The sequence below is a fragment of the Modestobacter marinus genome, from assembly GCF_019799945.1.
In the GTDB taxonomy this organism is placed as follows: domain Bacteria; phylum Actinomycetota; class Actinomycetes; order Mycobacteriales; family Geodermatophilaceae; genus Modestobacter; species Modestobacter marinus_B.
The window spans coordinates 111,662-225,535 of the sequence record NZ_JABGCH010000004.1 but is presented as its reverse complement, the minus strand read 5'-3'; the positions used below and the strand labels follow the sequence as shown (position 1 = coordinate 225,535).

Sequence of the window (113,874 nt, the reverse complement as noted above, 5' to 3'; positions counted from 1 at the left end):
AGCAGGCCGCTGATCACCGAGGTGACCAGGAACGACACCCCGGACGTGGTGCCGACCAGCCCGTTGGCCCGGTCGCGCAGCCCCTCCGGGACGAGCAGGGTGACCAGGGTGGGCAGCGCGATCGTGCGCAGGTTGCCGGCGATGACGCCGAGCATGAGCAGCACCACGAAGACCCACAGCCGCAGACTCGACGGGTCGCGGAAGACCTCGGCCGGGGTGAGCAGGTAGCCGGCCAGACAGACCAGGTAGATCGCCAGCGACGTCGCCGCCGACGCCTGCAGCACCCGCTGCTTCTGGTGGTGGTCGACGATGCTGCCGAACCAGATGCCGGTGGACGCCGTCGCCACCAGGAAGATCCCGGCGATGACCCCGGTGGCGAAGACCGAGCGGGTCTGCAGGTAGACCCAGAACGTCACCGCGAACCAGAGGGTGTAGTTCACGACGGAGACCAGCAGCGCGTTGACCAGCACGTGGGCGAACGTCCGCTGCGTGCCGCTGCGGAGGTCCAGCCGCGGCGCGCTCGTCGCCGTCGCTCCGGGCCGGCCCTCGCCCTTACCCGCGCCCTCCGTCGTGCTCGGGCTCCCCGTCGTCGTCCGGTCGTCCACGGCTCGTCGTCCTCTCCTCTTGGTCACCGGTCCCCACGGACGCACCCGGCTCCAGTTCTGACCGGATGGTCGGCCGGAACTGATCGCCCGGCGACATGACAGAGGAACGCACGGCGCCGGGCCGGCCATGCAGTTCCGCCCGAGGTGCGCCGATGCTCTCCGGCGAGACCGCCGGTCGGGTGCCGGCGCCGAGGACGTGCAGCACGTTCCCAGCGACCATCACCCGCACGGCTCGCCACCACGCGACGGGAAAAGACCCACGCCCAGAACCGCCAGCCGGACCCCGCACGGGGCCGTCAGCCGCCTCGCGGCCCGGCTCCGGCCGGCGTCCACCGAGCTCCGGTTCACCGGCCCGGCGCAGCTGGCTGTGCTGGGCCGGACGGGGCTCATGGGTGTCTGTGCATCGTGGCCCGCACAGCCCGGATCTGTGGCAGGCCCTCCCGGCTGGGGACGTCGTGCGCACCCACATCAGCAACGTCGCCTTGTCCAGCATGGTGCTGCTGACGGCCGGGGGACGCCTGCTGCAGGAACGCCGACCTCGCTGGCAGCTGTGGGCGTGGGCAGCGGCGGTGAGCGTCGCGAACGTGGTCACCGAGTCGGCGGTGACCTTCCTCAACGTCCCCGACCTCGCCGACGCCGCGGCCGGACTGCTCGGCGTCGCGGTCACGCTGGTGGCGCTGTTCGTCCTGGGCAGGACCGGGCTGGTCCGGGCCGACGGCGGCGACCCCAGCCGGCAGCTCAGCCCGAGGTCCACCCCGGACGCGGACGACATCCTGACCTGACGCCCGGAGCCCAAGGACGTCACAGGTGGTCGGACGTTCCCCGTCATCTCCTGGCGGGGCGAGCCGCCGGCGGTGCCGGTCGTCAGGTGTTGGCGCCACGGGCGTGCACGCGCCAGCTGGTCAGGCGGGCGCCTTCGACGGCGACGAGCTCGTCTGCGAGGTTGACTGCGGCGCAGACGTGGTTGGGCACGACGCGAACCCGGGCGCCCGGCGGGATGGTCGTGGTCGCGTCGCCGAGCTCGACGGTGGCATGGTGCTCCGACAGCGCTGTGATGCGGGCGTCGAGATGGTCGGGTAGTCGGCCGCCGCCGGTCGCCCAACCCGGCTGATCCGCCCCCAGCGTCTTGCTGCCCGCGTCGAGGATGACGCGGTTGCCCCGGGCGCTGACCACGGTCGCGACGGCGGCCAGCGCGACGTCGTCCCAGCTGCAGGAGCCCAGCTCGACCTGCTGGGCGTCGTTGAACGCGTAGACCCCAGGGCGCAGTTCGGTAACCGGGCCGGCTCCGGTCAGGGCCGCGGTGGGGGTCGACCCGCCGCTGCGCACCGGGGCGGCCAGTCCGGCCCGGGCGAGCTGCTCGGCCGCGGCGGTGAGCGCGCTGGCCTCGTCCTCGGCGGCCTGCCGCCGGGCGCCGGGAACGTAGCCGTGCCCGGGGAAGGTGAAGACCCCCACCACGTCGAGCCCGGCCTCAGCGGCAGCCACGGCGACCGTCCCGGCCTCACCGGGAGCCACGCCGCTGCGGTGGTGACCGGCGTCGACTTCGACCAGCACCGAGGCACCGGTGCCACGCAGCGCCGTCCCCAGCAGCCGCGCCCCGTCGGCGGAGTCGACCCCCACGCGCAGCTGCACCCGGTCGGCCAGGGCGCGCAGGCGCCGCGCGCGGCCGCCGGCAGCCCACACCGGGTACGCGATGAACACGTCCTGGACACCGCCGTCGGCGAAGATCTCGGCCTCGGCGACGGTGGCCACCGTCAGCCCGTTGGCACCGGCGGCCAGTTGCCGGCGACCGATGTCCAGGCTCTTGTGGGTCTTCGCATGCGGACGCAGCGCAATGCCCCACTCGGCCGCCGCGCCGGCCATCCGCTGCAGATTCCGGTCGAGGACCTCGACGTCCAGCAGCAGGAACGGCGTATCGAGAGGCAGCGCGTCGAGATCGCCGGAACCGCCCAGGAGGGTCCGTGGCGAATGCGCGCGGCGAGCGGTTGGAGGCATCGAGGCACCATCACACAGGTCCCGGTCTGCGGTGTCCAGGCGACCCCGCCGATCGGCCGATACAGGCGCAGCTCGTGCAGCAACTGCTCCACCGACTCGCCGCTCACCGGCGCTACGGGTGCCTCGTGTCGGTCGTCAGCTCCCAGCGCCAGACGGCGCCGACCTCGGGATCGACGAGCTCGGCGGTACGTCGGAAGCCCAGTCGCCGGAGGACTGCTGTCGAGGGGTTCTCCGCGGCGAGGGTGTGAGCACGCACCAGCGTCACTCCGCGGGCGCGTGCGATGTCGAGCCAGCGGCGGGCGGCCTCGGTGGCGTGGCCCCGTCCGCGGTGGGCCGGAGCGATGCTGTAGCCGATCTCGACGGCTCCGTCGGTCGGTGGACCGGTGAAGCCGCCGAGGCCGATGACCGTGGTCGTCGTGGGGTCGATGATCAGGTAGCCGAACCAGTCGGGGTCCATACCGTCCCGGAGCGCCTGCACGGTCGCGGGCAGGGCCTCCGGGAACTCCAGGTAGCCGTCGGCCACCCGGTAGCCGAATCCGCGTGTGAAGGCATCGCCTCCCTCGAGCAGCGCCTCGGCGCGGTCACGCGTGAGCGGTTCGACGACGGTGTGCTGCGCTTCCATGGGCTCATCCAGTCCCCGTGCCGACGCCCGCGGGCGCATGCGGTGAAACGCCGCCCATCCTCGCCCAGGAGCGGCACCGATGGGGTCCTGCCGGTGTACCGGCCAGGAGCCGCCGACGGAGGGGGTCAGGCCGGGGAGCGGAGCCAGGGCTCCCGCAGGTCGAAGAAGTCCGTCGGCCCGACGGCCAGCTTGTCCATCTCTTCCATCCCGGCCCGCAGCTGCAGCGGGACCTCCTTGCGCTCGCCCTCTCGCGCATCGGCCTCGGAGGTGAAGTACAGGACGACGGTGTAGCCGCCGTCCTCATGGCCGATCGTCACGCTGCCGAGCACGTCCGGCCGGAACTCCGCCCACACGTCCGGGTCCTGGGCCATGAGCTCCGCCGCACGGGCCGGGTCGCTGGTCCGCCCCTGCATCACCTGCACGAAGCCGGCCCGGTCGGGATCGCCCTGCAGGTCCACTGTGACGTGGGTGCTGGACCGGACGGTGGTCACCGCCTCCAGTGACTGCTCCGCCTCGGTCCACCACTGCCGCTGCTCCGGGCGGTCGGCGGCCCGCTGGGCCGCCTCCTCGGACTCGAAGCGGACCACCGCCAGGACGCGCCCGTCCTCGGTGACCCCGGCGGTGGTCCCCAGCCACCCCGTCGCGCCCGGTGCAACTTCCTGCACCCACCGGTCGAGCGCCGCCCGAACCGCGGCCGGGTCCGACGTCCTGCCCTGCACGACCTCGACGTACATCGCACGCCTCCTGTCGGGGGATCGGTCCTCCCGCAGGCTAGGAACGGGGCGCCGCCGCGTGCAGGGGTTCGGGGACCGGCTCGGCGTCCTCCGGAGGTGTGTCACCGGACGTACCCGCCCGGTGGCTCGCCGCCCCGTCGCCCGGGGAAGGCGACGGGTTCCCGGGACCGCCGGAGCGACCGCGCCAGCGCTGCACCAGCGGGGGCACCACCTCGGCCCCGGCGGTGCCGGCGGCCGCCCAGCCCAGCACGATCAGCCACGACAGCGGGTCCAGCGGCCGGCAGCCGAAGAACCGGCTGACCCCGGGCACCTGCACGATCGCCGCCAGCACGGCCAGCGACCCGGCCGCGGTGGCCAGCACCATCGGGCTGCGCCGGCCGGCCCAGGCGGTCTGGCCCAGCTGGGTGGTGATCAGCGCCGCCAGCCCCATGGTCGAGGCCCGGCTCTGGGTGCCGGTCAGCCGCCCGGTCGCCCAGGCGCCGGTCGCACCCGCGGTGGTCGCCGCGCCGCGGACCAGCACCAGCCGGCGCACCGCCGCCTGGAAGCCCCGGTGCGGCCCGGCCCGCAGCACGTCCTCCAGCGGGTGGCCGGCCAGCGGTCCGTCGCCACCGCTCGCCGGGGTCGTGCGGGGGGCGGCCACCGCGACCGCGAGCGCGGGGAACATGTCGGTGAGCAGGTTGACCAGCAGCAGCTGACGCGTGCCCACCGGCGCCCGCCCGCCGAGCGCGGTGCCCAGCACGGTGAACGCGACCTCGCCGGCGTTGCCGCCGACCAGGACGGCGACGGCGTCCAGGACCCGCGACCACATCGCCCGGCCCTCGGCGATCGCGTCCACCAGCCGGGTGAGGTCCAGGTCGGTGATGACCAGGTCGGCGGCGGTGCGGGCGGCCGGTGACTCCGCCCCCGCGACGCCCACCCCGACGTCGGCCAGCCGGATCGCCGCGGCGTCGTTGACCCCGTCCCCGGTCATCGCCAGCGTCGCCCCGCCACGCCGCAACGCCCCGACCAGGAGCACCTTCTGCTCGGGCGAGAGCCGGGCGAAGACCGCCGTCTCGGCCACCATCCGGGCCCGCTCGGCCTCCGACGCGCGGGCCAGCTGGCTGCCGGTCACCACCCGGTCGGCGTTCGGCACGCCCGCCTCGGCGGCGATGGCGGCGGCGGTCTGCGGGTGGTCGCCGGTCGCGACCAGCACCCGCACGCCTGCCGCGCTGAGCTGCTCGATCGCGGCCACCGACGACGACCGCACCGTGTCGGCCAGTGCGACCAGCCCGCGCAGGGTGAGGTCGGTCGCGGCGTCGTCCAGGTCGTCGGGCCGCCCGTCCACGGACCGGTCGGCGACCGCGAGCACCCGCAGCCCCTCCCCCGCCAGCTGCTTCACCCGGCCGGCGGCGTCCCCCGTGTCCCCGCAGCGGCGCAGCACGACCTCGGGCGCTCCCTTGACCACGAGCCGGCCGTCCCGCACCGCGGCGGAGAGTCCCCGGCCGGCGGCGAAGGGCAACGCCGCGTCCGGTGGGCAGTCGGGCACGACCTCCCGGTCGGTGGCGGCCTCGAGCACCGCCCGGTCCGTCTCGTGCGCCTGGTCGTCGCCGTTGCCGGCGCCGGCCGCGGCGAGCCGGAGCAGCTCCTCCTCCGACAGCTCCCCGTCCAGCGGCACGAGCCGGGCCACCCGCAGCCGGTTCTCGGTCAGCGTGCCGGTCTTGTCGAAGCAGACGGTGTCCACCCGGCCCAGGGCCTCCAGCACCCGGGCGCTGCGCACCACCGCGCCCCGCCGGGACAGCCGCCGGGCGGCGGCCTGCTGGGCGACGGTGGCGACCAGGGGCAGGCCCTCGGGGACCGCGGCGACGGCCACGGCCACACCGGACCGGACCGCCTCACGCAGCGGGCGGCCCCACAGCAGGCTGAGCGCCGCCACCGCCGCGCCGCCGGACAGGGTCACCGGCAGCACCGACCGGGTCAGCTCGGCCAGCCGCGCCTGGACACCGGCCGGCGGCGCGGCGGCACCGGCCGCCCGCGCGGCCCGGCCGGCCTGGGTGGCGCCCCCGACGGCGACGATCACGCCACGGCCGGTGCCGGCCACCACCGTGGTCCCGTCGAAGAGCATGCAGGTGCGGTCGGCGACGTCCGCCCCGGGCGTGGCGGCCACCGACTTGAGCACCGCCAGCGACTCCCCGGTGAGGCTGGACTCGTCGACCTCGAGGTCGTCGGCGGCCAGCAGCCGGGCGTCCGCGGTGAGCACGTCCCCGGACTGGACGGCGATCACGTCGCCCACCCGCAGGGCGCTGGAGGGCACCTCCTCGGTGCCGTCGTCGGTCTCGCGGCGGACCGGAACGTCCTGCTCGAGCAGCAGCGACTCCAGCGCCGTCTCCGCGCGCATCCGCTGCATGCCGCTGAGCAGGGCGTTGCCCGCCGTGACGCTGCCGACCAGGATCGCGTCGGTCGACTCACCCAGCACCGCGGTCGCGGCGGCACCCGCCCCGAGGACCGGGGTGAGCGGGTCGGAGAGCTCGGCGCCGACGGTGCGGGCGAACCGGGCCGGGCCGCGGACCGCGGGCAGCGCCCCGGCCCGCCGGCGGACGGCGGCCAGCCGCCCGGCCGGCGCGGGGTCCTCGGTGCGCAGGTCGGCGACCCGCCGCAGCACGTCGTCGGGGTCGAGCGCGTGCCAGGGCGTGTGCACCGACGGCGGCGGCGCCGGCCGGCGGGCCGCCCGGACCGCGGTCCAGGACCCGGCCAGCATGGTGAAGATGGTGGCCGACTTGCCCGGGGTCGTCGCCTTGCGCTGGCCGCCGCGGGCGGCGCCGACCGCGGCGAGCAGGCCGCCCAGGAGGTTGCCGGTGAGTCCGGTCTCCACCGACCGCCGGCTGACCGCCCGCGCTGCGCCGGTGGCGGAGACGAGGCGGCACGAGTCGGTGAGCCCCGGGCCGGTGAGCAGATCCGCGCCCCAGGCCGGCCGCACGCCGGGGCGGGCCGGGGCGATCCCCACGTCGGCGGCAAGCAGGGCCGCGTCGTCCGCGGCGGACACGACGAGCACGCCGCGGCCCTCGGCCTGCAGCCGGCGCACCACCGCGACCAGCGGCTCCTCGCCCGGATCAGCCTGTTCCGCGGAGGAGGCGATCTCCCGGGTGCCCACGTGCGCGGTGAGGACCAGCCGGTGCCCGACCTCCGTCGCGGCGGCGAGCAGCCCCTCGGCGTGCGGGTCCAGCTCGGGGGCGACGGTCACCGTGCCGACCTGGCGCCGCCCCTCGTACAGCGCCCGCACCTCGCCTCCGGGGGCGTCGGGGCGCTCGCCGGGCTGGCCCAGCCGGAGGGCGCCGTCGTCCGCCGCGGTGTAGTCCTCGCGGAGCAGGCCGGTGGCCGTCGTCCACACCCGCGCGTCGTCCCAGCCGTCGGCCTCGGCCGAAGCCTCGATCACCACCGGCGGGCCGGTGCACAGCGCGGCGCTGTCCACGACGACGGCGTCCAGCCGGTCCAGCCGCCGGTACGCCGACCCGTCCAGCGGCAGCACCCCGCGGCGGCACATCATCAGGTCCAGGACGGCGGCGAAGGAGCTCCGGCCGTTCAGCGCGGCCTTCGGGGAGAGCCCCTTGATGAAGTCCGCCGAGCGGCCCGGCCGCCGGGTCAGCGCGAGGACGGCGAGCGATCCGGCGAGCGTGGTCGGGCCCAGGCGGTTGCGGTACCGGTCGACCGGCCCCGGCGGCAGGGGCCCCGGGCGGGGTCCGGGCGGCTCCAGCGGCGGCTCGTCCTCCGCCACCGGGCCGCACAGCTCCCGTTCCCGGCGCCCCCACACCTGCCGCCGGGCGCGCACCGCGAGGGCCTGCTGCAGCGACGCGGTGGCGTTGAGCGCGGGCACGGTGGGGCTCTGGGTGAGCGCGTGCAGCAGCGCGCCGGTGGCGTCGAGGGCGAGCTCGGTGCCCAGCGGGCCGATCCGCCGGGACAGCCGGTCCTTGAGCCACGTCTGGGAGTCCAGCAGGACGACGGCGACCGTGGCGTGCCGGGACAGCGCCGGCACCGGCAGGAACTTGGCCGCGAGGGCGACCCCCACGGCCGCGGTGTCGATCGCCGCCTCGGCGAGGGCGGCGAGCATCGGCTCGAGGTCCGCCGGGTGGTCGGTGCGGGGCGCGTGCGCGGGGCCGCCGCGGACCCGTTCCACCGCCGTCACCACGCCGACCAGGTCATCCGGGCGCACCCGGCGCTCGTCGAAGGCCACCATCACCCGGCCGACGACGTCGTTGACCGCGGCCCACTCCACTCCCTCGAGCCGCTCGAGCTGCCGGCGGAGGTTCCGCCGGGCGGCCGGAGTCGGCTCGGTGGCCAGCTCGACCTGCAGCCGGTCGTGGTCGGCCCACACCCGGTGCGTGTGCCGGTCGGCCGGCGGCTCGACGAGCCCGTGCGCGGCCGCGGCCAGGTCGCGGAGGTGGCCGCTGGGCACCGGGTCGGCGCCGGTGACCAGGGTGCCGACGCTGCGCACCCCGGCGACGGCGGCGACCCGGGCCAGGCCGAGCCCGCCTCCGACGACCGCGCCGGTCAGGTCGGCGGCCGCCGCGCCCACCCGGGAGGCGCCGCCCGGCGGTACGCCCAGCAGACCGGCCGCCCCGAGCACGGGGGCCACCGCCAGCGCGGTGCCCGCCGCCGCGAGAGACGCGGTCGTACCCAGTGCGCTGCGCGCGGCCCTCCGCAGCCCCAGCACGGACATCAGGAACCGCACCCGGTGGGCGACGTCGGGGGCATGCCGACCTCCTCCGTGAGCCAGGTCCCCATCGTGGCCCTCCGCGGCCTGGCCCGCACCCCTTCCCGGCGGGTCTGCGGCGCCCGATCCCATTCGGTAGACACGGCCCATGACCGACGCCGCTCCCGACCCCCGCCGACCGCAGCCCGCCGACACCGCGCACCTGCAGCAGCTGCGGGCGGCCACGGACCGGGCCGCCGCCACCGCCGAGCCGCTGACCTCGTCGCACGCCGGCGCCCCCGAGGAGCTGCTCGCCCGGGTGGAGCAGGTGGTGGAGGCGGCCGCGGAGGACCTGCTGGGGCTGAGCCACGACCTGCACGCGCACCCGGAGGAGGGCTACGAGGAGCACCGGTCGGCCCGCGCCGTCGCCGACCTGCTGGCCCGGCACGGGATCGCGGCGCAGGTGGGGGTGCACGGCCTGGAGACGGCCCTGCGCGCGACGACCGGCTCCGGGAACGGCCCGACCGTGGCGGTGCTCGCCGAGTACGACGCGCTGCCGGGCATCGGCCACGGCTGCGGGCACAACGTCATCTGCTCCTCGGCGGTGGGCGCCTTCCTCGGCCTGTCCGCCGCGCTGGCCGCCGGGGACGTCGGGGGGACGGCGGTGCTATTCGGCACTCCCGCCGAGGAGGGCGGCGCCGGCAAGGAGCTGATGGCCCGGGACGGCGCCTTCGACGGCGTCGACGCGGTGGTGATGCTGCACCCGTTCAGCTACGACGCCGCGGTGCAGCCGTTCCTGGGCCGCCGCCAGCTGCGGATCACCTACACCGGGATCGCCGCGCACGCCTCGGCCCAGCCCTTCATGGGCCGCAACGCCCTCGACGCGGTGGTCGCCTGCTACTCGGGCGTCGCCATGCTGCGCCAGCACGTCCCGGACACCGACCGGGTGCACGGGATCATCACCGACGGCGGGCAGCGGCCCAACGTGGTGCCCGAGACCGCCGAGGCCCTCTACTACGTGCGCTCCGCGACGCCGGAGACGCTGGCCGACCTGTCCCGCCGGATGGAGGCGATCGCGGTGGCGGCCGCCGCGATGACCGGCTGCGGCTACGAGCTGCACTGGGACGAGCTGCCCGCCTACCTGCCGATCCGGGCCAACCTCGAGCTCGCCGCCCGCTGGACCCGGCACCAGGAGCGACGCGGCCGCACCGCCCTGCCGCCCGGGGTCACCCCCGCCTCGCTGGCCGGCTCCACCGACCTGGGCAACGTCAGCGTGCGAGTGCCCTCGATCCACCCCATGATCGCCATCGCCGACCCGGACACGTCGATGCACACCACCGGGTTCGCCACGGCCGCCGCGTCGCCGGCCGGCGACCGGGCGGTGCTGGACGGCGCGGTGGGCCTGTCGCTGACCGCACTGGACGTGCTGGCCGACCCCGAGCTGGTCGCCGCCGTGCGCGCGGAGTTCGACGCGGAGGGTGGCGTGCTCGACGTGGCCGGACTGCTCGCCTGACCGGCACGCCCGCCGGCCTGCGGTGCGTGCCGGGTCGCGAGAGGGTGACCCGGCGGATCCCGACGGAGTCAGGAGGGCGCGTGGCGCGCGTGGCGGTGACCGGCAGCAGCGGCAAGCTCGGCCGGGTGGTGGTCGACCACCTGCTCGAGCACGGACGGGACGTCGTCGCCCTGGACCGGGTGCCCTCGCCCCGGCGCGACGTGGTCTCCACCGTCGTCGACCTCACCGACTTCGGGCAGGCGGTCGAGGCGCTGAGCGGCATCGACGACCGGCACGACGGGGTGGACGCGCTGGTGCACCTGGCCGCGGTGCCGGCTCCGGGGCTGATACCGAACGCAGCGACGTTCGCCAACAACGTGACCGCCTCGTACAACGTCTACTCGGCGGCGCTGCGGGCCGGCGTCCGGAAGATCGTCTGGGCGTCGAGCGAGACGGTGCTCGGGCTGCCCTTCGACGAGCCGCCGCCCTACCTGCCGGTCGACGAGGAGTACCCGCCCCGGCCGAACAGCACCTACTCGCTGGTCAAGACGCTGGAGGAGGAGCTGGCCCGGCAGCTGTGCCGCTGGCACCCGGACCTGTCGATGACCGGGCTGCGGTTCAGCAACGTGATGCTGCCCGAGGAGTACGCCGCGTTCCCCGGCTTCGACGCCGACCCGCAGCTGCGCAAGTGGAACCTGTGGAGCTACATCGACGCCCGGGACGGCGCCCAGGCGGTGCGCCGCGCGCTCGACCACGACGCCGTCGGCGCGGACGTGTTCGTCATCGCCAACGCCGACACGGTGATGTCCCGCCCGACCCGGGAGCTGGCGGCCGAGGTGCTCCCCGGCGTCCCCTTCACCCGGGAGGTCGGCGAGCACGAGACGCTGCTGTCGATCGACAAGGCCCGCCGGGTGCTCGGGTACGAGCCCGCGCACTCCTGGCGGGACGCCACCGGCTGACCGCGGGGCGGTCGGCGCGGCGCTGTCCGGCGGTCAGGCCGCCCGGCCCAGCCGGGCCAGCACCTGGGTCGCCCGGTCCGCACCCGACGGTGGGGTGACCCCGGGGCGGCAGATGCCGTCCATGTACAGGGCCTCCCCGAAGCTGTCCGCCCCCGCAGCGACCCGGTCCAGCTCGGCGTCGGTGAGGCGGGCGTCCTGGCCGGTGGCCCGGGCGACGTCCCACCGGTGCACGACCATGTCCCAGACGTAGAACTGCTCCAGCGTGGCGCCGATCGTGGTGGGGCCGAAGAAGCCCTCGTAGCCGCGCTCGGCGACCTCGTCGTCGGCGATCACCGCGGCCACCCGCCCGGCGTGCTGCCGCCAGGCCCCGGCGGGGTCAGCGTCGACGTCCGGCGCGGGACCGAGGTCCAGACCGTGCCCGGTGAGGAGGTCGCGCTGGGTGTCGACCAGGTGCCGGACGACGTCGCGCGCGGACCAGCCCTCGCACGGCGACGGCCGGGACCAGGCGTCGGCGGGAACGGCGGCCAGGACGGTAGACAGGGAGCGATCGGCTGCCTCGTAGGAGGTGGCGGTGGCGTTCGACATGCCCGCAGCCTGGCCGGATGCGGCAGGCTGCGTCTTGATGAAAGCCGACAGCAAGCCGCCGTCCCGACCGGACCTCGTCGAGCGCGCCCACCTCAAGGAGCCCGGGGACGCCTCGCACGTGATGTACCGGTACGACCCGGTGCCGGACCTGGCCGGCCTGGTGCAGCGGTTCTGGATCCCGGTGTGGTCGGTGCCGCCCGGGCAGGAGGCCGTGCAGCGGGTCCTTCAGTACCCCGTCTGCCTGCTGGTGGTGGCGTCGGACTACGCCCGCTTCTACGGCGTCACCACCGGCCTGTCGACGACCGCGCTGACCGGCGACGGCTGGGCCGCCGGGGTGATGTGCACGCCGGCCGCGGGCGCGCTGCTGGCCGGCGTCCCGGTGGCCCGGCACACCGACCGGCACGTCGACCTGGCCGCAGTGCTCGGCGGCGCCGGCGACCTGCTGGTGGACCGGGTGCGGACGGCGATGGCCGGCGATCCGCACGCCGAGACCGCCCACGCGGCCGCGATGGCCGCCTTCGACGCGGCCCTGCGCCCCTTCCTCCCGGTCGATCCGGAGGGCGAGCTGGTGGACCGGGTGGTGGCGTTCGTCGAGGAGGACTCCGAGGTGACCCGGGTCGGGCAGGTCTGCGACGCCTTCGGGCTCTCCGAGCGCGCGTTGCAGCGGCTGGTGCACCGCCGGTTGGGCCTCACTCCCAAGTGGCTGATCCAGCGCCGTCGGCTGCAGGAGGCCGCGGTGCGGCTGCGCACCGACGAGGCCGCGCTCGCGGAGACCGCCGCGGTGCTCGGCTACGCCGACCAGGCGCACTTTGCCCGGGACTTCTCCCGGGTCACCGCGATGACCCCGGGCCGGTTCGCCGCCCGCCATCGCGCCCCCGCGGAGGCGTTGCGGGTGGCGGTGGGCGGCCGGGACCAGGACGATGCGGGCACCGCGGAGAACGGGCGGGCGGGGAGGGCCGGATGAACCTGGAGAAGGTGGTCTTCGGGTTCTTCGTCCTGCTCGCCGCCACGCTGAACTTCGGCTTCTTCATCGGGGACATCGACGACCCGGTGCTGCACAACCAGTACGAGCTCTTCGGCGCCGTCATCGTCAGCCTCATCGCGACGGTGCTGAAGTTCGGGGACCGCACGCAGATCGGGGCGGTGCACCTGGCCACCAGCCTGGTCGCGGACCTGCAGCTGATCGGCGCGGCGCTGATGTACGGCTACGCCGTGTACGTCTCCTCCGCCGGCATGACCGCGGGCTGGACGGCGAGCGTTGTCTCCCTCTCCGGAGGCGCGCTGCTGGCCAACCTGGTCTCGGTCGTGCTGCTGGTCGTGGAGACGGTGTCCTTCCACCGGAGGTGACTGAGCGTGAGGACTCCACACGCGGTCGGCGGAGGTCAGGCCGGGCGGGACGACCGGTGGCACCGCCGGGCGGCCCGCCGGGTCGCGGCCAGCTCCGCCGCGCAGGCGTCCGCGGCGATCTTCCTGGTGATGCGGCGCATGCGCGCGCCGCTGATCGTGCTGATCGGGATCTTCGCGATCAGCGTCCTGGGGCTGACGCTCATCCCGGGCCAGGACGCCGAGGGACGGCCGTGGCAGATGGGCTTCTTCGACGCGTTCTACATCATGAGCTACACCGCCTCGACGATCGGCTTCGGCGAGATCCCCCACCCGTTCACGTACAACCAGCGGATGTGGGTGACGATCTCGATCTACCTGACCGTGGTCGGCTGGGCCTACGCGATCGGCTCGCTGCTGTCCCTGCTGCAGGACCGGGCGTTCCGCCAGGCGCTGGCCCTGCAGCACTTCACCCGCAAGGTCGCCCGGCTGCGTGAGCCGTTCGTGCTCATCGCCGGCTACGGCCGGACCGGCGAGCTGCTCGGGCACTCACTCGACGCGCTGGGCCGCCAGTTCGTCGTCCTGGACGGGGACCCAGAGCGGATCGACGCGCTCGAGCTGGACTCCTACCACGCCGACGTGCCCGGCCTGCCCGCGGACGCCCGGGACCCCGGGCACCTCGCCGTCGCCGGGCTGGACCACCCGTCGTGCGAGGCCGTCGTCGCGCTCACCAACGACGAGGAGGCCAACCTCGCGGTGGTCATGGCCGCCGCGCTGCTGCGCCCCGAGCTGCCCGTCATCGCCCGGGTCACGTCCCGGGCGCTGGAGGAGCGGATGCGGGCGTTCGGCGGCCCGAGCACGGTGAACCCGTTCGACCGCTTCGGCGACCACCTGCGGCTGGCGTTGCGGGCCCCGGCCTCCTACCAGCTGCTGACCTGGCTGGAGAGCGGGCCCGGGGCCGAGCTGCCGGAGCGGGGATCGCCACCGCGGACCGGGCACTGGGTGGTCTGCGGGTACGGGCGGCTCGGCCGGGAGCTGACCGCCGACCTCCGCGCCGAGGGGCTGGAGGTGACCGTCGTCGAGCCGCGGGCCGCCGGCGACGAGGACGACGACCTCGTCGTGGGCGACCCCGCGGAGCCGGACGTGCTGCGGCAGGTGGACCTCGTCCGGTCCGTCGGCTTCGTGGCCGGCACGGACAACGACACCACCAACCTCTCGCTGGTCGCCGCGGCGCGGCGGGGCAACCCGTCGCTGTTCATCGGCGCCCGGCAGAACCAGGCGGCGAACGCGCCGCTGTTCGCCGCCATGGAGGTCGACGCCCTGCTGGTGCCGACCGAGGTCGTCGCGCACGAGGTGTACGCGCAGCTGGCCACCCCGCTGCTGTGGCGGTTCCTGCGGGAGATGCCGGCCCAGGGCGACGCTTGGGCGGCCGAGCTCATCGAGCGGCTCTGCGCCCTGTGCGGCGAGCACCTGGACTCGCTGTGGAAGGTACGGCTGACGCCGGAGGAGGCACCGGCCCTCCCCGGCTGGCTCGGCTCCGGCCAGGCCACCCTCGGTGACCTCATGCGCAACCCCGAGGACCGGGAGCAGCCGTTGCACGCGGTGGTGCTGCTGGTGCTGCGCGGCGACGAGGCCACCGTCGCCCCGGAGCCCGACTTCGTGCTCGCGGTCGGCGACGAGCTGCTGCTGGCCGGCTGGGGCGCCGCCCGCCGGGCGCTGGAGATCGTGCTGGAGGTGGACGCCGTCCGCGAGTACGTCGTCACCGGCCGCCGGGTCCCCTCCAGCTGGATCTGGCGCAAGCTCACCCCCGCCGGTAAGACCGTCGGGACGACGGCCGACGAGCGGACCGCCGAGCCCGCGGACCGCTGACCCCGCGGCCCGCCGACCAGCGGCGCTCAGGGAGGCTCGGGGAGCACCGCGCCCGGGTTCATCAGGCCGGCCGGGTCGAAGAGCTGCTTGAGCCCGCGCATCAGCTCGATGTCCAGCGGGTCCTTGTAGTCGGCGATCAGGTCGCGCTTGGCCCGGCCGAGACCGTGCTCGGCGCTGATGCTGCCGCCGAAGGAGGCGGTGGAGTCGTAGACGACCCGGCTGAGCTCCGCGCCGCGGGAACGGAACGCGTCGTCGTCCGCGCCCACCGGCTTGCTCAGGTTGTAGTGCAGGTTGCCGTCACCGACGTGCCCGTAGGACACGATCCGCACGCCCGCCAGGGCGGCCTCCAGCGCCCCGTCGGTCTGCGCCACGAAAGCCGGGATGCTGCCGATCGGCACGGTGACGTCGTGCTTGAGGCTGGGGCCCTCGGGCTCCTGCGCCTCCGAGATGCCTTCCCGCAGCGCCCACAGGGCGGCCACCTGCGCCGATCCGGACCCGACGACGGCGTCGGTCACCATCTCCCGCTCGAACGCGGCACCGAGCGCGGTCTCCAGCACCTCGTCCAGCGGGGCCATCGGCAGGGTGTCGGACAGCTCGACCAGCGCGTACCAGGGGTGCGGCCCGGCCAGCGGGTCCCGGACCCCGGACGCGTGCGCCAGGACCAGCTCGAGGCTCTGCCGGGACATCACCTCGAACGCGGTGAGCCGGTCACCGGCCAGCTCGCGCACCACGCCGATCAGGTCGACGGCGGCCTGCGGGCCGGGCAGCCCGACCCACGCGGTGGCCCGGGTGCGCACGGCTGGGAACAGCTTCAGCACGGCCGCGGTGACGATCCCGAGGGTGCCCTCCGAGCCCAGGAACAGCTGCTTGAGGTCGTAGCCCGTGTTGTCCTTGCGCAGCCCCCGCAGCCCGTGCCAGACCCGCCCGTCGGGCAGCACCACCTCCAGGCCCAGGGTGAGGTCGCGCATCGTGCCGTAGCGGAGGACGGCGGTGCCGCCGGCGTTGGTGGCCAGGTTGCCGCCGATGGTGCAGCTGCCCTCCGACCCCAGCGACAGGGGGAACAGCAGGCCCGCCGCAGCGGCGGCCTCCTGCACGGCGCGGAGCACCACACCGGCCTCGACGGTGATCGTCTGGTCGGCCGGGTCGAGGTCCCGCACCCGGCGCAGGCGGGTCAGCGAGAGGACCACCTGCCGCCCGGAGGTGTCGGGGATCGACCCGCCGCACAGTCCGGTGTTGCCGCCCTGCGGGACCACTGCGACGCCCGCGGCGGCGCAGCGCCGGATGACCTCGGCCACCTCCTCGGTGCTGCCGGGCCGGACGACGACCGCCGCGGCGCCGCGGTAGGCGCCCCGCCAGTCGGTGAGGTAGCCGGCCATCTGGTCCGCGTCGGTGACCAGGCCCGCCGACCCGACCACCTCCCGCAGCCCGGCCACGAGGTCGGCGACGGTGGCGCTCATGCGTTCCCCCTCCGGGTGGTGACCGGCGTCAGGCCCAGCACCCGCCGGGCGCGCGCGACGGTGGCCGTCAGGTCGGCGGGGTCCAGTGCCCGCACCACGGCGGTAGGCGGGGCCAGCTCCGCCAGCCGCGGGGCCCAGTCCGCGCCGCGGTCGGGGAAGCAGGCCGCGAGCACGTCCAGCATCACCGCGGCCGCGGTCGACGCCCCGGGTGAGGCACCCAGCAGGGCGGCCAGCGAGCCGCCGGCGGAGACCAGGACCTCCGTGCCGAAGCCGACCATCGTGCCGCGGCCGTCGGCGGTCTTCAGCAGCTGCACGCGCTGGCCGGCACTGACCAGCTCCCAGTCCTCGGCGCGGGCGGTGGGCACGAACCGGCGGAGCTCGGCGAGCCGGGCGGCGTCGGACTGGGTGACCTGGCGGACCAGGTAGGCCATCAGCGACCGGTTGTCCCGGGCGGTGGCCAGCAGGGTCGGCAGGTTGCCCGGGCGGATGGACCGGGCCAGGTCGGTGAGCCGGCCCTGGGTGAGGAACCGCGGGGAGAACGCGGCGAAGGGGCCGAACAGCAGGTGCTCCTCCCCCGCCACCACCCGCCGGTCCAGGTGCGGTACGGAGATCGGCGGCGCCCCCGGGGCGGCGTGGCCGTAGAGCTTCGCGCGGTGGCCGGCGACCAGCGCGGGCCGCGAGGTGCGCAGGAACTGACCGCTGATCGGGAAGACGGCCGAGCTGCGGATCTCCGGCACCCGGGCGGACTGCAGCAGCGGGAGCGTCCCGCCGCCGGCCCCCACGAAGACGAACCGGGCGCGCAGCGGGCGCCGCCGGCCGGTGTCCCGATCGCGGGCGTCGACGTGCCACAGCCCGCCGCGCCGGCGCAGCGAGCGCACCTCGTGCCGGAGGTGCACGGCGGCGCCCTGCTGCCGCATCGCGTCCAGCAGCGCCCGGGTCAGCACGCCGAAGTCGACGTCGGTGCCGGCCTGCGAGCGGGTGGCCGCGACCGGCTTACCGGCGTCCCGCCCGTCGAACACCAGGGGCAGCCAGCGGGCCAGCACCGCCCGGTCGTCGCAGTACTCCAGGTCGGCGAAGAGCGGGTGGTCGCGCAGTCCCTCGAAGCGGGCGCGCAGGTAGGCCACGCCGTCCGCGCCGCGGCCGAGCCCCATGTGCGGCACCGAGCGGATGAACTCCTCCGGGGCCCCGACCAGCCCCTGCTCGACCAGCCGCGCCCAGAAGCACAGCGAGGTGAGGAACTGCTCACCGATCCGCACCGCGCTGGCGACGTCGACCGAGCCGTCCGGCCGGCGGGGCGTGTAGTTGAACTCGCACAGCCCGGCGTGGCCGGTGCCGGCGTTGTTCCAGGCCCCCGAGCTCTCCAGCCCCGCCTCGCCGAGCCGCTCGACGACGGTGACCCGCCAGTCCGGCTGCAGCTGGCCGAGGAGCACCCCGAGGGTGGCGCTCATGACGCCCGCTCCGACCAGGACGACGTCCTGCACGTCGGCGTCCGCCACTCGGGCACCTCCTCGTGCGCTCGGGACCCCGGTCAGGCTAGGGACGGCGGGCGATGCCTGTCCAAGACCGCCGCGGCATGACGTGATGCCCGCGGGGACCTGCCGGTCAGCCCATCAGCAGGGCGATCCCGGCCAGCGCCGGCACCGAGAGCACCGTGCTGAGCAGCACGACGTCGCGCACCACCTCCGTGCGGCGGCCGTAGGAGGTCGCGTAGACGAAGACGTTCTGCGCCGTCGGCAGCGCCGAGGTGACGGTGACCGCGAGCAGCGCCACCCCGTCCAGCCCGGCCCCCCACCGGCCGAGCGCGTACGCCAGTCCGGGCTGGACCAGGGTCTTGAGGACGACGGCGAGCCAGACCTGCCGGGCGCCCTCCCCGGACGCGGGTCGCGGCGCCCCGTGCAGGCTGACGCCGTAGGCGAGCAGCGCCGCGGGCACCGCGACGTCCGCGATGAGCTCGACCGGCTGCCGCACCAGCGCCGGCAGCTGCCACCCGGCCGCCGCCAGCAGCAGCCCGATCGCGCAGCCGATGACCACGGGTGTCCGCAGCGGCTGGCTGAGCAGCCCCCAGCGGGACGGCACAGCGGCACCCCGTCCGGGGGAGCCGGCGAGCACGGCCAGGCCGACGGGCGCCATCACCAGCACCTGGAACAGCAGCACCGGCGCGACGTAGGACGCGTCGCCGAGCACGTACACCGCGATCGGCACGCCCAGGTTGCCGGCGTTGACGTAGGAGGAGGCCAGCGCCCCGGTGGTGAGCTCGGCCGGGCCCAGCCGCCAGCGCCAGCGGGCCAGGCCGGCGAACAGCAGCGCGCACAGCACGGCGCTGCCCGCCGTCCCGAGCAACCCGGCGGAGAACAGCACCGCCGGGTCCGCGTCGGCGAGGGTGAGCATCAGCAGCGCCGGGGTGGCGACGTAGAACGACAGCCGGGACAGCACCGTCGCCGCCTCGCCGCCCAGGACGCCGGCGCGGCCGAAGGCCCAGCCGACGACGATGACCGCGACGAGGGTGACGAAGCCCCCCAGCACGGCGTTCACGCGGCGATCGCGTCCCCCACCGACCGGACCAGCCGGGCCACCGCGCCCGCCGGTGCCTGCGGCAGGAACAGGCTCGGCTCGGCGAGCTCGAGCTCGAGCAGCACCGGCCGGCCGGCCGGGCCGGGCACCAGGTCGATCCGGGCGTACAGCGGCGCGGCCGCACCGGGGACCAGGGCGGGGACGGCGTCGAGCACCGCCTGCGCCACCTCGCGCTGCGCGGCCGTCGGCTCGACCGCCCGCAGGTCCCCGCGGCTGTCGCGGTCCTGCCGCACGCCCTCCCCGCGCCGGAGCAGCGGCCCCTTGCGCACAGCGTGCGAGAAGCGGCCACCGAGGAAGAGCATCGCCGTCTCACCCGCGGTGTCGACCTCGGCGAGGTAGGGCTGCAGCATCGCCGTCCGGCCCGCCGCGGTCAGCTCCGCGACGTGGGCGAGGGCGGCCGCGGGGTCGTCCCACCGCGCGGTGTCCCGGGAGCCGGCGGACACCGACGGCTTGACCACCCACTCCGGCGCGTCGGGCAGCTGCCCGGCGTCGGTCAGGTCCCAGACCGTCGGCACCACCGGCAGCCCGGCCCGGGCCAGGTCGCGCAGGTAGGTCTTGTCGGTGTTCCAGCGGAGCAGCTCCGCGGAGTTGCGCAGTCGGGGCACCGACGCGGCCCAGCCGAGGAAATCCGGCAGCCGCCAGGCGTAGTCCCAAGTCGACCGCACGACGGCGAGGTCGTAGCCGGCCCAGTCCACACCCGGGTCGTCCCAGCGGGCCAGATCCGTGGCGAGCCCGGCCTGCCGCAGCGCCGACGCGGCGATCGGCAGGTCCGGGTCGACGCGGAGTCCCCGCTCGGAGCTGACCAGGGCGACCCGCGAACTCACCGGGGCAGCTCCAGCACCCCGTCGATGCGCCGCGGGATGGCGGTGTAGCCGTCGGTGAGCTCCTCGGGCAGCACCTCCTGCGGAGCCCCCTGCCAGGTCACCGGGCGCAGGAAGCGGCGGATCGCGCTGGTGCCCACGGAGGTGTGCTGGGAGTTGGTGGAGGGCCAGGGGCCGCCGTGGTGCTGGGCCCAGGAGACCGCGACACCGGTCGGGTAGGCGTCGTAGACCAGCCGGCCGGCCCGGGTCCGCAGCTGCTGGGACACCGCCAGCGGCAGGTCGGTCTCCTCCGTGCCGCGGAGCACGGTGGCGGTGAGCGACGAGGGCATGGCGTCCAGCGCACCGAACAGCTCGCGCTCGCCGTCGTAGCGGGCCACCACGCTGACCGGGCCGAAGCACTCCTCGGTCACCTCGGCCGGCAGCTCTGCGGCCGTGGTGGACAGCAGCTGCGGCACCGCGGTGAAGCCGGGGCCGTCGGCGTCCTCCCCCCGGGCGACGACCTCGACGCCCGGGGCGTCGGCGAGCCCACCGGCGATGCGGTCGTAGGACGCGGCGATGCCCTTGTTGAGCAGCACCTGCGGGCTGCTGCCCCGCACCGCCTCGGCCATCGCGTCGACGACGGCGTCGCCCTCGGTCCCGGCCGGCACGAGGACCAGGCCCGGCTTGGTGCAGAACTGCCCGGCCCCGAGCGTGAAGGAGCCGACCAGCTCGCGGCCGATCTGCTCACCGCGCTCGGCGGCCGCCGACGGGGTGACCACGACCGGGTTGAGGCTGCTCAGCTCGCCGAAGAACGGGATCGGGTCCGGCCGCTGCTCGATGATCTGCAGCAGCGCGCGCCCGCCGCCCACCGACCCGGTGAACCCGGCCGCCCGGATCGCCGGGTGGGCCACCAGCGCGCCACCGGCCCGCTGGCCGAAGACGATGCCGAGCGTGCCCTCGGGCGCACCCGCCTTCCGCGCCGCCTCGACCAGCACGTCGAAGACCAGCCGCGAGGTGGCCGGGTGGGAGCTGTGCGCCTTCAGCACCACCGGGCAGCCGGCGGCCAGCGCGGAGGCGGTGTCCCCGCCCGGCACCGAGAACGCCAGCGGGAAGTTGCTGGACCCGAACACGGCCACCGGGCCCAGCGGCACGAGCATCCGGCGCAGGTCCGGGCGCGGGCCCATCGGGGTGTCCCCGGGGTGGTCGATCGTCGCCTCGAGGTAGCTGCCCTCCTCCAGCACCTCGGCGAAGAGCCGCAGCTGGTAGCTGGTGCGGTTCAGCTCGCCGTTGAGCCGGGTGGTGCCCAGCGCCGTCTCCCGGTCGGCCACCGCGACGACGTCCTCCCGGCGGGCCTCCAGCGCGTCGGCGAGCGCGCGCAGCAGCGCGGCGCGCCCCTGGCGGCCCATGCCCTCCAGCGCAGGGGCGGCGGCCAGCGCGGCCTCGCAGAGCCGGGCGACCTCCTCGGTGGTCGTCTCCGGGGCGACGACCTCGGCCACCTCACCGCTTCGAGGGTCGATGCTCACGACTTCGCCGGGGCGGTTGCTCGCCATGTGTGCTCCTCCAGGGGTGCGTAGGGGGGTCGGGACGCTCAGCGGGACGCGCCGATGGTGACCGTGTCGACGGTCCAGGCCCGCAGCTGGTCGCTGGGGGTGACCCCGAGCCCGGGGCGGTCGGAGAGGTGCATCCGGCCGTCGCGCGTCTCCAGCCGCTCATTGAACAGCGGGTACAGCCAGTCGAAGTGCTCGACCCAGGGCTCGTGCGGGTAGGCCGCGGCCAGGTGCACGTGGATCTCCATCGCGAAGTGCGGCGCCAGCTGCAGGTTCGCGTGGTCGGCCAGCGCGGCCAGCTTGAGGAACTGGGTGATGCCGCCGATCCGCGGGGCGTCGGGCTGGATGATGTCCACTGCGCCCTGGCGGATCAGCTCGTAGTGCTCGGCGACGCTGGTCAGCATCTCGCCGGTGGCCACGGCGGTGTCCAGCGAGCGGGCCAGCTGCGCGTGCCCCTCCGCGTCGTAGGCGTCCAGCGGCTCCTCGATCCAGACCAGGTCGAACTCCTCCAGCCGGCGGCTGACCCGCATGGCCGTGGGCCGGTCCCACTGCTGGTTGGCGTCGACCATGAAGGGCACGCCGTCGCCGAGGTGCTCGCGCACGGCACGCACCCGGCGGAGGTCCTCGGCCGAGTCCGGCAGCCCGAGCTTGATCTTGATGCCGCCGACGCCGCTCTCCAGCGTGCGGGTGGCGTTGTCCTTGACCTGCTCGACCGACTCGTGCAGGAACCCGCCGGAGGTGTTGTAGCAGCGCACCGAGTCGCGGTGGGCGCCCAGCAGCTTGGCCAGCGGCAGGCCGGCGCGCTTGGCCTTGAGGTCCCACAGGGCGACGTCCATGGCGGCGATCGCCTGGGTCGAGGCGCCGCTGCGGCCGACCGAGGCCCCCGCCCAGACGAGCTTGGTCCACAGCCGGGCGATGTCGTTCGGGTCCTCGCCGATGAGGTCGCCGGCGATCTCCCGGGCGTGGGCGAACTGGGCCGGCCCGCCGGCCCGCTTGGAGTAGCCGAAGCCGAAGCCCTCGAACCCGCCCTCGGTCCGGATCTCGGCGAACAGGAACGCGACCTCGGTCATCGGGCGCTGGCGGCCGGTGAAGACCTTGGCGTCGCTGATCGGGTTGGGCAGCGGCAGCGTGACCGAGGAGAGCGTCACCGACTCGATCCGGTCGAGCACCGCCGGGGCCGTCGTCAGGGGGGCGGCCGGGGACGTCGTGGTCATGGTTGCTCCAAGGGGTCAGCGGACGAGGCAGGGGCGCTTGGGGTCGAAGGTCCAGCCGGGGACCAGGTACTGCATGGCGATCGCGTCGTCCCGGGCGCCGAGGCCGTGCTCGAGGTAGAGCTCGTGCGCCGCGGCCACGGCGTCCCGGTCCAGCTCGACGCCCAGCCCGGGAGCGGTCGGGACGGCGATCTGGCCGTTCCGGATCTGCAGCGGCTCGCGCGTCAGTGCCTGCCCGTCCTGCCAGATCCAGTGCGTGTCCAGAGCGGTGATCTGCCCCGGCGCGGCGGCGCCCACGTGGGTGAACATCGCCAGGGACACGTCGAAGTGGTTGTTCGAGTGCGAGCCCCAGGTGAGCCCGAAGTCCGCGCACAGCTGGGCGACCCGGACCGAGCCGCGCATGGTCCAGAAGTGCGGGTCGGCCAGCGGGATGTCGACCGCGTCGGCACGGACGGCGTGGGCCATCTGCCGCCAGTCGGTCGCGATCATGTTCGTCGCCGTCGGCAGCCCCGTGGCCCGCCGGAACTCCGCCATGGTCTCGCGCCCGGAGAACACGCCCTCCGCGCCGACCGGGTCCTCCGCGTAGGCCAGCACGCCGTGCAGGTCGCGGCACAGCCCCACCGCGTCGGCGAGCAGCCAGCCGCCGTTGGGGTCCAGCGTGATCCGGGCGTCGGGGAACCGCTCCGCCAGCGCCCGGACTGCGGCCACCTCCTGCTCGCCGGGCAGCACGCCGCCCTTGAGCTTGAAGTCCGAGAACCCGTAGCGCGCCCGCGCCGCCTCGGCGAGGGCGACCACCGCCGCCGGCGTGAGGGCCGGCTCGCGGCGCAGCCGCTCCCAGTCGTCGGCCGGCTGCTCCTCGGCGACGTAGGGCAGGTCGGTCGCCCGCCGGTCCCCCACGTAGAAGAGGTAGCCGAGCATCGGCACGGCGTCGCGCTGCTGCCCGTCCCCGAGCAGCTCGGCGACCGGCACGCCCAGGTGCTGGCCGAGCAGGTCCAGCAGCGCCGACTCGAGGGCGGTCACCGCGTGCACGGTGGTGCGCAGGTCGAAGGTCTGCAGCCCGCGCCCGCCGGCGTCGCGGTCGGCGAACGTGGTCGTCACCGACCGCAGCAGCCGGGCGTAGGAGGCGATCGGCTGGCCGGTCAGCAGCGCGCCGGCGTCCTCGATCGTGCGCCGGATGGCCTCACCGCCGGGCACCTCGCCGACGCCGACCCGCCCCTCGCTGTCGGTCACGATCGCGATGTTGCGGGTGAAGAACGGCGCGTGCGCACCGCTGAGGTTCAGCAGCATGCTGTCGTGCCCGGCTACGGGGACCGCCTCGACGCGGGCCACGGTGGGTGTGCGGCTGCTCATCGCCGTCCTCTGCTTCCTCGTGGGCCGGTCAGGAGATCTTCTGGACCAGTGCGGTCAGGTCGGCGAGCTCGGCGTCGTCCAGGTCGGTGAGCGGCGGGCGCACCCGGCCGCCGTCGCGGCCCACGGCGGTGAGCCCGGCCTTGACGATGGAGACCGCGTACCCACGCTCCCGGTCCCGGATGTCCAGGTACGGGAGGACGAAGTCGTTGAGCATGGCGTAGACCGCGGTGCGGTCCTGGGCGCGGACGGCGGCGTAGAAGCGGAGCGCGAACTCGGGCAGGAAGTTGTACAGCGCCGAGGAGTAGGTGCTCACGCCGAGCTGCAGGAGCGGCAGCGCGAAGGTCTCCGCCGTCGGCAGGCCACCGACGTAGATGAGCCGGTCGCCGACCCGGGCGTAGGTGCGGGTCATCTGCTCGATGTCCCCGACGCCGTCCTTGAGGCCGATCAGGTTCGGGTTGCGCTCGGCGACCGCGGCGACGGTGACGTCGGTGAGGACGGCGTTGGCCCGGCTGTAGACGATGACGCCGAGGTCGGTGGCGCGGCAAACCGCGCTGATGTGCTCGACGAGGCCCTCCTGGCTGGCCTCGGTGAGGTACGGCGGGAACAGCAGGAGGCCGGTGGCCCCGGCGTCCTGGGCGGCCTTGGCCTGCTCGATCGAGACGGCGGTGCCGCCGGTGGCCGGGGCGAGCACCGGCACCTTGCCGGCCACCTCGTCGACGGCCACCCGCACGACCCGGTCGATCTCCGCGGGGGTCAGCGAGAAGCCCTCACCGGTGCCACCGGCGGCGAACAGGCCGGCGACGTCGAAGCTCGACTGCCAGGCCAGGTGCTCGCGGTAGCGGGGCTCGTCGAACTGGAGGTCGGCATCGAAGTGGGTCACCGGGAAGGAGAGCAGACCGGACTTGAGGCGGTCGGCGAGTTCGTCCGGGGGGAGCAGCGTCACGGCGGCATGTCCTTGTTCGACGGGTCCGTGCCGCGGAGGGGATGCGCGGGACGGGGTGGTCGTCGTCACCGTAGGAACAGTTGACGATGCCTGTCCAGGTTCGTTTGCGCATGACTCGATGCCCGGCGAGCATCAGTCGTCGACGTCGACGCCCTCCAGCACCTGGAGCACCCGCCACAGCGCCGGGTTGGGCGACTCGCGCGCCCACAGCAGGTGCAGCTCGACCGGCTCGGGCACCGGGGTCGCCAGCCGGACGAAGCCGACCCCCTCGATCGGCAGCCGCGCGGCGGACGCGGGCACGAAGGCGATGCCGCGCCCGGCGGCCACCAGCCAGAGCATCGTCAGCACCTGGCTCACCGTGTGGACGGTGTTCTGGTGCGCGATGGGCACGGCCCCGGCCACCAGGTCGTAGAAGTACCGCGCCCGGGTGGGTGAGTGCATGACCACCGGCTCGCCGGCCAGGTCGGCGGCGATCACGTCCCGGTCGAGGGCGAGGAGGGGGTGCCCGGCCGGCGCGGCCACGAGCAGCGACTCCCGGTGCAGCAGACGCGAGCCGAACGTCTCCCGGTCGAAGGGCGGGCGGGCCAGCCCCAGGTCGATCTCCTCGTTGGCCAGCCCGGCGACCTGCTCGCGGGTCACCATCTCGGCGAGGTCGACGGACACGTCGGGCAGCTCGCGGGCGAGCTCGTTGAGCAGCCGGCCGAGGATGCCGTACGTCGAGGCGGCGGTGAACCCGATCCGCACCACGCCACTGGAGCCGGCCGACACCCGGCGGGCCTGCTCCAGGGCCGCCTCGGCCAGCGCCAGCAGCCGCCGGGCCTCGGCGAGGAACACCTGGCCGGCCGCGGTGAGGGCCACCCGCCGGTTGTCCCGCTCCAGCAGCTGGGCCCCCACGGCGCGCTCCAGCTTTTGGATCTGGCGGCTCAGTGGGGGTTGGGTCATCTTCAGCCGGGCGGCGGCCCGGCCGAAGTGCAGCTCGTCGGCGACGGCCACGAAGCCCCGCAGCTGCTCCAGCGTGAAATTCATGCCGCCAAGGTATCAACCTATGCCACATCGGATTTGGACAGGCATGACGGCCCCTTCCTAGGCTCGCCCCGTCCACGCCTGGCGTGACGCCATTCACAGGATCACCTCGCCGGGCGGCCGGCTTCTCGAAGGAGAGAACGACATGACCAGGAACTCCGGCACGCGCCGTTGGGTGCTGACCGGCCTCGGGATCACCCTGGCCCTCTCGACCGCGGCCTGCGGGGGCAACGTCGGCGGCGGCTCGGACGCCGCGGCCGAGGACTTCCCCGGCGGCGACCCGGTCACCATCTACGTCGGCCAGGACCCCGGCGGCAGCACCGACCTGATCGCCCGCGCGCTCGCCGACGCGGCCTCTGAGGACCTGGGCGTCCCGGTGACCGTGGAGAACAAGCCGGGCGCCAACGGTGCACTGGCCGCGCAGGAACTGGCCGGTCAGGACCCCGACGGCCACACCCTGATGGTCTTCAACGGCAGCCTGGGCTACATCACCCCGCTCGCCGTGCCCGAGGACGAGGCGATCGACATCGCCGACTACGAGATCGTCACCGGGGTCTCCCAGGACGACTACGTGCTCGTGACCGCGCCGTCCTCCGGCTTCGCGACCGTCGACGACCTGAAGAACGCCGGCCGGCCGATCACCTTCGGCACCACGGGCGTCGGCACCGGCAGCCAGCTGTCGCAGGAGCTGCTCTTCGCGCAGTCCGGCATCGACGCGACCGCGGTCCCGTTCGACGGCGGCTCCCCCACGCTGACCGCCGTGCTCGGCGGCCAGGTGGACGTCGGGTCCATCCAGCTCGGCGAGGCCATCGAGCAGATCGAGGCCGGGGAGCTGACCCCGATCGTCACCTTCGCCGAGGAGCGGCCGTCCTACCTGCCCGACACCCCCACCGCGGTGGAGGCGGGCTACGACGTCCCGGTCCAGCAGTCCCGCGCGGTCTTCGCCCCCTCGGGCACGCCCCAGGAGGTCCTCGACCGGCTCCAGGCTGCCTTCCAGGCCGCGTTCGACTCCCCCGAGTACCAGCAGTTCAACGAGGACAACCAGCTGACCCCCAACGAGGTGTCCGGCGACGAGCTGCGCGAGCAGTGGACCTCCAACCTCGACTCCTACCGCAGCGTCGTGGAGGAGTACGGCATCGACCTGGGCGGAGCGGAGTGACCACTCCCCCCGGCGGAGCGCATCGGGCGGGGAGCCCCGGCGGCCAGGCGGCCGCCGGGGCGGCCCCCGCCGCAGCGGACAGCGTGCCCGCGACGATCCACGACCTCGAGGAGGCCGTGCACGCGGTGGAGGCGGCCGAGCACGAGGGCCGCCCGCCGGCCGCCGGACCGGTCGCCAACGTCGTCATCGCGGCCGCCGTGGTCCTACTGGGCATCGCCGCCCTCATCGGGTCCGGCCGGCTCGGCCTCGGCTCCGCCCGGGTCCCCGACTCGGGCACCTGGCCGCTGCTGGTCAGCATCCTGGTCGTGGTCCTGGGGATCGGGCTGATCGCCGTCGCCCGGAAGACCTCGGACGCCGAGCGGTTCACCCGCACGAGCTGGCTGGTGCTCGCCGGCCTGGCGACCATGGTCGTGTTCGTGCTGGTCATCGAGGTCATCGGCTTCGAGATCCCGGCGGCGCTGCTCTCCTTCGTCTGGCTGCGCTTCCTCGGCGGCGAGGGCTGGCGCACCTCGATCGTGGTCAGCCTCGGCGTGGTGGCCGCCTTCTACGTCATCTTCGTCGCCGCGCTGTCCGTGCCCATCCCCCACCTGTTCTAGGAGACCCCGTGGACCTGACCCCGGTCATCGACGGCTTCGGCGTCGTCCTGGAACCGACCAACCTGCTCTACTGCCTGATCGGCGTCGTCATCGGCATGCTGATCGGCGTGCTGCCCGGCCTCGGGCCGGCGGCCACCATCGCGATCCTGCTGCCGCTCACCTTCGGCATCGAGCCGGTCACCGCGATCATCATGCTGGCCGGCATCTTCTACGGCGCCCAGTACGGCGGCACGATCACGTCGGTGCTGCTGCGCCTGCCCGGCGAGGCCTCCTCGGTGGTCACCGTCTTCGACGGCCACGCCCTCGCCCGGCAGGGCAAGGCCGGTACCGCGCTGGGCATCGCCGCCATCGGGTCGTTCATCGGCGGCACCGTCTCGATCATCGCGCTGTCGCTGCTGGCGCCGATCGTGGCGAGCTTCGCGCTGGACTTCGGTCCGCCGGAGTACACCGCCCTGGCGCTGCTGGGCATCCTGCTCGTCTCGACCGTCAGCAGCGGTGACCGGCTCAAGGCCGTCATCGCCGCGTGCGTCGGCCTGTTGCTGGCCACCGTCGGGCGGGACGGCTTCACCGGCGCCGAGCGGTTCACCTTCAGCAACCTGTCGCTCGCCGACGGCCTGGACTTCGTGCCGATCGCGATGGGGCTCTTCGGGCTCGGCGAGATCCTCTACAACCTGGAGGAACGGCACCGCGCCGTGCAGGCACCGGCCACGGTGGCCAACGTGTGGCCGTCGCGGGCGGACCTGCGGCAGTCCGCCGGGGCCATCGGCCGCGGCTCGGTGCTCGGGTTCGTCCTCGGCATCCTCCCCGGCGGTGGGGCCACGCTGTCCTCCCTGGCCGCCTACGCCCTGGAGAAGCGCCGGTCCAAGCACCCCGAGCGGTTCGGGCAGGGCGCCGTCGAGGGCGTCGCGGCGCCGGAGACGGCAAACAACGCGGCGGCGACGTCGTCGTTCATCCCGCTGCTGACCCTCGGCATCCCGGCCAACGCCACGATGGCGGTCATCTTCGGCGCGCTGCTCATCCAGGGCGTGAGCCCCGGCCCGCAGCTGGTGTCCCAGGAGCCGGAGCTGTTCTGGGGCGTGGTCAACTCCATGTACATCGGCAACATCCTGTTGCTGATCATGAGCATCCCGCTGGTCGGCCTGTTCGTGCGGATCCTGCGGGTGCGCGCCACGGTCCTGGCGCCGATCACCGTCCTGATCACCCTGGTCGGGGTCTACACGGTGAACAACGACGTCTTCGACATCGTGCTGGTCATCGTCTTCGGCGCCCTCGGCTACCTGATGAAGAAGCTGGGCTTCGACCCCGGCCCGCTGGTCCTCGCGTTCGTCCTGGGCTCGCTGCTGGAGGACTCGCTGCGCCGCTCGCTGCTGATCTTCGACGGCGACGTGACCGGCTTCTTCACCCGTCCCATCTCCGGGGTGCTGCTCGTCGTCTTCATCCTCGTGGCGGCCCTGCCCGTCCTCCAGGGCGCGCGGGCCCGCCGCCGCGCCGTCGCCCGCCCCGACACCAGGGAGCTCGTGTGACCGTCCTCGTCGGTTTCGTCCCCACCCCCGAGGGCGAGGCGGCCTTCGCCGCCGGCCTGACGGAGGCCCGGCTGCGCGGCGAGGACCTGCTGGTCCTCAACTCCCCGCGCGGCGGCGCCCCGGTCAGCGCCGACGTCGCCCCGCCCGAGCTCGTGGACCGGCTGTCCGGAGAAGCACAGGCCGCCGGCGTCGGGCTCCGCGTGGAGCAGAGCCCGCACTCCGGCGACCTCGCCGACACGGTCCTGCGCGCGGCCGAGGAGCACGACGCCTCGCTCATCGTCATCGGGCTGCGCCGGCGCTCCCCGGTCGGCAAGCTGCTGCTGGGCAGCAGCGCCCAGCGGATCCTGCTGGACGCCGACCGCCCGGTGCTCTCGGTCAAGCCCCGCCCGGGCGCCTCCTGAGCCGGCCGCCCCGACCCTGACCGCCCGACCCCGACCGCCCGGCACCGAGAGTCCTCGGCGCCGGGCGGTCGTCGTCCTGACTGGCACTGCGGGAGCCCACCCGACAGACTGCGACCATGTCCGTGGCGCTCCCGTTACCAACGGTGACCGTCGCGGGCTGCGCGGTCCCCCGCCCCCGTCCCGGGACGAGCCGGCCGCGCATGGTGTCCCTTCACGGGGGAGGACGGGGTCGCAGATGCCGCTGTACGCACGACCGGGCGTTGAGGACGTCGACCTGCCGCGGGTGCGCCGGCACCGGACCGCGACGCTCACCCTGATCTCGCCCGGCGTGGCACCGGAGCACATCGGCGCGGTCGGCGCCGCGCTCCCCGCCCACCGGGACGAGGTCGTTCCCGAACCGCTCGCGGCGAGCTGACGCCGCGGCACCCAGGAGAAGCTCCGTGGACATCCCCGCCATGCGGGCCAACTTCGCCAAGGCCGCGGCCCACGGCGACCAGGTCCCGCTCTGGTTCTACTCCCACCTGTTCCTGTCCCACCCCGAGACCCGGGAGCTGTTCCCGGTGTCGATGGCCCACCAGCGGGACCGGCTCTTCGCCGCCCTGGGCCAGGTGGTGGCGCGCGTCGACGACCTGGACACGCTGGTGCCCATCCTCCAGCAGCTGGGCCGCGACCACCGCAAGTTCGGCACCGTCGCGGCGCACTACCCGGCCGTGGGCGCCAGCCTGCTCGCCACCCTCGAGCACTTCGACGACGAGTGGGACGACGCGCTCGCCGCCAGCTGGGCCGAGGCGTACGAGCTCATCGCCCAGGTCATGGTCAAGGCGGCCGACGAGTCGACCGACCAGCCCCCGTGGTGGGACGCGGAGGTGGTCGACCACGACCGCCGGACCCTGGACGTCGCCGTGCTGAAGCTCGCGCCCCGCACGCCGGTGGAGTACCTCCCCGGGCAGGCGCTCTCGGTCGAGACGGAGCTGCGGCCCCGGCTGTGGCGCTGGTACTCCCCCGCCAACGCGCCGCGCCCCGACGGGATGCTGGAGCTGCACGTCAAAGCCCGGGACGGCGGCCCGGTCAGCAGCGCCCTGGTCCGCCAGGTCCAGAAGGGGGACGCCGTCCGCCTGGGTCCGCCGGTCGGGCACCTGGCCCTGGACACCGGGTCCGAGCGCGACCTCCTGCTGGTCGCCGGGGGCACCGGGTTGGCGCCGGTGAAGGCGATCATCGACCAGGTGGCCCGCCAGGGCCCGCCGCGCCGGGTCGACCTGTTCGTCGGGTCCCGCACCGAGGACGCGTTCTACGATCGGGCGGACCTGCGCCGGCTGGCGCAGGAGCTGCCGTGGCTGACGGTCACCCTGGCCGTCTCGCACGACAAGACCTCGTCCCTGGAGCACGGGGACATCGGTGACGTCGTCCTGCGGCACGGCCCCTGGGCCAACCGCGACGCCTACGTCGCCGGCAACCCGGCCACGGTCGAGGACACCGTGACCCGGCTCCACCACCACGGCCTGCCCATGGGCCGCATCCGCACCGAGGTGTTCGCAGCGAGCCGACCGAGCCCGACGGTCGACGGGAAGGTGACCGAATGACCACCAGCACACCCACAGCCGGGGACGGGGAGCGCCTCACGCCGGACGTCGTCCGTGACGTGCGCTTCACGCACGGGACGATGCTGCACCCCGGCTACACCGACACCGAGGTCGACGCGTTCGTCGACCGGGTGTCGTCCGAGCTGGACCGCCTCACCCTGGAGAACGCGCAGCTGCGCGAGCAGCTCCACCGGCTCGAGCAGCAGCTGGCGGCCGCGGCCAACCGGCCCTCCCCGAGCGACCAGGCGGTCGGCATCCTGGCCACGGCGCAGCTCACCGCGGACCAGTACGTCGCCGAGGCCGAGGCGTTCAGCCGGCAGATGACCAGCGAGGCGCGCCTTCACTACGAGGAGCAGCTCAGCCGGGCGCGGGAGAAGGCGGGCGCGATCATCCAGGCCGCCCAGGAGGCCGGGGTGCGTATCTCCTCCGGGCGCAGCACCCCCGAGGTCTCCGCCCAGCCCGCCACCGAGGACCTGGAGGAGCAGGTGGCCTACCTGCGGGCCTTCGGCCAGGCCTGCCGCACCCAGCTGCGCTCCTACCTGGAGGCCCTGCTCGCCGACGTGGAGACCGAGTGGGGGCGGGCGCACCCGGCGGCCCTCCCCGAGCCGCCCCGCGGAGGGCGGGTGCCACGCCAGCTGCGCGCCGCCCAGGCGTCCTTCCACTCCAACGAGGCCGCGGACGACGTCGCCGAGCAGCAGCCGCGGACCGGCGTGCCGGCGGGCACCGGGTCGACCGCGACGACCTGAGCCGGCAGCTGCGGCCGGCCGGCGCTGCTCAGCGGCCGGCCGGCCGCAGCTGCGCGTAGCGGCGGGCCGGCGCTGCTCAGCGGCCGGCCGGCCGCAGCTGCGCGTAGCGGCGGGCCAGGTCGGGCAGCTGGTGGTGGGCGTTGAGCCCGCTGGGGTTGGGTGCCACCCAGGTCTCCACTCCCCCGATCCGCTCGGGCTGCCGGCCCAGCCCGGCCCGCGGGCGGTCGAAGGCGACCCGCCACGCGGTCACACCCAGCACGGCGAGCGCCCGCGGCCGGTACTGCTCGACCAGCTCCGCCAGCGCCCGGGCCCCCTCCCGCAGCTCCGCCGGGTCCAGCTCGGCGGCGGTGCGGGTGGGGCGGTCGACGACGTTGGTCACCCCGAGACCGTGGCGCAGCAGCTCGCCGTCCTCCTCGGGCCGGAACCGGCGCGGGGTGAGCCCGGCCAGGTGCAGCGCCGGCCAGAAGCGGTTCCCCGGCCGGGCGAAGTGGTGCCCCCTCTCGGCGGACACCAGCGACGGGTTGATGCCGCAGAACAGCACGTCGAGCCCGGGACCCAAGACGTCCCGCAGCGGCTTGCCCCGGTCCTCCCCCACGCGTCCAGTCTGCCGCTCAGGGCACCCGCACGGTGGTGGTCACCCGCACCATCCCGGGGTCCGGCGGCACCGACCCGAAGCCGAAGGTCACCGGCGGGCGGACCGGCGCCAGGGTGCCGAGCGGTACGCCGTCCCAGGTGGCCGCCAGGTCGGTGACGGTGTGCAGGTCCTGCACGCCGTACCACTCGGTGCGTCCGTTGCCGGCCGAGCCGGTGGTCCGCAGCCCGGTCAGCAGCCGGGCCGGCCGGTCCAGCAGGCCGATCCACGCCGGCGTGCGGGCCAGCGGCGCCGGCACGGCGCGCAGCAGCCGGCCCAGCAGCGGCCGGCCGCCGGTGCGCACCCGCAGGTCCAGCGGGCCGGCGGCCACGGTCCAGGTGGCGTCGTCCGGCCGCGCGACGGCGACGTCGACCAGCCGCACCTCGTCGAAGGTGTAGGTGGCCGTGATGAAGTCGGCGGCCTCCCGGTGCGGCGCGAACAGCACCCGGTGGCCGTCGGGCCGCTGCACCATCACGTCCGACAGCGGGCCCAGCGGCGAGCGGGGCCAGTGCCCCACGACGATGCGGGTGCCGGAGGTGGTGCCGACGCCGAGGATCCAGCCGTCGAAGCGCTGCCGGCCGGTGCTCACCCCGGCCCCTCGCCCCGGGGTCAGCGGCGCAGTGCCCGGACGACCGCCCGTGCGCCCAGCGCGGTGGCGCCCGCGGCGGCCAGCCACGGCCCGGCGACGACGACCGGGTCCAGCACCTGGTGCCGCTTGTCCGAGCGCCCCTCGCGCGAGCCGGGCCCGGAGTGGGTCAGCTCGCCGCGCAAACCCGTGGCCGGCACGTCTGGCCGCCCGGAGACGAACGAGCGGAGGTGGCTCTCCCAGGCGTCGACCCGGTCACCGACGATGAGCAGCATCCAGTGCGCCAGCCGGCCCTCGCTGAACCGCTGGTAGGCCAGCCGGCGGATCGCCCCGGACAGCCCGTGCAGCGGCTGGGCGGTGCCGAAGGCCGGGGTGACGAACGCGTGCTCGATCGAGCGCTCGCGCCCCTCGGCCCCGGGCTGCCGCTCCGGGAAGTCCCAGTGCGCGCCGGTGTCGGCGGGGTACTGCAGCTTGGGGTACGACGGCCGGTCGGCGGGGTCGAGGTCGGCACCCCAGCCGGGGATGCGAGCCCGCAGCTCCTCCCGGCTCGGCGGTGGGGTGCGCTTGTCGCGGACGTAGGCGCTGGGGACGTCGGACTCGGTCATGGTGGTCGCTCCCTCAGTCCGCGCGGGGCAGGATCAGCGGCTTGATGCAGCCGTCGAGCTTGGCCGAGAACACGTGGTAGGCCTCGGCGATGTCCTCCAGCGGGAACCGGTGGGTGACCATCTCCCGCGGCGTCAGGTGGCCGTTGCGCACGTGCTCGAACATCCGCGGCCACTGCCGCTTGACCGGGGTCTGGTTCATCCGCAGGGTGAGCCCCTTGTTCAGCGCGTCCCCGAACTTCACCGCGTTGGGGATCGGCCCGTAGGCGCCGACGACGGAAACGGTGCCGCCCTTGCGCACGCCGTCGATCGCCCAGTTCAGCGCCACCGGCGAGCCGCCCTGCAGCTTGAGCTTCGTGCCGGCCACGTGCTGGAGGAAGTTGCCGTCGGCCTCGGCCCCCACGGCCTCGATGACGACGTCCGCGCCGAGGAAGTCGGTCTGCTTCTTCATCTCCACGACGATGTCGTCGTACTCGTCGTAGTCCAGCGTCTCGGCATGGGCCATCGTGCGCGCCTTCTCCAGCCGCTCCCGCAGGTGGTCGATGACGATCACCCGGCCGGCGCCCATCAGCCACGCGGACTGGGCGGCGATGAGACCGACGGGCCCGGCGCCGAGGACGACGACCGTGTCACCCTCGGTGATCTCACCGAGCTGGGCGCCGAAGTAGCCGGTGGCGGCTGCGTCGGTGAGCAGCACAGCGTCCTCGTCGTGCATCCAGTCCGGGATCTTCACCGGGCCGACGTCGGCGAACGGGACGCGCACGTACTCGGCCTGCCCGCCGTCGTAGCCGCCGGTGGTGTGCGAGTAGCCGTAGATGCCGCCGACCGCGGTGGCGTTGGGGTTCACGTTGTGGCAGTTGGAGTACAGCCCGCGGGAGCAGAACCAGCAGCTGCCGCAGAAGATGTTGAACGGCACCATCACGCGGTCGCCGACCTGCAGGCTCTGTACCGACGAGCCGACCTGCTCGACGACGCCGATGAACTCGTGGCCGAACGTGTGCCCGATCCGGGTGTCCGGCATCATGCCGTGGTACAAGTGCAGGTCCGAGCCGCAGATTGCGGCCAGCGCGACCCGGACGACGGCGTCGTTGGGGTGCTCGATCGCGGGGACGTCCTTCTCCTCGACCCGGATCTTGTAGGGGCCGCGGTACACCATCGCCCGCATGGGACCTCCTGGCTACGGGGCCGGGCCACCGATCGGCGGCCGTCCTGCCCGCCGGATACCGCCTCGGCACCGGCAGGTCGACTCTGCCCCCGCGTCCCCGTCCCGGCCAGCCGAACCTGATGTGGCCGTGACGAAACCATTGCTGTGCGGAACCTTCACCCATATCCTGTCTGCGCAGGGTTGAAACTCACAGCCCTGGGCCGTTCGGCCCGACATGGTGCGTGGCCGCGGCCTTCGTCGCGGAGCGCGCCACCCGACCGCCCCACCAGGAGGTCGTCCGGGTGCTCCTCCACCCGTCCCACCCTCGTCCGCTGCCCGTCTTCTTCGCCGAGGACGCGTCGCCCGCCCAGCTCACCGTGCGTGTCGACCTGGTCGCCGGCCGGATCTCGCTGAACGGGTCGCTGGACCGCCAGACCGCCCACCACCTGCTCGACGCGGCGACCGCCCTCACCGGCGGAGACCATGCGGAGTGGGTGCTCAACGCCCGTGAGCTGCACTTCTGCGACATCGCCGGGCTGCGGGCGATCACCACCGTCTACCGCCGGGCGCTGCGACACGGGTCCCGGCTGACCGTGCGCGAGCCGGGCGCCTGGCTCCGCCGGGCCCTGACCGCCCTGCGGCTGGACGGCCATCTGCTCCCGGAGGAGGCGGCCACGGAGCAGCCGGCGTTCCCGCCCGCGCCCCGCTGAGCCCGCCGGGTCGGCCGTGCCCTGCCCCCGCCGCGCCGGCTCCGGTCCCGCCAAGATGTGACGTGTGCAACAGCTCCTGCGCGACCTGAGCCGGATCGTGCTGCCCGACCGGTCGCTGGACGACGTGCTCCTCGAGGTGCTCCGGCTGGCCACCCGCACCATCCCCGAGGCCGAGGCCACCTCCCTCACGCTCGTCCGCGACGACGGGGCGGTGACGGCGGCCCATCACGGCAAGGTGGCGTTGCAGGTCGACGAGCTGCAGTACGGGCTCAGCTGCGGGCCCTGCCTGGACGCGTCCCGGGGCGGGGTCGTCGTCCGGGTCGACGACCTGCGCGAGGACGTCCGGTTCGGCGCGGTCGGCCCCCGCGCGGCCGGACTCGGTGTCCGCAGCTGCCTGGCCGTGCCCCTGCCCTACCAGGGGTCGAGCATCGGCGCGCTCAACGCGTACTCCGCGGAGCCCGCGGCGTTCTCCTCGCCTGACGCCGTGCGGATCGGCACCGAGGTGGCCGAGGCGCTGGCGATCGCCGTGCTCAACGCCGACTCGCACGCCCAGCTCGACGACCAGGCGCACAACCTGAGCGTCGCGATGCACTCGCGCGCCGTCATCGAGCAGGCAAAGGGCGTGCTGATGGCCCAGCAGCACGTCGGCCCCGACGAGGCGTTCGAGATCCTCCGGGCGGCGTCCCAGCGCAGCAACCGCAAGGTGCGCGACGTCGCGGCCGCCATCGTCGCCTCCACCCAGGCACCACTCGGCTGAGCTCCTCCGACCGGTCGGCCGGCGCGCGGCCGGACCGCAGTCCGGGGACGGCGGACCGGCCGCTGCGTCGTCCCCGGTCACCGGGTGGGGTCTTCGCCGCTCCCGATCGCCTCGTCGACCGTGGTCTCGCCCTCGGTGACGCCACCCTCGGGCCGGTTGACGTCCGCACCGGTGCTCGCGTGCGTGCTCTCCTCCTCGGCGGGACGGTCAGGCTGGTTCGACTGCTCGCTCATGGGGTCCTCCTCGTGGGACGGCGGATGCCCGTGCTGGTGCCCCGTCCGCGGTCCCCGAACCGCGGCCCCGGGCGGCTGTGTACAGCTGTACGCTCATTGCGTACAGTCGTACACATGACGGACGTCGACCGGGTGGTCGGAGCTGCCCGGCCGGCCCGCCGCCACGACCCCCAGCGCGCCGAGCGGATCCTCGAGGCGGCGCTGGACGTCATCGCCGAGCACGGCGTCGCGAACACCACCCACCGGCTGGTGGCCGCGGCCGCCGACGTGCCGCTCGGCTCGATGACCTACCACTTCCGCAGCCTGGCCGACCTGCGCGCCCAGGCGTTCCGCCGGCACGCGGAACGGATGGCGGTCACGTACGAGGCGCACTTCCGCGACGTCCACGGCCTCGACGACGTCGTCGAGGCGGTCACCGACCTGGTCCACGGCGACGCCGGTGCCGACGACCGCGACTGGGCGATCGCCTACGAGCTGTACCTGGCCGCGCTGCGTGACCCGGCGCTGCGCGAGGTGACCGAGTCGTGGATGCGCCGCAGCCGCGCGGTGCTCGAGCGGTTCGTCGACCCCACGACCTCCCGCGGGCTGGACGCCCTCGTCGAGGGCCTCGTGATGCACAAGATCCTGTCCACCCAGCCGGTCCCGCGGGCGCAGACCCGCGAGATCATCGCCCGCGCGGTGCGGCCGGCCGACTTCCGGGGAGCGTCCGCGTGAGCACCGCCGAGGGCACCGCCGTCACCCTGCCCGCGACCCGGCTGCGCCGGGCCCGGCTCGCCGTCGCTGCCTGCTTCTTCACCAACGCCGTCCTCTACGCGAACCTCGTTCCGCGGTTCCCGGAGGTCAAGGAGCAGCTGGGTCTGAGCAACTCCGCGCTCGGCGCGGCGATCGCCGCCTTCCCCCTCGGCGCGCTGCTGGCCGGGCTGGCGTCCGCGGCGTTGATCCGCCGGCTCGGGTCCGGGCGGGTGGCGTCGGTCGGACTGGTGCTGCTCGCCGTCGCGCTCTGGGCGGTCGCGGTCGCCCCGAACTGGGGCCTGCTGGCCGTCGCGCTGTTCGTCGCCGGAGCGCTGGACGCGGTCGTGGACGTCGCGCAGAACGCGCAGGGCCTGCGGGTCCAGCGCCTGTACCGGCGGTCGATCCTCAACGGCCTGCACGGTCTCTGGAGCGTCGGCGCGGTGGCCGGCGGGCTGCTCGGGTCGGCGGCCGCGGGGCTCAGCGTGCCCCTGGCGGTGCACCTGGCCGTGACCGCGGTCGTCTTCAGCACCCTGGCCCTGCTCAGCGGCCGCGGGATGCTGCCCGGCCGGGACGACGACGAGCACCCGGCCGCCGCCACCGCCGACCAGGCGCCCGCCGACGGCACAGCCCGCCGGACGGCGATCTGGGCGCTGGCCGCCCTCGGGGTGCTCGCCGCCTGTGGCGCCTTCGTCGAGGACGCCGGCGCCTCCTGGAGCGCGCTCTACCTGCGCACCGAGCTGGCCGCGGGTGCCGCCACCGCCGGGCTGGGCTTCGTCGCGATGTCGGTGGCGATGACCGTCGGGCGGCTCACCGGTGACCGGGTCGTCGACCGGTTCGGGCAGCGCCGGGTGGTCCGGGTCGGCGGCGCGCTGACGGCGGCGGGCATGGGCCTGGCCCTCGCCGTCCCCTCGGTGGCCACCACGCTGATCGGCTTCGCGCTCGCCGGGCTGGGTGTGGCCACCCTCGTGCCCGCGGTCTTCCACGCCGCCGACGAGCTGCCCGGCCTGCCGCGCGGGCTGGGCCTGGCGGTCTCCAACTGGCTGCTGCGGATCGGCTTCCTGATCTCCCCACCGCTGATCGGCGCGGTCGCCGACGCGAGCTCGCTGCGGGTCGCCCTGTCGACCGTCGTCCTGGCCGGGCTGGGCGCGCTGGTGCTGGGCCGGGTGCTGCGCCGGTCGGTCGTCAGCCGCTGAGGTCGGCCCACGCCCGGCGGCGCTGCGCGGCGGGGTCGGCCACCACGCGTGGCACCGCGTCGAACACCGCGGTGCAGTGGGCGTCCGGCCGGTAGGTCGGCCAGTCCGCCAGCAGCCCTGCGGCCGGTGACCCGGTGCGGACCGTGCCCAGCACCGCCTCGTGGAGGGCCTCGGTCACCGTGCGGTCGGCCGGGCTCATCGGCCCGCCCGGCCGGGTGAGCAGCGGCCGCTCCACGAACCGCGGCGGAGCCGCCCAGAGGCAGGCGTTGTCCGCGCCGTGCGTGGGGCCGAGCGCGTCGAACGGCGGCAGCGACGGCGCGTGGTCCCACCGGCTCAGCCAGGCCCGGCCGCCGGCGGCGGTCTGCGCGAGGGCCAGCTCCCGGACCGGCTCCAGCCACATCTCGTCGGTCAGCAGCGACCGCAGCGGGTCCTCCCCCGGCCGCGCGGTGCGCGCGTAGACCTCCAGCAGCCGGTCGAACCGCGCTGCGCCGACCCGGCGGCGGGCCACCGCGGTGGCGCCGTCGGTGCCGGCGGTCAGCAGCGACGTCATCTCGTCCCGGCAGGAGCCGAACCACACGGGGACGTCCCGGAGGGCGCCCGACGCCACCACGTCGGCCGGCCGCGCGGGCAGGACCGTGCCGTCGACCACCGGGGCGAAGACCGCTCCGCCCACCCGGTCGCTGGCGCGCGCCACCCGGCGGGCCGCGTCCATCACCGCAACGGCGGGCACGTCGCGCAGGGCGGTGCGGTCCTCCCGCGCCAGGCCCAGCTCGGCGAGGACCCAGCCGGCGACGTCGACCGCCTCGGCCGCCTCCAGCGGCGGCCCCCCGACCGACAACGCGACCGCGGCCCGGGTGCGGCGGCCGGCGTCCGCGGCGAGCAGCGCGCAGACCAAGCTGGCGCCGGCCGACTGGCCGGCCAGGGTCAGCCGCCCCGCGTCGCCGCCGAAGCGGCCGACCTCGCGCTGGACCCAGTCCAGCGCGGCGAGCAGGTCGGTCATCGCCGGGCTCGGCTCGGGGTCCTCGGGTGTGCCGAGCTGCAGGAAGCCGAACGGGCCCAGCCGGTAGCTGACCGCGACAACCACGCACGGGCCCGCGGCGGCCAGCACGGAGCCGTCGTAGTCCGCGGCCGCGCCGGTCACGAAGGCACCGCCGTGCACCCAGAACAGCACGGGCAGCGGCACGGTCGCCTCCGCGGGTGCGTACACGTCGAGGGTCAGGCAGTCCTCGGTACCGACCAGCCCGCCGCCGACGGCCCACTGCAGCCCGACGGGGCCGGGTCCGGTGGCGTCCCGGACACCGGACCACGGCACCACCGGACCGGCCGGCGCGAACCGCGCCGCCGTCGCGTAGGGGATGCCGCGCCAGCTGCCGACCCCGCCGTCGAGGCGGCCGGCGACCTCCCCGGAGGAGAGGCGGACGACGTGGGACATGGGTTCCTCCACCGTGCACGGGACGGGGCCCCGGCCGTCGGCCGGGGCCCCGTCGGTCGGTCTCAGGCGTGGGTGAGCTGACGGTCGCGCGGGGTGGCGTCCGGCCGGCCGAGCTGCTCCAGCGGGATGTGCGCCGTCTCGCGGGCGGTGAGAGCGCACAGCCCGGCGATGACGGCCGCCCCGGCGGTCAGGTAGGCCACCGGCAGCCAGCCGTTGGGCCCCTCGCCGACGATGCCGGCCGCGATCGCCGGGGAGAAGCCGCCGAGCGCGAAGCCGATCTGGGTGCCGATCGCCATGCCGGAGTACCGGACCCGGGTGTCGAACATCTCGCCGTACAGGGAAGGCCAGATGCCGTTGGCCGCGGAGTACGTGACGCCGGAGAGCAGGATGCCGAAGAGGAAGACCAGCCCGACGTTGCCCTGCTGCAACGCCCACAGGAACGGGAAGACCGCCACGGCGGAGCCCAGCGCCCCGAAGGCGAACACCGGACGGCGGCCGATCCGGTCGGACAGGATCGCCCACAGCGGCAGGGTGCCGATCGCGACCACGTTGGCCGCGATGACCATCCACAGCAGGGTCGAGCGCTCCATGCCCACGACGTTGGTGCCGTGCGCCAGCGACCAGGTGCCGACGATCGTGCTCACCACGGAGACGAGCGCACACAGCACGACCCGCAGCACCGCGGCCCAGTGGTCGCGGAACAGGACGGCGACGGGCAGCTTGGCGACGGTGTGCTCCTGCTCGACCCGCTCGAACTCCGGGGTCTCGGGCAGCGAGCGGCGCACCCAGTAGCCGACCGCGACGACGACGGCCGACAGGAAGAACGGGATCCGCCAGCCCCAGCTCAGCAGCTGGTCCTCCGGCAGCAGCGCGATCGGGAGGAAGACCAGGTTGGCCAGGATCAGGCCGGCCTGGGTGCCCTGGAGGGTGAAGCTGGTGAAGAAGCCGCGGCGACCCTCCGGTGCGTGCTCCAGCGTCATCGAGTTGGCGCCGCTCTGCTCGCCGGCAGCCGACAGCCCCTGCAGGACGCGCATCAGCACGAGCAGGATGGGGGCAGCCACGCCGATGACGGCGTAGGACGGGATCAGACCGATCGCGAACGTCGAGACGCCCATCAGCAGCAGCGTCAGCACCAGCATCTTCTTGCGGCCGAGCACGTCACCGAAGTGCCCGATGACCACGGCGCCGAGCGGGCGGGCCACGTAGGCGACGCCGAAGGTGGCCAGCGAGAGCAGCGTGCCGGTGGCCGGGTCGTTCTCCGGGAAGAACACCTGCGGGAACACCAGGCCCGCAGCGGCGCCGTAGATGAAGAAGTCGTAGTACTCGAGCATGCTGCCGACGAAGCTGGCGAGGGCGGCCTTGCGCGGTGTGCGCTCCGGCACGGTCCCGCCGGGCGGCGCGGGGGTCGGGTTCATGTCAGGTCTCCTGGGGTGCCGGCGGCAGCGGGCAAGGCTGCCGGGTGGGCGACCGGGACGGGCCCGGTCGGACAGCGGTGCGGCGGTGCAGGGCTGTTCGCGCGGCCGCCGGGGTCCCCGGCTGCCACACGCCCGCCCTCTCGGGCAGGAGCTCGTCCAGCGGCTATGTACCAACTGGTTACGTACCAGATGGTGAGGTGACCCGGGTCACCGTGTCAAGTGCCCCCGCGGACTGCTGTCGACGGTGGCCCGGAGTCGCAGGTCAGGGCCGGGTCGAAATGACGGCCGGGGACGGAGCGCGCAGACGCCGGACAGGTGTGGCGCCCTGCCGACTCCTCCTGCACGTGCACGCAGCGGCGACCGACCCGACGGGCCCACGCGGGGACTCGACGACCTGGAGGACATGCGGGACCGCTGCCAGCAGCGTCTCGCGCTACAGGAGGCGATCATGACTCCACAGCCGTTCACCGTTCGCCTCGACCAGGCTCCGGCGTACTGGTCCCTCGGGGAGCTGCTGACGATCGGCGCCGTCGGGCCCGATCCGGACCGGATCATCGCGCTCGCAGCGCTCCACGGCGCCGAGGTCCTCACCGACCGGCCCTGACGACTCGGTCCCGGGTGGACACCGGCGCCCGGTCGGCGCCGGGGACGGGCCATCGCCGCTCGGCCGCTCCGCCCTACCGGTCACCAGGACCCGTTTCACCAGGACCCGTTCCGGTCGCCGCCGTCCTCAGCAGGCGGTGAGGTAGGCGACGACGAGGTCGCCGAGCAGCCGCCGCTGGTGCTCCCGGCGGGCCGGGTCCAGCATGTCGCGGCCGAAGATCGCGCCGAAGGTGTGCCGGTTCGCCGTCCGGAAGACGCAGAAGCCGCTGATCACCTGGTGCACGTCCAGCGCGTCGACGTCCTCACGGAAGACGCCGGCCGCCCAGCCCCGCCGCAGGATCGCCTCCAGCACGTCCAGCGCGGGGTTCGCCAGGCCGGAGAGGACCTCCGAGCGGGCGATGTGCTCGGCGCGGTGGATGTTCTCGATGCTGACCAGCCGGATGAAGTCCGGGTGCGACTCGTGGTGGTCGAAGGTGAGCCCGGCCAGCTCGCGGATCGCCTCGACCGGGTCGAGGTGCTCGACGTCGAGCTGCTGCTCCAGGCTGCGGATCCGGCTGTAGGCCTGCTCCAGGACGGCGATGTAGAGCTGCTCCTTGCCGCCGAAGTAGTAGTAGATCATCCGCTTGGTGGTGCTGGTCTTGTCGGCGATCTCGTTGATCCGCGCACCGGCGTAGCCGCGGTCGGCGAACTCCCGGGTCGCGACGGTGAGGATGTCGGCCTTCGTCCGCTCGGCGTCGCGGATCCGCTCGCCGGGCGGCGCCGCCTCGTCGGGCGGCGCGGCGTCGGTCGGCTGGGCGGTCACGGCTTTCCTCCACGGTCGGCGTCGCCCCTGAGCCTACGGGCGACGGAGCTCGACGCCCCGGGCATCGTCCGGGACGGGGGCTGGCGCCCGCCCGGATCCTGTGGTCCCCTGAGACACAACTCACCAACTGGTACAGACGCGGAGGTCCGCTCGTGTCCCTCAGCTCCCCCGGCTTCCTGGTCGGTCTGATCGGCAGCGGCATCGGCCCCTCGCTGACCCCGGCCCTGCACGAGCAGGAGGCCGACGAGCTCGGCGTCCGCTACCTGTACCGCCGCCTCGACCTCGACGTGTTGGGGCTCCCGGCGACCGCCGTCGGGGAGCTGCTGACCGCCGCGCGGCTGCTCGGCTTCGACGGCCTGAACGTCACCCACCCGTGCAAGCAGCTCGTGCTGGAGCACCTCGACGAGCTCTCCCCGGACGCGGCGGCCCTGGGTGCGGTGAACACCGTCGTCCTCACCGACGGCCGCGCGATCGGCCACAACACCGACTGGTCCGGCTTCGCCCGGTCCTTCGACCGGGGGCTCGCCGACGTCCCCACCGACCGGGTGGTGCTGCTCGGCGCCGGCGGGGCGGGGGCGGCCGTGGCGCACGCGCTGCTGACCCTGGGCACCGGCCGGCTCACCGTCCTGGACGTCGACGGCCAGCGCGCCGGCGCGCTGGCCGGGGCGCTCGCCGACCGGTTCGGCGCCGACCGGGCGCGCGGCGGGGACCTGACCGGCCTGGACGCCGCGGTGAGCGCCGCCGACGGCCTCGTGCACGCCACCCCCACCGGGATGGTCGCGCACCCCGGCCTCCCCGTGCCCACGGCGCTGCTGCGCCCGGCCCTGTGGGTCGCCGACGTGGTCTACCGGCCGCTGGAGACCGAGCTGGTGCGCACCGCCCGCGCGCTGGGCTGCCGGGTGCTGGACGGCGGCGGCATGGCCGTCTACCAGGCGGTCGACGCCTTCCGCCTGTTCACCGGCCTGGAGCCGGACGCCGAGCGGATGCGGGCCCACTTCGCCACGCTGGTCGCCGAGCCGGGGGTGGACGCGCGTGTCTGACCGGCCGTTCCGCCGCGCGGTTGCCACCGTCTGCCTGTCCGGCACGCTGGAGGACAAGCTGGGCGCCGCGGCGGCCGCCGGGTTCGACGGCATCGAGGTCTTCGAGCCCGACCTCGTCGCCGCGCCGTGGTCACCGGCCGAGCTGGCGGCCCGCTGCGCCGACCTCGGGCTGTCGATCGACCTGTACCAGCCCTTCCGGGACCTGGACTCCACCGACCCGGCGCGGTTCGCCCGCAACCTGCGCCGGGCCGAGCGGAAGTTCGACGTGATGGAGCAGCTGGGGACGACGACGGTGCTGGTGTGCTCCTCGGTGGCCGCCGACGCGGTCGCTGACCCCGACCAGCTCGCCGGGCAGCTGGCCGCGGTCGCTGAGCGCGCGGGCGAGCGGGGGCTGCGGATCGCCTACGAGGCGCTGGCCTGGGGTACGCACGTCTCCACCTGGGACCGGTCCTGGGACGCCGTCCGGCGCGCGGACTCCCCCGCGCTCGGGCTGTGCCTGGACAGCTTCCACGTGCTCTCCCGCGGCGGGGACCCGGCCGGGTTCGCCGCCGTCCCCGCCGACAAGCTGTTCTTCCTCCAGCTCGCCGACGCGCCGCAGCTGCAGATGGACGTGCTGCAGTGGAGCCGGCACCACCGGCTGTTCCCCGGGCAGGGCGCCTTCGACCTGGCCGCCTTCCTGAACTCGGTGCTCGCCGCCGGCTACACCGGCCCGCTGTCGCTCGAGGTCTTCAACGACGTCTACCGGCAGTCCGACCCGGCCCGCACGGCCGTGGACGCGATGCGCTCGCTGCTGTGGCTGCAGGAGCAGCTCGCCGCCCGCCGCGGGGACGCGGAGCTCGCGGTCGCGCCGCCCGCCCCGGCGCTGACCGGCTGGTCGTTCACCGAGCTCGCCGTGGACGGGGTGTCCGGGCCCGAGGTCGCGGCGGCGCTGGCCGGGCTGGGCTTCACCCACACCGGGCAGCACCGATCCAAGCCGGTGCAGCTGTGGGAGCAGGGGCGGGCGCGGGTGCTGCTCAACGCCTCCGTCGTCCGGCCGTCGGCGACCGGGGTGGCGTCGGTCGCCGCCCTGGGCCTGGAGAGCGCCGACCCGCCGCGGTCCGCGCAGCGTGCCGAGTGCCTCAAGGCGCCGGTGCTGCCCCGCACCCGCGGCGCCACCGAGGCCGACCTGTCGGCGGTCGCGGCCCCCGACGGGACGCAGGTGTTCTTCACTCGCACCGTTCCCGACGGCTGGCCCGCCGACTTCCTCCCGACCGGCTCCCCCGCCGGCGCCGGTGCCGGGGTCACCGGCGTGGACCACGTGGGGCTGACCCAGCCGTTCGACTCCTTCGACGAGGCGGCGCTGTTCTACCGGGCGGTGCTGGGCCTGGAGCCGCAGGCGGTCGGCGAGTTCGCCGCGCCCTTCGGCCTGGTGCGCACCCGCGCGGTGAGCGACCCGGCCCGCGCCGTCCGGCTGGCGCTCAGCGTCAGCGCGCTGCGCCGGGGCACCTGGGCGCCCGGCGTGCCCGACCCGCAGTACGTCGCCTTCACCAGCGCGGACGTCGTCGCCACGGCCCGGGCCGCGCGGGCCGCGGGGGCGCCCCTGCTGACGATCCCGGACAACTACGCCGACGACCTCGACGCCCGCTACGACCTCGCGGCCGAGCTGCTGGCCGCGGTCCGCGAGCTCGGGCTGCTCTACGACGAGGACGAGCACGGCCGCTGGCTGCAGCTGGTCACGCGGGTCCTCGGCGACCGCGTGTTCCTGGTGGTGGTCCAGCGCCTGGGCGGCTACGACGGGTACGGCGCCGCGGACGCCCCCGTGCGGATGGCGGCGCACCGGCGCAGCCGGGCGCTGGCCACGACGGGCTGACCGCTAACCCGTCCCGCGGGCGTCGCGGCCGGGGAGGTCCTCGGCGTCGGCGACCGGCGCGGGCCGGAGCACGTCCGGCTGCCCGTCCACCGTCGGCTCGGGGGTCTCCGGTCGAGCTGCCGCCTCCCCCGGGGCCGGCCCGTTGGCGGCCGGGACGACCGGGACGACGGGGTGGTCGGGTGCGACCAGCTCGTACCGGTGGACGTAGGTCTCGAGCACGGCCTGGACCGCGGCGACCACCGGGATGGAGACCAGTGCGCCCATCGCGCCGAACAGCGCCGCGCCGGCGATCACCGCGCCCAGCGCCACCGCGGGGTGCACGTCCACGGTCCGGGCGGTGATCCGCGGGCCGATCAGGTAGTTCTCCACCTGCTGGTAGACGATGCCGAACACCACGACCCACAGCGCGTCGGACGGGTCCCCGGACAGCGAGATCAGCGCCGGGACGGCGATCGCCAGGTAGGTGCCGATGGTCGGGATGAACTGGGACACCGCGCCCGTCCAGATCGCCAGCGGCAGCCAGTACGGCACGTCCAGCAGCACCAGGACGACGCCGGTGATGACCCCGCTGATCAGCGCGAGCAGCAGCCGGGAGACGACGTAGCCGCCGGTCTTGCGGACCGCGATCTCCCAGACGGTGGCGATCACCAGCTGGTGCCGGGGCGGGAACCGCCGGGAGACCGAGCGCCGCAGGGCGGGCCCCTCCGCGGACATGTAGTAGGCGAAGAGCAGGAACGTGAAGCCCTGGAACAGCAGCCCGATCAGGGCGGTCACGATGCCGACGACGCCCGGTGTGAGCTGCTGGAGGATGGACTGCACCCGCCCCGGGGTCAGCTGCAGCGACGCCACGATGTCGGCGGGTCGGAAGTCGGTGTCGAACGTGACGTTCACCCAGTCGACGCCGTTGCGGACGGCGTCGGGGAGCGCGCTGATCAGCTCGCCGAGCTGGTCGACCAACAGCGCGCCGAACAGGACACCGAAGGCCACCACCAGCGCGACCAGACCCAGCAGCACCAGCCCGGTGGCTGCGCCCCGCCGCATCCCGCGCCGGGCCAGCGCACCGACCAGCGGCTCGACGCTGATCGCGAACAGCCAGGAGAGGAACACCAGGCCGAGGAAGCCGCGCAGGTTCGCGAAGGCCCACTCCAGCACCTGGAACAGTGCGATGGCGGACAGGACGAGGAACACCCCGCGCCGGAACCAGGGCGGGAGGGCACCGGGCCAGCCGGTCCCCACCGCCGCCTCGGAGGCGGGTGCGTCCGGGGCGTCCGGGGGCAGTGGGGGGAACTCGTCGTCGACCGGTGGACCGGCCGGACGGGACCACCACCGCTGAGCGCGCAGCCGGGCGGCCACCCGGGACCGGCGGCTCACGGGCTCGGTCATCGTGCCTCCGTTCCCCGGGCCGTCGCCGGGCACGGTAGACGTGGACGCCCCGGCCAGCCAGGTGGGGAGGCGCGCGGCCACCGGGGGCCGGCGGACCTGCGGCTCAGCCGGGCAACAGCCGGCCCAGGACGCCCGTGACGGTCGCGCCGGCCCGGTAGGACTGGACCAGCCAGGAGCCGCAGACGATGTTGGCACCGGCCAGCACCGGCACGGCGAACTGGGCCACCCGCTGCCGCCGCTGCCAGGTGGCGATCTGCTCCGGCGTGCCGTCGGTGGGGACCGTGGCGTCCTGGACCTCGATCGGCTCGCCGTGCGCGTACGCCTGCTCGGCCAACTTGCCGATCCGGCCGCCGGAGTACGCCGCGAAGCCGGTCGCCGCCGCGCCCGCGACGGCGATCCCGGCCTTGAGCGCGCCGACGCGCGCGAAGCCCTCCTGCAGGGCCATCCGACGGCCACCCACCTGGGTCAGGCGCAGACCCGCGAACAGGGTGGCGCCGATGCCGGCCCACTGGGCCGGTGCGAACCGGCCCCAGGCGGAGCTCGCCACGCGGATCCGGTCGATCCCCTGCGTGAGATCACGGCCGGCCTTGTTCACCCCGGCGACGCCCATGACCGTGCCGCCGAACCACAGGGCCGACCCGAGGTCGTGCACCGCCTGCGCGACGACGTGGTTGTCCGTGTTCCCCATGCTGCTCCCCCGGTCGCCGTTCGGCGGGCTGCACCGCCACCGGCGCGGCTACCCAGCGGCTCCCCGCGGGCAAACGGCCCCGCCCGGGTGCACCGGGCGGGGCCGTCGGCTCAGAGCGGGTGGACCTCGTCGGCCTGCCGGCCGCGCTCGCCGGGGCTGGCGGTGAACTCCACCCGCTGGCCCTCGTCGAGGCTGCGGTAGCCGCCGTCGTCGGCGATCGCGGAGAAGTGCACGAACACGTCGTCCCCGCCGTCGTCGGGCTCGATGAACCCGAAGCCCTTCTCGGCGTTGAACCACTTGACCGTGCCCTCGGCGCCGCCCGAGCTCCCCCGGGGACGCGCGGGCCGCCGGTCGTCGCGGCGGTCGTCGCGTCGGTCATCCCGCCGGTCATCCCGCCGGTCGTCGCGGCGGTCGTCCCGCCAGCTGTCCCGGCCGCCGCGCTGGCCGCCGCCCCCGAGCGGCTGCACCGAGTCGGCCTGCAGGCCGCGCTGGCCCTGGCTGGCGGTGAACTCCACCCGCTGGCCCTCGTCGAGGCTGCGGTAGCCGCCGTCGTCGGCGATCGCGGAGAAGTGCACGAACACGTCGTCCCCGCCGTCGTCGGGCTCGATGAACCCGAAGCCCTTCTCCGCGTTGAACCAGCGCACGGTGCCCTGCGCCCCGCCCGAGCTCCGCGCCGGCCGCCGGTCGCGCCGGTCGTCCCGCCGGTCGTCCCGACCGCCGCTGTCGCGGCCGCCGCGCTGCCCGCCTCCGCCGAGGGGCTGCACCGCGTCGGCCTGCAGGCCCCGCTCCCCCGGGCTGGCGGTGAACTCCACCCGCTGGCCCTCGTCGAGGCTGCGGTAGCCGCCGTCGTCGGTGATCGCCGAGAAGTGCACGAAGACGTCCTCGCCGCCGTCGTCGGGCTCGATGAACCCGAAGCCCTTCTCCGCGTTGAACCAGCGCACGGTGCCCTGCGCACCGCCGGACGAGCGGGCCGAGCGTGCACCGCGGTCGTCCCGCCGGTCGTCTCGCCGGTCATCCCGGCGCTCCGGCCGGGCCGGGCGCCGCGCGCCCCCGAGCGGGGACACCGCTTCGGCCTGCAGCCCGCGCTGTCCGGGGCTGGCGGTGTACTCCACCCGCTGCCCCTCGTCGAGGGTGCGGAAGCCGCCCTCGTCGGCGATCGCGGAGAAGTGCACGAAGACGTCCTCGCCGCCGTCGTCGGGCTCGATGAAACCGAACCCCTTCTCCGCGTTGAACCACTTGACCGTGCCCTGCGCCATGCTCCGACCTGACTTCCCACGACCCCCGGCTCCCGTCGAGCCGGTCTGCTGTCCTCGGTGACCGGGACGACTCTGCCAAGTCGACGTCCCGGGTCCTCCCACCAGGGTCCCCCATCCCGGGGCATCCGTGCGCGGGCCCGGGCGCCGGGCTGCGCGGAGAACCACCATGGGCGACCGTGGACAGCGGAGAAACGGAGGGAGTACCGGGTGAGCGAGCAGGAGGCGTCCTTCCGCCGGTTCGTCGCCGAGCAGCGCGCCGGGTCCCTCCGGACGGCGCTGCTGCTCACCGGCGACCGCGGCTCCGCGGAGGAGCTCGTTCAGGCGGCGCTGACCCGCGTGTGGCGGCGGTGGCGGCGGGCCCGGACCGAGCCGCTCGGCGCGCTGCGCCGGGAGCTGGTCCGCGGGGTCACCGGCTGGCGGGCCCGGCTGCTGCGCGGCGATCAGGTGATCGAGGAGCTCTCCGATCCCTTCGCTCCGCCGTCGTCCCGGCCCGCCCCGGCGCTGCCCCGGGCGCTGCGCGAGCTGCCGCCGCGCACCCGCGCGGCGACAGTGCTCCGCTGGTACGCGGAGTGCTCGGAGGAGGAGACGGCGCGGGCCCTGGGGTGCCCCGTCGGGACCGCGCGCGCCGAGGCGGCGCGCGGCCGGGAGATCCTGCTGGCCGTCCTGCCCGGCGGCGGCGGGCGGTGACCGGGGACCCCCGCCTGCGGGAGGTGCTCGACGAGGTCGCCCGGCCCGCCGGGCACTGGCGGCTGTCCGGCGAGGAGGCCGTCGCCGACGTCCTCGCCCGGACCCGGCGGCAGCGGCGGCGGCTGGCCGGCGGTGTGGTCAGCGCGCTGGCCGTGATCGCCGTCGCCGTTCCGCTGGCCCGGGCGGTGCCCGAGCCGGTCCCGCCGAGCCCGGCGGCGACGACGGACGCGGACCGCGGACCCGTGCCGTCGGTGCCGGTGCTGGTGGCGCCCACCCGCGGCTCGCTCGCCGGTGACGCGGCCTTCCTGGCCGCGGTCCGCCGGGTCGGCTGGGGCGCGCAGGACGCGCCGCCGCCGGACGAGCGCGAGGTCGTCCTGGCGACCGACACCCCGGACGGCCGGGTGGCGTTGGTCGTGGGGCACGTCGAGGACGACTTCCGCGGCGTCTGGCTCACCGGCCCGGTCGGCGCCGCCGCCGACCAGCTGTCGGTGCACCTGCCGGCCGGCCTGGGGCGGGAGCGGCCGCTGTCGCTGGCGGTGGGCGGTCCGGGGCCGGCGACGCTGGTGGTGGTGGCCGGGCGCGGCGACCGGATCGAGGTCTCGCCCCGGCTGGCCGCCGGCCCCCGCGGCACCGTCTCGCGCAGCTACGCGGCGGCGGACGCGGTCGAGGGGGTGGCGGTGGTCCCGGTGCGGACCACGCAGCACGGCACCGCCGTGAGCGTGCGGGTGCTCCGCGAGGACCGCGTGGTCTACCGGGCGGGCGTCGACTGGCTGGACGGCGGCGCCGGGCGACGGGTCGATCTGCCGGTCCTCAGCCCGCTCCGACCGGGCGGCACGCCCCCGGCGCCCGCGGTGCTCTCCGCAGCCCTCGTCGGCCTGGCCGTGCCGCTCGGTGTGGAACCCGCCGCCCTGGACCCCGAGCTGCTGTGGTCCGGGCCGCTGCCGGCCGGCGGACGCCCGGGCACGGTGGCCGTGGTCGTCGCGCACAGCCCGGGCGGCGCGCTGGCGGTCACCACGTGGGCCGGGGGCGCCGGGGCGCCGGTGGCCTGCGGCACGCAGACCCCGCCCGGCAACGCCGAGGTCGGCGGGCTGACCGTCGCGCGGGTGTGCGCGCTGCCCTCCCCCGCCGGCGGGTCGGACGACGACGAGCGGTGGCTGGTGCTCACCGCGCCGCCCTCCGCGGTGCGCGCCGAGGTCCTGGACCGGCACGAGCAGCTGCTGGTCACCCTGCCCCTGGACGGCGGGAGCACCGTCGTCCCGATGCCGGAGGAGGCCGCCGAGGTGCGCACCCTCGACGCGTCCGGGCAGCGGCTGGCCGCGACCGCGATCGCGCCCCCGGCGCTGGCGCCGTTCGGCGACTACGGCAGCGGCCCCGAGCGCTGATCCGGCGCCACGCCGGCGAGCACGGCCCGGGCCACCGCCAGCGCCGCGGGACCCGCCGGGGACCGCGCCGCCTCCCGCAGCCAGTCCGCCAGGGGCGCGGCGAGCGCGGGTGACAGGGCGGTGATCCAGTCGACGGTGGCGGCCCGGGCCTCGGCGACGTGGACGGTGCTCCCGTCGGCGGCGCGGGCGACGACCTCGGGCCGGCTGGCGAGCAGGCCGGACCGCTCCCAGGAGCCGCCGGTCGTCCGCGCGGCGAGGGCCTCCAGGGCGTCGGCGGCGGTGAGGAGCGGGGAGGTCGCGGGGTCCACGGCCGCAGTGTGCCGCGCCGTGCCGCCGGGCACGGAGGTCCGGTGGACCCCGAACCGCGGAGGGACGACGAGGGCGGCGACCCGGCGTGCTGGGCGCGGCTGGTGTGCCCCGAGTGCGGGCGGCTGACCGAGGACCCCGCCGCGCGGCGGTGCCCCGTCTGCGGCGCCGAGCTGCCCACCGACTGAGTCAGCCGCCCACCAGCCACCGCAGCTCCTCGGCGTTGCGCACGGCGTGGCCGTGGCCGTCGTTGTTGAAGTACGCGTAGACGTCGCGGCCGCCGTCCCGCCACCCCCGCAGCCGGTCGGCCCACCAGCGCAGGTCGCTGCTGGAGTAGGAGCCGCCGTAGAGGTACTGGTGGTCGGGCCCGTGCAGCCGGACGTAGACGAAGGGCGCGGTGGCCCGCAGCACGCACGGCAGGTGCGCGCCGCTCATCACGCAGTACGCCGCGCCGTGCCGCTCGAGCAGCGCGAACACCTCGTCGGTGTGCCAGCTGGGGTGCCGGAACTCCACCGCGACCCGCATCCAGTCCGGCAGCCGGCCGAGGAACCAGTCCAGCCGGGCGTCGTCCCGCTCGTGGCCGGGGTGCATCTGCACGAGCAGGACGGCGCGCTTGTCGCCCAGCTCGTGCCAGCAGGTGGTCATGCGCTCGATCCAGACCTCGGGCCCGTACAGCTTCTTGGCGTGGGTGAGGCCGCGCGGCGCCTTGACCGAGAGCTGGAACCCCGGGGGCAGCCGCCGGCGCCAGCTCGCGAACGTCGCGGTGCGCGGCCAGCGGTAGAAGCTGGCGTTGAGCTCCACGGTGCCGAACCGCTGCACGTAGAGGCCGAGCCGGTCGGCCGGGCGGGTGCCGGGCGGGTACAGGACGCCGTCCCAGTGGTCGTAGCTCCACCCGGAGGTCCCCACGTGGACGGCTGGCACGCGCCCGAGCGTAGGCGGGCGGCCGATCCGGTCACCGCAGGCCGGCGTCGTCCGGCAGCATCCTGCCCGGTCCCCCTGGGAGGAGACGACCGTGACCGTTCGTGTCGGCACGTTCCTGCCCGACTTCGCGCCCGGCAGCCTGGCCGCCCGGCGGGCCACGGTTGCCGGGCTCGAGGCGGGCGGCATCGACCACCTCGCCGTCGGCGACCACGTCAGCTTCGTCGCCGGGGCCGGTTCGGACGGGCTGCTGCACGCCGCCCACCTGCTCGCGCTCAGCGACCGGCTGCCGGTCCATGTCGGGGTCTACCTGCTCGCCCTGCGGCACCCGGTCCCGGTCGCCCGGCAGCTGGCCGACCTGGCCGCGCTCGCGCCCGGGCGGCTGGTGCTGGGGGTCGGTGTGGGCGGGGAGGACCCGCACGAGTTCGAGGTGTGCGGGGTCGACCCGACGACCCGCGGACGGCGCACGGACGAGGCGCTGCCCCTGGTCCGCCGGCTGCTCACCGGCGAGCCCGTCACGAGCGCCGGACCCTGCTTCCCGGTGCGCGAGGCGCAGGTCCTGCCCCCGGCCGGGGACCTGCCCATCGTGATCGGCGGCCGGTCGGCGGCCGCGGTGCGCCGCGCGGCCCGGCACGGCGACGGCTGGCTGGGCATCTGGATCTCGCCGCGCCGGTTCGCCACGGTCATCGCTGAGGTCGCCGAGCAGGCGGCCGCCGCCGGCCGGACGGACGTCGAGTGGCGGCACGGGCTGCAGGTCTGGTGCGGGTTCGGCGCCGGCGTCGAGGCCGCCACCGGCCCGCTCGCCGCCGCCATGGAGAGCATGTACGGCCTGCCGTTCAGCTCCTTCGCCCGCTACAGCCCGGCGGGCCGGCCGGCCGAGGTGGCGGCATTCCTGCAGCCCTACGTCGATGCGGGCTGCCGCAGCTTCAACCTCGTCCCCCGCGCCGCGGACCAGGACGTCGCCCTGGCCGGCGTGGCCGAGGTGCGCCGGCTGTTGGCGGGCTGACCAGCGGCCCGCTCAGCGCCGCCCGCGCGCGCCGGGGGGCGGCGCCGTGCTGCTCCGGACCACGAGCCCGACGACGGCGGGGGCCGGCACGCCGACCTCCTCGCCCCGGAGGGCGGCGCGCACCAGCACGCCGACCCGCTGCCCGCGGTCGCGCAGCGGCTGGGCGACCGTGGTGAGCGGCGGCTCGGCGGACCGGGCCGCCGGTGAGTCGTCGAACCCCACGACCGACAGGTCGCCGGGCACGGCCAGCCCGAGGTCGCGGGCGGCCCGCACCACCCCGAGTGCGAGCTGGTCGGTGCTGGCGAACACCCCGGTCGGCCGGTCGGGGCCGGTGAGCAGCTCAGCCGCCGCGCGGGCGGCCGCGTCGGGCTCGTTCGCGGCGACCTCCACGACCGGCACGTCGGCCCAGTCGAGGTCGGCCTCGGCGACGGCCGCGGCGGCACCGGCCAGCCGGCGGCGCATCACGGCGTACTCCGCCGACCGCTGCCGCTCGGTGTCGGCCCGGCCCTGCCGGCGGTCGCAGCCCAGGGGCATGGCCAGCACCGCGAGCCGCCGGTGACCGAGCCGGGTCAGGTGCCGGACGGCGGTGGTGGCACCGGAGGCGTCGTCGATGCCCACCACGGGCACCCCGGGCAGCGCAGGCTGGTCGACCACGACCACCGGGCGGCCGCGGGAGGAGACGACGCCGACCGCCGGGTGCCCGTCGGGCAGCGACTGGACCACCCAGGCGTCGACGGCGGCGTCGGCCAGGGCCCGCAGGGCGGCCGGGTCCCGCAGCGCCGGGTGCAGCAGCAGTCCGAGCCCGTCGGCCTGGACCTCGCGGGCCAGGCCGTCGAGGAAGAGCACCGAGGTCGGGTCGGAGAAGGCGTAGGACAGGCTCTCGTCGACCAGGACGCCGACCGCCCCGACCCTGCCCCGGCGCAGGCCGCGCGCCATCGGGTCGGGACCGGTGAACCCCAGCTCCGCGGCGCGGGCCAGGATCCGCGCCCGCAGCGCCGGGGACAGCTGGTCGGGCCGGTTGTAGGCGTTGGACACCGTGGCCCGGGAGACGCCCAGGTCCCGGGCCAGTGTGAGCAGGGTCAACCGCCCGGACGGCGTGTCGGACCGCGCTGCCTTCGACATGACCACCCTTCGGTCGTAGCGTGGTTTCTGTAACGATCCAGACGATAGTCCGCCGGATCAACGAAGCCCGGCGGCCGCGCGGCACCGACGACCCGCGCCCTCCGAAAGGCTGACCCCGTGCTCCCCCTCCGCCCCCTCGCCCGCTCCGTCGAGACCACCGGTCTCCGCCGCCCGGTCCGGCTCGTGCTGTTCCTCGCGCTCGCCCTTCCGGCGTGCGCGGCCGTCCTCGACCCGGCGCTCGCCGCAGCCGCGCTCGGCTGCGGGGTCGTGGCGCTCGCCCTGGTCGCCGGCCTCGCGCTGGCCACCCGGTGGACGGAGGAGCCCGCCGCCCCCGGCCGGGCCGACGCACCGGCCGCCGGGGCCGACGCCCTGCCGGCCGTCCCCGCCGCCGAGCGGCTGCCGGCCGATGCGCTCGGCGAGCAGCTGCACGCCTTGCACGACGAGTACGCCGAGCTGACCAACCAGGCGCTCGCCGAGGACCGCGAGGACCTGGTGCAGGAGCTCTCCGACGAGTACGCCGATCGCGCCCTGCGGCTGATCACCGCCGGCGAGTCCCTCCGCACCGCCTGACCCGCTACCGCCGCCCACGTCGAGCGCCTGGCCGGTACGCGGCCCGGCGTGGTCCGATGGAGGCGGCCGGCCGACCGCGCCGGGAGGAGCACCCATGGCCCGCAGGCACCCACCCCAGTCGGCGCTGCAGCGCGAGCTGCTCCGGCTGCTCAGCCCGCCGTCACCCCGACTGGCCCGGCAGCCCGGCGAGCGGGCCCTGCCGGCTCTCCTCGAGGTCGCGCGCACGCACGCCCACCGGCCCGCGGCCGAGGTGCGGGCCGCGCTGGAGGACGCCGTCCGCTCGGTCGGCGCGGAGCCCGACCAGGCCGCGCTGACCGAGTTCGCCGAGCAGATCGAGGCCGGCGAGAACCCCTTCGTCTGACCGGGTCGCTAGCGACCGACGAGCGTCGCCTCGAAGTCGTACCGCGACGCGCGGTACAGGTGCCGGCCGACCTCCACCGGGGTGCCGTGATCGTCGAAGGCGACGCGCTGCATGGTGAGCAGCGCGGCCCGCGGCGGCTCGTCGAGCAGCCGGGCCTCCTCCGCCCGCGCCAGGCGGGCACCGATCCGCTGGTGGGCCACCCGCAGGTGCACCCCCTGGCTGCGCAGGTACTGGTACAGCCCGCGTTCGGCGAGCTCCTCCACCGTCGGGGAGAACCGGCCGGGCAGGTGGTTGGTCATCAGCGCCAGCGGCTCGCCGTGCGAGCGCCGCAGCCGGCGCAGGACGACGACCTCGTCGCCCTCCACCAGCTCCAGGTCCTCGGCGACCCGCCCCGTCGCGGGGACGCGCTCGAGGGACAGCACCTCCGTGGTCGGCGCCTCGCCCCCGCGCACCAGGTCGTCGTAGAGGCTGGTCAGCTCCACGGACCGGCGCACGTGCGGTTGCAGCACCTGGGTGCCGACACCCCGCTTGCGGACGAGCAGGCCCTTGTCGACCAGCTCCTGCACCGCGCGGCGCACCGTGGGCCGGGACAGCCCGTACCGCTGGGCGAGCAGCACCTCGTTCTCCAGCTTCGAGCCGGAGGGCAGGGTCCCCCCGGTGATCGCCCCCTCGATGGCCTGGGCCAGCTGGAAGTACAGCGGCGTGGGGCTCGAGCGGTCGATGTCGAAGGTCAGCACGGGTGCCACTGTGCTCCCTCCCCGCGGAACTGACCCTGCGGCCACTGTCGCGGCTGATGGTCCCAGAACCCAGGGTGACACGCACTCACCCGACGTGGTGACGGATCAACCACACGTCTTTCTGTCCTTATGTCCTTACAAAGTCTTGACACCGGCTGTGGCGCGGAGCACAGTTCGGACCCACTCGCACAGGAATCCCGAGCACCCGGAGGTGGCCCGCCGTGCACGTCCCCCCGGACCCACGACCGCCCGTCCGGCCGGCCGCCCCGCCCGGGGACGCCGGCCCGGCCGTGCCCGAGGCACTCGTCCTCGGCCGCAGCGGCGTCGACGTCTACCCCCTGCAGATCGGCGTGGGCCTGGAGGACGTCGAGACCTTCGGCAAGTTCCTCGGTGGCAGCGCCGCGAACGTGGCCGTGGCCGTGGGCCGGCTCGGGCACCGCGTCGCGCTGGTCACCGGCGTCGGCGACGACCCGTTCGGCCGCTTCGTGCGGAAGGCCCTGCTCGAGCTGGGCGTCGACGACCGGTACGTGGTCGTGGACCGGGAGAACCCGACCCCGGTCACCTTCTGCGAGATCTTCCCGCCCGACGACTTCCCGCTCTGGTTCTACCGCCGCCCCACCGCGCCGGACCTGCAGGTCCGCCCGGAGGACCTGGACGTGGACGCGGTGCGCGGGGCCGAGCTGTTCTGGGCGACGGTGACCGGACTGTCCCAGGAGCCGAGCCGAGCCGCCCACCATGCCGCCTGGGCCGCTCGCGGACGGAAGCGGCACACCGTGCTGGACCTGGACTACCGGCCGATGTTCTGGACCTCCCGGGAGGAGGCCTCGGCGCAGGTCCGGGAGGCCCTTCCACACGTGACCGTCGCCGTGGGCAACCGGGAGGAGTGCGAGGTCGCGGTCGGCGAGACCGACGCCGACCGGGCCGCCGACGCCCTGCTGGAGGCCGGTGTCGAACTGGCTGTGGTCAAGCAGGGCCCGAAGGGGGTGCTGGGGAGGACCCGGTCGGAGCGGGTGGTGGTGCCGCCCACGCCGGTGCAGGTGGTGAACGGCCTGGGGGCCGGCGACGCCTTCGGCGGCTCGCTCGTGCACGGGCTGCTGGCCGGGCTGCCCCTCGAGCAGCTGCTGCGCAACGCCAACGCGGCGGGCGCGATCGTCGCCTCCCGGCTGGAGTGCTCCACCGCCATGCCCACCAGCGCTGAGATCACGGCGCACCTCGCGGCACACGACCCGTCCCTGGAGGGCTCCCGTGCCTGACACCGCCGTCTCCCCCGCCGGGCCGACCCACGCCGTACCGACGCCGCTGTGCACCACGTACGCCGAGGTGACCGAGTTGCGCAGCCGCGACCCGGAGGCGATCGGCCGGGCGCTGGACGCCCGTCGCCGCCGGCCGACCTTCCTCCCGGCGGACGGGCGGCTGATGCTGGTCGCCGCTGACCACCCCGCGCGGGGTGCGCTCGCCGCCCAGGGCCGTCCGACGGCGATGCACAGCCGCACGGACATGCTCGACCGGCTGCGCACCGCGCTCGCCCGGCCCGGTGTCGACGGCCTGCTGGCCACCGCGGACATCGCCGAGGACCTGCTCCTGCTCGGCGCCCTGGAGGACAAGGTGGTCGTCGCCTCGATGAACCGTGGCGGCCTGGCCGGCGCGGCCTTCGAGCTCGACGACCGGATGACCGGGTACGACGTCGACGGCGTGGTCCGCGCGCGGTTCGACGCCGCGAAGATGCTCAACCGCATCGACCTGGACGACCCGGGCACGGTCGCGATGCTGGAGACGACCGGGCACACGATCACCGCGCTGGCCCGGGCCGGCGTCGTCGCGATGCTCGAGCCGTTCATGTCCAGCCGGCGCGACGGGCGGGTGGTCAACGACCTGAGCGCCGACGCGGTGATCAAGTCGGTGCACATCACCCAGGGGCTGGGCGCCACGTCCGCGTACACCTGGCTGAAGCTGCCCGTGGTCGCCGAGATGGAGCGGGTCATGGACGCCACCACGCTGCCGACCCTCCTGCTGGGCGGGGACCCGCTCGAGGAGCCGGAGGAGACCTACGCCTCGTGGCGCGACGCCCTCGGGCTCCCCGCCGTCCGCGGGCTCGTCGTCGGCCGCACCCTGCTCTACCCGCCGGACGACGACGTCGGCGCGGCGGTCGACACCGCCGTCTCCCTCGTCCATTGACAGGATCCCTCCTGCCCCCACCGCCCGCACGCTCGCCGCGGGGCCCTGCAGGAGGGCCGACAGCCTCTCCCCAACGCCGAGGAGCAGCATGACCGCGACCACCTCCCTGCACCTGCCCGCCGGGACCACGGCGGCCGGTGCCTACGACCTGCACGTCACCCCCGAGTCGGCCGGCTGGGGCCACAGCGGCCTGCGGGTGCTGTCCCTCGGTGCCGGGGAGACGCACGAGCTGGAGACCGGGCCGGACGAGGTCGTCCTGGTGCCACTGGAGGGCTCGTTCGACGTCGAGTGCGGCGGGGAATCCTCGCACCTGACCGGGCGGGCCTCCGTCTTCGCCGGCCCCACCGACGTCGTGTACCTGCCTCGGGACGCCACCGCACGGCTGTCCGGCGCGGGCGGCGGCCGGCTGGCGCTGTGCACGGCCCGGGCCCGCAGCCGCCTGCCGGTGCGGTACCGACCCGCCGCAGACGTGCCGGTGGAGCTGCGTGGCGCCGGCAGCTGCAGCCGGCAGGTGCACAACTTCGCCACCGCCGACACCTTCCCGGCCGACTCCCTGATCGCGTGCGAGGTGATCACCCCGGGCGGCAACTGGTCGTCCTATCCCCCGCACAAGCACGACGAGGCCTCGGAGCACGAGACGGAGCTGGAGGAGATCTACTACTACGAGATCTCCGCCGGGCCGAACGGCCAGCCCGGCCTGGCCTACCAGCGCGTGTACGGCACCCCCGAACGGCCGGTGGACGTGCTGGCCGAGGTCCGCGACGGCGACGTCGTGCTGATCCCGCACGGCTGGCACGGACCGTCGATCGCCGCGCCCGGCCACGACCTCTACTACCTCAACGTGATGGCCGGTCCCGGCCCTGAACGCGCCTGGCGGATCGTCGACGACCCCGCGCACACCTGGATCCGCGACACCTGGGCGACCGAGCAGGTCGACCCGCGGCTGCCGCTGCACTCCCCCGCCACCGACCCGCAGCACCAGGCCCCCGGCCAGGACGGAGCGACCCGACAGTGACCGAGTTCCCACCCGCGGCGCGGATCGAGACGGTTCGGCTGACCGTTTCGCAGGCGGTCGTGCGTTTCCTGGCGCGGCAGTACTCCGAGCGCGACGGGCAGCGGCAGCGGTTGTTCGCCGGTTGTTTCGGCATCTTCGGGCACGGCAACGTGGCCGGGCTGGGTCAGGCGCTGTTGCAGGCGGAGTTGGATGAGCCCGGCGCGCTGCGGTATGTGCTGGGCCGCAACGAGCAGGCGGTGGTGCACACCGCGGTCGGCTACGCCCGGGCCAGGGACCGGCTGCAGATCTGGGCGGTGTCGACCAGCGTGGGGCCGGGGGCGACGAACATGCTCACCGGGGCGGCGCTGGCCACGATCAACCGGCTGCCGGTGCTGCTGCTGCCGGCCGACACGTTCGCCACCCGCTCGGCCGGTCCGCTGCTGCAGGAGCTGGAGCGGCCCGAGTCCGGTGACGTGACGGTGAATGACGCCTTTCGGCCGGTGTCGCGGTACTTCGACCGGATCTGGCGGCCCGAGCAGCTGCCCGGCGCGTTGCTGGGGGCGATGCGGGTGCTCACCGATCCGGCGGAGACCGGCGCGGTCACCCTGTGCTTTCCGCAGGACGTGCAGGCCGAGGCGTTCGACTGGCCGGTCGAGCTGTTCGCCGAGCGCACCTGGCACGTGGGCCGGCCGCTGCCCGAGCCGGCCGCGCTGGCCCGGGCGGTGCAGGTGCTGCGGTCGGCGCGGCGGCCGCTGGTGGTGGCCGGCGGCGGGGTCATCTACTCGGACGCGACCGAGGCGCTCGCGGCGTTCGCCGAGGCGACCGGCGTCCCGGTCGCCCAGACCCAGGCGGGCAAGGGGGCGCTGCCCTTCGACCATCCGCGGTCGGTGGGGGCGATCGGGTCGACCGGGACGACGGCGGCGAACGCGCTGGCCCGGGAGGCCGACGTCGTGCTGGGGATCGGCACCCGCTGGCAGGACTTCACCACCGCCTCGCACACCGCGTTCAACGATCCGGGGGTGCGGTTCGTCAACGTCAACGTGGCCGCGATGGACGCCGCCAAGCACGCCGGCGTCACCGTGCAGGCCGACGCCCGGCAGACGCTGACCGCGCTGTCGGATGCGCTGGCCGGCTGGTCGGTGGAGGAGGCCTACCGGGCCCGCACCGCCGGGCTGAAGGACGCGTGGGAGGCCACCGTGGAGTCCGCCTACCATCCGGCGGTGCCCAGCGCCGGGGAGGGCGGGCGGCTGACCCAGAACGAGGTGATCGGCATCGTCAACGAGGTCTCCGGCCCCCGGGACGTGGTGGTCTGCGCGGCCGGGTCGATGCCCGGTGATCTGCACAAGATGTGGCGGGTGCGGGACCGCAAGGGCTACCACGTCGAGTACGGCTACTCCTGCATGGGTTATGAGATCCCCGGCGGCATCGGTGTCCGGATGGCCAGCCCGGACCGGGATGTGTTCGTCATGCTGGGCGACGCGGGCTACCTGATGATGCCGACCGAGCTGGTCACCGCCGTCCAGGAGGGGGTGAAGATCGTCGTCGTCCTGGTGCAGAACCACGGCTTCGCCTCCATCGGCGCGCTGTCCGAGCAGCTGGGCTCCCAGCGCTTCGGCACCCGCTACCGGTACCGGTCGGAGTCCGGCCGGCTCGACGGCGACGTGCTGCCGGTGGACCTGGCGGCGAACGCGGCCAGCCTGGGCGTGGACGTCCTGGTCGCCAAGGACGGGCCCAGCCTCGCCGAGGCGCTGCGCACGGCCAAGGCCGCCGACCGGACCACGGTGGTGCACGTCGAGACCGATCCGCTGATCGACGCCCCGTCGAGTGAGTCCTGGTGGGACGTGCCGGTCAGCGAGGTCTCCACGCTGCAGAGCACCCAGGAAGCCCGCACCGTCTACGAGCAGTGGAAGGGGCGCCAGCGCGCCTTCCTGCGCCCCACCCAGCCCTGAGCCGCCCAGCCACCGGAGGAGACCAGATGACACAGCAGCAGAGCCGGATCCGGGTCGGGTCCGCACCGGACTCGTGGGGGGTCTGGTTCCCCGACGACCCGCAGCAGGTGCCGTGGCTGCGGTTCCTGGACGAGGTGAGCGCGTGCGGGTACGAGTGGATCGAGCTGGGGCCCTACGGTTACCTGCCCACCGATCCGGACCAGCTGAGCGACGAGCTCGGCACCCGCGGGCTGAAGGTGTCGGCCGGCACGGTGTTCGAGCACCTGCACCGGCCGGACTCCTGGGACGCGGTGTGGGGTCAGGTCAAGGACGTCGCCGCGCTGACCGCGGCGATGGGCGGCACCCACGTCGTCGTCATCCCAGACACGTTCCGCGACCAGAAGACCGGCGCCGACGTCGAGTCCCGGCACCTCACCCCGGAGGCCTGGACCGCCAAGACGACCGGCGTGGACCGGCTGGGCCGGGCGGTGCAGGAGGAGTACGGCCTGTCGATCGCCTTCCATCCGCACGCCGAGACGCACGTCGGCCACCAGGCCGACATCGAGCGGTTCCTCGCCGACACCGACCCGCGGTACGTGCCGCTGTGCCTGGACACCGGGCATGTCAGCTACTACCGGGGGGACAACCTGGACCTGATCCGCCGGTACCCCGAGCGGATCGGCTATCTGCACCTGAAGCAGGTGGACCCGGCGGTGATCGACCGGGTGCTCGCGGAGGACATCGTGTGGCCCGAGGCGGTGCGGATGGGCGCGATGGTCGAGCCGCCGAACGGGGTGCCGGAGTATCCGCCGCTGCTGGCGGCCATCGACGAGCTGGGGCTGGACGTGTTCGCGATCGTCGAGCACGACCTCTACCCCTGCGCGCCCGACGTGCCCCTCCCGATCGCCCAGCGCACCCACCGCTACATCGCCAGCTGCGGGTTCCCGTCGCTGGAGATCGGCACCCCGAGGACTCCCGCTCCGGGATCGGGGGGCCAGGCGTGACCAGCGCCGAGACCACCTCCGGGGTGTTGCCCGAGCTGGCCGACGTTCCCGCCGCGGAGCTGCGGGTCGCCGTGCTGGGCGTGGGGATGATGGGCGCGGACCACGTGGCCCGGCTGCACAGCCGCATCTCCGGCGCCCGGGTGGTGCTGGTCAGCGACGCGTTCCGGGAGAAGGCCGAGCAGGTCGCCTCCGACGTGCCCGGCTGCCGGGTGATCGACGATCCGCTGGCGGCGATCGCCGACGACGAGGTGGACGCGGTGCTGATCGCCACTCCCGGTCAGTTCCACGAGGAGCAGGTGCTGGCCTGCATTCAGCACGGCAAGCCGGTGCTGTGTGAGAAGCCGCTGACCATGGACGCCGCCACCTCGCTGGCCGTGGTGCACGCCGAGGACGCCTACGCCCAGCGCACCGGCCGCCGGCTGGTGCAGGTCGGGTTCATGCGCCGCTTCGACCCCGAGTACGCCCAGCTGCGCGCGCTGATCGAGTCCGGCGGGATCGGCGAGCCGCTGGTGGTGCACTGCGCGCACCGCAACGCCGCCGTGCCGCCGCACTTCACCAGCGAGATGATGATCAACGACTCGGTGGTGCACGAGGTCGACGTCGCCCGCTTCCTGCTCGATGAGGAGATCGCCGCGGTCAGCGTGCTGCGGCCGCGGGCGACCCGGCACGCGGTGGCCGGCCAGTCCGATCCGCTGCTGGTGCTGTTGGAGACCGGCAGCGGGCGGATCGTCGACGTGGAGGTGTTCGTCAGCACCGGCGTGGCCTACGAGGTGCGCACCGAGGTGGTCGGCGAGGACGGCAGCGCGATGATCGGCCTGGACGTCGGCCTGCTCCGGCAGCGCGGCGGCGCGTCGGGGGCCTCGCGGAGCACCGCGATCGCGCCGGATTTCCGGCAGCGCTTCGGCCGGGCCTACGACATCGAGCTGCAGCGCTGGGCCGACGCCGCCCGCCGCGGCACCATCGATGGCCCCGGCGCCTGGGACGGCTACGCGGCCCAGGCGGTGTGCGCCGCCGGGGTGGCGGCGCTGCGCACCGGCCGGCGCACCGAGGTGGAGCTGGCCGCCCGATGAGGATCGCCCTGGATCCGCAGATGCTGCGCACGACGCCGCTGCTGGAGCTGCCCGACGCGGTGGCCTCGATCGGCTACGAGTGGATGGAGCTGTCCCCGCGGGCGGACTTCGTTCCGTTCTTCCAGCACCCCCGGGTGGACCTGGCCACGGTGCGGGCGTTGCGGTCCCGGCTGGCCGGCGCCGGGGTGGGGGTGACCTCGCTGCTGCCGGTGCTGCGCTGGTCCGGGCCCGGCGAGGTGGAGCGGCAGGCCGCGGTGCGGTACTGGAGGCGGGCCATCGAGATCTGCGCCGAGCTGGGCGTGGACACGATGAACAGCGAGTTCAACGGCCGCCCGGAGGCACCCGAGCTGGCCGAGGCGATGTTCTGGCGGTCGATGGAGGAACTGCTGCCGGTGTTCGAGCGGGAGGGGATCCGGCTGGTGCTGGAGCCGCATCCGGACGACTTCATCGAGCTCGGCCACCCGGCGATCGACCTGGTCCGCGGCATCGACTCCCCGCTGGTGTCCTTCCTGTACTGCATGCCGCACACCTTCCACCAGGGCGACGACGCGGCCGGGATCATCGCGCACGCCGGAGAGCTGCTCACCCACGTGCACGTCGCCGACTCGATGGACCACACCGCCTCGGACGGGCTGCGCTACATCACCAACCCGCCCGGCAACACCGTCCGGGTGCACCAGCACATGGAACTCGGCCGCGGCGACGTCGACGCCGACGCCGCGTTCGCCGCGCTGGCCGGAATCGGCTTCGACGGGGTGCTGACCACCTGCGTCTTCGGCTGGGACGACCAGGCCCGGGAGTCCGGCGCCCGGATGCTCACCGCGATCCGCGAGCTGGTCGACAAGCACTTCCCCGCCGGCACCCTCCCCTGACCCCCTCCCCACCACCCGAGAGGCAGCACATGTCCCAGCACATCCCGCACTGGATCGGCGGCGCCCGCCGCGAGGGCACCGGCGGCCGCACCGCGGAGGTGACCGACTCGGCGACCGGTGAGGTGATCGGCGCGGTGGCGCTGGCCTCGGTCGAGGAGGTCGACGCCGCGGTCGCCGCCGCCGCGGCGGCGTTCCCCGGCTGGCGGGACACCTCGCTGGCGCGGCGCACCGCGGTGCTGTTCCGCTTCCGGGAGCTGCTCAACGCCCGCAAGCCGGAGCTGGCCGCGATCATCACCGCCGAGCACGGCAAGGTCCTCGACGACGCGCTCGGCGAGGTCTCCCGCGGCCAGGAGGTCGTGGAGTTCGCCTGCGGGGTGCCCTCGCTGGTCCGCGGCGGGTTCACCGAGAACGCCTCGACCAACGTCGACGTCCACTCGGTGCGCCAGCCGCTGGGCCCGGTGGCGATCATCAGCCCGTTCAACTTCCCGGCGATGGTGCCGATGTGGTTCTTTCCCGTCGCGATCGCCACCGGCAACACCGTCGTGCTCAAGCCCAGCGAGCAGGACCCGTCGGCGGCGCTGTGGATGGCCCAGCTGTGGCAGGAGGCCGGGCTGCCCGACGGGGTGTTCAACGTGGTGCAGGGGGACAAGGTGGCCGTCGACCGGCTGCTGGAGCACCCCGACATCGCCGCGGTGTCCTTCGTCGGGTCCACCGCGATCGCCCGCTACGTGTATGAGACCGGCACCCGGGCGGGCAAGCGGGTGCAGGCCCTGGGCGGGGCGAAGAACCACATGGTCGTGCTGCCCGACGCCGACCTGGACCTCGCCGCCGACGCCGCGGTGAACTCCGGGTTCGGATCGGCCGGGGAGCGGTGCATGGCGATCAGCGCGGTGCTCGCCGTCGGCGGGGTCGGGGACGACCTGGTCGCCCGGATCGCCGAGCGCACCGCCACGCTGCGCACCGGCGACGGCCGCACCGGCGCCGACATGGGCCCGCTGATCAGCCGCCGGCACCGGGACAAGGTCGCCTCCTACGTCCAGGCCGGCGAGTCCGAGGGCGCCAAGCTGGTCGTGGACGGCCGCGAGGTGACCCCCGACGGCGGGCAGGACGGCTTCTGGCTCGGCCCCACCCTGGTCGACCACGTCCAGCCGCAGATGAGCGTCTACCGGGACGAGATCTTCGGGCCGGTGCTGTCGGTGCTGCGGGTGGACACCTACGAGCACGCCGTGGCGCTGATCAACGCCAACGAGTACGGCAACGGCACCGCGATCTTCACCAACGACGGCGGCGCCGCCCGGCGGTTCCAGCACGAGGTGCAGGTCGGCATGATCGGCATCAACGTGCCCATCCCGGTACCGATGGCCTACTACTCCTTCGGCGGCTGGAAGAACAGCCTCTTCGGCGACACCCACGCCCACGGCGCCGAGGGCGTGCACTTCTTCACCCGCGGCAAGGTCATCACCAGCCGCTGGCTCGACCCCAGCCACGGCGGACTGAACCTCGGCTTCCCGCAAAACGCCTGACCGCCCTCCCCGCCGGGATCATGGCGTGATGACCACCGACCGGACTCCCGGAGGGGGCGCCATGATCGCCGGAGAGGGAGCGGACCGGGCCGTCGCCGGGCGGATGGCCGCGGCGGCGTCGGCGTGGCTGGCCGGCCTCGACCCGGACCAGCGCGCTCTGGCGCAGCGAGCCGGGCCGTCGGGCGGGCCGGGGGCGGAGGCCGAGCGGCTGCGCTGGTCCTACCTCCCCACCGACCACGGCGGGCTGCCGCTGGGCCGGCAGCGCCCGGCGCAGCAGTCGCTGGCGATGCGGCTGGTGTCCACCGGGCTCTCGGACGCCGGCTACGTCACCGTCTGCGCTGTCATGGGCCTGGAGAACGTGCTCGACGGGGCGGAGGGCTTCCCGCGCGGCGGGGGCCGGGAGCGCTACCGCGACCCGGGGCTCTACTACCTGCGGGTCTTCGGCGAGCCGGGCGGCCCCGGGCCGTGGGGCTGGCGGTTCGGCGGCCACCACGTCTCGCTCAACAACCTCGTGGTGGACGGCCGGGTGCGCGCGGTGACGCCCTGCTTCATCGGCGCGAACCCGGCCGCTGCCCCGCTGCTCGGGGGCGGCAGCCTGCGGGTGCTCGGCCCGACGGAGGACCTGGCGCGCGACCTGGTGCGATCGCTGTCCCCCGCGCTGCGGGCCCGCGCCGTCCTCCTCGACCGGGCGCCGTCCGACATCGTCAGCCGCAACCGTCCGCGGCTCTTCGACGGCGACGTGGAGCCGGACGACGAGCCGCCGCTGACGGTGCAGCCGCAGGGCGTCGCCGGCAGCGAGCTGGACTCGGCGGGACGCGCGCTGCTGGAGGCGCTCTTGGCCGCCTACCTGGGGCGGGTGCCGGACGGGCTGGTCGCTCCGGTGGACGTCGACGCCGTGCACCTGGCGTGGGCAGGCTCCACCGAGCCCGGCCGGCCGCACTACCACCGGCTGCAGGGGCCGCGGCTGCTCGCCGAGTGGGACGACACCCAGGACGGGGCGAACCACGCGCACTCGGTGTGGCGGGACCCGGAGGCCGACTTCGGCCTGGACGCCCTCGCCGTCCACCGGGCCGAGCACCACCGCGGCTGACCGCCGGCGCCGGTCGACGGCGCCGGCGGTCAGCCGGGGGCGCCGGCGGTCAGCCGAACGCCTCCTGGATCGCGTCCGAGGCCCGGCGCGGAGTCCCCTCCTGCGGGCCGGTCGGCCCGGCCGTCCCGGCATCGCGCGCGGCGGGCTCGCGCAGCTCGACCACCGCGGGATCGATCCGCATCACGGCATAGCCGGCCACGGCTCCCGCGCCGAACCCCGGTGCGAAGATCCGGACCGGCTCGCTGATCACGCCGTCGCGCACGGCGTCGTGGATCGCCAGGGGGATGCTCGCCGCGGACGCGTTGCCGACCCTCTCGATGTTGAAGTACAGCTGGTCCGCGCCCAGCCCGGCCTTCTCGGCCAGCTGGAGCACCATCGTCTTGTTGGCCTGGTGCGGGACGATCAGGTCGATCGTCTCCAGCAGCGAGCCGGCCTGGCCCCGCGGGTCCGGCAGCGCCCCGATCTCCTCGATCATCTGGGTCAGGTACCGGCCGGCCAGGTTCTTGACCTGCGGACCGAACACGGTGATGTTGTTGTCGAAGTCGGGGTTGGGCCAGATGATCGAGTTCACCTCGCTCGCCGGGCCGCTGGCGTAGGTCTGCAGGTAGTCGAAGTCCGGCTCCTCGCCCTCGGGCGCCACTCCCACGACCAGTGCGGCCGCGCCGTCGGCGAACAGCATGCGCGACGGGCGGACGTTGCCGACCTTGTCCGAGAACTTCTCCGCGCACACGACCAGGACCGGCCGCTGCACCTCCTGCAGGATGCGCACGGCCTCGGCCAGTCCGTACGGCATCCCGGCGCACGCCGCGATGAGGTCGAAGGCCGCGTGGGTCTGGTAGATGCCCAGCTGGCCGCAGATGTAGGTGGCCAGCGACGGGATCAGCCGCGAGCTGGTGCAGGTGCACACCACCACCCCGCCGATCTCCTCGGGGGCGCGCTGCGCCTTCTCCAACGCCGCCTCGGCCGCCTGCAGCGCCAGCTCCTCGAGGCTGAGCGAGGTGTAGCGCCGCTGCTCGACCCCGGTCTTCTCCCGGATCTCGTCGGCACTCATCGGTGACCAGTTGTAGGAGGAGTTCCGGACGACGTCGTCGTTGGTGAAGGGCTGGTCCCCGTGGACGGCGACCAGCGCCTCCAGCTTGGGCATCACGGTGAACTGGCTGCGGACGTCGACCGCCGGGTAGGGCCGCACCGGCTGCCGGGACTCCCGGGCCCGGGGCGCCGGCCGCTTGGTGTCGCCGGCGCTCAGCCGGCGGAGGAAGTCGGCGACCCCCTTGTCCCGGGGGTGGAAGGCGACGACGTAGTCGTCGTCCGACAGCTGGTCCGCCCGGGTGAGCTCCACACCGGCCCGGTCCCACGGGTACTGGTTGTGCAGGACCATCGCCCAGCGGTGCAGCGCCTCGAGCTCCGGCACGTCCTCCCAGCAGTCGAGGATGTCGTCGTAGTCGAAGACCGGGTAGTCGGGGTCGTAGCTCGGCAGGCGGAACGTCAGGTTGTCCGGGTCCTCCAGGAACTGGGCCACCGTCGGCTTGACCGCCGGCAGGGTCGTCGCGTGGTTCTTCCGGTTGCCGAAGACGTCGAACAGGATGCCGAAAATCCTGTCCTCGACCTCCGCGTCCCACTTGGGCGGCAGCGCTGGGTAGGCCGACTCGACCGCGGCCACCTTCGTCGCGCCGTCCTCCCACGGCTGCAGCACCGGCAGGAAGACGTCGGTGCGGGTGCGGGGCAGGTCGCCCCAGCGGGTCGGCCGCTTGTCGTACATGGTGATCGAGAACCGGTTGGCCCAGAACAGGTTGAGGGCCACGTCCCGCATCAGGGTGTAGCGGTCCTCGTAGGCGCCGATCCGGACCTTGTCCAGGATGTCGGTGCCGCTGGGGGCCTTGGTCTCGAAGTCGCGCCGGATGACGTTGTCGAGCTGCTCCAGCGACTCCATGGTCGAGAAGTCCAGCTGCGGCATGATGCTCGAGGGGAACACCGGGCGACCGTGCCGGTTGAGGACGAAGGCGTTCATGGTCAGCCTCTCTGAGGGCCCGACGTGACGGCAGTCCCTGGACGGGCTGCCCGTTCCATGCCCCGCTCGACGGCGGCGATCAGCCGCGGACGGAGCTCGGCAGCGGGGACGATGTCGTGCACCGAGCCGACCCGGCGGGCCCGCTCGATGTCGTGCACGGCCTCGAACTCCGCGGCCACCTCGCCCAGCTTCTCCGATCGCACGCTGGCCCGCAGGGTGGCGAGCTCGGCGGCCAGCCGGGCCTGCTCCAGGCCCTCGGCGGCGTCCACCGCGGCCTGCAGCTCGCGCACCCGGCTGTCGGCGGCGGTGCGCTTGTCCACCTCGCGGGTGAAGACGACGGCCGCGGCGGGGGCACCGCCGAGCACCGAGGCGTAGGAGCCCTCGACCGCCAGCACCTCCATGTTGTCGTTGAGGACGCCGGCGAAGACGACGAAGGCCCCGCCGTGGTACCGGGACACGACGCAGAAGACGATCGGGCCCTCGAAGTTGGTGATCGCCCGGCCGATCTCGGCGCCGTACTCCAGCTGGAGCTTGCGCAAGGACTCCGGTGAGCCGTCGAAGCCGGAGAGGTTGGCCAGCACGACCAGCGGCCGGTTGCCGCTGGCCGCGTTGATGGCCCGGGCGGTCTTCCGCGACGACTGGGGGAACAGCGTGCCCGCCGTCCACTGGTCCGGACCGTCGGCGGGGTACCGGCCGCGGCGCGGGATCGGCCGGGACTCGATCCCGATCATCTCGACCGGGTAGCCGCCCAGGTGCGCGTCCAGCACGACCGAGGTGTCGGCGTCGGCCATGCCGGCCCACCGCTCGAGGACGGGGTGGTCCTGGTCGCTGACCGCGCGCAAGACCGTGCGGATGTCGAACGGCTTCTTGCGCTCGGGGTTGGCGGTCGCCGAGAAGATGTCCCCGACGGTGGTGAAGTCGCTCGACGGGTGACTGTGCGGATGCGACCGGACGTCCCGGTCCCGGGGGTCCTCGGTGGCGGCGGGCCGGGGCCAGCGCTCCCCGGGCACGACGTAGGTGTGGTCGTAGTGCCGCAGCAGCAGGTCGGTGGCAGCCGCGAGGTCCGGCGCCCAGTACTGGGCCTGGCCGTTCGGGCCCATCACCCGGTCGTAGCCGCCGATGCCGAAGTTGTCCTCGGCCGACACCCCACCGGAGTAGTCCAGGGAGTGCTTGCCGGTGAGCACCATCGCGCTGTCCGGCGTCATCACCAGGATGCCCTTGGTGTGCATGAGCATCGTGGCCTCGGCGTTCCAGTACGGCTGCGCCCCGACGTTGATCCCGGCGACGACGACGTTGATCTCGCCGCCGTCCTGGGTGAACGTGATGATCCGGCGCAGGGCGCGAGCCACCCAGTCCATGTTCTCGGTGCCGCTGTCCATCGAGATGCGGGCACCGGAGGACAACGCGAACCACTCGACCGGGACGCCGCGCTCCTCGGCGAGGTCCACGGCGGCGACGACCCGCGCGCACTCGGGTTCGGCCACGGTGCCCAGCGCCTTGGTCGGGTCACCGAACAAGACCACCCGGGTCATGTCCTCGGGATGGCGCTCGCTGGGCGTGCTGACCACGCCCACCACGAGGCCGGCCCGGTTGCGTCCGGGCGGCCGTTCGACCGGCACGAGGCGGCCCTGCTCGTCGAGGTCGTGCTCCACGAACGTGCCGCCCGGGCCGGCCAGCAGCGGCGCGAGCTCGTACGGGTAAACGGTGCCGCGGGCGCGGGAGCTCAGCACCTTGTCGGCGTAGTCGTCCAGGGGTCGCAGCGGCTCGGTCGGCCGGTCGGTCACCTCCATCCGCACGCCTGCCCCCGGCCGGAAGGAGAACCGCAGCGCCACGTCACGGGGGGCGCCGTCGTCCTCCTTCAGCCGTGCCAGCAGGACGATCTGGTCCAGACCGGCCCCGACCGTCAGCGGCGCGGAGGTCCGGGCGAAGGCCGCGACCTGGGACAGCGGCACCTCGATCGACGGCCAGGCGTAGAGGTGCACCCGGTTGTGCATCAGCGGCCGCCGCGACCGCCGCTGCGACTGCGCGCGGCGCAGCCCGTCGAGGCAGGCGGTCAGCAGCCGCTCCACGGTCGGGAACCCGACGATCTCGCCGGTCTCGTCGCGCAGCGGCGTCAGGTCGCGTACCTCGGCCATGGCGATCAGCCGCTCGTCGTTCGGATTGCCCTTGGCGACGACGTGCAGCAGGTAGGTGTCCTCGGCCGAGGGCAGTCGCCGGCCCTCGAACTCCTTGAGCCGCCACAGGTCGAGCCGCTGGGCCGTCAGCGGGTGCAGGCCGCGGATGATCCGCTCCTCGGCCAGGCCGTCCGGCGAGGGCCGGAACGTCACCGCGTCGACGTCGCCGTCCGGCGTGCAGACGGTCACGGTCACCCGGCGCACCGTCTGCAGCTCCGGCACGGCCGCGAGCTGCTCCTGCAGCCGGGCGGCCATGGCGTCGGCATCGGCCGGCCGGTCGGGCCAGAAGAGGTAGAGGTCCAGGATCAGGTGCGCGGGGTCCCCCGACTCCGTGGCCCGGGCGGCCAGCGCGGAGAGGGCGGCGGGCAGGCCGTCGCTGCCGACCATCAGGGCGAGCACGTGCAGCTGCACGCCGTTGAGCTCGTAGTCCGCGGAGACGGCCGACTGGCCGTCGAGCAGGAAGGACCGGACGCCCTGGAGGGCGCGGCTACGGTAGTAGCGCCGGGTGAGGACCTCCACGACGGGGTCCGGACCGCTGGTCGGGCGGTCGAAGCGCTGCGCCAGGAGCCGGATCAACGGCTCCGGGCTGGCGACCAGCGCCTCGATCCGGGTCAGGTCGTCCCCGGACTCTCCCCGGCTCCGGGCGTCGTCGAGCTCGTCCAGCAGCCGCCCTGCCTCGTCGATGACCTCCTGCCGCGCCCGGCGGACCACCGGCTCCTCGAAGGAGCGGTACCGCACGGCGCGGGCGAGGTCGCCCACCGACGGGTAGCGCAGCTGGGTGGCGACCACGAGCCGGTCGAGCATCTCCGCGACCTCCGACCGCGCCTCCGACGGTGGTGGCCCGGCGGCCAGCCACCGGTCCAGCAGCGCCTGCACGGCCGGCAGCTGGCCGGTGACCCGCTGCTGGGCGAGGAAGACCCGGTACACCGCCGCTTCGAGGGCAGGCCCGGAGTCACGGTCGTCGTCGACGCCGTAGTGCGCCAGTGCCCGGCGCAGCCGGTCCCGGAAGCTGGCCGGGAGTCCCTCCCGCTCCGCGTCGAGCGAGTGCAGGTACGTGTGGAAGTACTCGCGCGGGCTGTGGACCTGCTGGTCCTCCTCCTCTTCCTCCTCCTCGGCGACGGCCGGGCGGTTGCGCGACAGCTCGGCGAGGTCGGCGAACGTGGTGAGGACGGCGAGCTCCGCGCGCAGCAGCTCCGGGTCGTCCGACGGGAGCTCCGCGCAGGCGTCGGCGTACTCCCGCACCAGGTCGGCGACGTGCCCGGCGCCGATGTCGTAGCCGGTGATCAGCGCCTGCAGCGCCGCGAGCGTCGCCAGGGCGCGGGACCGGGCATCCGGTGCGGCCGCGTCCGCGCTCTCCGGCAGGGTGACCCGCTCGCCCGACGCCTCCTCGGCGTCGCCGCCCGCCCGGTCGATCGTCAGGAGCGGGGCGCCGGCGTCGACCTGGGCGTTGGCGGCGGCGCGCACCTCGCGCACCCGGCCCGCGAACGGCGCCCGCACTGCCGTCTCCATCTTCATGCTCTCCAGCACGACGATCGTCTGGCCGGCCTCGACCTCCTGACCGACGGCCGCCCGCACCGCCACGACGACCGCGGGCGCCGGGGCACGCACGATGCCGCCGACGTCCCTGGCCACCCGGTGCGACACACCGTCGACCTCGACGAGGGAGGAGCCGGTCGCCTGGACCGCGACCACCGAGAACCGGTCGTCGCCCACCGTCAGCCGGCTCTCCAGCGGGCTGAGCCGGTCCACGTCCACGTCGGTGACCCGGTCGTCGAGCGTCACCCGGTACCGGTCCCGCCCCACCGTCGCGACGGTGAGCCGGTAGGCCTGCCCGCGGTGCCCCAGCTCCACCGCCCGCCCCACCTCGTGCGGGGCCCGCGGGCGCCCGCCCTGGGCCGAGGCGAGGAAGGCGGCCCGCTCCCGCGCCTCCTCCTCGTCGGCGACGTCGATCGCCACCTGGGCCAGCGCCACCCAGGCGTTGCCCGCGGGCTCGGCGTCCCCGCTCGTCCCCGCGCGGTCCAGCCAGCCGGTGTCCGCGGTGCCGGCGACCACCTCGGGCTGGTCCAGGAGCTCCAGCAGGAAGGACTTGGTCGTGGTTCCGCCGCGCAGCACGACGGTGGTGTCGCGCAGGGCGCACCGCAGCCGGGCGAGCGCCTCGGGTCGGTCCCGTCCCCAGGCGATGATCTTGGCGATCATGGAGTCGTAGAGCGGCGGGATGACGTCACCGACGCCGATGCCGGTGTCCACGCGGATCCCGGGCCCGGTGGGCAGCCGCATGAGCTCGACCCGGCCGGGCGCGGGGGCGAAGCCCTGCTCGGCGTCCTCGGCGTTGAGGCGTGCCTCCACCGCGTGCCCGGACCGCGGGGGCGGATCGCCCTCGAGCCGGCCGCCACCGGCCACGTGCAGCTGCAGCTTCACGATGTCCAGGCCGGTGGTCTCCTCGGTGACCGGGTGCTCGACCTGCAGCCGCGTGTTCACCTCGAGGAAGGTGAACAGCTCCTCCTCGGGCTGGTACAGGAACTCGACGGTGCCCGCCCCGACGTACCCGGCGGCCTTCACCAGCGCGATGGAGGACTCGCGCAGCAGCCGGTCCTGCTCGGCGCTCAGCGCAGGGGAACTCGACTCCTCCAGCACCTTCTGGTTGCGCCGCTGGACGGAGCAGTCGCGCACCCCGGGAGCCCAGACCGTGCCGTGCTGGTCGGCGATCACCTGGACCTCGACGTGCCGGCCGCCCTCGACCAGCTTTTCCATGAAGACGACCGGATCGCCGAAGGTGCGCTGCGCCTCGACCTGCGTGCGGGTCAGCGCGTCCTCGAGCTCGTCCGCGGAACGCACGACGCGGATCCCCCGCCCGCCGCCGCCGCTCCGGGACTTGACGATCAGCGGATAGCCGATCGCGTCCGCGTGCCGACGGCCGTCCTCGATGCCGGCCACCGGGCCGCCGCTCCACGCCGCCACCGGCACGCCGGTCTTCTCGGCGAGCACCTTCGCCTCGACCTTGGCCCCGAGCAGCCGCATGGCCTCCGGCGGGGGACCGATGAAGACGACGCCGAGGGAGGCGCACAGCTCGGCGAAGGCAGGGTCCTCCGCGACGAAGCCCCAGCCGACCCACGCGGCGTCGGCGCGGCTGGCACGCAGCGCCCGGGCCAGCTCCTCGTGATCGAGGTACGGGCTGCCCGCACCCGTCTCGCGGAGCAGCACCGCCTCGTCGGCGGCTCGGACGAACGTCGCCCGGCGCTCGGCCTCGGTGTACAGCGCGATGACGCGCGTTCCGTGCCCGTGCTCTGCGTTGAGCTCCCGGACGGCGCGCGTGAGCCGCATGGCGGGCTCACCCCGGTTGATGACGGCGATGCGGTGAAACACCGAGCACTTCTCCTGTCGGTGGGCCCGTAGACGACGGCGCTGGGGCGGGCGGGCGAGCTACATGTCCAGCCCGCCGTTGATGCCCCAGGTCTGGCCGGTGATGTAGGACGACGCGTCGGCCGCGAGGAAGTGCACGACGCGCGCGATCTCCTCCGGCTCCCCGAGCCGGCCCAGCGGGATCTTGGCCAGGATGCCGTCGAGGACCTTCTGCGGCACGGAGCCCAGCATCTCGGTCGCGATGAAGCCCGGGGTCACGGCGTTGACGGTGATACCGATGCCCTCGGTCTTGCCCGCACGCTGCAGTTGCATCGCGGCCTCGCGGGCGAGGGTCTTGGTCAGCCCGAACAGCCCGGCCTTGGCGGAGGAGTAGTTGACCTGACCGATGCCCCCGGTCTCGCCGATGATCGAGGAGATCATCACGATCCGCCCGCTGCCGCGCTCGAGCATGTGCACCAGCGCCGCCTGGGACAGGTAGAACGCCCCGGAGAGGTTGACGTCGATGACCCGGCGCCAGTCGTCGTCGGTCATCTTGAGCACCGTGCGGTCCGCGGTGATGCCCGCGTTGTTCACCAGGATGTCCAGCCGGCCGTGCTGCTCGATGACCTCGCCGACGGTGCGCCGGCAGTCGTCCGCCGACCCGATGTCGCCCCGGTGGACCGTCACCTGCCGGTCGGGGAAGGCGCCGGTGAAGTCCCGGGCGAAGGCCTCGGCCGCCTCGTGGTTGCCGCTGTAGCCGACCGCGACGTCGGCACCCTGGGCGGCCAGGCTCCGGGCGATCGCCGCGCCTATCCCGCGGGTCCCGCCCGTCACGAAGGCCACCCGGCCGAGGAGCTTGTCACCGGTCCTGCTCGGGCGTTCCTGCGTCGCTGTCATGGCGTCCCCTCGTCGCGGCGTCTCCGCCGTGTCCCCCCGAGTCGAGGCTGAGCTGCACGACTCCGTGCGCTCCGACACCGGGCAGGGCGAGCATCGTGGTCGGACTGCGGAGCGTCAACGGGAGACGGAACTTCCTCACGGAACGACGTGGTGTCGTGCCCGGGAGTCACTGGTGGCTGACGCACCTGGGGCCGGCCGGTCCGGTGACGCGGGCGTGCCGGAGGACCAGGACAGACGACACGGCAGCGCCCCCTCCCCGGACGGGGAGGGGGCGCTGCCGCAGACGGTGGTGCGGACCGTCGCGCAGGCGACGGTCGCGCGGACTTACTTGGTGTCGGCCTCGACCAGGCGGTCGACGAGCTCGTCGACGGTGCCGGTCTTGGGCAGCTCGCGCTGGGCGGCCAGTTCGGTGAGCTCGGCCTTGGTGAGGCCCTGGTACTGCTCGCGGGCCTTGTCCTGCGCCGCCTTGCGCTCCTGGCGCTCGGCCTTGGCCGCGTCCCGGGCCTGCTGGCGCTCGGCCTGCTCAGCCTGCTCGGCCTGCTCGCGAGCGACCTTCTCGGCCTGCTCGGCCTGCTGGCGGGCGGCCTTCTCGGCCTGCTCAACCTGCTGGCGGGCGGCCTTCTCGGCCTGCTCGGCCTGCTGGCGGGCGGCCTTCTCCACGCTGTCCACGCCGCTGCGCGCCACGTCGGAGACGCTCTGGAACTGGTCGCGCACCGCGCCGCTGACCGACTCGATCTGCTGGCGGGTGACGTCGGAGAGGGTCGTGGCGACCTCGGCCAGCTGACGGGCGTACTGGTGGTTCAGGTCGACGATCTGCTTGATGAAGGAGTACTGCCGCTCGACGACGTCCGCGACGTCCAGCTGCGGGACGCTCGTGGGGGTCGGCAGGGTGCGGAACTGCTCGGTGACGGTGCTCATGCCGTTCTTCCAGCTGTCCAGCGTGGTGCTGAGCAGGTCCTTGGCGTTGCGGGTCGCGGCGGTGAAGTCAGTCGCGGAGGTCATGGTGTGCTCCAGATGTCGTAGGTGGCCGTTCGCCGATAAGTATGCCAAGCAACCGCGCTACATGTCAATCGGAGGGGACAGTGGCGCGACTCACCCGACCGCTGAGGATGGTTGACCGCGTCGTCAGCGCTGCCCTGACCATGAGCCTCCTCGCATCAGACCGGGCCGGCCGCGGCGAACAGCTGCTGCTGCTGCACGGCATCGGCTCCACCCGGGACGACTTCTCTGCCCTCCTCCCCCGACTGGCCGAGCACTACGACGTCCTGTCCGTCGACCTGCCGGGGCACGGCGGGTCGCCCAACGTCAGCGGACCGCCCACCGTCGCGGCACTCACCGACGCCGTGGAGGCCGATCTCGACGAGCGGGGACTCCAGCGCGTCCACGTGCTGGGCAATTCCCTGGGCGCCCGGATCGCCATCGAGCTCGCCGCCCGCCAGCGGGCCCGCTCGGTCGTGGCACTGTCCCCGTCCGGCCTGGGCCTGCCGCCCGAGCGCCTGCACCAGGGCATCCTGATGGCGACCGCGCGCACCATGACCCGCACGCTCCGGCCGACGCTGGGGGCCCTCGCGAGCTCGCCGGTCGGACGGACCGCCCTGCTCACCGGCATGCGCGCCCGCCCGTGGGAGGCCAGCGAGACCGAGGCGCTCGCCATGCGCGGCGGGTTCGCGGACTCGAACGGGTTCTGGTCGATGCTGTGGTGGGCCGTGCTGCGGGACGTCCCGACCGGGCTGCAGGGCGTGGACTGCCCGGTGACGCTCGCCCAGGGGGCCCTCGACGTCGTGGGGGCCGGGCAGACCCCGCGCTACCTCGCGTTGATCCCGGGGGCGCGCTTCCAGCTGTTGCCGGTAGCCGGGCACGCGCCCCAGTCCGATGCCGCGGACGCCATCCTGGACCTGGTGCGGCAGACCGCCGAGCGCGCCGCCCCGCTCCGCACGGGAGGCTGACGACGCCGCCGGAGGGGGCGTCGACCGCCCCCTCCGACGACCGCGGTCGGAGGACTACGCCGACTGCTCGGCGACCGACAGGAAGAACCTGACCATCTCCGCCGAGGCGTCGGGACCCGCGGGGTCGGTGTAGGACCCGGCCGCGCTCCCGCCGAACCAGGCGTGCCCGCCGCCGTGCACGGTCCAAGACTCCACGAGCACCGCGCCGTTCCCGTCGGTGTGCACCGTCCGGGTGCTGGCGCGCCCGTTCCCCCGCTTCACGCGCGCCGTGTCCGACACGGTGACGTCGGCCGGGGCCAGCTGGGCGGCCACGAGCTTCTCGAGGTTCACCGGGGCCACGGTCCGGTCGCGGTCGCCGTGGAAGACGATCATCGGCATCCGGCCGGCCGGTGCCGGCTGGCCGCCGGAACGCATGGCGGCGAAGGCCGAGACCATGTCGTGCGCCGCGCCGTAGGGGATCCCGGAGTGGACGCCGGCCGCGGCGTACAGCTCCGGGTGGGTCGCCGCCATGACCGCGGCCATCGCCCCGCCGGCGGACAGGCCGGCGACGAACACCCGGGCGGGGTCGATCGCGTGGTCGGTCATGACCTGCCGGGTGATGCCGGCGATGATCGACGGCTCGCCGCGGCCGGCCTGCTGGTCGGCCGGCGAGAACCAGTTCCAGTAACCGCCCTTGTTCGCGGCCGAGGACTGCTCCGGGTACGCGACCAGGAAGGTGTGCCGCTCGGCGAGCTCGTTCATCCGGGTGCCGGCCGCGCAGTCCGCCGCGTCCTGCTGGCCGCCGTGCAGCATCACGACGAGCGGCACGGGGTCGCCGGTGTAGCCGGTCGGGATGTAGAGGTCGTACCGGCGGGTGCCGGCCGGCTCGGTGTGGCTGAGGTGGCGGATCTCGCCGCCGGGTGCGGCCGCCGCGCGGGCACGCCCCCCACCCGAGGACATCGTGGCCTGGTCCTGCCGCAGCCCGCTCCGAGCACCGGCCCGGCCGGCACCCGGCGTGGACAGCGCGCCGCGGAGCTGCTGGAGCGGTCCGCTCCTGCCCTGCGCACCGCGCTTACCGGGGAACGGCAGGGGGCCGCCTCCTGGGCGGGTGGACCCCGCTGCGCGGCCGCCGAGGGAGCCCTGGAGCGCGGCGAACGCCTCGTTCAGCCGGCCGGCCTTGGTGAGCCGGAGTACTTCGGACATGCCTGAGGCAGGGACGTGGTCCATGGGATCCCCTTCCGGGGTGTCAGTACCGGCGCCGACCGGTCGGCCGGTGCCGTGGGGGTGCTGACGCTCCGCCCGGCGGTGGGCGCGAGACGTCAGGTGATGCGGGAGGCGAGGGCGGCCTTGACCGCCCGCGGAGCGCGGAAGGCACCGAGGACCTCGACGGCGGAGATGGTCGCCAGGGCGAGCTCGGGCGTGACGTCGTCGGCGACGGTGGCGAGCCCGAGGACCCTCAGTTGCACGGTCCGACCGGCGTCCCGCAGGCCCTCCAGGTCCTGCCGGCTGAGGTGCTGCGCCCCGAGGGTCAACGTGCGCCGGGCGACCGTGTCGTCGACGGCCGCGGACCGGGTCTCGAGCTGCCGCCGGATCGCCGTCCGGATGAAGTCCGTCCGGTTGGCGTAGAACCCCTCGTCGACGAGGAGGTCGATCTGCCCCAGGTCGACGAGGCCGATGTTGATGGTGATCTTCTCGCTCTTGTCGGTCTCGGCCACGCCTCCCCTTTCGCTGTAGACCATCCTGCCACCATCCCGTGGGATGGTCAAGCCGGACGGCGGCACGCGCGGCGAAGATCGGTCCGGATTTCGCGCACAGACCGGTCTGAAGCTGCCGATGTTTCACAGGTCACACCTGAGCCAACAACACGTGACGGCTATGTCACGCGACGGAGCCGCACAGCACACCCAGAAGGAGCCAGATGTCGACCACCGCCGAGGACCTCGTACCGGTAGCCGAAGCCGCAGCCGAGGCCACCGTCCGACCGGGGGCACTGCTGGCCCGTCATGCGGTCGCCAGCACCACCGCGAGCGTGGCCGAGCTGGCGAGGGTGTCGCGCAGCGTCTGGGGCGGCGCGGCCGTCCAGCTCGCGAACCCGCTCGAGGTCGCCGCCCGAGGTGCGCTGTGGTGGACGCAGATGTCCGACCGCCGGGCGCCGAGGTGGCACCTGCCGCACCGGACGGTGCTCAGCACGCCGTTCGCGCACGTGCACGACTTCTCCCCGGCCGACGCCGCCGACGTCGTCCCCACGGTGGTGCTGCCGCCGCAGGCCGGTCACTCCTCGCACGTCGTCGACTTCGCCCCGGGCCAGAGCCAGCTCGCGGTCCTGCTCGACGCCGGGCTCACCCAGCTGTACGCCCTGGAATGGCGCCCGGCGACCGCCGCGACGCGCCACGTCACGATCACCGACTACCTGGAGGTCATCGACCAGGCGGTGCTCCGGGCAGGCGGCCGGGCGAACCTCGTCGGTGACTGCCAGGGCGGGTGGCTCGCGGCGATCTACGCGGCGCTGCACCCCGAGCGGGTGCACACGCTGACCCTGGCCGGGGCGCCGATCGACTTCCACGCCGGCGAGTCCCTCATCGCCGCGTCGACGCACGTCCTCACCCGCGCGCTCGGCATGACCCCCTACCGCAGCCTCGTCGCCCTCAACGGCGGCAACATGTCCGGACGGGCCGTCCTGACGAACTTCATCATGATGCAGCCGCAGACCGAGCTCGGCCGGCAGCTGCGGCTGCTGGAGAACCTCGACGACCCGGAGCACGTCGAGCGCTACCGCGTGTTCGAGGACTGGTTCAAGTACACCCAGGACATCCCCGGCGCGTTCTACCTGTGGCTGGTGGAGCACCTCTTCCACCGCAACGAGCTCATCAGCGGGCGCCTCGTCGTCGACGGGCGACGCGCCGACCTCGGGAACATCACCAGCCCGCTGTTCCTGCTGGCCGGGGCCCGTGACCACATCACCCCGCCGGCCCAGCTGTTCGCCGCGGCCGCGGCCGTGAGCACGCCGGCGGCGGACGTCGTGCAGCGGACGTCGGCCGGTGGGCACCTCGGCCTCTTCACCGGCCGGCAGGCCCTGACCCAGGACTGGCCGGTGCTCATGGCCGCCGTCCGGGCCCGCAGCGGCACCTGACCGACCGCGGCCCGGGTGCACGGGCTGTGGTGGGGGCGGAGGAGCGCCGCCACAGCCCGTGCACCCGGAGTCCGTCACGCCCCCGGGGAACGCCCTTCCACGAAGCTGCGGTAGATCCGCAGCAGCGCATCCCGCTCCTCGGCCGTCAGATCGGGGTCGCTGCGGATGGCCTCCTCGGTCCGGTTGCGTGGTCCCGCGGTCGGGCCCGCCGGCTTCGACAGGAGACCCGCCTCGGCCAGCAGCGTGTCCGGCGGGATGTTCAGTGCCTTGGCGATGGCCTGCAGCACGCGCAGCGACGGTTGGTGCAGGCCCCGCTCGATCTGGCTCAGGTAGGCGTTGGACACCTTCGTCAGGTCGGCCATGCCTCGCAGCGACAGGTCGGCCATCTGGCGCTGGAGACGGATGTACTGGCCGAGCTGGCGCACGCGCGGGTCGTCGTCCTCTGCTGCCATCGCGGTTCCTCTCCGGAGATCGGGGCACAGTCTCACCGATCGACGCCCGCGCTCCGGCGCCGGCGGGCGGGTACCTCACTCCTCCGATGGGCGGACGGTGCCGGTCCGGCCCGCGGACGGGTTCCCCGCGAGCGTCCGTCTGGTGACGCCGGAGCTGCCGTGTTTCGCTCCTGTCCGTCCGCGGTCACAGGATGTGGATCCGCTTCGATCGGTCTCAGGAGGGCAGCGATGGCAGGCAACTCCATGGAAGCCGGTCGATCCGTCACCCACAAGATCACCTCGATCCTGCTGACGTTCACCGAGGGCACCGAGCACACGCTGACCGAGATCGCCCAGCTGGCCGGGTTGCCGATCTCCACGGCGCACCGGCTGACCTCCGAGCTGGCGTCCCGGCGGCTGCTCGAGCGGACCCCCGACGGCCGCTACCGGGCGGGGCTGCCGCTGCGCATGATGGGTGCCGGCGACCCCCGGCCCCCCGCGCTCCACGAGCGGGCGCCTGCCGTCCTGGAGGACCTGGCCAAGGTCACCCGCTGCCGAGCGCGGCTCGGCGTCCTCCAGGACCTGGAGGTGGGCTACATCGAGAAGCAGCCGGGGCCGCGACCGGTGTCGAGCTTCACGCCCGCGGCCACCCTGCCCGTGCACCCCACCGCGCTCGGGCGCGCACTGCTGGCCTTCGCACCCCCCAGCCTGGTGGAACTCACGATCCTGCGCGGCCTGCGCGCCTACACCCCGCACACCCTCACGGCCCCCGACCGGCTCCGCCGGGCGCTCGCCGTCGTCCGGCTGACCCGGGTGGCGGTCACCTCCTTCGAGTTCGAGGCGAACGCGTGCGGCGTCGCGGTCCCGGTGTTCGGCGCCGGCGGTGAACTGGTCGCGGCCATCGAACTGGCGGTGCCCGACCTGGGCCGGGAGCTGCAGTCGGTGATGGCGGCGCTGACCGTCGCCGCCCGCAGCCTGTCCCGGGAGCTCGCCGGCGGCGCTGGGGTGCAGGCGGCACCGGTCGGCGGCATGTACCCGTTGCCGACCGAGCCGCTCCCCGACGCCCCGACGGGGCCGGCCGTCCCCGGCGTCCCCGACGTCGTGCAGGGCGTCGGCTGAGCGTCGGGGACGGGCCGGACGTCAGGTGCGCACGTAGGAGCCGGGCCCGTCGCCGAGCACCGGGTACCGCTCGCTGCCCATGCCGGGCGGGTCCTGCAGCGGACCGGAGTGGTCCGCCGACCAGTTCGCCCAGTCCTCCCACCACGAGCCGCTCCGCCGCTCGGCGGCCGTGCGCCAGACCTTCGGGTCGGTGGGCAGGGCGTCGTCGGTGGGCAGCACCTGGTACCAGGCCTTCGGGCTGGGCGGGTTGACGATGCCGGCGATGTGCCCGCCGCTGCTGAGGACGAACCGCACCGGTCCGCTGACCAGGCCGGTGGTCCGGTACGAGGACTCCCACGGCACGATGTGGTCGTTGATCGCGCTCACCACGTAGGTCGGCGCCTTGATCGCGCTGAGGTCGATCGTCTTCCCGGCGATCTCCAGCGTGCCGGCCGCCAGCTTGTTGTCCACGTAGAAATTGCGCAGGTAGAACGCGTGCATCGCCGCGGGCATCCGGGTGCTGTCGGCGTTCCAGGCGAGGATGTCGAAGGCCGGCGGGTCCTGGCCCATCAGCCAGTTCGAGACCACGTAGTTGAAGATCAGGTCGTTGGCCCGCAGCACGTCGAAGGTCCCGGCCATCGTGGCGCCCTCGAGCACGCCCTCGCGCTGCATCTTCCGTTCCAGCTTCTCCACCGTGCCGCGGTCGGTGAACATGCCCAGCGCTCCCGGCGCCGCGTAGTCCAGCATCGTGTTCAGCAGCGTCAGCGTGCCGATCCGGCTGTCGTCCGCCTGCTTCAGGTAGGCGTCGGTGATCGCGGTGAGCGCGCCGCCCAGGCAGAGGCCGACGATGTCGATGGTCTCCGCGCCGGTGATCTCCTCGATGACGTCCAGCGCCGACCTCGGGCCGTGGAGGAGGTAGTCGTCCATCGTGACGCCGGACATCTCGCGCGTGGGGTTCTTGTAGCTGATCACGAACACGGTGCGGCCGTGCTGCACGGCCCACTCGATGAAGCTGCGTCCGGGCGCGAGGTCCATCACGTAGTACTTGTTGATCCACGGTGGGCTGCACAGCAGCGGGTTCGCGTGCACCTGCTCGGTCTGGGGCTCGTACTGGAGCAGCTCCATGAGGTCGTTGCGGTAGACGACCTTGGCCGGCGTCGCGGCCAGGTTCCGCCCCACCTCGAACGGGCTGGCGTCCACCTGCCGTGGCCGGCCCTCGTTGTAGACGAGGTCGTCGACGAAGTTGCGCAGGCCGTGCAGCAGGCTCATCCCGGCGGTGTCCATGGCCCGCTTGAGCGCGGCGGGGTTGGTGACCAGGAAGTTCGTCGGCGCGAGCGCGTCGAGCATCAGGTCCATGGCCGCGGCCGCCTTGCGCTCCGTGCCGGCGTCAAGGTCGGCGTTGGTGACGACCTCGCGGGCGGCCCGACAGGTCGCCAGGTAGCTCAGCCGCACGCTCCGGAACACCGGGTTGGCCTCCCAGGCGGGATCGGCGAACCGCCGGTCCTTCGGATCGACCGGCACCGGCGAGGGGACCTCCCGGCCCAGCCAGGCCGCAGCCGTGACCAGGGGGATCCGCGCGAGGTCCGTGGCCAGCCGCATCGCCGCCAGTCCGGGCCCCAGCGGATTGCTGAAACCCGCCCGGACCATCTTGGCGAGCGCGTCGCCGAAGCCGGCGGCATCGAGGTCCTCGAACATGCTCGACTCGGGAGCCAGCACGTTCGCCGCGCGCTCGCCGACTTCTCCGGCACTCCTGGGGTCGTCCTGGTTCATGCGCCCATGCTGTACCTGCTGTCCACCTGATGGGCCCGCCTCCCACTCGTCGGAAGTAGTTCCCCGGTCGCGCACCGGACCGGCACCGCAGGTCGCCGGCCGGCCACGCCCCGCCACGGGAAGTCGTGGCGGGGCGGCCGGCCGTCCGGCGTCAGCGCTTCAACTGGTCCTTCATCACGCCCAGGAACACCTCGGAGGTCTCCCGGACGAAGTTCGCGTGCGTCGTGGCCAGCGTCGTCGCCCAGTCCTGTCCGGTGCCCTTGGCGGCCTGCTCCTCGAGGTCGAGCATGTTCTTCAGGACACGCTCGTAGCCCTCGAGGAAGGTCAGGCCGTTCTTCTTGGCCTGGGCGACCACCTGCTCGCTCAGGTCACGGACGCGCTGGGTCGCCGCCTCCAGGTCGACGCCGCCACCGGTCGGGTCGCTCGTGGTCATCAGGGTGACTCCTCTCCTCGCCTGTTCCCACCCCCCGCGGGTCGCGGAGGGTCGGTCGCGGTCGGACCGGGTCGCCCACCTGGGCGACGGCCTGCCCGCTCCTCGTCAGCCTTCCGGACGGAGATTCGCACAGGACGGCGACCACGCTCGCGTCGTCCGGAGGACGTTCCGGCCAGTGAGAAGGGCGCGCCCCTCCCGCCGGCACACCGACCGGCACGGACCGCGCCCGACCCTACTTCTCGGAGCCTCCGGTCAGGGGCCGCCAGAAGTCGGCCATGGCGCTCTCCACACCGGCCCACTTGCGCGTCCACGCCAGGAACGGCCGGAGGTTGGTCTCCAGCGTCGCAAGCTGCTCGTCGAAGGCCTGGAGCTGGGCGACGAGGGCCTGCACCTGGGCGCGCCGGGCGGACAGGTCGTCCAGGACAGCCTCCATCTGGCGCCCCGTCATGGTGGCCGGCATCGTCGGCATGACGAAGCCCGGACCCGGCGGGGTTGCCGGCGGCTGACCCGGCACGGAGCCGCCGGCAGCTGCTGTCCAGCCCGCCATCATCCGCTCGGCCGCCGCTCGCATCTGAGCGGCGAGGTCGGCGGGGTTCCTCGGTCCGGTGGCTCCCTGTTCGCTCACGTCGCCTCCAGCTCTCGTCGGTCGGGCCTCGGCGCTGTCCCCCGGTGGTGCCCCGGCGAGTGAAGCACCGGCGGCCGCGGTGGGGAAGCCGCCGCCGCGGATTCCTGCTGAGTGGAGGAACCGGGGCGGTCCGGCTGCCCCGTGGTCAGCCCCTGTCCATCCGCCCCCACGCCAGGTAACCGCCACCCAGCGCGACCTCTCGTACCTGCAGATCCGGGACCCGCTGGGCCAGCAGAGCCCACGGCCGCTCGAAACCGGTGAAGTCCCGCACGAACGGGGCGTGCACCCCGAGCACGACCGCGTTGACCGCCACCGCCCACGGCGGGGCCCACTTCCCACCGGTCGCGGCCACACCCCCGCCGTCGCGCAGGTGCGCGAGCACGTGGTCGAGCGCCGCGGCGGACTGCAGGACGTCGTGCACGGCGCAGAAGAGGGCGTGGTCCGCGGTCGGCAGCTCCGCGCTCTCCGTCGGGGAGCCGACGAGCACGACGTTGGACCATCCCCGGTCCGCCACCCGCGCACCGGCCAGGGCCAGCATCTCGGCCGCCGGGTCCACGCCGACCACCGTCCCGGTCCGGCCGACCCGGCCGACCAACTGCTCGAAGCACAGGCCCGTGCCACAGCCGACGTCGATCACCACGTCACCCTCGCGCAGCGGGAGGAGGTCGATCACCCGGCGGCGGTAGGCCTCGAAGCCCGAGGTTCGCTCGTCGTAGCGGAGGGCGTCCCGCCCGTACGCGGCGATGGGTGGGGTGCCGGGCTGGTCGGCTCCGGCCATGGCGGCCTCCCGACGGGGACGGTTCGGCAGGGACTCCATGATCCCGCGTCCGGGCGCCGGGTGCACGGTCCGGGCCGCGCGGGACGAAGACCGGTCGCGAGCCGGTCCGGCGGCTCCTCCGGTGGAGCTTCCCACCCGGTGGAAAGAACCCGGCAGACGCGCTGCAGGGACGGAGACTGAGCCGTCGGAGGCGCGCGTCGCGCGCCGGGCCGGACCCGAAGGACGATCCATGGACGACGCGACAGATCCGTTCACCGACCTCACCCGCCGGGGGCACCAGCTGTTCCAGACCGCCGTGCAGGCCTGGGAAGAGGCCACCCGCTCGATGGTGGACGCCGCCGGCCGCCCGGACCGCATGTCCGCGGACATGCGACCCGCGCTCGACGCGGCGTTCGCCTTCGCCGCCCAGATGCTGGCCGACCAGCAGGAGTTCGCGAGGGCACTGATGTCCCTGGGCGCCCGGGCGTCCACCTCGACGAGAGACCGGCCCGCGCCGGGCGCCGCACCCGCCCCGACCGTGCGGTCCGACGCCGGCGTGAGCGGGCGGCGGAGCAGTCGCCCGACGCCGACCGGACCCGCGGCGACCACCGGCGCGGAGGAACCGGCTGCGCCGAAGGCGATCGAGGCGCCGACGGAGGAGGTGCGACCGCAGGAGAAGCCGACGGCCCGGGAGAAGACGACCGCCCGGGAGAAGACGACGGCCCAGGAGAAGACGACCGCGCAGAAGAAGACGACCGCGCAGAAGGCGACCGCGCAGAAGAAGGCGACCGCGCAGAGACGGACGCCGCCCCCGAGGACGCCGGGGTCCGCACCGCGGAAGCGGACGCCGAGGAAGGCGGCAGCGTCCGCTCCCCCGGCCCCGACGGAGTCCGCACCTCCACCGGCGGCGGCACCGGAAACGGCGGCGGCACCGACCGCCGAGAACCCGGGCTGACCTCGCGCCGTCCCGCTCGTCCGGCGACTCTCTCCGGGTGGAACGGCGCGGCGGGTGTTTGGCGGGCGCGCCGTCCGGTACGTAGACAGTGGGCCCCGCCACCACTGCCTGGGCCACCGTTTGGGAGGTCACTGTGGTCCGCACGGCCCCGACGGCGCTGCCCGGTGCAGCGCTGCGCATCCTCGATCTGCCCGGACGAGGACGGACGGCGGTGTGGGAGGCCCCGGGGCCGGCCGGCGCACCGACCCTGCTCCTGGTCCACGGCGTCACGCTGACGTCGGCCCTGAACTGGGGGCGGATCGTGCAGACCCTGGGCCGCGACTACCGCGTCCTCCTGGTGGACCAGCGGGGACACGGCGCCGGGCTCCCGGGCAGGGACTTCCGGCTCGAGGACTGCGCGGACGACATGGCCGCCATCGCGGAGCAGCTCGGCATCGAGCAGTTGATCCCGGTGGGGTACTCGATGGGCGGCCTCATCGCCCAGCTGATGTGGCGCCGCCATCCGCACCTGGTCGCGGGGCTCGTCCTCTGCTCCAGCGCGCGGAACGTCTCCGGCGGACCGTGGGAGCAGTCCGCGTCGCTCCTGCTGCCCGGGCTGGTGACGGCGGCGAGGTGGATGCCGCTGACCGGGGTCATGGGCGCCGACCTCGTCGGCGCCGCCCTGCTCGACCACGAGTGCGCCCCGGAGCAGCGCCGGTGGGCACTGGCCGAGATGCGGCGCACCTCGCTCGTGAACGCACTGTCGGCCATCCAGGCGGTAACCGCGTTCAGCTCCCACACGTGGATCGGTTCGGTCGACGTACCGACCGCCGTGGTGATCACCGGGCACGATCGGGTGGTGCCACCCCGGCGGCAGTGGAAGCTGGCCCGCGCACTGCCGGACGCGACGGTGGTGCGGCTCGAGGGTGGTCACGACGTCTTCCTGCACTCGCCCGCCCGCTTCGGTGCGGCCGTGGCGGCGGCCTGCGAGGCGGTGTGCGAGGAGCTGGACAGCAGCACCGCCGAGAGCGCCTGACCGCCGACCCCGCGCGAGGGTCAGGGAGCCGGGGTGAACGCGGTGCGGAAGCTCTCCAGCGCCCGCGCCGGGTCGCCCGACGCCCAGCCCTCCAGGGCGACCACGCCGTCGTAACCCAGCCGGGTCAGCGCGGCGGCGATCGCCGGGTGGTGGATCTCGCCGGTCCCCGGCTCGCACCGGCCGGGGACGTCGGCGATCTGGATCTCCCCGACCAGCGGCAACGCCCGCTCCACGAGACCGATGAGGTTCCCCTCACCGATCTGCGCGTGGTAGAGGTCGAGGTTGAGCCGCAGGTGCGGGCTGCCCACCGCCTCCACCAGCGCGATCGTGTCGGCGGCCCGGGCGAACGGCGTGCCGGGGTGGTCGACCGCGGTGTTGAGGTTCTCCAGGGTGAAGACCCGCCCGGCTCGCTCCCCCAGTGCAGCCAGTCGCTCCAGGGTGCGCGCGGCGGTCAGCCACATCGCCGGGGTCACGACGTCGCACGGGACCACGGGCAGCCCGCGGGCATCCAGCCCCGTCCCGTGCACGTTGAGCCGCGGGCAGTCCAGCCGCGCGGCGACCGCCAGCGACTCCGCGGCCGTGCGCAGCAGCTGCTCGGCGCCGTCGGGGTCGGCGAGGGTGCCGGTGACGTAGCCGGTCATCGAGGAGAAGGTCGCGCCGGTGGCGGCCAGGGTGTCGACGTCCTTGGCCGTCCAGTCCCAGATCTCGACCTCGAAGCCGGCTGCCGCGATCCGCTCGACCCGCTCGACGAACGGCAGGTCGAGGAACAGCATCTCCGCCGACGCCGCGAGCCGGTACGTCACTTCTGCACCTCGTCGATGCGGACCGGGCGCCCGGACCGGACCGACTCGGCCGCGGCCAGCGCGATCGCCAGGGCTGCGCGGGCGTCCTCGCCGGTGACCGGCGCCGGTCCCCCGGTGCGGACGGCGTCGACGAACGCGGCCAGCTCGGCGGTGTACGCGTCGCGGAAGAGCTCCTGGTCGCCACGGACGGTCTCGACCAGCCGCCCGGCCGCGCCGGAGAATGCCAGCCCGCTGCGGCGGCCGTCGCCCATGGTCACCATGCCGCCGGAGCCCAGCACCTCGCCGCGGACGTCGTAGCCGTAGGCGGCCTCGAAGCACGCCTCGGCGACCGCCGTCGCGCCGTTGTCGAACCGCACCGTGACCACCGCGGTGTCCAGCAGCCCGCGGTCCCGCCACTCCGGCTCGACCAGCGCGTCGGCGACGGCGAAGACCTCGACCGGCTCGGCGCCGGGGTTGAGGAAGCGCAGGGTGTCGAAGTCATGGATCAGCGTCTCGAGGAAGATCGTGTCCGGCAGGACGCGGGACGGGTCGAAGCCGCCGGGGTCCCGGGTCAGCGAGCGGAGCAGGCGGGGTGTGCCCACCGTGCCGGCGTCCAGCAACGCGCGGGCGGCCCGCCAGTCCGCGGCGAAGCGGCGGTTGAACCCGACCTGCAGGACGACCCCGGCGGCCCGCGCGGCGTCGATCGCCCGGTCGGCGTCGGCCAGGGTGACCGCCATCGGCTTCTCGCAGAACACGCCCTTGCCGGCGGCCGCGGCGGCGACTACCAGGTCGGCGTGCAAGCGGGCCGGAGCGGCGATGAGGACCGCGTCGACCGACGGGTCCGCCCAGACCTGCGCCACGTCCGTGTACGCGCGGTCGGCGCCCAGCGCACCGGCCAACCGCTCCGCGGCCCCCGGCGCCGGGTCGGCCACTGCCGCCAGCCGGGCCTGCGGCAGTCGCCGGGCCAGCGTCTCCCCGTGGAAGGCACCCATCCGCCCCGACCCGACCAGGGCCACCCCCACCTGCGTCACCTGCGTCATCCCGACTCCTCGATTAGAACGTTCTAGGTGGATGTCAGGGTGTCCCTCGCCTGGGTTGCCGTCAAGGGCCGAACCCCTAGAACGTTCTAGTCGCTCGGCATTAGGCTCGGCCCATGACGAGGACGGGTCCCGACCGGCGGCCGACGCTGGCCGACGTCGCGGCCCGGGCGGGGGTCTCCACCGCGCTGGTCTCGATCGTGCTGCGCGATGTGCCCGGGGCCAGCGCGGCGACGCGGGAGCGGGTGCGGCAGGTCGCCGCCGAGATCGGCGACCGGCCCGACAGCCGCGCCCGCCTGCTGCGCAGCTCCCGCAGCCGGCTGCTGGGCGTTGTGTTCGGCGTGCAGCACGCCTTCCACGGCGATCTCGTGAGCGGGCTGTACGCCGCGGCCGAGCGCGTGGGCTACGAGCTCGCGCTGAGCGCCGTCACGCCGGGCCGGGACGAGCGCCGGGCTGGGCCGGGCTCCTCCAGGATCGCTGCGAGGCGCTCGTCCTTCTCGGCCCCCAGTCTCCCACCGCCGAGCTGACCGAGCTGGCCGTCGTCGTCGCCCGTCCGGTCCGGTCCACCGCCGTGGACGTCGTCCGGACCGCCGACGACGAGGGCATGCACCTGGCGGTGGAGCACCTGCTGGGCCTCGGTCACCGCGACGTCGTGCACGTCGACGGCGGCCGGGCGCCGGGTGCCGGGTGCCGCGGAGCGGCGCCGGGGGTACCGGGAGGCGCTGCACCGCGCCGGCCTCCCCGCGCGGGTCGTGCCGGGCGGGCTCGCCGAGGACGACGGCGCCGCCGCGGCGCGGACGCTGCTGGCCGGGCCGCTGCCGCGCCGTCACGGTGTTCAACGACCGCTGTGCCCTGGGCGTGGTCGACGTGCTGCGCCGCGCCGGCCGGGCCGTGCCCGGGGACGTGAGCGTCGTCGGCTTCGACGACAGCCGCATCGCGCGCCTCACCTCGCTCGACCTCACCTCGGTGGCCCAGGACGTCGAGCAGCTGACCACGCTGGCGGTCACCCAGGCGGTGGAGCGACTGGACGGCGTGCCGGTCGCCCGGCGCGACCTGGTCGTCCCGCCGCGGCTGGTCGTCCGGAGCAGCACCGCCCCGCCGCGCTGAGCGTCAGCCCCCGGCCGGAGGTCCCGTGGTGCCGCGCACCACCAGGCGCGGGGGGACGACGACCTCGCGCCGCTCGGAGCGGCCGCCGTCGAGCCGTTCCACGACGGCCTGGACCGCGAGCCGGGTCAGCTCGTCGGACTCCTGGCTGACCGTGGTCAGGTCGATGTGCGCCAGCCGGGCGAGTGGGCTGTCGTCGAAGCCGACCACGGAGACCGCGCCCGGCACGTCGACGCCGCTGCGCAGCAGGACGTCGAGCAGCCCGACCGCGGAGTGGTCGTTGTAGGTGACGACGGCGGTCGGGAGGTCGCCGGCGGCCAGCAGCGCCCGCGCGGCGCGCGCTCCGGACTCCTCGCCGGCGTCACCGGGCAGCACCTGCAGCTGCTGCGCCAGCCCGAGCCGGCGCATCGCCCGCTCGTAGCCGCCGCGCCGGCCGGCCGCGATGACCCCCCGGCCGCCGTCGACGTAGGTGATGCGCCGGTGCCCGAGGCCCGCCAGGTGCTCGACGGCCTGCGCCACGCCCTCGTCGTCGGCGACCCGGACGACGTCGACCCCGGCCGACGGGACCGGGCGGCCGACCACCACCACCGGCAGCTGCCGGTCCAGCGCGTCGAGCCGCTCGGCCGGCAGCTCCGGGCCCAGGAGCACCAGCGCCTCGCAGCGTGAGTCGAGCAGCGTCTCGACCGCCCGCTCCTCGTCCCGCGTGCGGGTGACCGTGCTGAGCACCAGGTCGTACCCGTGCTCGTCCGCGGCCTCGTGGACGTCCTCGACGAGTTGGGCATGGAAGGTGCTGCGGACGTCCATCACCACGCCGATCAGCCGGCTGCGCCGGCGGGCGAGCAGGCTGGCGGCCCGGTCGGGCCGGTACCCCAGACGGGCGGCGGCGTCGAGCACGCGCTCGCGGGTGGCACTGCCGGGCCCCGGGGCCCCGCGCAGCACGAGCGACGCCGACGCCGTCGAGACCCCGGCCTCGGCCGCGACGTCCTGCAGCCGTGGCCGGCGCACCGGGTCGGGTCCGTCGACGTCCACCACTCCACCCCCTTGACACCGGCCGGTCTGGCTGGTCCCATCTGTGCCACGTCTTAAAGCGCTTTAAAGCGCTCGACGATGACCCACTTCCACCGCGGACACTGCCACGCCGCCGAGGATCCCCTCGCGCCCCGTGGTCCCGCCCCACCCCGACGAGAGGGGAACGACGATGACCGGGAAGCCGATCTCCGTCGCCGTCATCGGTGCCGGCATGGCCGGCCGCAGCCACGCGGCCGGCTACCGCCAGGTCGACACCGTGTTCGGCGAGGGGCTGCCGCCCATCCGGCTGGCCGCCGTCGCCGACGCCAACGAGGCGCTGGCCCGGGACGCAGCCCGCCGGTACGGCTACGAGAAGGCGATGTTCAGCTGGGAGGACGTCGTCGCCGATCCGTCGATCGACGCGGTCAGCATCGTGGTGGGCAACGACCTGCACCGGCCGATCGCCGAGGCGCTGATCGCCGCCGGCAAGCACGTGCTGTGCGAGAAGCCGCTGGCCGGCTCGATGGCGGACGCCCGGGCGATGGTCGCCGCGGAGCAGCGCGCCGACGTCGTGACCGCCGTGGGGTACACCTTCCGGCGCTCCCCCGCGATCGCGGCGATCCGCGACCACGTGCAGAACGGGGAGCTGGGTGGGATGACCCTGTTCGACGGCCGGTACTGGTGCGACTACGCCTGCGACCCCCGCGGACCGCTCAGCTGGCGGTTCAAGGGCGGCCCCGGCTCCGGGGCGCTGGCGGACATCGGCGCCCACGTCATCGACGCCGGCCAGTTCGTCTGCGGGCCGATCGTGTCGGTCTCCGGCGCGGTGCTGTCCACCCAGATCCCCAAGCGGCCGCTGCCGCTCGGCGCCGTGGTGGGGCACAACGCCGCGCCGGTCAGCGACGAGGTGGGCGAGGTGGAGAACGAGGACACGGCCGTGTTCACCGCCCGGTTCGCCTCCGGTCTGGCCGGGTCGTTCTCGGTGTCCCGGACGGCGTTCGGCATGCCCAACGGCCTGGCCTTCGACGCGTACGGCCTCGGCGGCCGGGCCTCCTTCGACTGGCACCGGCCCGCGGAGTACCTGTTCGACGACGCCCAGCCCGACGCGCGCACCCGGGGTGCGCGGCAGGTCATCGTCGGCCCGCAGATGCCCTACTTCGCCGGCGGCTACCCGATGGCGGCCCCGGGCGTGGGAGGCGGCAACGCCGAGATGTTCGTCTACCAGTGCCGCGCCTTCCTGGACCAGATCGTCGGCACCCCCGACCCGCTGCCGCCGAACGCCACCTTCGCCGACGGCCTGCACACGATGGAGATCATCCAGGCCGTCGTCCGGTCCGCCCAGTCCGACGGTGCCGCCGTGCCCGTCCCCGCCCACTGACCCTCGACCCGGAAGGCCCGACCCCGTGACCCTCAAGCTGGGCGCCTACACCGCCTGTCTGCACGACCGCCCCCTCGCCGAGGCCCTCGACGTGCTCCAGGCCAACGGCCTGACCTCGGTGGAGGTCAACACCGGTGGCTTCATCCCCTCCCCGCACTGCCACGTCGACCTGCTGCTGTCCTCCGAGCAGGCCCGCCGGGACTACCTGGAGACCTTCGCCGCGCGCGGGATGGAGCTGACCGGGCTCAACTGCAACGGCAACCCGCTCAACCCGCTGCCCGGGGTCGGCCCCAAGCACGCCGACGACCTGCGCCGGACCATCCAGCTCGCCGGCCTGCTCGGCGTCAGGCACGTGGTGACCATGTCGGGCACGCCGGGCTCGGACCCCGGCGCCCGCTACCCGTCGTGGGTGGTCAACCCGTGGGACGGGGTGTACATGGACGTCCTGGACTACCAGTGGGGCGTCGCGGTCGAGTTCTGGCGGGAGATCGACGCGCTCGCCCGGGCCAACGACGTCCGGGTAGCCATCGAGATGCACCCGCACAACCTGGTGTTCTCGCCGGTGACGCTGGAGAAGCTGGTCGAGCTCACCGGCGCGACCAACGTCGGCGCGGAGATGGACCCCTCGCACCTGATGTGGCAGGGCATGGACGTGGTGGCCTGCATCCGGCGGCTGGGTCCGCTGGTGTTCCACGCCGCCGCCAAGGACGCGATGATCACCCCGGGCGTGGACGTCCGCGGGGTGCTGGACACCTCGTTCGAGCGGGTCCCCGCCGACGCCCCGGACAAGGTGCCCACCGGCTACGGCCACTGGTGCAACGCCTGGCCGGCGGACCCGGGCTGGCGGTTCGTCGCCGTCGGGATCGGCCACGACGTCGACTACTGGACCGAGTTCCTGCGCGCGCTCGCCGAGGTCGACCCGGACATGGCGGTCAACATCGAGCACGAGGACGCCGCCTACTCGCGGCTGGACGGCCTGGCGCTGGCCGCGCAGAACCTGCGGGCCGCCGCGGCCAAGGCCTAGGCGCGGCTCAGCGCCTCCGCGGGGAGGTTGTACGGCGTGACGACCTGGACGCCGGAGTGCCACGAGCGCGGCGCCCCGGGCAGCGCGGAGTGGGCCTGCATCACCACGTGGCAGGCGCGGCGCAGGTCGAGGGCCAGGTCGTGGTGCAGGACGGCGGACAGCCGGCCGTCCTGCAGCAGCGCGAGGTTCTCGGCGTCCAGGTCGTGGGCGACGAACGCCCGGCAGTCCCGCCCCGCGTCGGCGAAGGCCGCCACCGTCGCGGCGTTGCCCCCGGAGGCGTACATCGAGTAGACGGCGCAGAGGTCCGGGTCGGCGGCCAGCGCTTCCCGCACGAGGCCGTGCAGCACCTCGTCGTCCCCGGTGACGTCCACCAGGTCGACCTGCCGCCGGCAGGGCCGCAGCTGGCGGGTGGTCGCCCGGAAGCCCATCTCCCGGTCGTCCTCACCGCGGAAGGAGCCCGACCCCCGGGTGACCAGCACCGCGCCGGCGTCGGGGACCCACTGGTCGAGCAGGTAGGCCGCGGTGGCGCCGGCCGCCCGGTTGTCCAGCCCGACGTAGGCGGTCCGGCGGCTGGTCGGCAGGTCGGTGACCAGGGTGACCACCGGGATCCCGGCGTCGGCCAGCCGCTCCACCGCCGCTGCGACCAGCGGGTGGTCGGGGGCCTTGAGGACGACGCCCTGCGACCCCCGCTGGGCGATGCCGTCCAGCGTGCGCGCCAGCTCCGCGACCGGCGGGGCGTCGACGAGGTGGAAGCGCGCCCGGAACGTCGCCGGCCGGACCACCGGCAGCTGCGACTCCAGCGCCGCGCGCACCGCCGAGGAGAACCGGGCGGGCGCGTCGACGACGACGTCGAGGAAGAACGTCCGCCCGGTCAGCCGCATCTGCGAGCGCTGCCGGTTGAGCTCGGCGATCGCTCGGTACACCTCGTCGACCGTGCTCTGCCGCACGCCGCCGCGGCGGTTGAGGACGCGGTCCACGGTGGCCTCGGACAGCCCCGCCTGACGGGCGATCTCACGGATCGGGTACGGGTGGCCCATGCGGGGAGTGTGCGGGTCCGCTGAGGGGCGCGGCCAGCTTGCCCGGGATCCGGCGGGGGGTCAGGGTGGCGACGTCCCCGCCTGATCGCGTCCCCGGAGAGCCCGCATGAGCGCCGTACCCACCGTCCGGCTGAACAACGGCGTCGAGATCCCCCAGCTGGGGCTGGGCACCGCCCGGGTCTCCGACGAGGAGACCCGGCAGATCGTCCGGGAGGCCGTCGAGGTGGGCTACCGGTTCATCGACACCGCCGCCAGCTACGACAACGAGGTGGGCGTCGGCCAGGGCATCGCCGACTCCGGCGTGCCGCGCGAGGAGGTGTTCGTCTCCACCAAGCTGCGCGGCCGGGAGCAGGGCCGCGAGTCGGCGAAGCAGGCGCTGCGGTCCAGCCTGGACCGGCTCGGCCTCGACTCCGTGGACCTGTACCTGATCCACTGGCCGCTGCCCCGTCAGGACCGCTACGTCGAGTCCTGGCTGGCGATGGAGGAGCTGCTGGCCGAGGGGCTGACCCGGGCCATCGGGGTCTCGAACTTCCTGCCCGAGCACCTGGACCGGCTGGCCGCCGCGAGCTCCACCGTCCCGGCGGTCAACCAGATCGAGTGCCACCCCCGGGAGCCGCAGCTCGAGCAGCGCGCCGACGACGCCCGGCGCGGGATCGTCACCGAGTCCTGGTCGCCGCTGGCCAACGGCGGCGACGTGCTGGCGCACCCGGTGGTGGCCGGGATCGCCGCCCGGCTGGGCCGGACACCCGCGCAGGCGGTGCTGCGCTGGCACGTGCAGCAGGGGCTGGTCACCTTCCCGAAGTCGTCGTCCCGCGGCCGGCTGGAGGAGAACCTCGACGTCTTCGGCTTCTCGCTGACCGAGGAGGACCTGGCCGGAATCGCCACGCTCGCCGACGGCACCCGGGTGAACGGTCAGTACCCGGACGTCTGGGAGGAGTTCTGAGGGCTTCTTGACGGGTTCCTGCCCTTGTCCTCCCCGGGCGCGAGTCGTCAGGCTCGATGCGCCACCGACCGCTCGGGAGAGGACGACACCATGACCGCACCAGCACCCACCCGGACCGCGCCGGGCTGGTTCACCGCGGAGGACTGCCGCCTGGAGGACTTCCGCGCGGTCGTCGAGACGACCACCCAGCTCGCCGAGCACCCGCACGCCGACGAGGTGCGGGAGAACGTCCTCGTCTACGGGCAACGGCTGCGCGACGCCGTCGCCACCCCGGGAGGCCGCCGCGAGGTGCAGGCCGAGCTGGCCCGCGCGCTCACCGACGGGCCGGGGATCGTCGTCTTCGCGGGTGCCTACTCCGACACCGGCGTCGTGGACCGGGCCACCGCGGTGTTCGAGGCGCTGATCGCCGAGCAGAAGGCGGCCGGCACGGTCGCCGGGGACCACTTCGCCGCGCCGGGCGCCAACGACCGGGTCTGGGGTGCGCTGGACAAGTTCGCCGTCCGCGACCCGGAGGCCTTCGCCGCCTACTACGGCAACGACGTGATCGCGCTGGTCTCCGAGGCCTGGCTCGGCCGTGGCTACCAGGTCACCAGCCAGGTCAACGTGGTGAACCCGGGCGGGAAGGCCCAGGTGGCCCACCGCGACTACCACCTCGGCTTCATGTCCGAGGAGCAGAGCCTCGCCTACCCCGCGCACGTGCACCGCCTCTCCCCCGTGCTGACCCTGCAGGGGGCGGTCGCGCACTGCGACATGCCGGTGGTCACCGGCCCGACGATGTACCTGCCGCACTCGCAGAAGTACGCCCCGGGCTACGTCGCGTTCCACCAGCCGGAGTTCATCGCCTACTTCGACGAGCACTTCGTCCAGCTGCCGCTGCGCAAGGGCGACGCCGCGTTCTTCAACCCCGCGCTCTTCCACGGTGCCGGCACCAACCACTCCGCCGACGTCCGTCGGATGGCGAACCTGCTGCAGGTCTCCTCCGCGTTCGGCCGGGCGATGGAGACCGTCGACCGGACGGCGATGTGCCGCGCGCTCTACCCGGTGCTGCTGGCCCGGCAGGCCGCCGGCGCCGATGAGCGGTCGCTGCGCAACGTCGTCGCCGCCTCGGCCGAGGGCTACGCGTTCCCGACCAACCTCGACCACGACCAGCCGATCGGCGGGCTGGCCCCCGAGACCCAGGCCGAGCTCGTCGTGCGGGCCCTGGCCGGGCAGTGGCCGGCCGACGCGTTCGAGGCGGAGCTGTCCGCCCAGGCCGCGCGGCGGGCCAGCGCCGTCTGAGCGGTCAGGAGCGGCGGGCGGGCATCACAGGTCGAGGACCAGCCGGTCGCTGCAGGCGCGGGAGACGCAGATCATCATGCAGTCCCCCGCCCGCCGCTCCTCCTCGCTGAGCACCGAGTCGCGGTGGTCCGGGACTCCCTCGAGGACCCCGGTCTCGCAGGTGCCGCAGGTGCCCTCCGCGCAGGAGGACAGCACCGGGACGCCGGCCTCCTCCACCACGTCGAGGATCGAGCGGTCCGGTGGCACCGGCAGGGTGACCTCGCTCTGCGCCAGCACCACCTCGAACGTCTCCGACCGCACCGGGCTGCTCACCGGCCGGGCGGCGAACCGCTCGACGTGCAGCGAGCCCGCCGGCCACCCGGCGCACCGCTGCTCGACCGCGGCCAGCAGCGGCTCCGGACCGCAGCAGTACACCCGGGTGTCCGGCAGCGGGGTGCCGAGCAGGCCGTCGAGGTCCAGCAGTCCCGTCTCGTCCTCCGGGCGCACCGACACCCGGTCGCCGTACCGGGCGAGCTCGTCGAGGAAGGCCATCGACGCCCGGCGCCGGCCGCCGTAGACCAGCCGCCAGTCTGCGCCGGCCGCCTCCGCGGCCGCGACCATCGGGAGGAGCGGGGTGACGCCGATCCCGCCGGCCACGAACAGGTACCGCGGGGCGTCGACCAGCGGGAAGTTGTTCCGCGGCCCGCGCACCCGCACCAAGTCGCCGACCTGCAGCCGGTCGTGGACGTACACCGAGCTGCGGCCCCCGGCCTCCCGCAGGACGCCCAGCCGCCAGACGTGGTGGTCGGCGGGGTCGCCGCACAGCGAGTACTGGGGAGTGTGCCCCTCGCCGGCGAGCGCGCCGATCAGGAGGTCGACGTGGGCTCCGGGCGACCACGGCGGCAGCGGGGTGTCGTCCACCTCGCGCAGGGTCAGGGTCACCACCCCGTCGGCGGCCTCCTGCTTCGCCTCGACCCGGACGTCGGCCTCGAACTCGCGGCCGACGATGGTCACCGTGGTGGTCCGGTGCTGCACGGTCTCCACGTGCGGGCGGACCGCCGGACCGCTCATCGGGCGCCGCCCGCCGCAGGCGCCGGGAACGACAGCGGCAGCCGGTCCCAGACGTACATGTTGGGCGTGGTCGCGTACCGGACGGCCGGCCCGGACAGCGTGTAGTCGCCGAGCACGGGCAGCGCCTCCTCGGCCGCCACCTTCACCTCGAGCCGGGCCAGCGGGGCGCCGAGGCAGCCGTGCCGCCCCTCCCCGAAACCGAGGTGGCGGAACCGCCCGCGGGTCACGTCGAACCGGTCCGGGTCGGGGAACTGGCGCTCGTCCCGGTTGGCGGCGCCGTAGACCAGCACCACCCGCCCGCCCGCCGGGATGGTCACGCCGTGCAGCGTCACCTCGCGGGTGGTGGTGCGACCGACCAGCTGCAGCGGCGCGTTGAACCGCACGGTCTCCTCGACGGCGGCGGGGATGAGCGCGGGATCACGGCGCAGCAGCTCCCGCTGATCGGGGTTCTCGGCGAGCAGCTTGAAGAAGGAGCCGGTCAGCCCGGCGGTGCTCTCCACCCCGCCGAGGAAGAGGACCATCATCAGGCCGAGGATCTCCGAGGCCGGCTCGAGGTGCTCGTCGGCGAACGGCTGCCCGTCGATCTCGGCCTGCACCAGCGCCGTCACGACGTCGTCCCGGGGCCGGCTGCGCCGGCTCTCCAGCAGCCGGATGAAGTAGTCCTGGATGCCCGCGGTCGCGGCCTTCGCCACCGGCGTCAGGCGCGGGTCGTCGGGACGGCGGTCCTTCAGCTCGTGCACCCAGCGGTCCAGCTGCGCCCGGTCCTCCTCCTCCGCGCTGGGCAGGCCGAGCACGGTGAAGAAGACCTCGTTGGGCATCGGCCAGGCCAGCTCCTGGGCGAGGTCGACGGCACCGCGGTCGCGCCAGCGCGCGACAAGGCCGCGGACCACCTCCCGGACGGCCTCCTCCCGCGCGCCGATCCGCCGGGGCAGGAAGTGCGGCTGCACGACCTTGCGGACCTGGTCGTGCCGCGGGTTGTCGATGTCGGGCAGGAAACCGGGACCGCTCTGGTCCTTCGCGGTGTCGTCGATGTCGATGCCCTCGAAGCTCGCGAAGGTGTCCGGGTCGGTGGCCGCCGCGCGGACGTCCTCGAACCGGGACAGCGCCCACCAGCCCCACTTCTCGCTGTGGAAGACGGGCGCCTCCTCCCGCATCCAGCGGTACACCGGGTAGGAGTCCGCCTGGAAGTCGGGGCTGAAGGGGTCGTACTCCATCGCGGCGCGGGTCGTGGTCACGGGGAGCCTCCTGGCATCCGGCGGGACGCGGGCGTGCGGGTCCCGCCGGGCGTCGTCCGCCGTCCGGCCGGGACCGCAGGGGGCGGCCGCGCCGGCCGCGGTCGGCGGCCGGCGCGGCGCGCTTCAGCGCTTGAGCTCGTGGGAGAGCTCGGCGAGCTCCTGGCCGCCGGCCATCTCGCCGGTGAGCTCCTCCAGGGTCACCTCGGAGCGCTTCTTGTCCAGCACCCGCCGGCCCAGCTTCAAGATGATGAAGTGGTCGCCCACGAGGTAGGCGTGGTGCGGGTTGTGGGTGATGAAGACGACGCCCAGACCGGCGTCCCGGGCCGCCGCGGTGTACTTCAGGACGACGCCGGACTGCTTGACGCCCAGCGCCGCCGTCGGCTCGTCCAGGATGAGCACCCGCGCGCCGAAGTAGACCGCCCGGGCGATGGCCACGCACTGCCGCTGACCACCGGAGAGCGTGCCGATCGGCTGGTTGATGTCCTTGACGACGATGCCCATCTTCTGCAGCTCGGCGTCGGCGATCTCGCGCATGGCCTTGATGTCCAGCGGCGCGAGCGGGTACTTCCCCTTGCGGATCTCCGAGCCGAGGAAGAAGTTGCGCCACACCTCCATGAGGCCGACGACCGCGAGGTCCTGGTAGACGGTCGCGATCCCGGCGTCGAGCGACTCCCGCGGCGAGCCGAACTTCCGCTCCTGACCGTCGACCTTGAGGACGCCCTCGGTGTGCCCGTGCAACCCTGAAATGATCTTGATCAGCGTCGACTTGCCGGCGCCGTTGTCGCCCAGCACGCAGGCGACCTCCCCGGCGTTCACGGTCAGGTTGACTCCCTCGAGCGCGCGGATGGCGCCGTAGCTCTTGCCGACGCCCTCCATCTCCACCAGGGGCACGCCCTTGGCCAGGCCCGGGTCGGCATGTTCAGCGATCGTGTCCGTCACGTCATCTCCTCCCGGCTGCGTAGTTCTTGATGTACAGGTTGACCATCACGGCGAGCAGCAGCATCAGGCCCAGGAAGGCGCGGAACCAGTTGGGGTCCCAGCCGGCGAACACGATGCCCTGGTTGGTCATGCCGAAGATGAACGCGCCCAGCGCCGAGCCGACCGCGGAGCCGTAGCCGCCGGTGAGCAGGGCGCCGCCGACGACCGAGGCGATGATGTAGATGAACTCGTTGCCGACGCCGAGGCCGGCCTGCACGGTGCTGAAGTTGAACAGCAGGTGCATCCCGAGGAACCAGCCCAGGAAGGCCACGCCCATGAACAGGCCGATCTTGACCTTGCGCACCGGGACGCCGACCGCGCGGGCGCTGGCCGCGTTGCCGCCCGAGGCGGTGACCCAGTTGCCGGTGCGGCTGCGCAGCAGGATCCAGGTGCCGATGGCGACGAACGCCAGCCACCACAGCACCGTCACCTTGACGGTGATGAAGCCCAGGGGGATGTCGGAGGCGAAGATCGCCCGCCCCGCGTCGAACCCGTCCAGCCGGCTCGCGTTGGGCGTCGCGACCGTCCCGGTGATCAGCTTCGTGACGCCGAGGTTGACGCCCTGGAGGATGAAGAAGGTGGAGAGCGTGATGAGGAAGCTCGGGATCCCCGTTCTCACCACCAGGTACCCGTTGACGAAGCCGATGGCCAGCGCGATCGCCAGGCTGACGATCACCCCGACCCAGATGTTCAGGCTCAGCTGGTAGCTGAGCATCGCGGCGGACAGCGCCGCGGTGGTCACCGCGACACCGGCGGACAGGTCGAACTCGCCGCCGATCATCAGCAGGGCGACGCCGACGGCGACGATCCCGATGGTGGACGAGGCGTAGAGGACCGTCGCGAGCGCGGGCAGGGTGCGGAACGGCGGGGCGACGGCGTAGAAGAACCCGAAGATCACGATCGCCGCGACCAGCGCGCCGACCTCGGGACGACCGAGGACCCGGGAGATCAGGGATCGTTCGGCGCGGCCCGGCGGTGCGGCCGCGGGCGCGGTGGGCGGCTTGGCCACCACGGATGAGCTCATGGCGTGCTCCAGACTCGGAGGGACGGTGTGGCGGAGGGAGCCGGGCCACCCCGGCTCCCTCCGAGCGGACTACCGGGTGTTGTTGTTGGCGTACTCGACGATCGGGCCGATGTTGCTCTCGTCGACGATGGACGGACCGGTCAGGACCGGGCCACCACCGCCGATGTCGTTGCCGTTGGTCAGGTTCAGCCACAGCGCCGTCACGGCCATGTAGCCCTGCACGTAGGGCTGCTGGTCCACCGAGAAGGCGATGTCCCCGGCCTCGATGGCCTCGGCGACGTCGGCGTTCAGGTCGAACGTCACGACGTTGGCCTGGCTGCCCGAGTCGGCCTTGGCCTGTCCGGCGGCGAGCGCGATGTCGGCGCCGAGGGTGACCACGTTGGTGATCGAGGCATCCTCCTGCAGCTTGGCACCGATGGTCTGCTGCACCGCCGGCAGGTCACGGCCGTTGACGTAGAGGACCTCGGTGTCGGGGTAGGTCGTCGCCACACCGGCGCAGCGGGCCTCGAGCTGCACCTGACCCTGCTCCTGGATGACGCAGACCGTGTGGCCCGGGGTCTGCTCGGTGATACGGGTGCCGACCGTCTGCCCGGCGAGGTCCTCATCGGAGCCGAAGTACATGCCGATGCCGTAGTTCGTGTAGTCGTTGATGCCGGCGTTGAACGCCACCACGGGGATCCCCCCGTCGACCGCCTTCTGGACGTTCGGCCCGATGGCGTCGGGGGTGGGCAGGGTGGTCGCGATCCCGTCCACGCCGCTGTCGATCGCGTTCTGGATGAGCGTCGACTGCTCGCCGGCGTCCTGGTTGTTCGAGTAGTTGAGGGTGATGTTGTGGTTCGCGGCGGCGGCCTCGGCCCCGTTGCGGATCTTGTCCCAGAACGTGTCGCCGGGGGCCTCGTGGGTCACCATCGCGATGGTGTACTCCTCGCCCTCGGCCGCGGCGCCACCCCCCGCGTCCTGAGCGCCGCCCTCACTGCTGCAGGCGGTGACCACGAGTCCCAGGGCGGAGAGCGCGACCAGGGTGCGCAGCCGCCGACGGGTGCCGGTCATCGGGTCTTCCTCATCGAAGCGTCCCTTTCTTCCGCGGCCCACCGGGCGGTGACCGCCTGTCGGAGCGGGTGGGTCCGGCGACCGGTTCCCGCGGCGGTACGCCTGGGCCGGGCCGGCAGCGACGGGGGTCCGGCGCTCCGGGGAGAGGTGCCTTCCCGGAGCAGCTGGGGACGTCCCGCCCCACCTCCATGTACTGACAAACTGACATGAGCAATGTGACAGGGGCAACAGTGAGCGTCAAGGTCCCGGCGCGTCCGACCCTCTGGCCGGGCGCGTGCACCCACCGCACGGCCGGGCTCATGGCTCAGTCCGGCCCGATCGCCAGCCAGCGGCCGCCGGCGGCGGACTCCGCGGCGGCGTCGAGGACCTGCTGGGCGCGCACCGCGTCGGCGAGGCCTGCGGCGCGCTGCACGCCGTCGGCGATCGAGCACAGGAACGCGTGCGCCTCGACCACCTTGAGGTCGTCGTAGCTCATTGGGTTCGCCGCCCCCGGCTGGAAGGCGCCGTAGGCGCCCGCGGCGGGCCCCACGAACTCGGTGGTCACGGACTGGTCCTGGGCCGCGGAGCCGGAACTGGTGAGCAGCTCCCCCATCCGTCGGAAGTCCCACGACAGCGAGCCGGCGGTGCCGTGGACCTCGAACCCGTAGTCGTTCTGCGCCCCCACGGCGACCCGGCTGGCCTCCAGCACCACCCGCGCGCCCGAGGCCAGCCGCAGCAGGCAGCCGACGTAGTCGTCGTTCTCGACCGGCCCCAGCTCCCCGCCGCCGCGGGCGTGTCCGGTCGTCTCGGCGAGCGGGCGGGCGCGCTGGGTCAGGAACACCGCCGTGTCCGCCGAGATCGCCACCACCTCTCCCAGCAGGTGCCGGACCAGGTCGATGCCGTGGGACGCGAGGTCGCCGAGGACGCCGCTGCCCCCGCGGGCCCGTTCGTACCGCCAGGTGAGCGCACCGTCCGGGGAGGCCGCGTAGTCGCTGAACAGCCGGACCCGGGCGTGCGTCACCTGCCCGATGCCACCGGCGGCGATGATCTCCCGGGCCCGGTCGACGGCCGGGGCGTGCCGGTAGTTGAAGCCCACGGCCGCCTGCACGCCGGCCGCGGCGACCGCCGCGGCCACCGTCGCCGCGTCGTCCGTGGTCAGTCCGACCGGCTTCTCGATCCACAGGTGCTTGCCGGCCTGGGCGACCGCAGCCCCCACCTCGCGGTGCAGGTCGTTGGGCAGGGTGACGCTCACGGCCTGCACCTGCGGGTCCGCGACGGCCGCTCGCCAGTCCTCGGTGGCGCGGGCGAAGCCGTACTGGGCGGCGGCCGCGGCGGCGCGCCCGGGCACCGCGTCGGCGGCGACCACCAGGTGCGGGACGCGGGGCACGTCCGGGAAGTGGTGACGCACCCGGACGTAGGCCTGGGTGTGCACCCGGCCCATCCAGCCGAGGCCGACCACCGCCACGCCCAGGGCGGACGCCTCCCCCTGGGGGTCCGGCGCTGCGCTGCGGTGGACATCCACGGCCGTTCCTCCCGGTTCGGGGAGATCAGGGCGCGGAGTCTAGTTCCGCAACGGCACCGGGAGACGCCCTCCGGTCACCGGACCGGCTTCCGGCGCGCCGTGCAGACTCTGCATACTTGCGCAGTCTGCAAGAAAGGCGGAGGATCGCGCCTCGTGACGAGCGGGCGAAGGGAGCGCAAGAAGCTGGCCACCCGGCTCGCCCTGCACGAGGCTGCCCTGCGGCTCGTGGCCGAGCGCGGGCTGGACGGGGTCTCGGTGGACGACGTCGCCGCGCGGGCCGACGTGTCCCCGCGCACGTTCTTCAACTACTTCTCCTCCAAGGACGACGCCGTCCTCGGCCTCGACCCGGGCCTGCCGCAGCGCCAGGCCGCGGAGATCCGCGCACGCCCGGCGACGGAGACCGCCGTCGAGGCCCTGCGCGCGGTGACCCACGCCCAGGCGGCGGAGATGGCCGCCGAGTCCGACCTCTGGCCGCTGCGCGTCACGGTCATCGAGGCGCACCCGGCGCTCGTCGGCCGGCTGGCCGCCGCGTTCGGCGAGTCCGAGCGGGTCCTCGCAGCCGCCCTCGCCGACCGCACCGGCACCCAGGTCGACGCCGACCTCTACCCGATGCTGCTGGCCGGTGTCGGGGCCGCCGCGATGCGCACGGCACTGCACCGCTGGTTCGCCACCGACTTCACCGCCTCACTGCCCGATCTGGTCGACGAGGCCTGGGCCCTGGTCGCCGCCGGCCTCCCGGCGCCACCCCGCTGACCCACCGCACCAACCCGGCCCCGTCCAGAGGCTCACCCCGAGGTACGAGGGGTGACGAGGACGGGGTCCTTACCCGAGGAGCACCCCGTGCACGCCCCGCCCAGCCCCACTGACGCGCCGCCGATCGTCCTGACCCGGCGGCGGGTCAACCTCATCTTCTCCGCGCTGCTCGCCGGCATGCTCATGGCGGCCCTGGACCAGACCATCGTCTCGACCGCGATGCCCACGATCGTCGGGGAGCTCGGCGGGGTGTCCCACATGGCTTGGATGACCACCGCGTACCTGCTGGCCACCACGCTGGTGATGCCGGTCTACGGGAAGTTCGGCGACCTGTGGGGCCGCCGCAACCTCTTCCTGATCGCGATCGGGCTGTTCACCCTCGCCAGCCTGGGCGCCGCGATGTCCCCGGACTTCACCTGGCTGGTGATCTGGCGGGGCGTGCAGGGCCTCGGCGGCGGCGGGCTGATGATCCTGTCGCAGGCGATCATCGCCGACATCGTCCCGGCCCGGGAGCGGGCCAAGTACATGGGCCCGATCGGTGCGCTCTTCGGCCTCAGCGCGGTCGCCGGCCCGCTCGTCGGCGGGTTCTTCACCGACTCGGCCAGCCTCGGCTGGGAGTGGTGCTTCTGGATCAACGTGCCGGTCGGTTTGGCCGCGTTCGCCATCGGCTGGTTCGCGCTGGCCCTGCCCCGCAAGCGCAACACCACGCCGCTGGACTACGCCGGCATCGTGACGCTGTCGGCCACCACGACGTCGCTGGTGCTGTTCACCGACTTCGGCGGCAGTGACGGCTGGGGCGACCCGGTGACGCTGGCGCTGCTGGCCGCGTTCGTCGTCTCCGCCGTGGCGTTCGTGCTGGTCGAGCGGCGGGCAGCCGAGCCGATCATCCCGATGACGCTGTTCGGCAACCCGACCTTCGTCGTCGCCACCGCGCTGGGCATGGCGGTCGGGCTCGGCATGTTCTCGGCGATCGCGTTCATGCCGACGTTCCTGCAGATGAGCTCCGGGCTCTCGGCCGCCAACTCCGGCCTGCTCATGCTGCCGATGACCGCCGGCATCATCCTGACCATCCAGGGCTCGGCGGCGTTCATCCTGAGGACCGGCCGGTACAAGGTCTTCACGATCGCCGGGGTCGCGGTGATCCTCGCCGCGCTGATCTGGATGACCTCGCTGTCCGGCAGCACCTCGCTGTGGACGGTCGGCGCGATGTTCTTCCTGCTCGGAGCCGGGCTCGGACTGATCATGCAGAACGTCGTCCTGGCGGCGCAGAACGCCGTCCCGGCGAGCCAGATCGGCACCGCCACCTCGACGAACAACTACTTCCGCGAGGTGGGTGCCACCCTCGGTGTCGCCGTCTTCGGCACGCTGTTCACCAGCCGTCTCGCCGACAACCTGGTCGCCGCACTGACCGAGAACGCGCCGCAGGCCGCGCAGGCGGGGATCACCTCCGCCGAGACGCTCACCCCCGCGGCGGTCGACGCGGCCGGTGAGCCGCTGCGCACGGCGATCGTCGACGCCTACGCCAACAGCCTGGCGCCGGTGTTCTGGTACCTGGTGCCGATCCTGGGAGTGGCGCTCGTGCTCGCCTTCCTCCTCAAGGAGGTCCCGCTCTCCGACGTGGCCGGCATGGTCGCCCGGGGCGAGGCCGTGGAGTCCGAGGAGGAGCTCGCCGCGCTCTCGGCGCGGCCGGACGTCGAGGAGCCGGTCGTGGTGGAGCGGGTCGACGGCGACCGGGACGACGACGTGGCGCTGCGCGCCTGACGACGGGTGGACGACGGGGCCCGGGACCGGACAGGTCCCGGGCCCCGGTCCGCTCACGGCCGCAGGAAGGCCTTGATCGCGCGGCGCTCGTCCATGGCCCGGTACCCCTCGGCGACCTCGCCGAGCGGGAGCTCCAGGTCGAAGACCTTGCCGGGATAGATCTCGCCCCGCCAGACCAGGTCGATGAGGTCCGGCAGGAACCGGCGCACCGGCGCGGGACCGCCGTGCAGCCGCACCATGGTCGAGAACAGCCGCTGCCCGGTGATCTCCACGCCGTGCGGGACGCCGACGAAGCCGACGCCGCCGCCGGCGCGGGTCGAGCTGATCGCCTGGTCCATCGCCTCACCGGTGCCGACGCACTCCAGCACGGCGTCCGCCCCGACCCCGTCGGTGAGGTCCAGGACCCGCCCGACGCCGTCCTCGCCCCGTTCGGTGACGATGTCGGTGGCACCGAACTCGGTGGCCAGCTTCTGCCGCGGCTCGTGCCGGCTCATCGCGATGATCCGCTCGGCCCCCATCTGCCGGGCGGAGAGGATCCCGAGCAGGCCGACGGCGCCGTCCCCGACGACCGCCACGGTCATGCCGGGCCCGACCCCGGCCGCCACCGCGGCGAACCAGCCGGTGCCCATCACGTCGGAGAGCGTGAGCAGGCTCGGGAGGAGCTCCGGGCCCGGATGCTCGGGCGTGGCCACGAGCGTGCCGTCGGCGTGCGGCACCCGGAGCAGCTCGGCCTGGGCGCCGGTCATGCCCACCCGGTGGGCACACGCGCTCTGGTACCCGGCCCGGCAGTGCCCGCAGGTGTTGTCCGAGGCGATGAACGAGCCGATCACGAACTGGCCGGGCCGCACCGAGGTGACCTCGCTGCCGACCTCCTCGACCACCCCGCAGTACTCGTGGCCGATCGGCGACGGCTCGGCCACCTCGTTGAGCCCGCGGTAGGGCCACAGGTCGGAGCCGCACACGCAGGTGGCGGACATCCGGATGACGGCGTCGGTCGGCTCGACGACCACCGGGTCGTGGAGCTGCTCGATGCGGACGTCCCCGGGGGCGTGCAGGACGGCTCCTCGCATGTGCTGCTCCTCTCTGCTGACGCGTTGCCCCCTCCCCTTGCCCGCAGCGGGGCCGGCGGAAAACGATCCGTCGGGCCGAGGTGGTCAGCCGCGGGCGTCCCCGGCGAGGACGGCCGCGCCCGGGGCGCCGAGCCCGCGGGACACCGCCCGGGCCGCGGCCCGCACCGCGGGCTCCAGCATGCGCGGGCTCGCCCCGCCCGGCGGCACGACGACGGACAGCGCGGCCACCACCCGGTCCGCCGAGTCGCGGACCGGCGCGGCCACCGACACCACGGGCGCCGGGTTGCGCCGGTTGATGATCGCCACGCCCGAGCGCCGGACCTCGGCCAGCGTGCGGCGCAGCACCGCGGGCTGCGGCACCGGGTCCGCCGAGGCTCCCCGAGCCTGCCCCGCCAGGATCCGCTCCTGCAGCTCGACCGGCGCGTGGGCCAGCAGCACCCGCCCGACGGCGGTCATGTGCAGGGGGAGCCGGCCACCGACGCGGTAGTCGACCGGCACCGCCACCCGCGCGGACCGCCGCTCCACCAGGACTGCCTCCTCGCCCTCCCGGACGGCGAGCAGCACGACGCGCGGACGGGGGCCTGACCGTGTCCGGTGAGTACCGCCAGTACCTGTTCCCGCTGGACCACCCGCGGCTGGCCGGCGTCCGCGGCCTGGACCCCTACGCCTACCGCGAGGTGGCCTCCCACGGCGGCACGTTCACCGGCGACCTGGTCGCCGGCTGGCGCCCGCTGTACCGCAACGAGTTCCGCGGCATCACCGAGGACGGCACGCTGCGGGAGGGCCTGTACCGCTGACCCCGGCCGAGCCCGGCGAGCAGGCCCCGGTCGAGCAGATGGTCGCCGCCGCCCGCGAGCTGCTGGCCGCCCTGGACGACGACGGCCGCAAGCGGATCGCCCACGACGTCGACGACGTGGAGTGGCAGACCTGGGCCAACCCCGAGTTCCTGCAGTTCGACACCGGGCTGCGGCTGGAGTTCCAGCCCGCCGAGGTGCGCGAGAAGGCCCTCGCGCTCGTGCGCGCCTCCCTGAGCCCCGAGGGCTACGAACTGGCGCACGGGATGATGCTGGTCAACGGCTTCCTCGGCGAGGTCGTCGACCTGCCCACCGTGCTCAACGAGTTCAGCTACAACATCGCCCTCTACGGCGAGCCGGACCCGGTCGCCCCCTGGGGCTGGCAGCTGTTCGGCCACCACTGCGCACTCAACTGCCTGGTGGTCGCCGGCCGGATGGTGCTCTCCCCGGTGTTCCTCGGCGCCGAGCCCAACGAGATCGACGCCGGCCCGCACGCCGGGCTGCGCGCCTTCGACGACCGCATCGCCCTCGGCCGGCAGGTGATGACCGCCCTGCCCGAGGCGCAGCGGCGGCAAGCCACCGTCTACGAGCAGATGGTCGACCCGGCGATGCCGCCCGGCCGGGTGCACCCCGGCGACGAACGGCTCCTGGCCGGCGCCTTCCAGGACAACCGGGTGATCCCGGTCGAGGGCGTCCGGGTCGCCGACATGCCCCCGGCCGCCCGCGCACTGGTGCTCGCCCTCGTCGAGCGGTTCGTCCTGCTGCTCCCCCGCGGGCCCCGGGCCGCGCGGATGCGGGAGATCGCCGAGCACCTGGACGACACCTGGTTCAGCTGGATCGGCGGGCACGCCCCCGGCGACGTCTTCTACTACCGCGTCCAGTCCCCCGTGGTGATCGCCGAGCTCGACCACCACTGCGGCGTCTTCCTCGACAACGACACCCCCCAGCCCTTCCACGTGCACACCGTGCTGCGCACCCGCACGGCAACGACTACGGCCGGGCCTGGGTCCGGCACTGGCAGGAGAACCGATGAGCACCGTGCCCGCGATCGACCGGCCCACCCCGCCGCCCCCGACCGTCCCCGTGCTGGTGATCGGCGGAGGCCCCAGCGGGCTGGCCGCCGCCCTCGAGCTCGGCCGGCGGGGCGTCGAGGTGCTCGTCGTCGAACCCCGCACGCAGCGCGACGCGCTCCGCCCGCGGGCCAAGACCACCAGCGTGCGCACCATGGAGCACCTGCGCCGGTGGGGCCTGGCCGACCGGCTGCGGGCCGCGGCGCCGCTGCCGGTCGAGCACGCCCAGGACGTCGTCTTCTGCACCGGGCTGTTCGGCACGGAGATCGTCCGGTTCCCCCGAGGCGTTCGGGCTGACCCCCGAGCGGCGCGAGCTGTTCGCCGAGGCCGGCCAGCAGGCGCCGCAGCCGCTGGTCGAGGAGGTGCTCCGCGACGCCGTCCGCGAGCTGCCGACGGTCACCCTCGCCGAGGGCTGGCGCGCGGTCGAGGTGGTCGACGGAGCAGAGGCCGCCCGTGCCGTGCTCGAGGCCCCGGACGGCGCCCGGCACCTGGTCACCGCCGACTGGCTGCTGGGCTGTGACGGCAGCAGCGGCGTCACCCGACGGGCGATCGGTGCCCGGTACCAGGGCTCCTCCGGCACGTTGCCCAACCTCAGCATCACCTTCCGCTCCCGGGACCTGGACACCCGCGAGCTGTGCGCGCTCGGCGTGCACTACTGGGTGATCGGCGCCCGGCACGGCGGGCTGATGGGCCGGCTGGACCTGCAGGGCACCTGGTGGGCGATCGTCCAGGGCGTCGACGGCACCGCCGCGGACGTCGACCCGGCCGCGCTGGTGCGGGAGCTGGCCGGCGCGGACGTCGACGTCGACGTGCTGGCCACCGACCCCTGGTCGGCCCGGATGCTGCTGGTCGACCGGTACCGCGGGCAGCGGGTGTTCCTGGTCGGCGACGCCGCGCACCTGAACCCGCCGTGGGGCGGGCACGGCTTCAACACCCGCGTCGGGGACGCGGTCAACCTGGGCTGGAAGCTCGGCGCCGTCCTGGCCGGCTGGGCACCCGAGTCGCTGCTGGACAGCTACGAGGCCGAGCGCCGCCCGGTCGCCGAGCGCACCATCGGCGCGGCCGGCGCGCAGGAGGCCTTCCTCGCCCCGGCGTTCGCGTCCGGCGACCTGGACGCCGACACCCCCGACGGCGCGGCGCTGCGCGCCGCGCTGGCCGAGGGCCTGCAGGTCAAGGAGCCGGAGTTCCACAGCCTCGGCCTGGTGCTGGGCTACGACTACCCGGAGTCCCCCGTCGTCGTCCCCGACGGCCGGCCGGTGCCCGGCCCGGAGCTGGTCGCCTACACCCCCTCGGCCCATCCCGGCGCCCGGCTGCCGCACACCTGGCTGCCCGACGGCCGGTCGGTCTACGACGCGCTGGGCCCGGAGTTCACGCTGCTGGTGCTCACCCCGGACGTGCCCGACGGGCTGCCGGACGCCGCCGCCCGGTTGGGGGTGCCGCTGCGGGTCCTCGACCTCGGCGCCGTCCCGGGGCTGCGCGCGCTGTACGGCGCCGACCTGCTGCTGGTCCGCCCGGACCAGCACGTCGCCTGGCGGGGCGACGGGGCGGAGGACACCGTCGCCCTGCTCGCCCGGGTGGTGGGTGCCGCCGCAGCCGCTCCCGTCTGAGCCAGGACGGCGTCGCGCCCCGCTGACCAGCGCGGGCGCGTCGGCCCGCGCGGGGACGTCCAGGTCCGTGGTGTTGACTGCCTCATAACGCCAGGCGGCATCAGCGGTGCCGGGTCGGGGTAGCGCCAGTCCGATCCGGCCGGTGCGCGATCCCCTGGAGCCGGCTCCCCTCGGACTTGGACACTGCATGAGCGGCAACGCGACCCACCGGTTCACCAACACCTCGATCCTCGCTGTCCAGACCGTGGACGCCACCCAGGTCGTGACCTCGGCCGACTTCGACGCCCAGCTCACCGACACCTACCGGCGGGTGGGCCTGCGGCCGGGCCTGCTGCAGCGGCTGGCCGGCATCGAGGAGCGCCGGTGGTGGGCCGACGGGGTCACGTTCGTCGACGGGGCGGCCACCGCGGGGGCCAAGGCGATCAGCGAGAGCGGCGTCGACCCGCAGCAGATCGGGCTGATGGTGAACACCTCGGTGAGCCGCAAGTGGCTCGAGCCCTCCACCGCGGTCGCGGTGCACGCGGCCCTGGGCCTGCCCAGCTCCTGCCAGAACTTCGACATCACCAACGCCTGCCTGGGCTTCGTCAACGGCATGGGGCTGGCCGGGGCGATGATCGACTCCGGGCTGATCGACTACGCGCTCGTGGTGGACGGCGAGGACGCCCGCCCGGTGCAGGAGCAGACGATCGCCCGGCTGCAGAGCGGGGAGACGACGTCGAAGGACGTGCTCGCGCAGTTCGCCACCCTCACGCTCGGCTGCGGCGCCGCGGCGATGGTGCTGGGGCGCACCGACCGGCACCCGGAGGGCCACCGGCTGGTCGCCTCGGTGACCCGGGCGGGCACCGAGCACCACGAGCTGTGCGTCGGGGACAACGACGTGATGCGCACCGACCTCAAGGGCCTGCTCGACGCGGGGCTGCAGCTGTCCGAGGACATGTGGGCCGAGGCGTCCGCGGAGTTCGACTGGTCGCGGGGCATGGACCGCTACGTCGTCCACCAGGTGTCGAAGGTGCACACCGCGGCGATGTGCGAGCGGCTGGGCATCGACCCCGGCCGGGTACCGATGACCTTCCCGACGCGCGGCAACCTCGGCCCCGCCTCGGTGCCGTTCACCCTGGCCAGCCAGGCCGACGCGCTGGCCGACGGCGACCGGGTGCTGCTCATGGGCATCGGGTCGGGCCTGAACGCCTCCTGCCTCGAGATCGCCTGGTGAACTCCGCTCCCCTTCTCCCGGCCGGCCTGCCCGGCGTGGACCCCGCGTGGTCGCGCACCGTGGTCGTCGCCGACGCCACCGGCGCGAAGCACACCTGGCACCTGCTCGACAACGGCGTCCGCGACCCGGTCGGCACCCTGCTGTGCGTCCACGGCAACCCCACCTGGTCCTACCTCTGGCGGCGGCTGGTCGCCGCCGCCCCGCCGGGCTGGCGGGTCGTCGCCCCGGACCAGCTCGGCATGGGCTTCTCCGACCGGCTGCCCGAGCCGCGCGCGCTCGCCCAGCGGATCGACGACCTCGGCGACCTCACCGCCGCCCTGGGCATCACCGGCCCGGTGGTCACCGTGGGACACGACTGGGGCGGCGTCGTCTCGCTGGGCTGGGCACTGGCGCACCGCGACCAGCTGCGCGGCGTGGTGCTGGCGAACACCGCGGTCGCGATGCCCGAGGGCGACCTCGGCCCGGCGCTCATCCGGCTGGCGCACGCCCCCGGCGTGCGGGCCGCGGTCACCGTCGGGACGCCGGTCTTCGTCCGGGTCACCACGGCGCTGTCCCGACCGCCGCTGCCGGCCGCCGTCCGGAACGCCTTCGCCGCGCCCTACGCCGGCCGGGACCGGCGGCGGGCGGTCGGGGACTTCGTCGCCGATATACCGTTCCGCCGCGACCACCCGTCCCGGGTCCGGCAGGAGGCGGTGGCCGAAGGCATCCGCTCGCTGGACGTCCCCGCGCTGCTGCTGTGGGGCCCCCGCGACCCGGTGTTCGGCCAGCGCTACCTCGACGACCTGCGGCAGCGGATGCCGCACGCGGCGCTGCACCGGTACGAGGGCGCCTCGCACCTGCTGCCGGAGGACGCGCCGCAGTACGCCCGGGCGGTGGCCCAGTGGGTCACCGACCTGGACGCCACACCTCCGGCACCCGCCCTCGCGGGGGACACCGCCGAGCGCCCGTGGGCGGCGCTGGCCGCCCGCGCGGACGACGAGTCGCCCGCCGTCGTCGAGGTCGGCGGCGGCACGGTGAGCTGGGCGCAGCTGCACCGGCGGGTGGAGGACCTCGCCGCCGGGCTGCGCGCCGCGGGGCTGCGGCCGGGCGCGCGGGTCGGATTGCTGGTCGAGCCGTCCGCGGACCTCACCGCCGCGGTCTACGCGGTGTGGCGGGCCGGTGGCGTGATCGTCGTCGTCGACCGGGGGCTCGGCCTGCCCGGCATGCGGCGGGCACTGCGCGGCGCCTCGCTGGACGCGGTGATCGGCAGCGCGCAGGGCCTGGCCGCCGCACGGGCGATGGGCCTGCCCGGGCCGCGGTTCGCCGCCGGCCCGCTCCCCGCGCCGGCGCGCCGGGCGCTGGGCGTCGCGCACGACCTCGCCGAGCTGGAGGCACTCGGCCGGGCCGCCGGGCCGGCGCCCGACGTGTCCGCGGACGGCGACGACCGGGCCGTGCTGTTCACCTCCGGCGCCACCGGCCCGGCCAAGGGCGTGGTCTACACGCAGGCGCAGGTCGCCGCCCAGCTGGCGCAGGTGCGGGCGGCGTACGGGCTGACCGCCGCCGACCGGTTCGTGGCCGCGTTCGCGCCGTTCGCCGTCCTCGGCCCGGGGCTGGGCGTCGCCTCCTCGGTGCCCGACGTCGACGTCACCGCGCCCGGCACGCTCACCGCGGCCGGGCTCGCCTACGCGGTGCGGGCGGTCGACGCGACCGTCGTCTTCGCCGCGCCCGCGGCGCTCCGCCGGGTGGCCGCGACCGCCGGCGGGCTGACCGCCGAGCAGCGGACGGCGCTGGCCGGCGTGCGGCTGCTCATGTCCGCCGGCGCCCCGGTGCCCGCCGCGCTGCTGCGGCGACTGCGCGAGGTGCTGCCCGCCGCGGAGATGCACACGCCCTACGGGATGACCGAGGCGCTGCCGGTCACCGACGTCTCCCTGGAGGAGATCGAGGCCGCGGGTGCCGGCGACGGGGTCTGCGTGGGCCGTCCGCTGCCGGGGGTGGCGGTGCGGATCAGCCCGCTGTCGCCCACCGGGACCGCCGACGCGCCGCTCACCGCCGAGCCCGGGGTGACCGGTGAGGTCTGCGTCCGCGGCGC

At 74.5% G+C, this 113,874-nt stretch carries 105 protein-coding genes and 2 pseudogenes (2 of these 107 only partly in view); 54 read left to right on the top strand and 53 right to left on the bottom strand.

Going from position 1 to position 113,874, the window contains the following annotated elements; translation table 11 throughout:
• A protein-coding gene (locus tag HK417_RS06195) for an MFS transporter (protein ID WP_222264440.1) crosses the window boundary here: on the bottom strand, positions 1-605 show its beginning. It extends 919 nt beyond the left edge of the window; only the first 605 of its 1,524 coding nucleotides appear in the window; its start codon is at positions 603-605; its stop codon lies off the left edge, out of view.
• A 392-nt stretch (positions 606-997) separates the two neighbouring features.
• Here HK417_RS06195 and HK417_RS06190 point away from each other — a divergent pair, with 392 nt between their 5' ends.
• The gene (locus HK417_RS06190) at positions 998-1,387 is read left to right on the top strand and encodes a hypothetical protein (RefSeq protein ID WP_222264438.1); all 390 of its coding nucleotides are present in this window, start codon (positions 998-1,000) and stop codon (positions 1,385-1,387) included.
• 82 nt (positions 1,388-1,469) lie between these two features.
• Here the strand turns inward: HK417_RS06190 and HK417_RS06185 are convergent, their stop codons facing one another.
• The 4 genes from HK417_RS06185 to HK417_RS06170 all read right to left on the bottom strand — a co-directional run bounded on the left by HK417_RS06185 (position 1,470) and on the right by HK417_RS06170 (position 8,643).
• Positions 1,470-2,597, bottom strand: a complete 1,128-nt coding sequence (locus HK417_RS06185) for an alanine racemase (RefSeq protein WP_222264436.1) — start codon at positions 2,595-2,597, stop codon at positions 1,470-1,472.
• A gap of 112 nt (positions 2,598-2,709) precedes the next feature.
• A complete protein-coding gene (locus HK417_RS06180; protein WP_222264435.1) occupies positions 2,710-3,219 on the bottom strand; it encodes a GNAT family N-acetyltransferase in 510 nt (169 codons plus the stop codon).
• Between the two features lie 125 nt (positions 3,220-3,344).
• Positions 3,345-3,953 carry a hypothetical protein gene (locus HK417_RS06175; RefSeq protein ID WP_222264433.1) on the bottom strand — a complete coding sequence of 203 codons (609 nt, stop codon included), beginning with the start codon at positions 3,951-3,953 and terminating at the stop codon, positions 3,345-3,347.
• Between the two features lie 37 nt (positions 3,954-3,990).
• Positions 3,991-8,643: a cation-translocating P-type ATPase gene (locus HK417_RS06170; protein WP_222264430.1), complete on the bottom strand. Its 4,653-nt coding sequence runs from the start codon at positions 8,641-8,643 to the stop codon at positions 3,991-3,993.
• A gap of 142 nt (positions 8,644-8,785) precedes the next feature.
• Here HK417_RS06170 and HK417_RS06165 point away from each other — a divergent pair, with 142 nt between their 5' ends.
• The gene (locus tag HK417_RS06165; RefSeq protein WP_222264428.1) at positions 8,786-10,129 is read left to right on the top strand and encodes a M20 family metallopeptidase; all 1,344 of its coding nucleotides are present in this window, start codon (positions 8,786-8,788) and stop codon (positions 10,127-10,129) included.
• Positions 10,130-10,209: 80 nt separating this feature from the next.
• The gene (locus HK417_RS06160) at positions 10,210-11,067 is read left to right on the top strand and encodes an NAD-dependent epimerase/dehydratase family protein (protein ID WP_222264427.1); all 858 of its coding nucleotides are present in this window, start codon (positions 10,210-10,212) and stop codon (positions 11,065-11,067) included.
• Between the two features lie 33 nt (positions 11,068-11,100).
• Here HK417_RS06160 and HK417_RS06155 read toward each other — a convergent pair whose 3' ends face one another.
• Positions 11,101-11,652: a TIGR03086 family metal-binding protein gene (locus HK417_RS06155; protein ID WP_222264425.1), complete on the bottom strand. Its 552-nt coding sequence runs from the start codon at positions 11,650-11,652 to the stop codon at positions 11,101-11,103.
• Positions 11,653-11,689: 37 nt separating this feature from the next.
• On the opposite strand from HK417_RS06155, the gene HK417_RS06150 reads away from it, so the two are divergent.
• From HK417_RS06150 to HK417_RS06140, 3 genes are read left to right on the top strand one after another with little or no spacing between them, the layout of a single operon-like run.
• Entirely contained in the window at positions 11,690-12,616 is a 927-nt protein-coding gene (locus HK417_RS06150) for a helix-turn-helix domain-containing protein (RefSeq protein WP_222264423.1), read from the top strand.
• Positions 12,613-12,999 (top strand): DUF6394 family protein, encoded by a 387-nt coding sequence (locus HK417_RS06145; protein WP_222264421.1) that lies wholly within the window; start codon positions 12,613-12,615, stop codon positions 12,997-12,999. The genes HK417_RS06150 and HK417_RS06145 overlap by 4 nt, the downstream gene beginning before the upstream one ends.
• Before the next feature lie 6 nt (positions 13,000-13,005).
• Positions 13,006-14,844: a potassium channel family protein gene (locus HK417_RS06140; RefSeq protein WP_308123406.1), complete on the top strand. Its 1,839-nt coding sequence runs from the start codon at positions 13,006-13,008 to the stop codon at positions 14,842-14,844.
• 26 nt (positions 14,845-14,870) lie between these two features.
• Here the strand turns inward: HK417_RS06140 and HK417_RS06135 are convergent, their stop codons facing one another.
• The 9 genes from HK417_RS06135 to HK417_RS06095 all read right to left on the bottom strand — a co-directional run bounded on the left by HK417_RS06135 (position 14,871) and on the right by HK417_RS06095 (position 25,749).
• Complete coding sequence (locus tag HK417_RS06135; RefSeq protein ID WP_222264419.1) at positions 14,871-16,301, bottom strand: FAD-binding oxidoreductase; 1,431 nt, start codon at positions 16,299-16,301, stop codon at positions 14,871-14,873.
• Positions 16,298-17,797 (bottom strand): malate dehydrogenase (quinone), encoded by a 1,500-nt coding sequence (mqo, locus tag HK417_RS06130; RefSeq protein WP_308123405.1) that lies wholly within the window; start codon positions 17,795-17,797, stop codon positions 16,298-16,300. The genes HK417_RS06135 and mqo overlap by 4 nt, the downstream gene beginning before the upstream one ends.
• Before the next feature lie 106 nt (positions 17,798-17,903).
• Positions 17,904-18,833: an AEC family transporter gene (locus HK417_RS06125; protein ID WP_222264417.1), complete on the bottom strand. Its 930-nt coding sequence runs from the start codon at positions 18,831-18,833 to the stop codon at positions 17,904-17,906.
• Complete coding sequence (locus HK417_RS06120; RefSeq protein ID WP_222264415.1) at positions 18,830-19,696, bottom strand: ATP-grasp domain-containing protein; 867 nt, start codon at positions 19,694-19,696, stop codon at positions 18,830-18,832. The genes HK417_RS06125 and HK417_RS06120 overlap by 4 nt, the downstream gene beginning before the upstream one ends.
• The gene (locus tag HK417_RS06115) at positions 19,693-21,222 is read right to left on the bottom strand and encodes an aldehyde dehydrogenase (NADP(+)) (protein ID WP_222264413.1); all 1,530 of its coding nucleotides are present in this window, start codon (positions 21,220-21,222) and stop codon (positions 19,693-19,695) included. The genes HK417_RS06120 and HK417_RS06115 overlap by 4 nt, the downstream gene beginning before the upstream one ends.
• 38 nt (positions 21,223-21,260) lie before the next feature.
• Positions 21,261-22,433 (bottom strand): L-talarate/galactarate dehydratase, encoded by a 1,173-nt coding sequence (locus tag HK417_RS06110; protein ID WP_222264411.1) that lies wholly within the window; start codon positions 22,431-22,433, stop codon positions 21,261-21,263.
• 15 nt (positions 22,434-22,448) lie between these two features.
• A complete protein-coding gene (locus HK417_RS06105; protein WP_222264409.1) occupies positions 22,449-23,780 on the bottom strand; it encodes an enolase C-terminal domain-like protein in 1,332 nt (443 codons plus the stop codon).
• A gap of 28 nt (positions 23,781-23,808) precedes the next feature.
• Positions 23,809-24,723: a 5-dehydro-4-deoxyglucarate dehydratase gene (gene kdgD / locus HK417_RS06100; RefSeq protein WP_222264407.1), complete on the bottom strand. Its 915-nt coding sequence runs from the start codon at positions 24,721-24,723 to the stop codon at positions 23,809-23,811.
• 132 nt (positions 24,724-24,855) lie between these two features.
• Entirely contained in the window at positions 24,856-25,749 is an 894-nt protein-coding gene (locus HK417_RS06095) for a LysR family transcriptional regulator (protein WP_222264405.1), read from the bottom strand.
• 142 nt (positions 25,750-25,891) lie between these two features.
• Here HK417_RS06095 and HK417_RS06090 point away from each other — a divergent pair, with 142 nt between their 5' ends.
• The 7 genes from HK417_RS06090 to HK417_RS06060 all read left to right on the top strand — a co-directional run bounded on the left by HK417_RS06090 (position 25,892) and on the right by HK417_RS06060 (position 31,751).
• Complete coding sequence (locus HK417_RS06090; protein ID WP_222264403.1) at positions 25,892-26,905, top strand: Bug family tripartite tricarboxylate transporter substrate binding protein; 1,014 nt, start codon at positions 25,892-25,894, stop codon at positions 26,903-26,905.
• Positions 26,902-27,501 (top strand): tripartite tricarboxylate transporter TctB family protein, encoded by a 600-nt coding sequence (locus tag HK417_RS06085; protein ID WP_222264401.1) that lies wholly within the window; start codon positions 26,902-26,904, stop codon positions 27,499-27,501. The genes HK417_RS06090 and HK417_RS06085 overlap by 4 nt, the downstream gene beginning before the upstream one ends.
• An 8-nt stretch (positions 27,502-27,509) precedes the next feature.
• Complete coding sequence (locus HK417_RS06080) at positions 27,510-29,024, top strand: tripartite tricarboxylate transporter permease (protein WP_222264398.1); 1,515 nt, start codon at positions 27,510-27,512, stop codon at positions 29,022-29,024.
• Complete coding sequence (locus HK417_RS06075; protein ID WP_222264396.1) at positions 29,021-29,425, top strand: universal stress protein; 405 nt, start codon at positions 29,021-29,023, stop codon at positions 29,423-29,425. Before HK417_RS06080 ends, HK417_RS06075 begins: the two co-directional genes overlap by 4 nt.
• A gap of 235 nt (positions 29,426-29,660) precedes the next feature.
• Positions 29,661-29,840, top strand: coding sequence for a hypothetical protein (locus tag HK417_RS06070; protein ID WP_222264394.1), 180 nt, complete (start codon positions 29,661-29,663; stop codon positions 29,838-29,840).
• 25 nt (positions 29,841-29,865) lie between these two features.
• Positions 29,866-31,005 carry a globin domain-containing protein gene (locus HK417_RS06065; protein ID WP_222264392.1) on the top strand — a complete coding sequence of 380 codons (1,140 nt, stop codon included), beginning with the start codon at positions 29,866-29,868 and terminating at the stop codon, positions 31,003-31,005.
• Positions 31,002-31,751 (top strand): DivIVA domain-containing protein, encoded by a 750-nt coding sequence (locus HK417_RS06060; RefSeq protein ID WP_222264391.1) that lies wholly within the window; start codon positions 31,002-31,004, stop codon positions 31,749-31,751. Before HK417_RS06065 ends, HK417_RS06060 begins: the two co-directional genes overlap by 4 nt.
• 76 nt (positions 31,752-31,827) lie before the next feature.
• On the opposite strand, the gene mug is transcribed toward HK417_RS06060, so the two are convergent.
• Genes mug through HK417_RS06040 form a run of 4 tightly spaced genes read right to left on the bottom strand, consistent with a single transcriptional unit; the run spans position 31,828 to position 34,735 of the window.
• Positions 31,828-32,346, bottom strand: a complete 519-nt coding sequence (gene mug, locus HK417_RS06055; protein ID WP_222264388.1) for a G/U mismatch-specific DNA glycosylase — start codon at positions 32,344-32,346, stop codon at positions 31,828-31,830.
• Between the two features lie 16 nt (positions 32,347-32,362).
• Positions 32,363-32,971 carry a hypothetical protein gene (locus tag HK417_RS06050; protein ID WP_222264386.1) on the bottom strand — a complete coding sequence of 203 codons (609 nt, stop codon included), beginning with the start codon at positions 32,969-32,971 and terminating at the stop codon, positions 32,363-32,365.
• A 20-nt stretch (positions 32,972-32,991) separates the two neighbouring features.
• Positions 32,992-33,573, bottom strand: a complete 582-nt coding sequence (locus HK417_RS06045; protein ID WP_222264384.1) for a hypothetical protein — start codon at positions 33,571-33,573, stop codon at positions 32,992-32,994.
• Between the two features lie 13 nt (positions 33,574-33,586).
• Positions 33,587-34,735 carry a zinc-dependent alcohol dehydrogenase gene (locus tag HK417_RS06040; RefSeq protein ID WP_222264382.1) on the bottom strand — a complete coding sequence of 383 codons (1,149 nt, stop codon included), beginning with the start codon at positions 34,733-34,735 and terminating at the stop codon, positions 33,587-33,589.
• Positions 34,736-34,956: 221 nt separating this feature from the next.
• Here HK417_RS06040 and HK417_RS26095 point away from each other — a divergent pair, with 221 nt between their 5' ends.
• Together HK417_RS26095 and HK417_RS06030 are read left to right on the top strand one after the other, a co-directional pair.
• On the top strand, positions 34,957-35,424 hold the full coding sequence (locus HK417_RS26095) for an STAS domain-containing protein (RefSeq protein WP_222264380.1): 468 nt from the start codon (positions 34,957-34,959) through the stop codon (positions 35,422-35,424).
• Positions 35,425-35,488: 64 nt separating this feature from the next.
• Complete coding sequence (locus tag HK417_RS06030) at positions 35,489-36,181, top strand: GAF and ANTAR domain-containing protein (protein ID WP_222264378.1); 693 nt, start codon at positions 35,489-35,491, stop codon at positions 36,179-36,181.
• 77 nt (positions 36,182-36,258) lie between these two features.
• Here HK417_RS06030 and HK417_RS06025 read toward each other — a convergent pair whose 3' ends face one another.
• A complete protein-coding gene (locus HK417_RS06025) occupies positions 36,259-36,414 on the bottom strand; it encodes a hypothetical protein (RefSeq protein ID WP_222264376.1) in 156 nt (51 codons plus the stop codon).
• A gap of 114 nt (positions 36,415-36,528) precedes the next feature.
• Between HK417_RS06025 and HK417_RS06020 the strand changes: the two genes are divergently transcribed.
• Together HK417_RS06020 and HK417_RS06015 are read left to right on the top strand one after the other, a co-directional pair.
• Positions 36,529-37,128: a TetR/AcrR family transcriptional regulator gene (locus HK417_RS06020; RefSeq protein ID WP_222264374.1), complete on the top strand. Its 600-nt coding sequence runs from the start codon at positions 36,529-36,531 to the stop codon at positions 37,126-37,128.
• Positions 37,125-38,339 (top strand): MFS transporter, encoded by a 1,215-nt coding sequence (locus HK417_RS06015; protein WP_308123403.1) that lies wholly within the window; start codon positions 37,125-37,127, stop codon positions 38,337-38,339. The genes HK417_RS06020 and HK417_RS06015 overlap by 4 nt, the downstream gene beginning before the upstream one ends.
• Here the strand turns inward: HK417_RS06015 and HK417_RS06010 are convergent.
• On the bottom strand, positions 38,329-39,771 hold the full coding sequence (locus HK417_RS06010) for a carboxylesterase family protein (RefSeq protein WP_222264372.1): 1,443 nt from the start codon (positions 39,769-39,771) through the stop codon (positions 38,329-38,331). The genes HK417_RS06015 and HK417_RS06010 overlap by 11 nt on opposite strands.
• 62 nt (positions 39,772-39,833) lie before the next feature.
• Positions 39,834-41,186, bottom strand: coding sequence for an MFS transporter (locus tag HK417_RS06005; protein ID WP_222264370.1), 1,353 nt, complete (start codon positions 41,184-41,186; stop codon positions 39,834-39,836).
• Between the two features lie 448 nt (positions 41,187-41,634).
• Here HK417_RS06005 and HK417_RS06000 point away from each other — a divergent pair, with 448 nt between their 5' ends.
• The gene (locus HK417_RS06000) at positions 41,635-41,790 is read left to right on the top strand and encodes a hypothetical protein (protein WP_222264368.1); all 156 of its coding nucleotides are present in this window, start codon (positions 41,635-41,637) and stop codon (positions 41,788-41,790) included.
• Between the two features lie 126 nt (positions 41,791-41,916).
• Here HK417_RS06000 and HK417_RS26380 read toward each other — a convergent pair whose 3' ends face one another.
• Positions 41,917-42,591, bottom strand: a complete 675-nt coding sequence (locus HK417_RS26380) for a TetR family transcriptional regulator (RefSeq protein WP_222264366.1) — start codon at positions 42,589-42,591, stop codon at positions 41,917-41,919.
• Between the two features lie 152 nt (positions 42,592-42,743).
• On the opposite strand from HK417_RS26380, the gene HK417_RS05990 reads away from it, so the two are divergent.
• Together HK417_RS05990 and HK417_RS05985 are read left to right on the top strand one after the other, a co-directional pair.
• Positions 42,744-43,631: a shikimate dehydrogenase gene (locus tag HK417_RS05990; RefSeq protein WP_222264364.1), complete on the top strand. Its 888-nt coding sequence runs from the start codon at positions 42,744-42,746 to the stop codon at positions 43,629-43,631.
• Positions 43,624-45,480 carry a sugar phosphate isomerase/epimerase and 4-hydroxyphenylpyruvate domain-containing protein gene (locus HK417_RS05985; protein ID WP_222264362.1) on the top strand — a complete coding sequence of 619 codons (1,857 nt, stop codon included), beginning with the start codon at positions 43,624-43,626 and terminating at the stop codon, positions 45,478-45,480. The genes HK417_RS05990 and HK417_RS05985 overlap by 8 nt, the downstream gene beginning before the upstream one ends.
• A gap of 3 nt (positions 45,481-45,483) precedes the next feature.
• Here the strand turns inward: HK417_RS05985 and HK417_RS05980 are convergent, their stop codons facing one another.
• The 3 genes from HK417_RS05980 to HK417_RS27275 form a co-directional block, all read right to left on the bottom strand.
• Positions 45,484-46,863: an AI-2E family transporter gene (locus HK417_RS05980; protein ID WP_222264360.1), complete on the bottom strand. Its 1,380-nt coding sequence runs from the start codon at positions 46,861-46,863 to the stop codon at positions 45,484-45,486.
• Positions 46,864-46,966: 103 nt separating this feature from the next.
• Positions 46,967-47,551 (bottom strand): hypothetical protein, encoded by a 585-nt coding sequence (locus HK417_RS05975; protein WP_222264358.1) that lies wholly within the window; start codon positions 47,549-47,551, stop codon positions 46,967-46,969.
• Positions 47,552-47,661: 110 nt separating this feature from the next.
• Positions 47,662-48,807: a cold-shock protein gene (locus HK417_RS27275; RefSeq protein ID WP_439957908.1), complete on the bottom strand. Its 1,146-nt coding sequence runs from the start codon at positions 48,805-48,807 to the stop codon at positions 47,662-47,664.
• A gap of 207 nt (positions 48,808-49,014) precedes the next feature.
• On the opposite strand from HK417_RS27275, the gene HK417_RS26090 reads away from it, so the two are divergent.
• The gene (locus tag HK417_RS26090) at positions 49,015-49,494 is read left to right on the top strand and encodes a sigma factor-like helix-turn-helix DNA-binding protein (RefSeq protein ID WP_222264356.1); all 480 of its coding nucleotides are present in this window, start codon (positions 49,015-49,017) and stop codon (positions 49,492-49,494) included.
• Positions 49,491-50,876, top strand: coding sequence for a hypothetical protein (locus HK417_RS05945; RefSeq protein ID WP_222264354.1), 1,386 nt, complete (start codon positions 49,491-49,493; stop codon positions 50,874-50,876). Before HK417_RS26090 ends, HK417_RS05945 begins: the two co-directional genes overlap by 4 nt.
• Here the strand turns inward: HK417_RS05945 and HK417_RS05940 are convergent.
• Entirely contained in the window at positions 50,852-51,184 is a 333-nt protein-coding gene (locus HK417_RS05940) for a hypothetical protein (protein ID WP_222264352.1), read from the bottom strand. The two genes, HK417_RS05945 and HK417_RS05940, sit on opposite strands and share 25 nt — an antisense overlap.
• Before the next feature lie 42 nt (positions 51,185-51,226).
• Here HK417_RS05940 and HK417_RS05935 point away from each other — a divergent pair, with 42 nt between their 5' ends.
• A complete protein-coding gene (locus HK417_RS05935; protein ID WP_222264350.1) occupies positions 51,227-51,370 on the top strand; it encodes a hypothetical protein in 144 nt (47 codons plus the stop codon).
• 1 nt (position 51,371) lies between these two features.
• Here the strand turns inward: HK417_RS05935 and HK417_RS05930 are convergent, their stop codons facing one another.
• The gene (locus tag HK417_RS05930; protein ID WP_222264348.1) at positions 51,372-52,103 is read right to left on the bottom strand and encodes a DUF72 domain-containing protein; all 732 of its coding nucleotides are present in this window, start codon (positions 52,101-52,103) and stop codon (positions 51,372-51,374) included.
• A gap of 91 nt (positions 52,104-52,194) precedes the next feature.
• Between HK417_RS05930 and HK417_RS05925 the strand changes: the two genes are divergently transcribed.
• Entirely contained in the window at positions 52,195-53,106 is a 912-nt protein-coding gene (locus tag HK417_RS05925) for an LLM class flavin-dependent oxidoreductase (RefSeq protein WP_222264346.1), read from the top strand.
• Positions 53,107-53,118: 12 nt separating this feature from the next.
• Here the strand turns inward: HK417_RS05925 and HK417_RS05920 are convergent, their stop codons facing one another.
• Entirely contained in the window at positions 53,119-54,228 is a 1,110-nt protein-coding gene (locus HK417_RS05920; protein WP_222264344.1) for a LacI family DNA-binding transcriptional regulator, read from the bottom strand.
• Positions 54,229-54,345: 117 nt separating this feature from the next.
• Here HK417_RS05920 and HK417_RS05915 point away from each other — a divergent pair, with 117 nt between their 5' ends.
• Together HK417_RS05915 and HK417_RS05910 are read left to right on the top strand one after the other, a co-directional pair.
• Positions 54,346-54,798, top strand: coding sequence for a hypothetical protein (locus HK417_RS05915; RefSeq protein WP_222264343.1), 453 nt, complete (start codon positions 54,346-54,348; stop codon positions 54,796-54,798).
• A 94-nt stretch (positions 54,799-54,892) separates the two neighbouring features.
• Positions 54,893-55,159 (top strand): hypothetical protein, encoded by a 267-nt coding sequence (locus HK417_RS05910; RefSeq protein WP_222264341.1) that lies wholly within the window; start codon positions 54,893-54,895, stop codon positions 55,157-55,159.
• A gap of 8 nt (positions 55,160-55,167) precedes the next feature.
• Here HK417_RS05910 and HK417_RS05905 read toward each other — a convergent pair whose 3' ends face one another.
• Positions 55,168-55,896, bottom strand: coding sequence for a GntR family transcriptional regulator (locus tag HK417_RS05905; RefSeq protein ID WP_222264339.1), 729 nt, complete (start codon positions 55,894-55,896; stop codon positions 55,168-55,170).
• A gap of 221 nt (positions 55,897-56,117) precedes the next feature.
• Here HK417_RS05905 and iolC point away from each other — a divergent pair, with 221 nt between their 5' ends.
• From iolC to HK417_RS05860, 9 genes are all read left to right on the top strand, one after another.
• Entirely contained in the window at positions 56,118-57,149 is a 1,032-nt protein-coding gene (iolC, locus tag HK417_RS05900; protein ID WP_308123402.1) for a 5-dehydro-2-deoxygluconokinase, read from the top strand.
• Positions 57,142-58,071, top strand: a complete 930-nt coding sequence (locus HK417_RS05895) for a class I fructose-bisphosphate aldolase (RefSeq protein ID WP_222264337.1) — start codon at positions 57,142-57,144, stop codon at positions 58,069-58,071. Before iolC ends, HK417_RS05895 begins: the two co-directional genes overlap by 8 nt.
• Before the next feature lie 88 nt (positions 58,072-58,159).
• Positions 58,160-59,086 (top strand): 5-deoxy-glucuronate isomerase, encoded by a 927-nt coding sequence (gene iolB / locus HK417_RS05890; RefSeq protein ID WP_222264336.1) that lies wholly within the window; start codon positions 58,160-58,162, stop codon positions 59,084-59,086.
• Positions 59,083-61,014: a 3D-(3,5/4)-trihydroxycyclohexane-1,2-dione acylhydrolase (decyclizing) gene (gene iolD, locus HK417_RS05885; protein WP_222264334.1), complete on the top strand. Its 1,932-nt coding sequence runs from the start codon at positions 59,083-59,085 to the stop codon at positions 61,012-61,014. The genes iolB and iolD overlap by 4 nt, the downstream gene beginning before the upstream one ends.
• Positions 61,015-61,040: 26 nt before the next feature.
• Entirely contained in the window at positions 61,041-61,997 is a 957-nt protein-coding gene (locus HK417_RS05880) for a sugar phosphate isomerase/epimerase family protein (RefSeq protein WP_222264332.1), read from the top strand.
• Positions 61,994-63,067 carry a Gfo/Idh/MocA family protein gene (locus tag HK417_RS05875; protein WP_222264330.1) on the top strand — a complete coding sequence of 358 codons (1,074 nt, stop codon included), beginning with the start codon at positions 61,994-61,996 and terminating at the stop codon, positions 63,065-63,067. The genes HK417_RS05880 and HK417_RS05875 overlap by 4 nt, the downstream gene beginning before the upstream one ends.
• A complete protein-coding gene (locus tag HK417_RS05870; RefSeq protein ID WP_222264328.1) occupies positions 63,064-63,939 on the top strand; it encodes a sugar phosphate isomerase/epimerase family protein in 876 nt (291 codons plus the stop codon). Before HK417_RS05875 ends, HK417_RS05870 begins: the two co-directional genes overlap by 4 nt.
• A gap of 29 nt (positions 63,940-63,968) precedes the next feature.
• Positions 63,969-65,462, top strand: coding sequence for a CoA-acylating methylmalonate-semialdehyde dehydrogenase (locus HK417_RS05865; protein ID WP_222264326.1), 1,494 nt, complete (start codon positions 63,969-63,971; stop codon positions 65,460-65,462).
• 28 nt (positions 65,463-65,490) lie between these two features.
• A complete protein-coding gene (locus tag HK417_RS05860) occupies positions 65,491-66,552 on the top strand; it encodes a DUF3500 domain-containing protein (protein ID WP_261325952.1) in 1,062 nt (353 codons plus the stop codon).
• A 49-nt stretch (positions 66,553-66,601) separates the two neighbouring features.
• Here HK417_RS05860 and HK417_RS05855 read toward each other — a convergent pair whose 3' ends face one another.
• The 4 genes from HK417_RS05855 to HK417_RS05840 form a co-directional block, all read right to left on the bottom strand.
• The gene (locus HK417_RS05855) at positions 66,602-68,560 is read right to left on the bottom strand and encodes a 3-oxoacyl-ACP synthase III family protein (RefSeq protein ID WP_222264324.1); all 1,959 of its coding nucleotides are present in this window, start codon (positions 68,558-68,560) and stop codon (positions 66,602-66,604) included.
• Positions 68,561-68,562: 2 nt separating this feature from the next.
• Positions 68,563-74,097: an ATP-binding protein gene (locus tag HK417_RS26375; protein WP_222264322.1), complete on the bottom strand. Its 5,535-nt coding sequence runs from the start codon at positions 74,095-74,097 to the stop codon at positions 68,563-68,565.
• A gap of 57 nt (positions 74,098-74,154) precedes the next feature.
• Positions 74,155-74,970 (bottom strand): 3-oxoacyl-ACP reductase FabG, encoded by an 816-nt coding sequence (gene fabG / locus HK417_RS05845; RefSeq protein WP_222264320.1) that lies wholly within the window; start codon positions 74,968-74,970, stop codon positions 74,155-74,157.
• A gap of 324 nt (positions 74,971-75,294) precedes the next feature.
• On the bottom strand, positions 75,295-75,972 hold the full coding sequence (locus HK417_RS05840) for an SAP domain-containing protein (RefSeq protein WP_222264318.1): 678 nt from the start codon (positions 75,970-75,972) through the stop codon (positions 75,295-75,297).
• A gap of 140 nt (positions 75,973-76,112) precedes the next feature.
• On the opposite strand from HK417_RS05840, the gene HK417_RS05835 reads away from it, so the two are divergent.
• Positions 76,113-76,916 (top strand): alpha/beta fold hydrolase, encoded by an 804-nt coding sequence (locus tag HK417_RS05835; protein WP_222264316.1) that lies wholly within the window; start codon positions 76,113-76,115, stop codon positions 76,914-76,916.
• Between the two features lie 54 nt (positions 76,917-76,970).
• Here HK417_RS05835 and HK417_RS05830 read toward each other — a convergent pair whose 3' ends face one another.
• Both HK417_RS05830 and HK417_RS05825 read right to left on the bottom strand, forming a co-directional pair.
• A complete protein-coding gene (locus HK417_RS05830; protein WP_261325951.1) occupies positions 76,971-78,098 on the bottom strand; it encodes an extracellular catalytic domain type 1 short-chain-length polyhydroxyalkanoate depolymerase in 1,128 nt (375 codons plus the stop codon).
• 116 nt (positions 78,099-78,214) lie between these two features.
• Entirely contained in the window at positions 78,215-78,610 is a 396-nt protein-coding gene (locus HK417_RS05825) for a CopG family transcriptional regulator (RefSeq protein WP_222264312.1), read from the bottom strand.
• A gap of 203 nt (positions 78,611-78,813) precedes the next feature.
• On the opposite strand from HK417_RS05825, the gene HK417_RS05820 reads away from it, so the two are divergent.
• Positions 78,814-80,025 (top strand): alpha/beta fold hydrolase, encoded by a 1,212-nt coding sequence (locus tag HK417_RS05820; RefSeq protein WP_222264310.1) that lies wholly within the window; start codon positions 78,814-78,816, stop codon positions 80,023-80,025.
• 74 nt (positions 80,026-80,099) lie between these two features.
• Here the strand turns inward: HK417_RS05820 and HK417_RS05815 are convergent, their stop codons facing one another.
• The gene (locus HK417_RS05815; RefSeq protein WP_222264308.1) at positions 80,100-80,477 is read right to left on the bottom strand and encodes a helix-turn-helix domain-containing protein; all 378 of its coding nucleotides are present in this window, start codon (positions 80,475-80,477) and stop codon (positions 80,100-80,102) included.
• Positions 80,478-80,705: 228 nt separating this feature from the next.
• On the opposite strand from HK417_RS05815, the gene HK417_RS05810 reads away from it, so the two are divergent.
• Positions 80,706-81,575 (top strand): IclR family transcriptional regulator, encoded by an 870-nt coding sequence (locus HK417_RS05810; RefSeq protein ID WP_222264306.1) that lies wholly within the window; start codon positions 80,706-80,708, stop codon positions 81,573-81,575.
• Positions 81,576-81,596: 21 nt separating this feature from the next.
• Here the strand turns inward: HK417_RS05810 and HK417_RS05805 are convergent, their stop codons facing one another.
• From HK417_RS05805 to HK417_RS05790, 4 genes are all read right to left on the bottom strand, one after another.
• Entirely contained in the window at positions 81,597-83,324 is a 1,728-nt protein-coding gene (locus tag HK417_RS05805) for a PHA/PHB synthase family protein (RefSeq protein ID WP_222264304.1), read from the bottom strand.
• A gap of 151 nt (positions 83,325-83,475) precedes the next feature.
• Positions 83,476-83,757: a hypothetical protein gene (locus HK417_RS05800; protein ID WP_222264302.1), complete on the bottom strand. Its 282-nt coding sequence runs from the start codon at positions 83,755-83,757 to the stop codon at positions 83,476-83,478.
• Between the two features lie 232 nt (positions 83,758-83,989).
• Complete coding sequence (locus tag HK417_RS05795; RefSeq protein WP_222264300.1) at positions 83,990-84,382, bottom strand: hypothetical protein; 393 nt, start codon at positions 84,380-84,382, stop codon at positions 83,990-83,992.
• Between the two features lie 145 nt (positions 84,383-84,527).
• Entirely contained in the window at positions 84,528-85,160 is a 633-nt protein-coding gene (locus HK417_RS05790; RefSeq protein ID WP_222264298.1) for a class I SAM-dependent methyltransferase, read from the bottom strand.
• Between the two features lie 229 nt (positions 85,161-85,389).
• Between HK417_RS05790 and HK417_RS05785 the strand changes: the two genes are divergently transcribed.
• Both HK417_RS05785 and HK417_RS05780 read left to right on the top strand, forming a co-directional pair.
• Positions 85,390-86,094, top strand: a complete 705-nt coding sequence (locus tag HK417_RS05785; RefSeq protein WP_222264296.1) for a hypothetical protein — start codon at positions 85,390-85,392, stop codon at positions 86,092-86,094.
• 133 nt (positions 86,095-86,227) lie between these two features.
• Positions 86,228-87,109: an alpha/beta fold hydrolase gene (locus HK417_RS05780; RefSeq protein ID WP_222264294.1), complete on the top strand. Its 882-nt coding sequence runs from the start codon at positions 86,228-86,230 to the stop codon at positions 87,107-87,109.
• Between the two features lie 20 nt (positions 87,110-87,129).
• On the opposite strand, the gene HK417_RS05775 is transcribed toward HK417_RS05780, so the two are convergent.
• Together HK417_RS05775 and HK417_RS05770 are read right to left on the bottom strand one after the other, a co-directional pair.
• On the bottom strand, positions 87,130-87,912 hold the full coding sequence (locus tag HK417_RS05775) for a TIM barrel protein (protein WP_308123401.1): 783 nt from the start codon (positions 87,910-87,912) through the stop codon (positions 87,130-87,132).
• Complete coding sequence (locus tag HK417_RS05770; protein WP_222264292.1) at positions 87,909-88,931, bottom strand: Gfo/Idh/MocA family oxidoreductase; 1,023 nt, start codon at positions 88,929-88,931, stop codon at positions 87,909-87,911. Before HK417_RS05770 ends, HK417_RS05775 begins: the two co-directional genes overlap by 4 nt.
• A gap of 113 nt (positions 88,932-89,044) precedes the next feature.
• On the opposite strand from HK417_RS05770, the gene HK417_RS05765 reads away from it, so the two are divergent.
• The gene (locus HK417_RS05765) at positions 89,045-89,455 is read left to right on the top strand and encodes a LacI family DNA-binding transcriptional regulator (protein ID WP_222264289.1); all 411 of its coding nucleotides are present in this window, start codon (positions 89,045-89,047) and stop codon (positions 89,453-89,455) included.
• A gap of 304 nt (positions 89,456-89,759) precedes the next feature.
• On the top strand, positions 89,760-90,035 hold the full coding sequence (locus HK417_RS26885) for a substrate-binding domain-containing protein (protein ID WP_368858514.1): 276 nt from the start codon (positions 89,760-89,762) through the stop codon (positions 90,033-90,035).
• Positions 90,036-90,038: 3 nt separating this feature from the next.
• On the opposite strand, the gene HK417_RS05755 is transcribed toward HK417_RS26885, so the two are convergent.
• Positions 90,039-91,061, bottom strand: a complete 1,023-nt coding sequence (locus tag HK417_RS05755) for a LacI family DNA-binding transcriptional regulator (RefSeq protein WP_222264288.1) — start codon at positions 91,059-91,061, stop codon at positions 90,039-90,041.
• 169 nt (positions 91,062-91,230) lie between these two features.
• Here HK417_RS05755 and HK417_RS05750 point away from each other — a divergent pair, with 169 nt between their 5' ends.
• Both HK417_RS05750 and HK417_RS05745 read left to right on the top strand, forming a co-directional pair.
• The gene (locus HK417_RS05750) at positions 91,231-92,418 is read left to right on the top strand and encodes a Gfo/Idh/MocA family protein (RefSeq protein ID WP_222264286.1); all 1,188 of its coding nucleotides are present in this window, start codon (positions 91,231-91,233) and stop codon (positions 92,416-92,418) included.
• Between the two features lie 25 nt (positions 92,419-92,443).
• Complete coding sequence (locus tag HK417_RS05745; protein ID WP_222264284.1) at positions 92,444-93,442, top strand: sugar phosphate isomerase/epimerase family protein; 999 nt, start codon at positions 92,444-92,446, stop codon at positions 93,440-93,442.
• On the opposite strand, the gene HK417_RS05740 is transcribed toward HK417_RS05745, so the two are convergent.
• A complete protein-coding gene (locus HK417_RS05740; protein WP_222264282.1) occupies positions 93,439-94,479 on the bottom strand; it encodes a LacI family DNA-binding transcriptional regulator in 1,041 nt (346 codons plus the stop codon). The genes HK417_RS05745 and HK417_RS05740 overlap by 4 nt on opposite strands.
• A gap of 106 nt (positions 94,480-94,585) precedes the next feature.
• Here HK417_RS05740 and HK417_RS05735 point away from each other — a divergent pair, with 106 nt between their 5' ends.
• Complete coding sequence (locus tag HK417_RS05735; RefSeq protein ID WP_222264280.1) at positions 94,586-95,422, top strand: aldo/keto reductase; 837 nt, start codon at positions 94,586-94,588, stop codon at positions 95,420-95,422.
• 90 nt (positions 95,423-95,512) lie between these two features.
• Positions 95,513-96,700: a phytanoyl-CoA dioxygenase family protein gene (locus tag HK417_RS05730; protein WP_222264278.1), complete on the top strand. Its 1,188-nt coding sequence runs from the start codon at positions 95,513-95,515 to the stop codon at positions 96,698-96,700.
• A 24-nt stretch (positions 96,701-96,724) separates the two neighbouring features.
• Here the strand turns inward: HK417_RS05730 and HK417_RS05725 are convergent, their stop codons facing one another.
• The 6 genes from HK417_RS05725 to HK417_RS05700 all read right to left on the bottom strand — a co-directional run bounded on the left by HK417_RS05725 (position 96,725) and on the right by HK417_RS05700 (position 103,538).
• A complete protein-coding gene (locus HK417_RS05725) occupies positions 96,725-97,750 on the bottom strand; it encodes a PDR/VanB family oxidoreductase (RefSeq protein ID WP_222264276.1) in 1,026 nt (341 codons plus the stop codon).
• Complete coding sequence (locus HK417_RS05720) at positions 97,747-98,985, bottom strand: cytochrome P450 (protein WP_222264274.1); 1,239 nt, start codon at positions 98,983-98,985, stop codon at positions 97,747-97,749. Before HK417_RS05720 ends, HK417_RS05725 begins: the two co-directional genes overlap by 4 nt.
• Before the next feature lie 123 nt (positions 98,986-99,108).
• Positions 99,109-99,924 carry an ATP-binding cassette domain-containing protein gene (locus HK417_RS05715; RefSeq protein ID WP_222264271.1) on the bottom strand — a complete coding sequence of 272 codons (816 nt, stop codon included), beginning with the start codon at positions 99,922-99,924 and terminating at the stop codon, positions 99,109-99,111.
• Position 99,925: 1 nt separating this feature from the next.
• Entirely contained in the window at positions 99,926-100,987 is a 1,062-nt protein-coding gene (locus tag HK417_RS05710; RefSeq protein WP_222264270.1) for an ABC transporter permease, read from the bottom strand.
• 69 nt (positions 100,988-101,056) lie between these two features.
• On the bottom strand, positions 101,057-102,037 hold the full coding sequence (locus HK417_RS05705) for a substrate-binding domain-containing protein (protein WP_222264268.1): 981 nt from the start codon (positions 102,035-102,037) through the stop codon (positions 101,057-101,059).
• A gap of 304 nt (positions 102,038-102,341) precedes the next feature.
• Positions 102,342-103,538 carry a Gfo/Idh/MocA family protein gene (locus tag HK417_RS05700; RefSeq protein ID WP_308123400.1) on the bottom strand — a complete coding sequence of 399 codons (1,197 nt, stop codon included), beginning with the start codon at positions 103,536-103,538 and terminating at the stop codon, positions 102,342-102,344.
• Between the two features lie 153 nt (positions 103,539-103,691).
• On the opposite strand from HK417_RS05700, the gene HK417_RS26085 reads away from it, so the two are divergent.
• Entirely contained in the window at positions 103,692-104,291 is a 600-nt protein-coding gene (locus tag HK417_RS26085) for a TetR/AcrR family transcriptional regulator (protein WP_222264266.1), read from the top strand.
• A gap of 87 nt (positions 104,292-104,378) precedes the next feature.
• A complete protein-coding gene (locus HK417_RS05690) occupies positions 104,379-106,052 on the top strand; it encodes an MDR family MFS transporter (protein WP_222264263.1) in 1,674 nt (557 codons plus the stop codon).
• Between the two features lie 53 nt (positions 106,053-106,105).
• Here HK417_RS05690 and HK417_RS05685 read toward each other — a convergent pair whose 3' ends face one another.
• Positions 106,106-107,122, bottom strand: coding sequence for a zinc-dependent alcohol dehydrogenase family protein (locus HK417_RS05685; protein ID WP_222264262.1), 1,017 nt, complete (start codon positions 107,120-107,122; stop codon positions 106,106-106,108).
• A gap of 84 nt (positions 107,123-107,206) precedes the next feature.
• Entirely contained in the window at positions 107,207-107,686 is a 480-nt protein-coding gene (locus HK417_RS05680) for an IclR family transcriptional regulator domain-containing protein (protein ID WP_222264260.1), read from the bottom strand.
• Positions 107,687-107,709: 23 nt separating this feature from the next.
• On the opposite strand from HK417_RS05680, the gene HK417_RS25065 reads away from it, so the two are divergent.
• The 6 genes and pseudogenes from HK417_RS25065 to HK417_RS05660 all read left to right on the top strand — a co-directional run.
• Positions 107,710-107,919 (top strand): hypothetical protein, encoded by a 210-nt coding sequence (locus HK417_RS25065; RefSeq protein WP_261325949.1) that lies wholly within the window; start codon positions 107,710-107,712, stop codon positions 107,917-107,919.
• Between the two features lie 38 nt (positions 107,920-107,957).
• Positions 107,958-108,839, top strand: a pseudogene (locus tag HK417_RS05675) (DUF3500 domain-containing protein); the annotation flags it as partial.
• A gap of 106 nt (positions 108,840-108,945) precedes the next feature.
• Positions 108,946-109,131: pseudogene (locus HK417_RS25060) on the top strand (FAD-dependent oxidoreductase); the annotation flags it as partial.
• 217 nt (positions 109,132-109,348) lie between these two features.
• The gene (locus HK417_RS25055; protein ID WP_308123399.1) at positions 109,349-110,593 is read left to right on the top strand and encodes an FAD-dependent monooxygenase; all 1,245 of its coding nucleotides are present in this window, start codon (positions 109,349-109,351) and stop codon (positions 110,591-110,593) included.
• Between the two features lie 187 nt (positions 110,594-110,780).
• Entirely contained in the window at positions 110,781-111,806 is a 1,026-nt protein-coding gene (locus HK417_RS05665; RefSeq protein WP_222264256.1) for a 3-oxoacyl-ACP synthase III, read from the top strand.
• Positions 111,803-113,874 carry the 5' portion of an alpha/beta fold hydrolase gene (locus HK417_RS05660; RefSeq protein ID WP_308123398.1) on the top strand. Its footprint extends 487 nt past the window's final position, so the window shows 2,072 of its 2,559 coding nt (coding positions 1-2,072); its start codon is at positions 111,803-111,805; its stop codon lies off the right edge, out of view. Before HK417_RS05665 ends, HK417_RS05660 begins: the two co-directional genes overlap by 4 nt.

What these genes read in the sequence shown, in the direction of transcription:
- HK417_RS06185 (WP_222264436.1), bottom strand. Translation starts at nt 2,597, where the DNA reads ATGCCTCCAACCGCTCGCCGCGCGCATTCGCCACGGACCCTCCTGGGC.
- HK417_RS06180 (WP_222264435.1), bottom strand. Translation starts at nt 3,219, where the DNA reads ATGGAAGCGCAGCACACCGTCGTCGAACCGCTCACGCGTGACCGCGCC.
- HK417_RS06175 (WP_222264433.1), bottom strand. Translation starts at nt 3,953, where the DNA reads ATGTACGTCGAGGTCGTGCAGGGCAGGACGTCGGACCCGGCCGCGGTT.
- HK417_RS06170 (WP_222264430.1), bottom strand. Translation starts at nt 8,643, where the DNA reads ATGTCCGTGCTGGGGCTGCGGAGGGCCGCGCGCAGCGCACTGGGTACG.
- HK417_RS06165 (WP_222264428.1), top strand. Translation starts at nt 8,786, where the DNA reads ATGACCGACGCCGCTCCCGACCCCCGCCGACCGCAGCCCGCCGACACC.
- HK417_RS06155 (WP_222264425.1), bottom strand. Translation starts at nt 11,652, where the DNA reads ATGTCGAACGCCACCGCCACCTCCTACGAGGCAGCCGATCGCTCCCTG.
- HK417_RS06150 (WP_222264423.1), top strand. Translation starts at nt 11,690, where the DNA reads ATGAAAGCCGACAGCAAGCCGCCGTCCCGACCGGACCTCGTCGAGCGC.
- HK417_RS06145 (WP_222264421.1), top strand. Translation starts at nt 12,613, where the DNA reads ATGAACCTGGAGAAGGTGGTCTTCGGGTTCTTCGTCCTGCTCGCCGCC.
- HK417_RS06135 (WP_222264419.1), bottom strand. Translation starts at nt 16,301, where the DNA reads ATGAGCGCCACCGTCGCCGACCTCGTGGCCGGGCTGCGGGAGGTGGTC.
- HK417_RS06115 (WP_222264413.1), bottom strand. Translation starts at nt 21,222, where the DNA reads ATGGCGAGCAACCGCCCCGGCGAAGTCGTGAGCATCGACCCTCGAAGC.
- HK417_RS06110 (WP_222264411.1), bottom strand. Translation starts at nt 22,433, where the DNA reads ATGACCACGACGTCCCCGGCCGCCCCCCTGACGACGGCCCCGGCGGTG.
- HK417_RS06105 (WP_222264409.1), bottom strand. Translation starts at nt 23,780, where the DNA reads ATGAGCAGCCGCACACCCACCGTGGCCCGCGTCGAGGCGGTCCCCGTA.
- HK417_RS06095 (WP_222264405.1), bottom strand. Translation starts at nt 25,749, where the DNA reads ATGAATTTCACGCTGGAGCAGCTGCGGGGCTTCGTGGCCGTCGCCGAC.
- HK417_RS06090 (WP_222264403.1), top strand. Translation starts at nt 25,892, where the DNA reads ATGACCAGGAACTCCGGCACGCGCCGTTGGGTGCTGACCGGCCTCGGG.
- HK417_RS06070 (WP_222264394.1), top strand. Translation starts at nt 29,661, where the DNA reads ATGCCGCTGTACGCACGACCGGGCGTTGAGGACGTCGACCTGCCGCGG.
- HK417_RS06060 (WP_222264391.1), top strand. Translation starts at nt 31,002, where the DNA reads ATGACCACCAGCACACCCACAGCCGGGGACGGGGAGCGCCTCACGCCG.
- HK417_RS06045 (WP_222264384.1), bottom strand. Translation starts at nt 33,573, where the DNA reads ATGACCGAGTCCGACGTCCCCAGCGCCTACGTCCGCGACAAGCGCACC.
- HK417_RS06040 (WP_222264382.1), bottom strand. Translation starts at nt 34,735, where the DNA reads ATGCGGGCGATGGTGTACCGCGGCCCCTACAAGATCCGGGTCGAGGAG.
- HK417_RS06025 (WP_222264376.1), bottom strand. Translation starts at nt 36,414, where the DNA reads ATGAGCGAGCAGTCGAACCAGCCTGACCGTCCCGCCGAGGAGGAGAGC.
- HK417_RS06020 (WP_222264374.1), top strand. Translation starts at nt 36,529, where the DNA reads ATGACGGACGTCGACCGGGTGGTCGGAGCTGCCCGGCCGGCCCGCCGC.
- HK417_RS06010 (WP_222264372.1), bottom strand. Translation starts at nt 39,771, where the DNA reads ATGTCCCACGTCGTCCGCCTCTCCTCCGGGGAGGTCGCCGGCCGCCTC.
- HK417_RS06005 (WP_222264370.1), bottom strand. Translation starts at nt 41,186, where the DNA reads ATGAACCCGACCCCCGCGCCGCCCGGCGGGACCGTGCCGGAGCGCACA.
- HK417_RS06000 (WP_222264368.1), top strand. Translation starts at nt 41,635, where the DNA reads ATGACTCCACAGCCGTTCACCGTTCGCCTCGACCAGGCTCCGGCGTAC.
- HK417_RS05980 (WP_222264360.1), bottom strand. Translation starts at nt 46,863, where the DNA reads ATGACCGAGCCCGTGAGCCGCCGGTCCCGGGTGGCCGCCCGGCTGCGC.
- HK417_RS05975 (WP_222264358.1), bottom strand. Translation starts at nt 47,551, where the DNA reads ATGGGGAACACGGACAACCACGTCGTCGCGCAGGCGGTGCACGACCTC.
- HK417_RS27275 (WP_439957908.1), bottom strand. Translation starts at nt 48,807, where the DNA reads ATGGCGCAGGGCACGGTCAAGTGGTTCAACGCGGAGAAGGGGTTCGGT.
- HK417_RS05920 (WP_222264344.1), bottom strand. Translation starts at nt 54,228, where the DNA reads ATGTCGAAGGCAGCGCGGTCCGACACGCCGTCCGGGCGGTTGACCCTG.
- HK417_RS05910 (WP_222264341.1), top strand. Translation starts at nt 54,893, where the DNA reads ATGGCCCGCAGGCACCCACCCCAGTCGGCGCTGCAGCGCGAGCTGCTC.
- iolB (WP_222264336.1), top strand. Translation starts at nt 58,160, where the DNA reads ATGACCGCGACCACCTCCCTGCACCTGCCCGCCGGGACCACGGCGGCC.
- HK417_RS05880 (WP_222264332.1), top strand. Translation starts at nt 61,041, where the DNA reads ATGACACAGCAGCAGAGCCGGATCCGGGTCGGGTCCGCACCGGACTCG.
- HK417_RS05870 (WP_222264328.1), top strand. Translation starts at nt 63,064, where the DNA reads ATGAGGATCGCCCTGGATCCGCAGATGCTGCGCACGACGCCGCTGCTG.
- HK417_RS05865 (WP_222264326.1), top strand. Translation starts at nt 63,969, where the DNA reads ATGTCCCAGCACATCCCGCACTGGATCGGCGGCGCCCGCCGCGAGGGC.
- HK417_RS05860 (WP_261325952.1), top strand. Translation starts at nt 65,491, where the DNA reads ATGACCACCGACCGGACTCCCGGAGGGGGCGCCATGATCGCCGGAGAG.
- HK417_RS05855 (WP_222264324.1), bottom strand. Translation starts at nt 68,560, where the DNA reads ATGAACGCCTTCGTCCTCAACCGGCACGGTCGCCCGGTGTTCCCCTCG.
- fabG (WP_222264320.1), bottom strand. Translation starts at nt 74,970, where the DNA reads ATGACAGCGACGCAGGAACGCCCGAGCAGGACCGGTGACAAGCTCCTC.
- HK417_RS05840 (WP_222264318.1), bottom strand. Translation starts at nt 75,972, where the DNA reads ATGACCTCCGCGACTGACTTCACCGCCGCGACCCGCAACGCCAAGGAC.
- HK417_RS05835 (WP_222264316.1), top strand. Translation starts at nt 76,113, where the DNA reads ATGAGCCTCCTCGCATCAGACCGGGCCGGCCGCGGCGAACAGCTGCTG.
- HK417_RS05830 (WP_261325951.1), bottom strand. Translation starts at nt 78,098, where the DNA reads ATGTCCGAAGTACTCCGGCTCACCAAGGCCGGCCGGCTGAACGAGGCG.
- HK417_RS05820 (WP_222264310.1), top strand. Translation starts at nt 78,814, where the DNA reads ATGTCGACCACCGCCGAGGACCTCGTACCGGTAGCCGAAGCCGCAGCC.
- HK417_RS05815 (WP_222264308.1), bottom strand. Translation starts at nt 80,477, where the DNA reads ATGGCAGCAGAGGACGACGACCCGCGCGTGCGCCAGCTCGGCCAGTAC.
- HK417_RS05810 (WP_222264306.1), top strand. Translation starts at nt 80,706, where the DNA reads ATGGCAGGCAACTCCATGGAAGCCGGTCGATCCGTCACCCACAAGATC.
- HK417_RS05805 (WP_222264304.1), bottom strand. Translation starts at nt 83,324, where the DNA reads ATGAACCAGGACGACCCCAGGAGTGCCGGAGAAGTCGGCGAGCGCGCG.
- HK417_RS05800 (WP_222264302.1), bottom strand. Translation starts at nt 83,757, where the DNA reads ATGACCACGAGCGACCCGACCGGTGGCGGCGTCGACCTGGAGGCGGCG.
- HK417_RS05790 (WP_222264298.1), bottom strand. Translation starts at nt 85,160, where the DNA reads ATGGCCGGAGCCGACCAGCCCGGCACCCCACCCATCGCCGCGTACGGG.
- HK417_RS05785 (WP_222264296.1), top strand. Translation starts at nt 85,390, where the DNA reads ATGGACGACGCGACAGATCCGTTCACCGACCTCACCCGCCGGGGGCAC.
- HK417_RS05770 (WP_222264292.1), bottom strand. Translation starts at nt 88,931, where the DNA reads ATGACGCAGGTGACGCAGGTGGGGGTGGCCCTGGTCGGGTCGGGGCGG.
- HK417_RS05765 (WP_222264289.1), top strand. Translation starts at nt 89,045, where the DNA reads ATGACGAGGACGGGTCCCGACCGGCGGCCGACGCTGGCCGACGTCGCG.
- HK417_RS05750 (WP_222264286.1), top strand. Translation starts at nt 91,231, where the DNA reads ATGACCGGGAAGCCGATCTCCGTCGCCGTCATCGGTGCCGGCATGGCC.
- HK417_RS05740 (WP_222264282.1), bottom strand. Translation starts at nt 94,479, where the DNA reads ATGGGCCACCCGTACCCGATCCGTGAGATCGCCCGTCAGGCGGGGCTG.
- HK417_RS05735 (WP_222264280.1), top strand. Translation starts at nt 94,586, where the DNA reads ATGAGCGCCGTACCCACCGTCCGGCTGAACAACGGCGTCGAGATCCCC.
- HK417_RS05730 (WP_222264278.1), top strand. Translation starts at nt 95,513, where the DNA reads ATGACCGCACCAGCACCCACCCGGACCGCGCCGGGCTGGTTCACCGCG.
- HK417_RS05725 (WP_222264276.1), bottom strand. Translation starts at nt 97,750, where the DNA reads ATGAGCGGTCCGGCGGTCCGCCCGCACGTGGAGACCGTGCAGCACCGG.
- HK417_RS05710 (WP_222264270.1), bottom strand. Translation starts at nt 100,987, where the DNA reads ATGAGCTCATCCGTGGTGGCCAAGCCGCCCACCGCGCCCGCGGCCGCA.
- HK417_RS05705 (WP_222264268.1), bottom strand. Translation starts at nt 102,037, where the DNA reads ATGACCGGCACCCGTCGGCGGCTGCGCACCCTGGTCGCGCTCTCCGCC.
- HK417_RS05685 (WP_222264262.1), bottom strand. Translation starts at nt 107,122, where the DNA reads ATGCGAGGAGCCGTCCTGCACGCCCCCGGGGACGTCCGCATCGAGCAG.
- HK417_RS05665 (WP_222264256.1), top strand. Translation starts at nt 110,781, where the DNA reads ATGAGCGGCAACGCGACCCACCGGTTCACCAACACCTCGATCCTCGCT.